General features: G+C 39.7%; 106 protein-coding genes and 6 tRNA genes (1 of these 112 running past the window's edge). 50 read left to right on the plus strand and 62 right to left on the minus strand.

Translation table 11 applies throughout. From position 1 onward, the window contains the following. Both AC1M83_RS03685 and AC1M83_RS03690 read right to left on the minus strand, forming a co-directional pair. Nucleotides 1–331: hypothetical protein (locus AC1M83_RS03685; RefSeq protein WP_481590059.1), on the minus strand; the 331-nt coding region annotated here is incomplete at its 3' end. A 371-nt stretch (nucleotides 332–702) separates the two neighbouring features. Then, nucleotides 703–1,827 (minus strand): endonuclease/exonuclease/phosphatase family protein, encoded by a 1,125-nt coding sequence (locus AC1M83_RS03690; protein WP_481590060.1) that lies wholly within the window; start codon nucleotides 1,825–1,827, stop codon nucleotides 703–705. A gap of 186 nt (nucleotides 1,828–2,013) precedes the next feature. Between AC1M83_RS03690 and asd the strand changes: the two genes are divergently transcribed. The 4 genes from asd to truA all read left to right on the plus strand — a co-directional run bounded on the left by asd (nucleotide 2,014) and on the right by truA (nucleotide 7,160). Next, nucleotides 2,014–3,132, plus strand: coding sequence for an aspartate-semialdehyde dehydrogenase (gene asd, locus AC1M83_RS03695; RefSeq protein WP_035264122.1), 1,119 nt, complete (start codon nucleotides 2,014–2,016; stop codon nucleotides 3,130–3,132). Between the two features lie 284 nt (nucleotides 3,133–3,416). After that, on the plus strand, nucleotides 3,417–5,339 hold the full coding sequence (locus tag AC1M83_RS03700; protein WP_481590061.1) for a hypothetical protein: 1,923 nt from the start codon (nucleotides 3,417–3,419) through the stop codon (nucleotides 5,337–5,339). Nucleotides 5,340–5,376: 37 nt separating this feature from the next. Next, nucleotides 5,377–6,354, plus strand: a complete 978-nt coding sequence (locus tag AC1M83_RS03705) for an asparaginase domain-containing protein (protein WP_481590062.1) — start codon at nucleotides 5,377–5,379, stop codon at nucleotides 6,352–6,354. Nucleotides 6,355–6,362: 8 nt separating this feature from the next. Next, entirely contained in the window at nucleotides 6,363–7,160 is a 798-nt protein-coding gene (truA, locus tag AC1M83_RS03710; RefSeq protein ID WP_035264128.1) for a tRNA pseudouridine(38-40) synthase TruA, read from the plus strand. 48 nt (nucleotides 7,161–7,208) lie between these two features. Here truA and AC1M83_RS03715 read toward each other — a convergent pair whose 3' ends face one another. After that, the gene (locus AC1M83_RS03715; protein WP_035264130.1) at nucleotides 7,209–8,216 is read right to left on the minus strand and encodes an AraC family transcriptional regulator; all 1,008 of its coding nucleotides are present in this window, start codon (nucleotides 8,214–8,216) and stop codon (nucleotides 7,209–7,211) included. A 228-nt stretch (nucleotides 8,217–8,444) separates the two neighbouring features. Here AC1M83_RS03715 and infA point away from each other — a divergent pair, with 228 nt between their 5' ends. Continuing rightward, nucleotides 8,445–8,666: a translation initiation factor IF-1 gene (gene infA / locus AC1M83_RS03720; RefSeq protein WP_004692529.1), complete on the plus strand. Its 222-nt coding sequence runs from the start codon at nucleotides 8,445–8,447 to the stop codon at nucleotides 8,664–8,666. A 329-nt stretch (nucleotides 8,667–8,995) separates the two neighbouring features. Beyond that, nucleotides 8,996–9,313: a hypothetical protein gene (locus AC1M83_RS03725; RefSeq protein WP_481590063.1), complete on the plus strand. Its 318-nt coding sequence runs from the start codon at nucleotides 8,996–8,998 to the stop codon at nucleotides 9,311–9,313. A gap of 27 nt (nucleotides 9,314–9,340) precedes the next feature. Here AC1M83_RS03725 and leuB read toward each other — a convergent pair whose 3' ends face one another. The 4 genes from leuB to leuC form a co-directional block, all read right to left on the minus strand. Then, nucleotides 9,341–10,420: a 3-isopropylmalate dehydrogenase gene (gene leuB, locus AC1M83_RS03730; protein WP_481590064.1), complete on the minus strand. Its 1,080-nt coding sequence runs from the start codon at nucleotides 10,418–10,420 to the stop codon at nucleotides 9,341–9,343. A 30-nt stretch (nucleotides 10,421–10,450) separates the two neighbouring features. Beyond that, nucleotides 10,451–11,029 (minus strand): hypothetical protein, encoded by a 579-nt coding sequence (locus tag AC1M83_RS03735; protein ID WP_179998722.1) that lies wholly within the window; start codon nucleotides 11,027–11,029, stop codon nucleotides 10,451–10,453. A gap of 97 nt (nucleotides 11,030–11,126) precedes the next feature. Next, nucleotides 11,127–11,777 carry a 3-isopropylmalate dehydratase small subunit gene (gene leuD / locus AC1M83_RS03740; protein ID WP_481588649.1) on the minus strand — a complete coding sequence of 217 codons (651 nt, stop codon included), beginning with the start codon at nucleotides 11,775–11,777 and terminating at the stop codon, nucleotides 11,127–11,129. Nucleotides 11,778–11,791: 14 nt separating this feature from the next. Continuing rightward, entirely contained in the window at nucleotides 11,792–13,240 is a 1,449-nt protein-coding gene (leuC, locus tag AC1M83_RS03745) for a 3-isopropylmalate dehydratase large subunit (protein ID WP_481590202.1), read from the minus strand. Nucleotides 13,241–13,475: 235 nt separating this feature from the next. Between leuC and AC1M83_RS03750 the strand changes: the two genes are divergently transcribed. Together AC1M83_RS03750 and AC1M83_RS03755 are read left to right on the plus strand one after the other, a co-directional pair. Beyond that, nucleotides 13,476–13,712, plus strand: a complete 237-nt coding sequence (locus tag AC1M83_RS03750; RefSeq protein ID WP_035264169.1) for a DUF2061 domain-containing protein — start codon at nucleotides 13,476–13,478, stop codon at nucleotides 13,710–13,712. 131 nt (nucleotides 13,713–13,843) lie between these two features. Next, nucleotides 13,844–14,701 carry a LysR family transcriptional regulator gene (locus tag AC1M83_RS03755; protein ID WP_035264171.1) on the plus strand — a complete coding sequence of 286 codons (858 nt, stop codon included), beginning with the start codon at nucleotides 13,844–13,846 and terminating at the stop codon, nucleotides 14,699–14,701. A 70-nt stretch (nucleotides 14,702–14,771) separates the two neighbouring features. Here the strand turns inward: AC1M83_RS03755 and AC1M83_RS03760 are convergent, their stop codons facing one another. Together AC1M83_RS03760 and AC1M83_RS03765 are read right to left on the minus strand one after the other, a co-directional pair. Further along, a complete protein-coding gene (locus tag AC1M83_RS03760; protein ID WP_180028640.1) occupies nucleotides 14,772–15,023 on the minus strand; it encodes a DUF2789 family protein in 252 nt (83 codons plus the stop codon). A 184-nt stretch (nucleotides 15,024–15,207) separates the two neighbouring features. Further along, a complete protein-coding gene (locus AC1M83_RS03765; RefSeq protein WP_180028639.1) occupies nucleotides 15,208–15,858 on the minus strand; it encodes an HAD family hydrolase in 651 nt (216 codons plus the stop codon). Between the two features lie 183 nt (nucleotides 15,859–16,041). Between AC1M83_RS03765 and AC1M83_RS03770 the strand changes: the two genes are divergently transcribed. Together AC1M83_RS03770 and ptsP are read left to right on the plus strand one after the other, a co-directional pair. After that, the gene (locus AC1M83_RS03770; RefSeq protein WP_035264177.1) at nucleotides 16,042–16,512 is read left to right on the plus strand and encodes an RNA pyrophosphohydrolase; all 471 of its coding nucleotides are present in this window, start codon (nucleotides 16,042–16,044) and stop codon (nucleotides 16,510–16,512) included. Between the two features lie 98 nt (nucleotides 16,513–16,610). Then, nucleotides 16,611–18,905, plus strand: coding sequence for a phosphoenolpyruvate--protein phosphotransferase (gene ptsP / locus AC1M83_RS03775; protein WP_035264179.1), 2,295 nt, complete (start codon nucleotides 16,611–16,613; stop codon nucleotides 18,903–18,905). Between the two features lie 273 nt (nucleotides 18,906–19,178). Here ptsP and AC1M83_RS03780 read toward each other — a convergent pair whose 3' ends face one another. The 6 genes from AC1M83_RS03780 to AC1M83_RS03805 form a co-directional block, all read right to left on the minus strand. Beyond that, nucleotides 19,179–19,355, minus strand: coding sequence for a DUF7230 family protein (locus AC1M83_RS03780; RefSeq protein WP_481590065.1), 177 nt, complete (start codon nucleotides 19,353–19,355; stop codon nucleotides 19,179–19,181). A 218-nt stretch (nucleotides 19,356–19,573) separates the two neighbouring features. Then, the gene (locus AC1M83_RS03785; RefSeq protein ID WP_481590066.1) at nucleotides 19,574–21,133 is read right to left on the minus strand and encodes a MoaF-related domain-containing protein; all 1,560 of its coding nucleotides are present in this window, start codon (nucleotides 21,131–21,133) and stop codon (nucleotides 19,574–19,576) included. Between the two features lie 321 nt (nucleotides 21,134–21,454). Further along, nucleotides 21,455–23,368: an ABC transporter permease gene (locus AC1M83_RS03790; protein ID WP_481590067.1), complete on the minus strand. Its 1,914-nt coding sequence runs from the start codon at nucleotides 23,366–23,368 to the stop codon at nucleotides 21,455–21,457. Continuing rightward, nucleotides 23,365–24,537 (minus strand): efflux RND transporter periplasmic adaptor subunit, encoded by a 1,173-nt coding sequence (locus AC1M83_RS03795; RefSeq protein WP_051586497.1) that lies wholly within the window; start codon nucleotides 24,535–24,537, stop codon nucleotides 23,365–23,367. The genes AC1M83_RS03790 and AC1M83_RS03795 overlap by 4 nt, the downstream gene beginning before the upstream one ends. Nucleotides 24,538–24,744: 207 nt before the next feature. Then, the gene (locus tag AC1M83_RS03800) at nucleotides 24,745–26,394 is read right to left on the minus strand and encodes an acyl-CoA dehydrogenase family protein (protein WP_180028634.1); all 1,650 of its coding nucleotides are present in this window, start codon (nucleotides 26,392–26,394) and stop codon (nucleotides 24,745–24,747) included. A 151-nt stretch (nucleotides 26,395–26,545) separates the two neighbouring features. Beyond that, nucleotides 26,546–27,565: an AraC family transcriptional regulator gene (locus tag AC1M83_RS03805; RefSeq protein ID WP_081403219.1), complete on the minus strand. Its 1,020-nt coding sequence runs from the start codon at nucleotides 27,563–27,565 to the stop codon at nucleotides 26,546–26,548. A 108-nt stretch (nucleotides 27,566–27,673) separates the two neighbouring features. Here AC1M83_RS03805 and AC1M83_RS03810 point away from each other — a divergent pair, with 108 nt between their 5' ends. Both AC1M83_RS03810 and AC1M83_RS03815 read left to right on the plus strand, forming a co-directional pair. After that, on the plus strand, nucleotides 27,674–29,911 hold the full coding sequence (locus AC1M83_RS03810; protein WP_481590068.1) for a fatty acid desaturase: 2,238 nt from the start codon (nucleotides 27,674–27,676) through the stop codon (nucleotides 29,909–29,911). Between the two features lie 426 nt (nucleotides 29,912–30,337). Beyond that, nucleotides 30,338–31,858: a catalase gene (locus AC1M83_RS03815; protein WP_035264193.1), complete on the plus strand. Its 1,521-nt coding sequence runs from the start codon at nucleotides 30,338–30,340 to the stop codon at nucleotides 31,856–31,858. A gap of 46 nt (nucleotides 31,859–31,904) precedes the next feature. Here AC1M83_RS03815 and AC1M83_RS03820 read toward each other — a convergent pair whose 3' ends face one another. Beyond that, nucleotides 31,905–33,026: an MBL fold metallo-hydrolase gene (locus tag AC1M83_RS03820; protein ID WP_180028632.1), complete on the minus strand. Its 1,122-nt coding sequence runs from the start codon at nucleotides 33,024–33,026 to the stop codon at nucleotides 31,905–31,907. 680 nt (nucleotides 33,027–33,706) lie between these two features. Between AC1M83_RS03820 and hcaR the strand changes: the two genes are divergently transcribed. Next, nucleotides 33,707–34,612: a DNA-binding transcriptional regulator HcaR gene (gene hcaR, locus AC1M83_RS03825; RefSeq protein WP_481590069.1), complete on the plus strand. Its 906-nt coding sequence runs from the start codon at nucleotides 33,707–33,709 to the stop codon at nucleotides 34,610–34,612. Between the two features lie 43 nt (nucleotides 34,613–34,655). On the opposite strand, the gene AC1M83_RS03830 is transcribed toward hcaR, so the two are convergent. Both AC1M83_RS03830 and AC1M83_RS03835 read right to left on the minus strand, forming a co-directional pair. After that, on the minus strand, nucleotides 34,656–35,324 hold the full coding sequence (locus tag AC1M83_RS03830; protein WP_092766702.1) for an HAD family hydrolase: 669 nt from the start codon (nucleotides 35,322–35,324) through the stop codon (nucleotides 34,656–34,658). A 126-nt stretch (nucleotides 35,325–35,450) separates the two neighbouring features. Further along, nucleotides 35,451–36,416, minus strand: coding sequence for an RluA family pseudouridine synthase (locus tag AC1M83_RS03835; protein WP_481588736.1), 966 nt, complete (start codon nucleotides 36,414–36,416; stop codon nucleotides 35,451–35,453). Nucleotides 36,417–37,174: 758 nt separating this feature from the next. On the opposite strand from AC1M83_RS03835, the gene AC1M83_RS03840 reads away from it, so the two are divergent. The 4 genes from AC1M83_RS03840 to AC1M83_RS03855 all read left to right on the plus strand — a co-directional run bounded on the left by AC1M83_RS03840 (nucleotide 37,175) and on the right by AC1M83_RS03855 (nucleotide 42,896). Further along, nucleotides 37,175–40,549, plus strand: coding sequence for an Rne/Rng family ribonuclease (locus tag AC1M83_RS03840; RefSeq protein WP_481590070.1), 3,375 nt, complete (start codon nucleotides 37,175–37,177; stop codon nucleotides 40,547–40,549). A 205-nt stretch (nucleotides 40,550–40,754) separates the two neighbouring features. Continuing rightward, nucleotides 40,755–42,596 (plus strand): long-chain-acyl-CoA synthetase, encoded by a 1,842-nt coding sequence (locus AC1M83_RS03845; RefSeq protein ID WP_481590071.1) that lies wholly within the window; start codon nucleotides 40,755–40,757, stop codon nucleotides 42,594–42,596. A 130-nt stretch (nucleotides 42,597–42,726) separates the two neighbouring features. Next, nucleotides 42,727–42,802 (plus strand) — tRNA-Lys (locus AC1M83_RS03850). A gap of 18 nt (nucleotides 42,803–42,820) precedes the next feature. After that, nucleotides 42,821–42,896 (plus strand) — tRNA-Lys (locus AC1M83_RS03855). Between the two features lie 91 nt (nucleotides 42,897–42,987). On the opposite strand, the gene AC1M83_RS03860 is transcribed toward AC1M83_RS03855, so the two are convergent. Further along, complete coding sequence (locus AC1M83_RS03860; protein ID WP_092766699.1) at nucleotides 42,988–43,599, minus strand: hypothetical protein; 612 nt, start codon at nucleotides 43,597–43,599, stop codon at nucleotides 42,988–42,990. A gap of 270 nt (nucleotides 43,600–43,869) precedes the next feature. Between AC1M83_RS03860 and AC1M83_RS03865 the strand changes: the two genes are divergently transcribed. The 3 genes from AC1M83_RS03865 (at nucleotide 43,870) to AC1M83_RS03875 (ending at nucleotide 46,570) form a co-directional block, all read left to right on the plus strand. Continuing rightward, entirely contained in the window at nucleotides 43,870–44,133 is a 264-nt protein-coding gene (locus AC1M83_RS03865; protein ID WP_481590072.1) for a PspC domain-containing protein, read from the plus strand. A 147-nt stretch (nucleotides 44,134–44,280) separates the two neighbouring features. Further along, complete coding sequence (locus tag AC1M83_RS03870) at nucleotides 44,281–45,063, plus strand: sulfite exporter TauE/SafE family protein (RefSeq protein ID WP_481590073.1); 783 nt, start codon at nucleotides 44,281–44,283, stop codon at nucleotides 45,061–45,063. Nucleotides 45,064–45,160: 97 nt separating this feature from the next. Further along, complete coding sequence (locus AC1M83_RS03875; protein WP_092766697.1) at nucleotides 45,161–46,570, plus strand: SLC13 family permease; 1,410 nt, start codon at nucleotides 45,161–45,163, stop codon at nucleotides 46,568–46,570. 68 nt (nucleotides 46,571–46,638) lie between these two features. Here the strand turns inward: AC1M83_RS03875 and AC1M83_RS03880 are convergent, their stop codons facing one another. Beyond that, nucleotides 46,639–47,748 (minus strand): HPP family protein, encoded by a 1,110-nt coding sequence (locus AC1M83_RS03880; RefSeq protein ID WP_035264211.1) that lies wholly within the window; start codon nucleotides 47,746–47,748, stop codon nucleotides 46,639–46,641. A 198-nt stretch (nucleotides 47,749–47,946) separates the two neighbouring features. After that, nucleotides 47,947–48,774, minus strand: coding sequence for a transglutaminase-like domain-containing protein (locus AC1M83_RS03885; protein ID WP_481590074.1), 828 nt, complete (start codon nucleotides 48,772–48,774; stop codon nucleotides 47,947–47,949). Between the two features lie 314 nt (nucleotides 48,775–49,088). Here AC1M83_RS03885 and glyQ point away from each other — a divergent pair, with 314 nt between their 5' ends. The 6 genes from glyQ (at nucleotide 49,089) to AC1M83_RS03915 (ending at nucleotide 57,264) form a co-directional block, all read left to right on the plus strand. After that, on the plus strand, nucleotides 49,089–50,066 hold the full coding sequence (gene glyQ / locus AC1M83_RS03890; RefSeq protein WP_035264216.1) for a glycine--tRNA ligase subunit alpha: 978 nt from the start codon (nucleotides 49,089–49,091) through the stop codon (nucleotides 50,064–50,066). After that, the gene (gene glyS, locus AC1M83_RS03895; RefSeq protein WP_481590075.1) at nucleotides 50,066–52,135 is read left to right on the plus strand and encodes a glycine--tRNA ligase subunit beta; all 2,070 of its coding nucleotides are present in this window, start codon (nucleotides 50,066–50,068) and stop codon (nucleotides 52,133–52,135) included. The genes glyQ and glyS overlap by 1 nt, the downstream gene beginning before the upstream one ends. 66 nt (nucleotides 52,136–52,201) lie before the next feature. Next, nucleotides 52,202–53,290 carry a YaaC family protein gene (locus AC1M83_RS03900; RefSeq protein ID WP_481590076.1) on the plus strand — a complete coding sequence of 363 codons (1,089 nt, stop codon included), beginning with the start codon at nucleotides 52,202–52,204 and terminating at the stop codon, nucleotides 53,288–53,290. A gap of 85 nt (nucleotides 53,291–53,375) precedes the next feature. Then, a complete protein-coding gene (locus tag AC1M83_RS03905; RefSeq protein ID WP_481590077.1) occupies nucleotides 53,376–53,765 on the plus strand; it encodes a hypothetical protein in 390 nt (129 codons plus the stop codon). A gap of 473 nt (nucleotides 53,766–54,238) precedes the next feature. Further along, nucleotides 54,239–56,257 (plus strand): CocE/NonD family hydrolase, encoded by a 2,019-nt coding sequence (locus AC1M83_RS03910; protein WP_180028626.1) that lies wholly within the window; start codon nucleotides 54,239–54,241, stop codon nucleotides 56,255–56,257. A 374-nt stretch (nucleotides 56,258–56,631) separates the two neighbouring features. Next, entirely contained in the window at nucleotides 56,632–57,264 is a 633-nt protein-coding gene (locus tag AC1M83_RS03915; RefSeq protein WP_481590078.1) for a hypothetical protein, read from the plus strand. 110 nt (nucleotides 57,265–57,374) lie between these two features. Here AC1M83_RS03915 and AC1M83_RS03920 read toward each other — a convergent pair whose 3' ends face one another. The 3 genes from AC1M83_RS03920 to AC1M83_RS03930 form a co-directional block, all read right to left on the minus strand. Next, nucleotides 57,375–58,328 (minus strand): 2-hydroxyacid dehydrogenase, encoded by a 954-nt coding sequence (locus AC1M83_RS03920; RefSeq protein WP_035264243.1) that lies wholly within the window; start codon nucleotides 58,326–58,328, stop codon nucleotides 57,375–57,377. 70 nt (nucleotides 58,329–58,398) lie between these two features. Continuing rightward, entirely contained in the window at nucleotides 58,399–59,139 is a 741-nt protein-coding gene (locus AC1M83_RS03925) for a TetR/AcrR family transcriptional regulator (protein ID WP_481590079.1), read from the minus strand. A gap of 305 nt (nucleotides 59,140–59,444) precedes the next feature. Then, the gene (locus AC1M83_RS03930; RefSeq protein ID WP_092766691.1) at nucleotides 59,445–60,707 is read right to left on the minus strand and encodes a hypothetical protein; all 1,263 of its coding nucleotides are present in this window, start codon (nucleotides 60,705–60,707) and stop codon (nucleotides 59,445–59,447) included. A 121-nt stretch (nucleotides 60,708–60,828) separates the two neighbouring features. Between AC1M83_RS03930 and AC1M83_RS03935 the strand changes: the two genes are divergently transcribed. Then, nucleotides 60,829–61,602, plus strand: a complete 774-nt coding sequence (locus AC1M83_RS03935; RefSeq protein ID WP_092766690.1) for a class I SAM-dependent methyltransferase — start codon at nucleotides 60,829–60,831, stop codon at nucleotides 61,600–61,602. 53 nt (nucleotides 61,603–61,655) lie between these two features. Further along, on the plus strand, nucleotides 61,656–62,231 hold the full coding sequence (locus tag AC1M83_RS03940; RefSeq protein WP_092766689.1) for a hypothetical protein: 576 nt from the start codon (nucleotides 61,656–61,658) through the stop codon (nucleotides 62,229–62,231). Between the two features lie 49 nt (nucleotides 62,232–62,280). Here the strand turns inward: AC1M83_RS03940 and AC1M83_RS03945 are convergent, their stop codons facing one another. Together AC1M83_RS03945 and AC1M83_RS03950 are read right to left on the minus strand one after the other, a co-directional pair. Beyond that, entirely contained in the window at nucleotides 62,281–62,718 is a 438-nt protein-coding gene (locus AC1M83_RS03945; RefSeq protein ID WP_481590080.1) for a protease inhibitor I42 family protein, read from the minus strand. Between the two features lie 78 nt (nucleotides 62,719–62,796). Continuing rightward, the gene (locus AC1M83_RS03950) at nucleotides 62,797–63,363 is read right to left on the minus strand and encodes a hypothetical protein (RefSeq protein WP_171076732.1); all 567 of its coding nucleotides are present in this window, start codon (nucleotides 63,361–63,363) and stop codon (nucleotides 62,797–62,799) included. 244 nt (nucleotides 63,364–63,607) lie between these two features. On the opposite strand from AC1M83_RS03950, the gene AC1M83_RS03955 reads away from it, so the two are divergent. Then, on the plus strand, nucleotides 63,608–64,240 hold the full coding sequence (locus AC1M83_RS03955) for a class I SAM-dependent methyltransferase (RefSeq protein WP_481590081.1): 633 nt from the start codon (nucleotides 63,608–63,610) through the stop codon (nucleotides 64,238–64,240). A gap of 31 nt (nucleotides 64,241–64,271) precedes the next feature. On the opposite strand, the gene AC1M83_RS03960 is transcribed toward AC1M83_RS03955, so the two are convergent. Beyond that, a complete protein-coding gene (locus AC1M83_RS03960) occupies nucleotides 64,272–64,739 on the minus strand; it encodes a Holliday junction resolvase-like protein (protein WP_180028901.1) in 468 nt (155 codons plus the stop codon). Nucleotides 64,740–64,871: 132 nt separating this feature from the next. Here AC1M83_RS03960 and AC1M83_RS03965 point away from each other — a divergent pair, with 132 nt between their 5' ends. From AC1M83_RS03965 to AC1M83_RS03980, 4 genes are all read left to right on the plus strand, one after another. Further along, on the plus strand, nucleotides 64,872–65,516 hold the full coding sequence (locus AC1M83_RS03965) for a ParA family protein (protein WP_180028902.1): 645 nt from the start codon (nucleotides 64,872–64,874) through the stop codon (nucleotides 65,514–65,516). Nucleotides 65,517–65,642: 126 nt separating this feature from the next. Continuing rightward, a complete protein-coding gene (locus AC1M83_RS03970; RefSeq protein ID WP_035264258.1) occupies nucleotides 65,643–66,752 on the plus strand; it encodes an AI-2E family transporter in 1,110 nt (369 codons plus the stop codon). Nucleotides 66,753–66,872: 120 nt separating this feature from the next. Further along, complete coding sequence (gene sodC / locus AC1M83_RS03975) at nucleotides 66,873–67,451, plus strand: superoxide dismutase [Cu-Zn] SodC (RefSeq protein WP_481590082.1); 579 nt, start codon at nucleotides 66,873–66,875, stop codon at nucleotides 67,449–67,451. A gap of 268 nt (nucleotides 67,452–67,719) precedes the next feature. Further along, nucleotides 67,720–68,010: a DUF3817 domain-containing protein gene (locus AC1M83_RS03980; protein ID WP_179998758.1), complete on the plus strand. Its 291-nt coding sequence runs from the start codon at nucleotides 67,720–67,722 to the stop codon at nucleotides 68,008–68,010. A gap of 29 nt (nucleotides 68,011–68,039) precedes the next feature. Here the strand turns inward: AC1M83_RS03980 and craA are convergent, their stop codons facing one another. Together craA and AC1M83_RS03990 are read right to left on the minus strand one after the other, a co-directional pair. Next, entirely contained in the window at nucleotides 68,040–69,263 is a 1,224-nt protein-coding gene (craA, locus tag AC1M83_RS03985) for a chloramphenicol efflux MFS transporter CraA (protein WP_180028905.1), read from the minus strand. Nucleotides 69,264–69,434: 171 nt separating this feature from the next. Further along, complete coding sequence (locus tag AC1M83_RS03990; RefSeq protein WP_481590083.1) at nucleotides 69,435–70,316, minus strand: pirin family protein; 882 nt, start codon at nucleotides 70,314–70,316, stop codon at nucleotides 69,435–69,437. 306 nt (nucleotides 70,317–70,622) lie between these two features. Here AC1M83_RS03990 and AC1M83_RS03995 point away from each other — a divergent pair, with 306 nt between their 5' ends. Then, a complete protein-coding gene (locus tag AC1M83_RS03995; protein ID WP_481588620.1) occupies nucleotides 70,623–71,351 on the plus strand; it encodes a YoaK family protein in 729 nt (242 codons plus the stop codon). Between the two features lie 61 nt (nucleotides 71,352–71,412). Here AC1M83_RS03995 and AC1M83_RS04000 read toward each other — a convergent pair whose 3' ends face one another. The 3 genes from AC1M83_RS04000 to AC1M83_RS04010 all read right to left on the minus strand — a co-directional run bounded on the left by AC1M83_RS04000 (nucleotide 71,413) and on the right by AC1M83_RS04010 (nucleotide 73,924). Then, on the minus strand, nucleotides 71,413–71,772 hold the full coding sequence (locus AC1M83_RS04000; protein WP_228133217.1) for a hypothetical protein: 360 nt from the start codon (nucleotides 71,770–71,772) through the stop codon (nucleotides 71,413–71,415). Between the two features lie 236 nt (nucleotides 71,773–72,008). Next, nucleotides 72,009–72,437 (minus strand): hypothetical protein, encoded by a 429-nt coding sequence (locus AC1M83_RS04005; RefSeq protein ID WP_180028908.1) that lies wholly within the window; start codon nucleotides 72,435–72,437, stop codon nucleotides 72,009–72,011. 77 nt (nucleotides 72,438–72,514) lie between these two features. Further along, nucleotides 72,515–73,924: an FAD-binding oxidoreductase gene (locus AC1M83_RS04010; RefSeq protein ID WP_035264271.1), complete on the minus strand. Its 1,410-nt coding sequence runs from the start codon at nucleotides 73,922–73,924 to the stop codon at nucleotides 72,515–72,517. Between the two features lie 352 nt (nucleotides 73,925–74,276). Between AC1M83_RS04010 and serA the strand changes: the two genes are divergently transcribed. The 3 genes from serA (at nucleotide 74,277) to AC1M83_RS04025 (ending at nucleotide 77,506) form a co-directional block, all read left to right on the plus strand. Beyond that, on the plus strand, nucleotides 74,277–75,509 hold the full coding sequence (serA, locus tag AC1M83_RS04015; protein WP_035264273.1) for a phosphoglycerate dehydrogenase: 1,233 nt from the start codon (nucleotides 74,277–74,279) through the stop codon (nucleotides 75,507–75,509). A 135-nt stretch (nucleotides 75,510–75,644) separates the two neighbouring features. After that, entirely contained in the window at nucleotides 75,645–76,526 is an 882-nt protein-coding gene (locus AC1M83_RS04020; protein WP_481590084.1) for an EamA family transporter, read from the plus strand. 101 nt (nucleotides 76,527–76,627) lie between these two features. Next, complete coding sequence (locus AC1M83_RS04025; protein ID WP_481590085.1) at nucleotides 76,628–77,506, plus strand: EamA family transporter; 879 nt, start codon at nucleotides 76,628–76,630, stop codon at nucleotides 77,504–77,506. 37 nt (nucleotides 77,507–77,543) lie between these two features. Here AC1M83_RS04025 and AC1M83_RS04030 read toward each other — a convergent pair whose 3' ends face one another. From AC1M83_RS04030 to truB, 3 genes are all read right to left on the minus strand, one after another. After that, nucleotides 77,544–78,002 carry a hemerythrin domain-containing protein gene (locus tag AC1M83_RS04030; RefSeq protein WP_035264279.1) on the minus strand — a complete coding sequence of 153 codons (459 nt, stop codon included), beginning with the start codon at nucleotides 78,000–78,002 and terminating at the stop codon, nucleotides 77,544–77,546. Between the two features lie 148 nt (nucleotides 78,003–78,150). Beyond that, entirely contained in the window at nucleotides 78,151–78,918 is a 768-nt protein-coding gene (locus AC1M83_RS04035; protein WP_481590086.1) for a sulfite exporter TauE/SafE family protein, read from the minus strand. 12 nt (nucleotides 78,919–78,930) lie between these two features. Next, a complete protein-coding gene (gene truB / locus AC1M83_RS04040) occupies nucleotides 78,931–79,836 on the minus strand; it encodes a tRNA pseudouridine(55) synthase TruB (RefSeq protein WP_481590087.1) in 906 nt (301 codons plus the stop codon). A 146-nt stretch (nucleotides 79,837–79,982) separates the two neighbouring features. Here truB and AC1M83_RS04045 point away from each other — a divergent pair, with 146 nt between their 5' ends. From AC1M83_RS04045 to AC1M83_RS04075, 7 genes are all read left to right on the plus strand, one after another. After that, nucleotides 79,983–81,023: a lipase secretion chaperone gene (locus AC1M83_RS04045; protein WP_481590088.1), complete on the plus strand. Its 1,041-nt coding sequence runs from the start codon at nucleotides 79,983–79,985 to the stop codon at nucleotides 81,021–81,023. 37 nt (nucleotides 81,024–81,060) lie between these two features. Further along, nucleotides 81,061–82,047, plus strand: a complete 987-nt coding sequence (locus AC1M83_RS04050; RefSeq protein ID WP_481590089.1) for an esterase/lipase family protein — start codon at nucleotides 81,061–81,063, stop codon at nucleotides 82,045–82,047. Between the two features lie 282 nt (nucleotides 82,048–82,329). Continuing rightward, a complete protein-coding gene (locus AC1M83_RS04055; RefSeq protein ID WP_481590090.1) occupies nucleotides 82,330–83,313 on the plus strand; it encodes an esterase/lipase family protein in 984 nt (327 codons plus the stop codon). A 221-nt stretch (nucleotides 83,314–83,534) separates the two neighbouring features. Beyond that, complete coding sequence (locus AC1M83_RS04060; RefSeq protein ID WP_081403225.1) at nucleotides 83,535–84,524, plus strand: lipase family alpha/beta hydrolase; 990 nt, start codon at nucleotides 83,535–83,537, stop codon at nucleotides 84,522–84,524. Between the two features lie 158 nt (nucleotides 84,525–84,682). Further along, nucleotides 84,683–85,657 carry an esterase/lipase family protein gene (locus tag AC1M83_RS04065; RefSeq protein ID WP_481590091.1) on the plus strand — a complete coding sequence of 325 codons (975 nt, stop codon included), beginning with the start codon at nucleotides 84,683–84,685 and terminating at the stop codon, nucleotides 85,655–85,657. Between the two features lie 228 nt (nucleotides 85,658–85,885). Continuing rightward, nucleotides 85,886–86,863 (plus strand): lipase family alpha/beta hydrolase, encoded by a 978-nt coding sequence (locus tag AC1M83_RS04070; RefSeq protein ID WP_481590092.1) that lies wholly within the window; start codon nucleotides 85,886–85,888, stop codon nucleotides 86,861–86,863. A gap of 142 nt (nucleotides 86,864–87,005) precedes the next feature. Then, nucleotides 87,006–87,986, plus strand: a complete 981-nt coding sequence (locus AC1M83_RS04075) for a lipase family alpha/beta hydrolase (protein WP_481587371.1) — start codon at nucleotides 87,006–87,008, stop codon at nucleotides 87,984–87,986. A gap of 61 nt (nucleotides 87,987–88,047) precedes the next feature. On the opposite strand, the gene rplS is transcribed toward AC1M83_RS04075, so the two are convergent. The 12 genes from rplS to ispH form a co-directional block, all read right to left on the minus strand. Then, nucleotides 88,048–88,419 carry a 50S ribosomal protein L19 gene (gene rplS, locus AC1M83_RS04080; protein WP_004787066.1) on the minus strand — a complete coding sequence of 124 codons (372 nt, stop codon included), beginning with the start codon at nucleotides 88,417–88,419 and terminating at the stop codon, nucleotides 88,048–88,050. A gap of 179 nt (nucleotides 88,420–88,598) precedes the next feature. Next, nucleotides 88,599–89,339: a tRNA (guanosine(37)-N1)-methyltransferase TrmD gene (gene trmD, locus AC1M83_RS04085; protein ID WP_092766672.1), complete on the minus strand. Its 741-nt coding sequence runs from the start codon at nucleotides 89,337–89,339 to the stop codon at nucleotides 88,599–88,601. 26 nt (nucleotides 89,340–89,365) lie between these two features. Further along, entirely contained in the window at nucleotides 89,366–89,914 is a 549-nt protein-coding gene (gene rimM, locus AC1M83_RS04090) for a ribosome maturation factor RimM (protein WP_035264305.1), read from the minus strand. An 18-nt stretch (nucleotides 89,915–89,932) separates the two neighbouring features. After that, nucleotides 89,933–90,190, minus strand: a complete 258-nt coding sequence (gene rpsP / locus AC1M83_RS04095) for a 30S ribosomal protein S16 (RefSeq protein ID WP_035264308.1) — start codon at nucleotides 90,188–90,190, stop codon at nucleotides 89,933–89,935. Between the two features lie 144 nt (nucleotides 90,191–90,334). Continuing rightward, a complete protein-coding gene (locus tag AC1M83_RS04100; RefSeq protein ID WP_481590093.1) occupies nucleotides 90,335–90,799 on the minus strand; it encodes a type IV pilin protein in 465 nt (154 codons plus the stop codon). After that, nucleotides 90,783–91,280 (minus strand): type IV pilin protein, encoded by a 498-nt coding sequence (locus AC1M83_RS04105; RefSeq protein WP_092766670.1) that lies wholly within the window; start codon nucleotides 91,278–91,280, stop codon nucleotides 90,783–90,785. The genes AC1M83_RS04100 and AC1M83_RS04105 overlap by 17 nt, the downstream gene beginning before the upstream one ends. A 9-nt stretch (nucleotides 91,281–91,289) precedes the next feature. Next, nucleotides 91,290–94,961: a PilC/PilY family type IV pilus protein gene (locus AC1M83_RS04110; protein WP_481590094.1), complete on the minus strand. Its 3,672-nt coding sequence runs from the start codon at nucleotides 94,959–94,961 to the stop codon at nucleotides 91,290–91,292. 12 nt (nucleotides 94,962–94,973) lie between these two features. Beyond that, the gene (locus AC1M83_RS04115; RefSeq protein ID WP_481588611.1) at nucleotides 94,974–95,717 is read right to left on the minus strand and encodes a pilus assembly PilX family protein; all 744 of its coding nucleotides are present in this window, start codon (nucleotides 95,715–95,717) and stop codon (nucleotides 94,974–94,976) included. After that, nucleotides 95,714–96,751 carry a PilW family protein gene (locus tag AC1M83_RS04120; RefSeq protein WP_035264319.1) on the minus strand — a complete coding sequence of 346 codons (1,038 nt, stop codon included), beginning with the start codon at nucleotides 96,749–96,751 and terminating at the stop codon, nucleotides 95,714–95,716. Before AC1M83_RS04120 ends, AC1M83_RS04115 begins: the two co-directional genes overlap by 4 nt. Then, nucleotides 96,751–97,269, minus strand: coding sequence for a type IV pilus modification protein PilV (gene pilV / locus AC1M83_RS04125; RefSeq protein ID WP_481590095.1), 519 nt, complete (start codon nucleotides 97,267–97,269; stop codon nucleotides 96,751–96,753). The genes AC1M83_RS04120 and pilV overlap by 1 nt, the downstream gene beginning before the upstream one ends. After that, nucleotides 97,269–97,700 carry a pilus assembly FimT family protein gene (locus AC1M83_RS04130; protein ID WP_481590096.1) on the minus strand — a complete coding sequence of 144 codons (432 nt, stop codon included), beginning with the start codon at nucleotides 97,698–97,700 and terminating at the stop codon, nucleotides 97,269–97,271. The genes pilV and AC1M83_RS04130 overlap by 1 nt, the downstream gene beginning before the upstream one ends. Nucleotides 97,701–97,853: 153 nt before the next feature. Continuing rightward, nucleotides 97,854–98,804 carry a 4-hydroxy-3-methylbut-2-enyl diphosphate reductase gene (ispH, locus tag AC1M83_RS04135; RefSeq protein ID WP_092766665.1) on the minus strand — a complete coding sequence of 317 codons (951 nt, stop codon included), beginning with the start codon at nucleotides 98,802–98,804 and terminating at the stop codon, nucleotides 97,854–97,856. 134 nt (nucleotides 98,805–98,938) lie between these two features. Between ispH and gmk the strand changes: the two genes are divergently transcribed. The 6 genes from gmk to bfr all read left to right on the plus strand — a co-directional run bounded on the left by gmk (nucleotide 98,939) and on the right by bfr (nucleotide 103,725). Further along, entirely contained in the window at nucleotides 98,939–99,559 is a 621-nt protein-coding gene (gmk, locus tag AC1M83_RS04140; protein ID WP_035264330.1) for a guanylate kinase, read from the plus strand. Nucleotides 99,560–99,635: 76 nt separating this feature from the next. Further along, complete coding sequence (rpoZ, locus tag AC1M83_RS04145) at nucleotides 99,636–99,917, plus strand: DNA-directed RNA polymerase subunit omega (protein WP_035264331.1); 282 nt, start codon at nucleotides 99,636–99,638, stop codon at nucleotides 99,915–99,917. 203 nt (nucleotides 99,918–100,120) lie between these two features. Beyond that, nucleotides 100,121–102,223, plus strand: a complete 2,103-nt coding sequence (locus tag AC1M83_RS04150) for a RelA/SpoT family protein (RefSeq protein ID WP_481590097.1) — start codon at nucleotides 100,121–100,123, stop codon at nucleotides 102,221–102,223. A gap of 76 nt (nucleotides 102,224–102,299) precedes the next feature. Beyond that, nucleotides 102,300–102,683, plus strand: coding sequence for a RidA family protein (locus AC1M83_RS04155; protein ID WP_035264336.1), 384 nt, complete (start codon nucleotides 102,300–102,302; stop codon nucleotides 102,681–102,683). Between the two features lie 153 nt (nucleotides 102,684–102,836). Then, the gene (locus tag AC1M83_RS04160; RefSeq protein ID WP_035264349.1) at nucleotides 102,837–103,031 is read left to right on the plus strand and encodes a bacterioferritin-associated ferredoxin; all 195 of its coding nucleotides are present in this window, start codon (nucleotides 102,837–102,839) and stop codon (nucleotides 103,029–103,031) included. A gap of 229 nt (nucleotides 103,032–103,260) precedes the next feature. Next, entirely contained in the window at nucleotides 103,261–103,725 is a 465-nt protein-coding gene (gene bfr, locus AC1M83_RS04165; RefSeq protein ID WP_180028673.1) for a heteropolymeric bacterioferritin subunit Bfr, read from the plus strand. A 36-nt stretch (nucleotides 103,726–103,761) separates the two neighbouring features. Here bfr and AC1M83_RS04170 read toward each other — a convergent pair whose 3' ends face one another. From AC1M83_RS04170 to tpiA, 15 genes are all read right to left on the minus strand, one after another. After that, nucleotides 103,762–105,384 (minus strand): PglL family O-oligosaccharyltransferase, encoded by a 1,623-nt coding sequence (locus tag AC1M83_RS04170; RefSeq protein WP_481590098.1) that lies wholly within the window; start codon nucleotides 105,382–105,384, stop codon nucleotides 103,762–103,764. A gap of 116 nt (nucleotides 105,385–105,500) precedes the next feature. Further along, nucleotides 105,501–105,992, minus strand: coding sequence for a pilin (locus tag AC1M83_RS04175; RefSeq protein ID WP_481590099.1), 492 nt, complete (start codon nucleotides 105,990–105,992; stop codon nucleotides 105,501–105,503). 182 nt (nucleotides 105,993–106,174) lie between these two features. Next, nucleotides 106,175–106,735 (minus strand): TPM domain-containing protein, encoded by a 561-nt coding sequence (locus AC1M83_RS04180; protein ID WP_481590100.1) that lies wholly within the window; start codon nucleotides 106,733–106,735, stop codon nucleotides 106,175–106,177. Then, nucleotides 106,729–107,799 (minus strand): TPM domain-containing protein, encoded by a 1,071-nt coding sequence (locus AC1M83_RS04185; RefSeq protein WP_481590101.1) that lies wholly within the window; start codon nucleotides 107,797–107,799, stop codon nucleotides 106,729–106,731. Before AC1M83_RS04185 ends, AC1M83_RS04180 begins: the two co-directional genes overlap by 7 nt. Before the next feature lie 24 nt (nucleotides 107,800–107,823). Beyond that, nucleotides 107,824–108,414 (minus strand): LemA family protein, encoded by a 591-nt coding sequence (locus AC1M83_RS04190; protein ID WP_481588600.1) that lies wholly within the window; start codon nucleotides 108,412–108,414, stop codon nucleotides 107,824–107,826. A gap of 151 nt (nucleotides 108,415–108,565) precedes the next feature. Then, nucleotides 108,566–108,970: a ribosome-binding factor A gene (locus tag AC1M83_RS04195; RefSeq protein ID WP_035266025.1), complete on the minus strand. Its 405-nt coding sequence runs from the start codon at nucleotides 108,968–108,970 to the stop codon at nucleotides 108,566–108,568. Beyond that, nucleotides 108,970–111,684, minus strand: a complete 2,715-nt coding sequence (gene infB, locus AC1M83_RS04200) for a translation initiation factor IF-2 (RefSeq protein ID WP_035266024.1) — start codon at nucleotides 111,682–111,684, stop codon at nucleotides 108,970–108,972. Before infB ends, AC1M83_RS04195 begins: the two co-directional genes overlap by 1 nt. A gap of 14 nt (nucleotides 111,685–111,698) precedes the next feature. Continuing rightward, the gene (nusA, locus tag AC1M83_RS04205) at nucleotides 111,699–113,183 is read right to left on the minus strand and encodes a transcription termination factor NusA (RefSeq protein ID WP_035266021.1); all 1,485 of its coding nucleotides are present in this window, start codon (nucleotides 113,181–113,183) and stop codon (nucleotides 111,699–111,701) included. A gap of 39 nt (nucleotides 113,184–113,222) precedes the next feature. Beyond that, nucleotides 113,223–113,747 carry a ribosome maturation factor RimP gene (gene rimP / locus AC1M83_RS04210; protein WP_035266019.1) on the minus strand — a complete coding sequence of 175 codons (525 nt, stop codon included), beginning with the start codon at nucleotides 113,745–113,747 and terminating at the stop codon, nucleotides 113,223–113,225. A gap of 202 nt (nucleotides 113,748–113,949) precedes the next feature. Beyond that, a tRNA-Met gene (locus tag AC1M83_RS04215) sits at nucleotides 113,950–114,026 on the minus strand. 91 nt (nucleotides 114,027–114,117) lie between these two features. Next, a tRNA-Met gene (locus tag AC1M83_RS04220) sits at nucleotides 114,118–114,194 on the minus strand. An 81-nt stretch (nucleotides 114,195–114,275) separates the two neighbouring features. Beyond that, a tRNA-Met gene (locus AC1M83_RS04225) sits at nucleotides 114,276–114,352 on the minus strand. Nucleotides 114,353–114,400: 48 nt separating this feature from the next. After that, nucleotides 114,401–114,485 (minus strand) — tRNA-Leu (locus tag AC1M83_RS04230). 53 nt (nucleotides 114,486–114,538) lie between these two features. Further along, nucleotides 114,539–114,868, minus strand: coding sequence for a preprotein translocase subunit SecG (secG, locus tag AC1M83_RS04235; protein WP_035266018.1), 330 nt, complete (start codon nucleotides 114,866–114,868; stop codon nucleotides 114,539–114,541). A gap of 13 nt (nucleotides 114,869–114,881) precedes the next feature. Then, nucleotides 114,882–115,343, minus strand: the 3' portion of a protein-coding gene (gene tpiA / locus AC1M83_RS04240) for a triose-phosphate isomerase (protein ID WP_481590102.1). 330 nt of this gene lie beyond the right edge of the window; 462 of the gene's 792 nt are visible here — the last part of the coding sequence; its start codon lies beyond the right edge, outside the window; its stop codon occupies nucleotides 114,882–114,884.

The following is a 115,343-nucleotide window of genomic DNA, read 5'->3' on the forward strand; positions in this document are numbered from 1 at the left end:
CTTTAGCTTCTTTAGCTTCTTTAGCTTCTTTAGCTTCTTTAGCTTCTTTAGCTTCTTTAGCTTCTTTAGCTTCTTTAGCTTCTTTAGCTTCTTTAGCTTCTTTAGCTTCTTTAGCTTCTTTAGCTTCTTTAGCTTCTTTAGCTTCTTTAGCTTCTTTAGCTTCTTTAGCTTCAGTGTTCGCGACCCGTTCTTGAGATGCAACCGCATCCATCATTTTTTCATCAGCTTCTTGTGCAAAAACATTGGTACTCATTAGTACATTTAACATAACGATCGAAGCGAAGGATTTGCTTGTAGTTATGTCTTTCATATTTTTAAGAAACAAAGTCATACCCCATCTGCTCAATATTTTCATTTTGGCAAATCATAGCATTAATAAAAGATTAGAGCTGAATAACGAGATTTAATTCATTCGACCTGTATGCATATAAACGTTTAAATCCACCATAAACTAAACCCGAGTTCTACATCCTGTAAAACTCGGGTCGATGAGGTTGTGCTTTTCAAAAATCATATTATTGTTTTATTGGCTTTCCTTTCCTACATCATCTCCATGATGATTTTCCGTCGGCGTCGTCTTCCATATTGGGATCATTCCATTCCCACTCCCTGTGCCGATAAGCTTAGATTACGCTTAAGCTCGCTTCGTGACTATGGGTCAACAGACACATTCATTGTAAGCAATTTCTTACACGCATCCATTCACACTTGTTTGCCATCTTTATAATCTTGCGCAATTTCATCTGTCACTTGTTTCTCTTCTTTCTCAGCTTTCGCAATACCTTCTTGAATCGCCTCCTGAGCCTCTTGCTCATCAGCATCCGTCTGTTCTAATTCTTGCTGTACTTGCTCAAATTGTCGTCCAGTTTGTAAAACAACGTACACAGGAAAGTGATCCGAACCAATATGCGGTAATCGCTCCATTTTCACCAAAGCAAAATCAGTGCTGTGGAATACATGATCGAGTGACCATCGTAATAGCGGATAGTCCGCATGGAAGGTATTGACATAATGACGTCCAACACGCGGGTCTAACAAACCACTGATACGTTGAAATAATCGTGTGGTACGAGACCATGCCACATCGTTTAGATCTCCCATGACAATGCAACTTTCATCCAAGTCTTTAATTTGATCACCCACAATCAACAATTCAGCATCACGTAATGTAGAGTCTTTGGCTTCAGTTGGACTCGGCGGTTTGGGATGTAAACAATATAATTGAACTGGCTGTCCAGAACGTAATTTCACTGTGGTATGAATAGAAGGAATCTCATTACTCAGTATGAATTTGACTTCGGTATCACTCAATTCCAACTTACTGTAGAGATGCATTCCATAGAGATTATCTAAAGGTACTGGAACACGATAAGGATAATCCGCTTCGATGACTGAAAGTTCATTCTGCCAGGTTTGGTCTGTTTCAAGCGTCAATACGATATCGGGTTGATGCTGATGAATCTGTTCAATCAAACGATGATATTCTGTATTTGGTGTTAAAACATTCGACACAATTAAAGAGATTTGCTTTGATGGATCAAGTTGATCTGGTTGGACCTGTTTCACCTGTTTTTTCCAAATTAAGGTATAAGGCAAAACCATCTTCAATTGATATGCTAATGCAGCAATTAATCCAACAAATATGACTTGGCGTCTTAAATCCCATCCCCCATCCCAAATCAACAGGAGGATAAATGCGATAAAGCCTAGGGCTAAAATTTGTAGTCTTGGAAAATCGGCACCTCGAAACCACCACTCATCACGCGGAATCAAAGACCAAAAACTTAACCAAATCACAACAACAGCCAGTATCTCAATCCATAGCATAGCGCTTCTCTTTATATATTCTTAATTTTTCGATGATTCATAAATTTATATTAGTTTTGCATGTAACATAAACAAGATATATTGCACAATATATTTGCTGTTTTGATTGTGTACCACTTGCAGTTATACACTCTTTTGATACACTCGAACCCCCTTTTTTATTTTAACGCACCGAGGCAAAGTGACATGAAAGTAGGTCTGGTCGGTTGGCGCGGGATGGTTGGTTCCGTCCTTATGCAACGTATGGTTGAAGAGAATGATTTCGCTCATTTTGAGCCATTCTACTTCTCTACCAGTAATGCAGGTGGTGAAGCCCCTGCGTTTGGTGGTAAAACTGCCCCAGCACTTATGGATGCGACAGACATTAATAGTCTGAAGCAAATGGATGTCATTATTACCTGCCAAGGTGGTGATTATACCACTGAAGTTTTCCCTAAGTTGAAAGCTGATGGTTGGAATGGTTACTGGATTGACGCTGCATCTACATTGCGTATGGACGATGAAGCAATCATCGTATTAGATCCAGTCAACATGAATGTGATCAAAGACGGTTTGGTAAAAGGTACGAAAACATTTGTAGGCGGTAACTGTACTGTTTCATTGATGTTAATGGGTCTTGGTGGTCTGTTCCAAAACAATCTTGTTGAATGGGCGACTTCAATGACTTACCAAGCTGCTTCTGGTGCGGGTGCGCAAAACATGCGTGAACTCATCACAGGTATGGGCTATTTGTATAACAATACAAAAGATCTATTAGACGATCCACGTTCTCCAATTTTAGATATCGACTCTAAAATTGCTGAATTACAACGTGGTGAAGGATTCCCTTCAGCAAACTTCGGTGTACCTTTAGCAGGTTCTTTAATTCCTTATATCGACAAACAGCTTGAAAGCGGTCAATCGAAAGAGGAATGGAAAGGTCAAGTTGAAACCAATAAGATTCTTGGTAATTCACAAATTGTACCTATTGATGGTCACTGTGTACGTATTGGTGCAATGCGCTGTCACTCACAAGCATTGACTTTAAAACTTCGTAAAGATGTTCCTTTAAATGAAATTGAAGACATCATTGCAAGTGCAAATGACTGGTCTAAAGTTGTGCCGAACACACGTGAAGCATCAATGACTGATCTTACACCTGTTGCAGTAACAGGCACGCTTACTGTTCCAGTAGGTCGTTTACGTAAACTTAATATGGGTAAAGAGTATTTAGGCGCGTTCACTGTTGGTGACCAATTACTTTGGGGTGCTGCTGAACCTTTACGCCGTATGCTACGCATCTTGATTGACTATAAAAATGCTTAATTTTTAATAGTCACTTCAATAAAAAGCCGGTCTGATTAGATCGGCTTTTTTTATGCAATTTGAATTGATGAGAACTTGGAGTGCTATTTGAAAGGAAATATTATGACATCTATACAAAAAACAGTTAAATTACAATCTCATCACTTCTTATTTCGAACATCTTGATCGATGCATAATGATGAACTGAGAATATAAAAAATCGAGATTAAAAACAGTCCAATATTTCGAGCACTCAGGTATTAGATTTGCAATAAATTCATTGAATTCAATGAAGGGGAAAAATTATGTTGTATGTCATTCCATTTGTCGTCTTGCTGTTAATCGCACTGGTGCTCAAAAAACGTGAGGATAAACAAAAAAATGGTGACACAGGATCAACAAAATCTAAAAAAAATGTGAGTGTAAAACGCGCTAAGAAAAGCCCTAAAACTCGCTCCACCCCACAACAAGCCTATTCACAGCACGGTCATGGCGCACCACAAGACTTAAGTGCCGAACCAGTGGCTGATGAACTTAAAGCCAGCATTGAATACTTAATTCAATCAGAAAGCTATATGTCAGCCGAAGCAAAAATCAATCAAGCATTGAATCGTGATCCTAGACAACATGAGCTTTACTCGTATTTGATTGATATTCACATCCTACAGAATGATGAATTTGCTTTAAAACAATTAAGTAATTATTTACGCTCCACTGGATTACATTACATTGCGGATGAAGCTGAAGACAAACTTAAAGCTGCAAAAGAAGCGGAACAGAATAAAGAAATTGCGAAAGAATCACGGGATATATCGAACACCGAGAATCAGCCTCGTCATGCTGCACAGTTTCATAGCACCAGTTTTATAACTGAAATTCCTGCAGTTCAATCAGAACAAGCCTTTGATCATCTCATCAAATCACAGGATGAACAACATAGCACTCAGGAAAGCACACCCACTGAAACAAATGAGACCACAGAGCAATCTTCTCTTCCTTCTCAAAGCTCAACCTTTGTGTTTGAAACAGAACAATACCCACATCCCTTACAAGCCAAAGAGAAGAAAAGCACTCCTGAGGAAGAAACGGAGCATGTCTCTGCTGAACCTACTGCTCATTTTGTATTTAGCTCAGAACAGCTGGATTTAGCAGAAGAGTTTACGCTCAATAAAACCAATGAAGAAATCATTGACCAGCTCCCTTCTGATCAGGCTGAAAATCAGCAGGCAACTGAACAACAGATTCCATCGCAAAACGAGCATTTTGAACTCGATTTTTTTATGGAAGATACACCGCAACCAACCTCACAACACCCATTCGAGCAAGATGATGAGAAGACTCCTGCATCAAAAGAGCAAACACCTTTAGAATTTATAACGACAGATTTAACTTTCGAGCCAAATGCTCAAACACAGACTGAATCTGAAACAACCAATCAATCGACTGAAGATCGCGCACCCTTAGAGTTTGATTTAGATTTCTCCAGTTTTCAGTCTGAAAATAAATCACAAACAGCATCAGTGCACTCAACTGATGCTGAGAACCTTGCTTCAGAAAATGAGTCCATCCAAAATCTCGACTTCACACTTGATTTAAGTCAAGAATGGGTTGAAAAAACAGATCTCTCTCATTCAGCACTGAGCTCTTCTCCATTAGAAAAAAATCCACAAGAACTGAATATTGAAATAGATCCATTGGAATTTAGCTTTTCAGATCAGTCGGAACAGCCTCATTCTCAAACAACATCTAAGGATGAACTCACTTTTGATCTTTCAGATGATTTTAACTTTGATGCTGAAATATCTAGCTCAGCAAAAGTTCCAGAACAAAGCGTGAATGATCAAAATTTAGATTTTGTAACTTTCGACTTTGAGGAAAATCTTGATTCAAAATCTACAATAGAAAGCTCAATTGAACCGACAAACGAGTTTAATTTTGACCTCAATTCATCAGATGAAAACGTGGATGTGCAACAGAGTCATTCGCATGAAACATCTGCGATAAAAATGAATCCGAATCGTCCTGATGATCCTCTTGTACAACGTTTTCCTGAATTACTCAACGTTGATGAAATTCAACTTAACTTAGATTTAGCGGATCAATACATTAAATTTGGCGCGTTTGATGAAGCAGAAAAATTAATTACGGAATATGAATCGCATTACAATGACGAACAAAAAATGCGTGCAGCAAAACTCCGAGAGAGCATGGAATCTGATTCCAATTAATCTTAATATGAAGCAGTCTAATCAGGCTGCTTTTTTTATGAGTTCAAAAATAGCTTTAATCTATATGGGTGGGACATTTGGTTGCGTTGGTGAACCTTTAGCGCCTATGCCTGCTGCCGATTTTTTCCCGCAATTAAAAGAAATTTTGCCCGTTCAAAATCAAATCGAGCTTGTTCAGGCTCATGAGATTAAAGACAGTAGTGCATGTACGGCGCGTGATTGGTTGCTGTTAATCCAAAAAATTCAACAATTGCAAGCTAAACAATTTCAAAATTTTATTGTCATTCATGGTACCGATACCATGAGTTATGCTGCGGCTATTCTTTCTCGATTTCTCCATGATACGTGTCGAGTCATTATCACAGGTAGCCAATTTCCTCTGCTCAATCATGCAGCGACATCTTTGCATCCATCGAGCGATGCTTTAGATAATCTGAATCATGCCATCCAACATATGGAAAATGTGTCTGATGGTGTTTACTTATGCTTTAACCATCAAATTTTTCATGCCAGAACTGCAGTCAAGACTCATCGCACGGCACTAAATGCATTTTGTGGCGAAGCATTTACAAATGTCATCAAGCCCATATCAAGTTCTTTTGTCGACATTACTGAGCAACATATTGAACGCTCGACACAACTCAATATTGCGAATCTGAGTCTTCGCCCCATTGAAATCAAATTATTCAATCAGCATTTAACGCGTTTTATCGACAACCCGCCTCATGTACTCATACTTCAAGCATATGGAACCGGTAATTTAGCAATTAATGCGGATACCACAGATATTTTGAAGCAGCTTCGTGCCTTAGGCTGCCATATTGTATTAAGTAGTCAGGTCATGTTTGGAGAATTAGATCAACGCTATGCAATTAGCAGTTGGATTCAAGCATCTGATATTTTGATCGACGATACACTCAGTGATGCCGATCTTTATGCCAAAATTCTAAAAATGTATTTACAATACCCCTCCACAGATCAATGGTTACAGCATTGGTATGATTCATCAAATTAGAGGTTCAAATGCCACGTTTTGCAATCGGAATTGAGTTTAGTGGCGTTCGTTATCGAGGTTGGCAAACACAGCAACCAGGCGTGCCGAGCGTACAAGAAACCATGGAAAAAGTGTTGAGCAAAATTGCTGATGAACCCATCATTTTGCATGGTGCGGGTCGAACAGATGCAGGTGTTCATGCCACAAATATGGTGGCTCACTTTGACACAAATGCAATACGTCCAATTCGTGGCTGGCTTATGGGGGCTAACAGTACACTCCCTAAAGATATTGCCATCCAATGGATTCAAGAAATGGATAGTGATTTTCATGCACGCTTTAAAGCGCAGGCTCGCCGTTATCGTTATGTCGTTTATAACAGCCCCATGCGCCCTGCCTTACTCCACAAACAAGTAACGCATGCTTATTACCCACTTGATGTAGATAAAATGATTGCTGCAGCCTCAAAATTTGAGGGTACTCATAACTTTGAAAGTTTTCGAGCTGCTGCGTGTCAATCCAACCAACCTGTACGCCATGTGAGCCATTGCAAACTCATCAAACACGGTGCTTACCTTGTTCTTGACATCCAAGCAGATGGTTTTTTACATCACATGGTTCGCAATATTATGGGCTGTTTACTGGAAATTGGTCAGGGGATGTACGACATTGACCATATTGATGAAATATTCGCAGCAGAAGACCGTAAAGCAGCAGGGATCACAGCACCACCTGACGGCCTTTACTTTATCCAAGCACACTATCCTGAAGAGTTTAACTTGCCTAAAGTTCCGCTAGGCCCTCATTGGTTAAACATGCCTGAATAGATTTTTTATTTTGAATTGAAAAAAATCCCTTCATAAGAAGGGACTTTTTTAGCGCTGTTTACGCTTACGATATTCAACAGGTGTCTCATTGGTCCATCGTTTAAAGGCACGATAGAACGTACTTGGTTCTGAGAAACCCGTCAGATAGACAATTCTCTCTACGCTTTCATTGGTGTTTGCCAAAAGTTTTTTAGCTAAACGACAACGATAGTCAGATAAAATTTGCTGGAAGCTTGTATTAGCTTCACTGAGCTGTGTTCTCAAACGACGTGGGGTAATATTCAACTGAGCTGCCACAGTTTCTAGCGTTGTTTCTCCACTCTCAAGTGTTGATCCAATAGCACGGCGCACCTCACCCACTAAATCGTATCGAGCCAACTCCTGTAATTTTTCAATCGCCAACTGCTCATGCAGTTGAAGTAATTCTGGCTCGGCTTGCCAAAGTACATAATCTAAAATTGCAGGATCAAAATAAAGTCGCGTTTCTTTTTGACCTAAACTTACCGGGCACTCATATACACGGAAATACTCATCGTCTGAAGCACCCTCGCTAAAGTTAAAATCGATATATATAGGTTGAAAACGACCTTCAGTAATAAATTTGAAGAATCTTAAAATGCCTGAAATCGCGCACTCAGAAAAATGACGATTGACTAGGTTTTCAGAGAAAGGTTGTTCACCATTGGTTAGGTAGCAACGATCATCTTCAATAACCAATTTGGCATGAAATGCATCACTAATTAGACGTTGATACGCTAAAGCCCGTTTGAGGCCTTCGCCAAAATTTTCAGATGAAATAAAAAGATGTTCAATCACTTGACCACGATACAGTGGTAAATGCTCACCTAAATGTAGACCAATATCTGGATCTTTACTGACTTCTTCGGCAGCAACCCAGAAAGCGTACTGCGCGCTTAAAGGCGTACGCGCATTTTGATCTACTTGATTTAAGGCCACACCCGCTTTTGTTAAAATTTCTTCTGTGGGCAATCCAGCACGACGAATTGCTTGATAACCTAATCGTAGAACAACCGAAGCATCAGTTAGCTGACTCACGCAGTGCCCTTCCTTGTATGTTATTAATATTTACTTAAAACTTATGAATTAGATTACAGTCGATTGACCAAACTGACAACATAGTTAAGCATTTTTTTGTTTAAAAATTTTATTTGTTTGTTCGACAAGTTTGACCATAGAAACGCCGACTGAACTTGGTTTAACCTTGTTTTTTTCTAAAATTTTGCCTATAATTTGCGCCTTTCCAATTTGATCATCAGGTAGGCTATGGCCAATAAAGAGGAACTTATCGAGTTCGAAGGCGTTGTCACCGAAACGCTTCCTAATACTATGTTCCGTGTACGTTTAGAAAACGGTCACGAAGTAATTGCACACATTTCTGGTAAAATGCGTAAACACTATATTCGTATTTTGACTGGCGACAGTGTTAAAGTTGAAATGACACCTTATGACTTATCTAAGGGTCGCATTACTTACCGTGCACGCTAAGTGTTAGTAAGCGAAAAGCCACATTGAGTGGCTTTTTTTGTTTTTGTACTTTTATTTTATAAACTACAGGAGATCCATTCTACTAAAGCAATCGTCTGTCTTTGTGAGAAGATCAATACTCAGATGTTATAGAATAATTAAACTCACTATTTATTAATTTACTATCCAATCATATATACCAACAAAGCCCATTTGCACATTCAATCTAAAAAATCGTCGTACTGCCCCACTATTTTGCGCATTAAATAAATTGTGGTTTTGCTCATCTGCATATTTACACTTTTCCTATTTACGGCGTGCCAAACAGCAAATTTTCAAAACAAAAAAATATGAACACTTATGTTTCACAATTTGTAGGGCAAGATATACAACATATTCGGGAAACTACCGATTTGAATTCTTTTAACATTAATCTGAAGTCTGATCTTGTGATTCAAACTGAGCGGGCAATTTTGACTTTTGAACGTATAGTCAACGCCTCGAGTCCAATGGGAAATTCGATGAGAGATGAAAATGGTTTTATGATTCCTGTGCAGACAACTTCAGTAAATCAGTACTACGATAACCTAATGACTTGCTCAAGTGTTTTTAGCTTAAAAAAACAATATCGCTTTCAAAAGCTCGGCAATAAAAAACGCAGCTCATAAGCTGCGTTTTGAATGAATCAACTGAAATTAGTTAAGCGATGCAACAACTGCTTCACCCATTTCAACTGTCCCGACCTTCTTCATGCCTTCAGACATAATGTCAGCTGTACGTAAACCTTGATCTAAAACATTCCCTACTGCATCTTCAATCGCTTTTGCTGCAGCTTCTTGACGGAACGTATATCGAAGCATCATTGCAACAGATAAAATTGTTGCCAATGGGTTTGCGATATTTTGACCTGCGATATCTGGTGCTGAACCATGACAAGGCTCATACATCCCTTTACCATTTTCATCTAAAGAAGCTGATGGCAACATACCGATTGAACCAGTCAACATCGCTGCCTCATCAGACAAGATATCACCGAACAAGTTACCTGTTACGATCACATCAAATTGTTTAGGTGCACGAACCAATTGCATTGCTGCATTATCGACATACATATGTGACAAGTTAATGTCAGCATACTGTTCAGCATGTAACTGAGTTACTGTTTGTTTCCAAAGCTCAGTGACTTCAAGAACATTCGCCTTATCCACTGAACACACTTTACCACCGCGTAGTTTCGCCATTTCAAACGCCACTTTAGCAATACGTTTGATTTCTGACTCTGCATATACGTCGGTATTAAAGCCTTGCTTCTCACCATTCTCTAATTCACGAATACCGCGTGGTTGACCAAAGTAAATACCACCAGTTAATTCACGGACAATTAAAATATCTAAGCCTGAAACAATTTCAGGTTTCAAACTTGAAGCATCTGCCAATTGAGGATACAAGATCGCTGGGCGCAAGTTAGCGAAAAGGTTAAGTTCGCTACGTAATTTCAATAAACCACGCTCAGGACGAATTGAACGCTCAATTGTGTCCCACTTCGGACCACCAACAGCACCTAACAAAATCGCATCTGCTTTTTTTGCTTGTTCAGAGGTAACTTCTGGATAAGGTGAACCATGCGCATCAATTGCAGCGCCACCCAATAAACCTTGTTCCCATGTTAAATCTAGATTGAATTTTTCATTGACACGGGTGAGGACCTGTTCAGCTGCTTTTACAATTTCAGGACCAATGCCGTCACCAGCTAAAATCAAGATTTGTTTAGACATGAGATTTTCCATTTATAAAGTTAGTATGAACTAACGTGTTTTTAAATTTTTTTGTTCCACAAACTCACCTAGTCCATTGAGAACATTATAGGGTTTGCAGAAACGACGAATGGTTTGTTGCTCTTGCAACAAGTCAACACATAATGGCTCTGGTGCAGAAGCATCAAGTAAACTTTTTTTCCCACTGCTTCGATCTCTAAACATTACAAATCGGTAATCTTTTTTTGCTTCGAAGCGATGGATGACATTAATAGTTTCTGCTTTTTCCTCTGAAATCGGATAAAAGCGAACCACCACTTCATGCAGTCCAGCAGGAACTGAAAGATATAAGGCTTGCGGATCTTTCAAAGAGCCAGCATTTAATCGCACGATACCTTGCTTGATCGCACGCTGATCTAATCTTCGAGATTGAGCATCAACAATGGGATGCTCATCGAATCTTTCAAACTCACAATTCAGCGTTCCTGAGCAATAAATCAAAGCATGATTTCTGGTTTCAGGCGTTTCTTTAATCTTTTTCAGTTGTAATCGGTCTACGGTCTGACAAGCGGATAAAACGGCGACAGACAATCCGAAAAACGCATAGCGTAATAAAACTTTTGCCTTCATTTGTGCCCAACCTCACCAAACGGCGCAAAACTAAAAGAATAATTTTGCACCGATATTAGCAAGACTTGAATCAGAGCACTATAGCTTTAAGTATCAGTTACGCTTTGATTTCTTGGAATACCCATGGGCGAACAGCTTTAGTTCTTTCCTCATAAGCACGAATGTCTTCTGCCGCTTGTAACGTTAAACCAATATCATCTAAACCATTCAACAAACAGTGCTTTCTGAATGGATCAACTTCAAATTTAAATGCTTCGCCTGTAGGCGTACGCACTTCTTGTGCTTCAAGATCAATCGTTAACTGATAACCTTCTTGTGCTGCACACTCTTTGAATAATTGATCCACAATCTCTTCAGACAAGATCACTGGTAACATGCCATTTTTAAAGCTGTTGTTGTAGAAAATGTCTGCATAGCTTGGTGCGATTACGGTACGGAAACCATATTCTTCTAAAGCCCATGGCGCATGTTCTCGGCTTGAACCACAACCAAAGTTGGCACGTGAAATCAAGATTGAAGCACCTTGATAACGTGGTTTGTTCAACTCAAAATCTGGATTCAAAGGACGTTTTGAGTTGTCTTGCCCCAAGTAGCCTTCATCTAAATAACGTAACTCATCAAACAAATTCGCGCCGAAACCTGTACGCTTAATTGATTTCAAGAACTGTTTTGGAATAATTAAATCTGTATCGACATTGGCACGGTCTAAAGGTGCAACGATACCTTGTTCAACGGTATATTTTTTCATGTTGTTTGCTCCTCTTAGAATGAACGTACATCAACAAAATGACCCGCAATTGCCGCTGCTGCTGCCATCGCTGGACTCACTAAATGTGTACGACCACCATTACCTTGACGACCTTCGAAGTTACGGTTTGAAGTAGACGCACAGTGCTCACCCGGTTGTAATTTATCTGCGTTCATTGCTAAACACATTGAGCAACCCGGCTCACGCCATTCAAAACCAGCTTCTATTAAGATTTTATCCAAACCTTCAGCTTCTGCTTGTGCTTTGACTAAGCCAGAACCCGGAACAACCATCGCTTGCTTAATCGTGCTTGCAACTTTTTTGCCTTTTGCAACTTCAGCTGCCGCACGGATATCTTCAATACGAGAGTTGGTGCAAGAACCGATAAATACGCGATCCAATTTAATATCAGACAATGCTTGACCCGCGGTTAAGCCCATATATTGATAAGCACGTGTCCAGTCGTTACGTTGCACATCATCTTTGGCTTGTTCTAAAGTCGGTACTGCTTGAGAAACAGGAATCACCATCTCAGGAGATGTACCCCAAGACACTTGTGGTTCAATATCTTCACCTTGTAATACAACCACTGTATCAAAGTGTGCACCTTCATCAGAATGCAAAGTATTCCAATACGCAACCGCTTGATCCCACTGCTCGCCTTTCGGTGCATATGGACGATTTTTTACGTATTCAATGGTTTTTTCATCAACAGCCACCATACCGACACGGGCACCGCCTTCAATCGCCATGTTACACACCGTCATACGACCTTCGATCGACATATCACGGAATACTTGACCACCAAATTCGATGGCATGACCTGTACCACCAGCTGTACCGATTTTACCGATAATCGCTAAAACCACGTCTTTTGGTGTTACGCCTTGACCTAATTTACCGTCAACACGTACCAACATGTTTTTCATTTTCTTTTGAACTAAGCATTGCGTTGCCAATACATGTTCAACTTCTGATGTCCCAATACCGTGTGCCAAGCAACCAAACGCACCATGCGTCGCTGTATGAGAGTCACCACAAACAACCGTCATACCCGGTAAAGTTAAACCTTGCTCAGGTCCAACAACGTGTGCGATCCCTTGACGGACATCGTTGATATCAAACTGTGCAACATTAAATGTTTTACAGTTATCATCTAAAGTTTGCACTTGGATACGTGAAGTATCATCTTCGATCCCCGCAATCCCTTCAGAACGCTCTTTCGTAGACGTTGGTACGTTATGGTCAGGAGTTGCCACGTTTGCACTTAAACGCCAAGGTTTACGTCCTGCAAGTTGTAAGCCTTCAAAAGCTTGTGGAGAAGTCACTTCATGCAACAAGTGACGATCGATATAAAGTAAAGAAGAACCATCATCGCGTTGTTTAACTAAATGATCGTCCCACAATTTATCGTACAACGTTTTTTTTGTTTGAGTTTCTGCTTTTTGGGTTTCGCCTGCCATGTCGATTTGCTCCACTGGACTGGGTAATTCTGTCATTAATTACGATTATAACGGCCTATTCACATAAATCTAATTTATCATTTTTATTAGTTTAAAAACTTTTTAGAATCAATTTAAACAGCAAAAACCATCTATAAAAACGATTAATTTAAAAACAATATTCGCTTTTACAGATTAAATAAGAATGCTTATCATTTAAACATCTCCAAGATCACCACCAACTGAGGATGTTCACATGGCACATATTCAAAAATTTGTTGAAGATAATCAACGCATGTTCAAAAAAACATTAAGCTACTACATTATGCACATTACGGTAGCCATGATTGTAGGCTACCTTGTCACAGGCAGCATTTGGATGGCAATTACTTTGAGTTTACTTGAGCCTACTGTACAAGCCGTAGCTTATTTCATTCACGAACGCGTGTGGGAGAAAAAAACGATACAACAGGAAGAAAATATCGTCGCATAGTTTCACCTGTGATCCTCCTCATCTAAGTCGCACTATGCGGCTTTTTTTGCAACAGTTTATGAAGAATTACTTCGCAATAGATATAAATTTATTTTATAATTAAATAATATTTTCATAACCGAGTTTAAATTATGAATCTTGCTGCCTTTGAAGCTTTTATAAAAGTCATGGAAACGGGTTCGATTTCTATGGCAGCTGATCAACTATTTATCACTCAGCCTGCTGTCACCAAACGTATCCATAGTTTAGAAGATTATTTTGGTGTCAAATTATTTGAATCTGCTGGCCGAGGTGTACAAGCCACGCATGCGGCTCACTCACTGCTTCCTAAAGTTAAAAATTGGTTAAATGAACTAGGTGATATTCATCACACCTTAAGCCACGACCAAAATCAGATTAAAGGAAAGCTCAAAGTTGGTACCAGCCATCACATTGGATTACATCATTTACCGCAACATTTAAAAAGCTATGTTCAGCAATATCCTGATGTGACATTAGATGTGCATTTTGTAGATTCAGAACAAGCGCATGAAAAAGTGTTAGCCGGTGACCTTGAGCTGGCATTCTTAACCTTACCCCCTGTCCTAGATGAACGTTTAAAATATGTTCCTTTATGGAGTGATCCTTTGGTTTTCGTTGCTGCAGTTTTTCATCCATTGGCAAATATGAAAAATTTAAGCCTTGAAGATCTCATGCAGTATCCAAGTTTATTACCTGCAGCTCAAACATATACAGCGCAGATCACCCTTGCAGAATTTGAAAAAAATGGATTAAAACCTAAAGTGTCCATGAGCAATAATCCGCTTGAATCCATTCGCATGTTGGCTTCTATTGGGTTAGGTTGGTCTGTCTTGCCAAGTACTTTAGTCAATCAAGACTTGGTCAGACTGGATATTAATTTAGAAATGCAGCGTCAATTGGGTATGGTTTGGCATCCGGGACGCACCCAATCTAAGGCAGCCAAGGCACTGGTTGATTTAATGAAATAATTTCGGCACTCGATATTTAAAAAGTCATCTAATAAGATGACTTTTTACTTTATTAAGACAAGTGAGCTACTTAAGCTTTTTTCTTCAATGAATCTTCATGTAAAGACTCATTGAGCTGATCGATAATTAATGCCCATGAACCATCTGAACATAATTTTTCTTTCAAAAATTGACGTTGACCTTCAGACCAAAAACTTGCTTCAGTCAAAAAGGTTTCAGCTTCTAACTGATGTGTTTCAATAAATTCTGCAATAGCTTGCTCGCTAGAATCCAATCCTAATTGCTCAAATAAGTTGGTCATTCTTGGCTCTGTATTTAGCATCCTGTATTCCTTATGATTTTGATTAATTTTAAGTTAATTGTTTCCGCATAAGATATCAACAAGCGATGAAAGCGTCTGTAAATTTATGCTGAATTTCATCTCAAGTTATTTCAATTCTAATAAATGAAAAAAAGCCATTGATACAATGGCTTTAGCAATTTTGAATTTTGAGAATAAAATTGTCTTAAATGGACCAGTCTTGGATATCCCAACCCTGCTCTTTAGCCAATGCTTCAAGACGATCATCTGGATTGACTGCAATCGCATGATCCGCATATTCCAATAAGAATCGATCATTAATAGAGTCTGAATATGCCCATGATTCAGTAACGTCTCGTCCCTCAAGCCATTGATCTAATCGTGCCAATTTACCTTTTTGATAACACGGAATATTAATGACTTTACCCGTATATTTACCATCAACCACTTCTGCATTGGTTGCAATAATTTCTGTAATACCAAATTCACGAAAAATAGGTGCAGTAATAAAATCTGATGTTGCGGTAATCCCTACTAATTGATGCCCAGCATCTTTGTGACGCTGAATGGCTTTAAACCCTTCTGGGCGCATTTGTGGACGAATGACTTTTTGCATAAAAAGCTGATGTAAGTCGGTTAAATACTCATTGTCATGTTGTGTTAAAAATTCAAATACGAATTCGTTGTAGGCAATTGGATCAAGTTGTCCCGCTTTGTAATCTTCATAAAATTTATCATTCATGGCACGATGTCGAACTGGATCAACCAAGCCTTCATTGACTAAAAACTCGCCCCAAGAATGGTCAGAGTCGGTATTTAACAAGGTGTGATCTAAATCAAACAACGCCAATTTCATGAAATTACTCGTTCAAACTGAAATTTAAGAAAAAAAATGTAAATCTATCTCCGCTAGTCGATAGAAATTCGTTAAGATCATAGCAATTTTAAAACATTATTACTTTGAACTTTTCGAGTTGGGCATAGAGAGTGGATGCCCCCGAACCCAAAGTCAACGAATTTAATAAATTTTAGGTGCCAAATGATCGACTCAGAAGGTTTCCGACCGAATGTCGGGATCATTTTGGCAAATGATATTGGACAAGTTTTATGGGCAAAACGCATTGGTCACAATGCTTGGCAATTTCCTCAAGGAGGCATCCAATTTGGTGAAACTCCAGAACAGGCACTTTTCAGGGAACTCCGTGAAGAAGTCGGGTTATTGCCGGAGCACGTCCAAATAATTGCTCAGACCGAAGGTTGGTTACATTATCGTTTGCCACTTCGCTACATCAGATCAGATTCTGATCCTGTGTGTATCGGACAAAAGCAAAAATGGTTTTTATTGAAATTAGTCGCGTCAACGAATCATATTCAGTTGAACTTAAATGATCCGCCAGAGTTTGATCAATGGCAATGGGTCAGCTATTGGTATCCACTAGGCCAAGTGGTGAACTTCAAAAAAGATGTTTACCGTCGTGCCATGTTGGAATTGTGTATGCATCTGCCATAGCATGATTTATATTAAACATTGAATTTAAATGTTTGATTTTTATTTCGACTATTTGAATAATCACCATAATTACATCCCTTTAAGAGGAGCACCGCTACATGTCGAACATGCAATTAGACTCTTTACGGCGCATTGTCCAAGAAATCAATGCGTCTGTCAGTTTGCATGATTCGTTAGAAATTATGGTCAACCAAATTTCTGAAGCAATGCATGTAGATGTGTGCTCTATTTATTTACTTGATGAACGTAACCAACGTTATGTTCTGATGGCTTCCAAAGGCTTAAACGCTGAATCCATTGGCAATGTCTCACTGCAGTTGGGTGAGGGTTTGGTCGGACTTGTTGGGCAACGCGAGGAAATCGTCAATATCGAGAATGCGTTTAAACATGAGCGTTTCGCGTATTTCCCAGAAACGGGTGAAGAGATTTATAACTCTTTCCTTGGCGTTCCTGTTATGTATCGTCGAAAAGTCATGGGTGTTCTCGTGGTTCAGAATACTGAACCACAAGACTTTAGCGAAGCTGCTGAATCCTTTTTAGTCACACTTTGTGCGCAACTTTCTGGCGTTATCGCGCATGCGCATGCAGTTGGAAATATTGATGTTTTCCGTAAGCCAAATAATTCTCCAACCTATAAAACATTTCAAGGATCATCAGGTGCAGGTGGTATTGCATTAGGTCGTGCACTTATTCTTTATCCACCCGCAGATTTAGGTTCAGTACCTGACCGCGAAGCTGAAGATATCAGTGAAGAGCTTGAATTACTTGATCATGCGGTTGATTCAGTTCGCCAAGAAATTCAATCACTTGATGATAAAATGCAAGATTCTTTGATGTCTGAGGAACGTGCATTATTTAGCGTATTCTTGAGAATGTTGGATGAGAATGCCCTGCCTGCTGAAATCAAAGAGTTAATCCGTGATGGTCACTGGGCTCAAGGTGCAGTTAAACACGTTATTGATCGTCATGTGGCAATCTTTGCACAAATGGAAGACGATTATTTACGAGAACGTGTTGCAGACCTAAAAGACCTTGGGCGTCGTATTTTAGCAGCACTTCAAGAAGATGATCTGAGTCATCGTGAACTGAGTAATGACAGTATCATCGTGGGTGAGGAAATCAGTACGGCAGCATTGGTTGAACTACCTGTCGATAAGATTGCAGCGATTGTGACGTCTGAAGGGGCTGCCAATTCACATATGGTGATTGTGGCACGTGCTTTGGGTATCCCGACAGTCGTTGGGGTCACCGAGCTACCAGTAACCACACTTGATGATGTGGAAATGATTGTTGATGCCTATCAAGGACGTGTATTTATCAATCCACCACGTCGTTTACGTCAACGTTATCGTGACATCCAAAAAGAAGAAGAACAAATCGCCAAAGATCTTAAACAGTATGAAACCAAAGATGCCATCACTCCTGATGGTGTTGCAGTACGCTTATTTGTGAATACAGGTTTAATGATTGATGTCGTGCGTGGTGTACAACGCGGCGCCAAAGGTGTCGGACTCTATCGTTCAGAAATTCCATTTATGTTACGTGATCGTTTCCCGGGTGAAGAAGAACAACGAGCGATTTACCGTCAACAACTTAGTCACTTTGCCAATAAACCAGTCGTGATGCGTACTTTGGATATTGGTGCAGATAAAGATTTACCTTATTTCGAAATAGAAGAAGAAAACTCAGCATTAGGATGGAGAGGGATTCGTTTTACCTTGGATCATCCTGAGATTTTCTCTTCACAAATTCGTGCGATGTTAAAAGCCAGTGTCGGCTTGAATAATTTGCATATTTTGCTGCCAATGATCACCAGCGTCAGTGAAGTAGAAGAAGCGCTTTATATTATTGAGCGTGACTTAGCTGCGGTTCAGGAAGAAGAACAAGTTAAAATTAATCGTCCTAAAATTGGCATCATGGTGGAAGTACCTAGTGTTTTACTTCAAATTGGTGAGTTTGCAGAATTAGTTGATTTCTTCTCAGTGGGTTCGAATGATTTAATCCAATATTTGTTGGCAGTCGACCGTAATAACCCACGTGTATCGAGTGTTTATTCTCACTTCCATCCCTCAGTGCTTCGAGCATTGCAACGCTTAGTTCAAGAGTGTCATAAATATGACAAACCTGTCAGTATTTGTGGTGAAATGGCTGGCGATCCACTCTCAGCAATTTTACTGATGGCCATGGGCTTTAATACACTTTCAATGAGTTCGAGCAATATTCTCAGAGTCCGTAAAGCAATTTGTCATGTTCCAATGGTAGATGCGCAAACGCTTTTAGATGAAGTGGTGAAAATGAGTAATCCACTCATTGTGAAAAGTTGGATGGAATATTATTTCCGTCATCATGGTTTAGCGGATATGGTGAAATCGAATCGTATTGTAAATGCCTAATATGAATCTCGGTTTAAGCAGAGAAAGAGCTGAGTAACAACATGATCAATTGGCTTTTTTTATCTTCATGTTGATCGTAGCGATCTCGGTAATTCTATTTCATTTATATATTAGTAAATTAAAAAGTAGTTCAACACCTAACAAACCTATTTCAAATTATACGCTAGGTCATGGCTCAACGATGAATTCTGAACACCAAATGAGCGAATTATCATCACATGTTGATATAGATTGCGGTGGAAGTATCGGTGGAGCAGACTAACCTTCACGTGTTTAGGCATATAAAAAAGGGAGATAATCATTCGAATATCTCCCTTTTTTATGCTTGCTGTAGCCACGTTTTGCATCTTTCTTTCGATCGACAAACACTCGGCTTTTGTTGACTTCATGCATATGTTTTGCCACAAAGTTGTGAATCACAACCTCTGACAACGCTTTTTTCTTTGCCATTTTTTAATCGCCTTCAGTTTACCCATCCTTCATGATGGGAAAGCGATATTACGCTTTTTTGTATGTTTTACAAGCAAATTGATAATGGTTTTTTCAATGACCTACATCGAAGGTATACAATGTTTCAAATTAGCTCTGCCATTTTTCTATGTTAAATTGATCAATAACTCGAGCACCCGAAGGTGCTCTTACACAGCATAGAAAGGACTAAATCATCATTATTCCGGTAGAAGACTAAATGTACCTCGATGATGATTAAATTTTCCATCTGGCATTGCGATATTTTGGTAAACGATCTTTTGCTTTTGATCGATGACTAATACAACATTTTCTTTAGTCGCATCATCTGTCCAATACACCATAAACTGCTCAGGTCCAACCTGTGTGGCTACATATTCAATATTGGCAGATGTATTTTGTCCTGATGCGATATTTAAAAGACCTTGGTCTTTGAATTCAAGATGCCGCGTTTGACCATTGATGTTTAACACCAAAGTCTGTCCAATAGCGAAGAATGGTTTGTTCAATGCTTGTTGTAAACCGATGTCCTTGATTACACCTTTGACGCCCTGTATTTTGCCTTTAAGATGAATTGTTCCATCATTCCCAGCAATGTTGGTGTAAACGACATCTCGATTATAATCTTGAATATGAACGACATTATCTCCTGATTTATCCTCATGCCAATAAACCATAAAAATATTTTTTGCAATCTCAACAGGTGTGTATTTTACCGCTTCAGAAAGATCTGGCCCAACTGCGCCACCGGCACCTGTAAAAGTTAGGTTTTGATGGTCTTTGACATCAAGATCAAATTTCAAACTCGTAAAATCGACTTGAATTTTTTGTCCTATTGGCGGATAAGGAGATGCAACTTTCCAATCGGTTTCTTTGGCAAATACTTGTGCAGACATTTTTAGCACTTCTTCACTCGACTCAAGATCTGGATACTTTGCTTTCATATATCCAAAAATCCCTTCCGAGCTTTGATTTTCAGTAACTGCTGTTTTAAAGTTCGTTAAATACCCTTTAATCCAATCCAATGGCTTAGGTGAAAAGTCACTTTTTACATAATGACCTGGGATCACTTTTTCAGGATTTAAACTCAGTATTTTATCAATTTGCTTCTTCCAAAGATCGATCCCTTGCACACCATTGGTATCGGCCATCCACAAATGCTCACCATAAGCGACCGAAATACCACCCAATGCCGTTTTTAAACTTGGAACCCATAAGAAACTATGTGTGGAATCTTCTGGATCAAGTTGGACTTGAATCTTTTGCCCATCTAATTCCATATATCCTGAATTTAAGGCTTCAGGAATAATAATCTTTTCAGGGGCATCGCCTTTTGCTAATTGTGGCTGCCAAATTGATAACTTATCTTCTTTAGAGGCTTGTATCAAATAAGCTGTCTGCGCGGTTGAAACAACCTTAGCATTTGGAAATGCTTTTAAAATTTCATTGGTTCCAAAATAATAGTCAGGGTCACTATGGGAAATATAAATATATTTTAAATTTTTACCTGATTTCTTAATCAGATTGACTACGTCTTTAGCGTATTGATTCTGAAATTGAGCATCGACCAAAATAGCATCTTTTTTTCCTGAAATTAAAGTTGATGCAACGGCAAAAACAGCATCCTCTCCAGGAGTATAAGTCTGCAAAGTGAGTGGAGATGGATTTGATGAATCTTTTGGACTTTTATCATCAGAATCATTACAGCCACTTAAAGCAATGGTGGTCACAAATAAACTAGTGGTTAGGAGTTTTGTCATATCAGCCTCATGAGATAAATTTATCTATGGTTCTTATTGATCTTTATTTTTTAAATAAGCTTTAAAGCAAAAGTGCCATATTCCCCCTCGTCATACTGCGGATGTGGCAGTGCAACAAGGCGAATTAAAAGCTTATTGAGGCAGAAGAAGGATGAGAAGTACTTACGGTTTAGTAAGTAAAAAAATTGAATTTGCAGTTAAAATATTAGACTGATTTGCAACAATAAATTCCACGATAAAAAATGTTAACTTTAGTATCTTGAACTTTGAATACCTGTTAATACAGACAATACTCACTGAACAGCCATCTCTAATTTTTTCTTATTCATGGGCTAAGGCTTCAATTGGTTTTAAGTTTGCAGCACGTTTAGCGGGCATATAACCAAAGATCAAACCAACCAGCGTTGAAAATAGCAGTGCGATAATAGCAACTGACCATGAAAATACCATCTTATAATCCGAGCTAATCGCATTAAAAATAAAACTGGCGATCAAGGCGATCGCAACACCAATTACGCCACCAATTAAACATAAAACTGCAGATTCAATCAAAAACTGAGCCTGCACATCACTTTGGCGAGCACCAACTGCTATTCGTAAGCCAATTTCCTTAATTCGCTCGGTCACAGAAACGAGCATGATATTCATCACACCAACGCCACCTACGACCAATGAAATAAAGGCTACTGCAGAAATAAAGAAAGTCATCGTTCCTAAATATTTTTCAAAGGACTTCATAGACTCATCGCTGTTATATATATCAAAATCCTCCACACCATGACGAGCAATCAATAGTTGCCTCACTTTCTTTTCGGCTTTCACTGAGTCAGTATTTTGATGTAGTACCGCAGTCAGCAGATTGACATTATCACTACTTGAAATTTGTGACATCAATACATTATAAGGCATCCAAATTTGTGAAGAACCTGAGCTATATTGAGGTTCAGCGATTCCAACAACTTCATAAGAACGCTTATTAAATAACACTGTTTTACCTAAAGCTAATTTTTGCTGTCCAAATAACTTTTCAGCAGCTTGCTTATCAATCACTACGATTTGGGAACGCTGTTCAACATCGCTCTGTGTAAAAAAGCGACCATGTTGAACTTTCATGTTTCTAATTTTTAAATAAAAACCATCTGCACCTGTTGCACTCACATCAATATTACGATTTTGATAAATCATGTTCCCACTTAAACTGACATGTGGAGAAACATGGATAATTTCTTTCATCTCATTGAGTGCATTTAAATCGTCCATATTTAAACGGCTGGCAGATGCAGCTAAAGCTGTTCCACCAGGATAAATCTCAAGTGTTGCTGTTTTCAATCCCCCCCAATCATTCAAAAACTTTTCTTTTGCGCCATTACCAATCGCAATGACAATGGTGACTGAACAAATGCCAATAATAATCCCTAGCATGGTCAAAAATGACCTTAAACGATTGGCGAAAATTGAGTGCATAGACATTTTCATCGCTTCATACACTTGGGAAACAAAGCTGAATTTCGTGTCCGCATGAAAAACTTTTGATGGAGAAACTTGCCCTAAAGATTGACGCTGCGTATCCGAAAGAATGCGTCCATCTTTAATTTCAATCACACGATCTGCACGTTCTGCAATACTTTTATCATGAGTGACTAAAATAATCGTATGCCCTTGACGGTATAGATCTTCCAAAATTTGCAAGACCATTTCACCACTTTCAGAATCCAAAGCGCCTGTGGGTTCATCGGCTAAAATAACCTCACCACCATTCATAAGCGCACGGGCAATACTGACTCGTTGCTGCTGTCCACCCGACATTTCATTGGGTTTATTGTCACTCTTATCAGCTAAGCCGAGCTGAGCTAAAAGTTGCAGTGCCCGATCTGCACGGTTTTCTGCATTCAAATTTGAATAAATCGCGGGCAAGGCGACATTCTCTAACGCAGATAAAGCATTCAATAAATTATAGCGTTGGAACACAAACCCAAAACTTTTTAAACGTAACGATGAAAGCTCATCATTACTCAATAAGGAAATATCTTGTCCACGAAACAGAAACTGTCCTGAAGAGGCTTGATCCAAACATCCAAGTAAATTCATTAAACTAGACTTACCTGAACCTGATTGCCCAATAATCGAAATAAACTCACCCTGTTCAATACTGAGACTGACATCTTTTAGGATGTGTTGCTGATTATTATCTGGACCTACAAATTTATTTATTTTTTTTAATTCAATCAAACTCATTGAGTATCGCCTGATGTATTCGCACTATCGTCAGGTGCCTCTGCCAAAATTTTTTCACCCAACTTTAAACCAGACTTGATTTCAATATCATTTGAGTCAGAAATTCCAGTCACAACTTTTCTTGGTTGAGGTTTCGCATCAGGTTGATAGAGGTAAACCATGGCATCTGATCCATATCCAATCACCGTTGTTTTCGGAATTTTTAGCACATTCTTTTTTTGATTTACAATAATGTCATTTTGAGTTGTCATACCGATACTGAGTTTACGCTCAGGGTTGTCCACCAACATTCTTGCATAGTAGAACACTGCTGCATTCGCATTTTCATTTTTGTCGTCGTAAGTTCCTTTGGTCAGGGTCGTTAAAGCAGGATCAATACTTTGAAGCACACCATCTAATTTCACATTGGGGTCTGCCAAAGTGCTAAATTTAACTGGCATGTTTTCTTTTAATTTAGTGTAGTCACCTTCTGCGACCTGCATTCGAATTTCCATCTTATTCAAGTTGGCAATCGTCGCGATCAAAGGTGTCGTTTGTGCAAAGTTAATGGTTTGACCAGCTTCAACAGGCATGGAAACCACGGTACCCGTCAGTGGGGAGCGAATCTGAGTGTAGCCCAATTCAGTTTGTGCTGTATTCACATTAATCTGTAATTGTTTCAACCGATATTCATTTGACTCAACATCTGCAATCGCTTGTTTAAGCTGATTATTCGCCTGTTCGAGCTCTTCACGAGAGCCTGCTTCAGCTTTGTATAAAGTTAATTTACGCTGATAGTTTTGTTTTAAAGTTTGTAAAGCGACACGTTTCGCTGCCAAGTCTGCCTTCGCAGCTTCAAGTTCGGCTTTACTGGTATTGAGCTTGTCCAACTGTGTTGTCGAGTCAATTTCAGCGATTAATTCGCCTTTTTTTACATCCTGTCCTAACTTGATATACAGCTTTTGAATTTGACCTGAGACTTGCGCACCCACGGAGACAATATCGGATGCATAAATTTCACCTGTGGCTTTAACAATCTGCGTTAGATCACCTTGAGTGACTTGAACGGTCTGCGGTTCTGGCTGTTTTTTTTGTGCCTGAATATAGAAATAAACAGAAAGCGCTAAAACAACCAATACCACTAAGACCAAAAAATACTTTAATTTTTTTGATTTTTTTTGCATGTGCATAATGACGAATAATCTTTATTGAGGAGATAACTTTTGATCAACATGTTTTATTCACTTTAATATGATCAAAATTTAAAAATTTTTAATGACACGATTCTAGTGAATTCTATTTTTTCACACTGTCGTACTTATTTATTTTTATGTATCGATAACAGCCAACCGCATTTATGTGTTGGCTGTCTATCAGAAAAGGGTTTTGGAAAATAATTAAGCGGCAAATGCTCGATTTAAAATTGAGGTCACATCTACTTGTTTAGGATCAAGCATTCCCACCACTTGACCATGAAATTTTTGATAACGCGTCGCAATAAAAGCATTGGCAATAAAATCTGGCGCATAACGTTTCAGCAATACTGCTTGAGAGAGCACAACCAAACGACTGACTAAGCTTCTCCCCATAAATTGTAAATCATCAGGTTCCTGATGAAATAATCTAAACAGTCCCTGCAACTCTTCATTAAGTATTTTGTCGTGACTTGCAGTAGATGCTAAATCTTTAAATAAATGCTCGATTGATTCAGGATCACGTGAAATAGCACGAAGCACATCGAGACACATGACATTACCTGACCCTTCCCAAATGGTGTTCACAGGTGCTTCTTTAAAGAGACGAGCCATGATGCCATGTTCAACGTAGCCATTGCCACCAAAGACTTCCATCATTTCACCAGTCATTTCTACTGCTCTTTTACAAACCCAAAATTTTGCTGCTGGTGTCATGATACGTTTCCATGCCAAACAAAGTTCACTGTCATGTTCATAACAATGAGCCAAATGGAAACTCAACTGCATTGCCGCTTCAGTCTCTAAAGCAAGATCTGTGAGCACCGACCGCATTAATGGTTGCTCAATGAGTCTCTTACCAAATGCTTGACGTTGACGTGTATAGGCAATGCTTTGTACTAGGGCCTGACGCATAATGCCACTTGAACCTACCGCACACGTTAATCGGGTATAGTTTGCCATTTCAATAATCGTTGGAATGCCGCGTCCAGCCTCCCCCATCATAATGCCCCAAGCCTCTTTAAATTCGACCTCAGAGCTGGAGTTGCTGCGATTTCCAACCTTCTCTTTGAGTCGTTGAATATGAATCGCATTTTTTGTGCCATCTTCCAACCATCGCGGAACAAAGAAACATGCCAAGCCATCATGCTCAGTTTTAGCAACAACCAAATGTGCATCGCACATAGGTGCTGAAAAAAACCATTTATGCCCAGTTAGTAAATAAGCTTGTCCTCTTCCAGACTGCCCAACTGGAACAGCTGTCGTTTCATTAGCACGCACATCAGAACCACCCTGCTTTTCAGTCATGCCCATTCCAATCCAAATCGATTTTTTCTGAGCAATTGGTAAATCACGTTCATCATATTCAGTGGATAAAAGTTTATCTCCTAGCTTTTTCCACAGCTCAGGTTCTTTTTGAATCAATGGAATGCTGCCCAAGGTCATTGAATTTGGACATAAGTTTCCACACTCCACTTGACCACTGAGGAAGAATTTTGCTGCCCAATCCACCCAACCAGATTCTTGAGTAAAATTTAGAAAAGGATGTGCATGAACCGCATATTTACGATTTAATGCCATCCATTTGTGCCATGAAGGATGAAATTCAACAAAATCTGCCCGCCTGCCTCGAGCATCAAAACTATGTAAAATAGGAGGATGTTTATTGGCAAGATCAGCATGGTGATAAAAGCTTTCACAACCTACGACTGCGCCAAACTCACTTAAATGGACTGAGTTTCTACTGCCATAACGCTGTAAGATTTCTTGTAAGATTGGATCTGTTGTATATAGATTGTAATCTTGAAGCTCATCAAATTGATTATGTATTTGATGTGTCATCCATGCCGACATAAACGCACCCTCTTTGGAATTTTTATCTATAACTTCATTATTTATATTATCGAGTATAGCTTTTGAAAGTAGATTATCTAGTGCAAATGATGACCTAAATTGTCATTAAATTTTTATTAACGTCTTAATATGATCTCAGTATTGTGTTCTGCTATTGTTGCATCATCTTTCTATATTTTGCTGGTGGCATACCCTTACAGCGCTTGAATGCTCTAGAAAAAACAGATACTTCTGCATAACCCAACCGTTCAGAAATTTGATCTATTGTGAGATCAGTACCCAGCAATAAATCATCTGCCAAATCCTCACGTAAATTTTTAACCAATTGGTGAAACGTAATCCCTTCATTGGCTAAATTGCGCTGAATGGTACGAACATTGACAGCTAAAGCTTTGGATATATCTTCAATCGTCGGCATTTGTGATGCATTCTTTAATAAAAACTCGCGTATTTTTTTACTATAGTCCCCTAAGCTTTTTCGGCGTCGAAATACATGCTCACACTCTTTTTGGTAACGGATAAAAGTGAAGTCATCAGCTTGACGCAATGGGGTAAGCAACAATTCAGATTGAATCGTGATTCGACTTTGTGGTTTCTCATAAAAAATAGGATAACCAGTTAATTCTTCTATCTGATTTGCATAGCAAGGCTTGGTCATCGCTAAATCTATCTGAAATGGTAATTGAGCACCAAGAATGTCATTTTGAAGTGTGATGATGGTCGCAATATCTCTTTCTAAAATAAATAATTGCATATCAGCACTTAGGTCATGATGAAATAAATTTAAATGTGTAAATTCACCATCTTCTTGCAAAGCCACATCAGAAAAAATTGCGCCTAATTTCAGATATCGTATCGCGATCAGCAACGCTTCTCTGACATTGGCACTACTTAAAATTGCAAATCCCCAAGCCCCTAATGTGGTGGTGTGATGTCGAAGCCCAGCTTCGAGCGCAATGGGATGTTCATCAGAGATTAGATTCAGAATATTTCTGATGATCTGTAATTCATTTCGCTCTTGGATTTCAAAATTTTCTTGATAAAGATCTTGTTTCGTCAGTTGTGTATTTTCTAGGCATTGCTCAAAAGTAATACCGTAGCTTTCTGCAACATGACATAGTACCCGAGCTGTATTCGCTTCCCTTAAAAACTTCCATGAATTAAGCATCATTATTCGCGTTTTTATTTGTCATCTAATGTCAAATTTAACTGTTTAATTATCATTCTACAAGTGAATTCAATCTCTTATATTCATAAATAAAAGAAAATGGAATTTTTTATGAACATGTATGCCAATCTTGTTGAGGAACAGCAAAGCCTGGTCAATGAACTCACGGCGTTATATCAAAAAACCAAAGCCGAGATGAACGACCAAGATATTGATCATATTCGAAATGTTGCTGCATATTCAAAGGCTATAAAATTACGCAGTGAGCAACTTATTCGTGAATGTATAAGTTTAGAATCTTGGGGACGGGGCATTATTCTGGGTTGTTTACACACCCTACTCGAATTTTCAGAGCTCGGTCATAACATCATGCACGGAAGTTATGATCACCTCCCCCAAGCAACCGAGTTTCATTCAGAACGCTGGGTATGGGACTTTGTGACTGATCCTCGTGAATGGCGCGTCATGCATCATCAAAATCATCATCCATTTACCAACATCGTTGGCAAAGATCATGATTTAGGGTATTCCTTTTTAAGAAGCTTGGCAGGTCAAAGCTGGTACGGGCATCACAGTGTTCAATTGCTGATTTACAGTGCGCTGATGATCACTCCATCCTACTATTTCACACTCTATACAGCCACATCAGCAGCACGTACAGAAGGTCGAAAGATCCTTTCCAAAGAAACCTTTACTCAATCACTTCGTCTCATAAAAGCTCATGCTCAAAAACAGTTTATTGAAGCACCTGTCGCTGCAAAATGGTCAAAAAAATTACCTGTTTTTATCGGAAATTATCTTACAACAACGATAGGCTATGGTTTTTTACTTCATATCCTCTTCTTAGAACATCACGCTGAAAATTTGGAGCTTTATTCAGATCCTGGACCTGATGAGACGCAAGAAGAATATTTCATACGACAGATTAAAAGTACCACCAATTTTATCCCATATGCACCGCTGGATCAGTTTCTCAAAAAGATCCTTGATGAAGAGGTCCCGTATTCAAATCCACCTCCATTCGAAATCTTTTATGGCGGATTAGATACACATCTTGAACATCATTTATTTCCAGATTTAGCATGTAATCGTCAAAGACAAATCAAAGCTGTAGTACGTAGTATTTGTGAAAAATATCAATTGCCTTATCACAATTCACCCATGGAAAAGCTGATTCCAGCGATACCGCTCAGCCTCATTAAAAGAACTCTACCTTTTGGTAATCAAGAAAAAAATAACCCTTTCAAATTACTCATTCGACCAAAAGAATTATTAAAACGTATCAAACGAGGAATTCAATATCAGCCACCCTCAACCATGACATATTTACACAAGCCACAGTTCTATAATGCGTCGGCAAAAGTTGTACAAGTCGAAATACAGCTTAATGGTCAAGTCAAAACACTTAAAATGAGCAAGCCTCAAGGCTGGGAACATTTAAAATGGCAGGCAGGTGCATTTATTTCATTAAGCTTTGAAATAAATGGGCAAACTTATATTCGTCAATACAGCTTATTGCATGAAAGCCAAACCGCAGATGGCTATTTTGAAATTGCAGTGAAACGTACACCTGCTGGCATTGTTTCTCACTATATTCATGATCATGTTCCTGTAAATACAAAGGTGACGATTGTAAGTCCACCACAATCTACACCTGATTTTGTTTTAGACACCCTTCCGCGGAAGTTAATCTTTATCGCAGCAGGAGTCGGTATTACACCAATTTTAAGTATGTTAAGAAAATATCAGCGTATCGAAAGTAAAGCTGAAGCTCATTTGTTTTACTTTAACCACGATGAAAATTCTATTTTGTTTGAAAATGAGATTCGTCAAATCTCGGGGCATTCGAATTTGAATGTTCACTTCATCTGCTCCAAAGTTCAGAACGAGTCGGCATCTGATTTACGACAAGGACGTTTTAGTCTTGAAATTTTCCAACCTTATATTCGAGATTTTAAATGCCAACACGTATATGCCTGCGCCCCTCAAGCATTAATCGATTCTGCTCGCCAACAACTTATTCAAGCAGGCGTTAAAGCAGCAGCATTTCACACAGAAAATTTTAAACCTGCTCCTCTCAGTTTTGAGTCTGATGGTGTTACACGTCGAGTAATTTTCAAAAAAAGTAATACAAGTATCGACATTGAAGGGAATGTCACGTTACTTGAAGCCGCGCGTCAAGCTGGTTTAAAACTGCCAAGCGGTTGTCAACAAGGTTTATGCAAAGCCTGTGTATGCACTAAATTGGAAGGTCAAACTCAGTTAGAAGTTGATTCATCCACTATTCAACATCGCATTACGCTATGCAACACTGTGGCTCGCTCACCAATCATTGTGCTTGATGTTTAACAAAGATTCTTAAGTTAATCGCCGTCATGAAGTAATCATGCAATGCTTCATGACAGTAAGATTCAAACACTTAAACAACCAAACTTATGATTCATATCCAAGAATTGCACAACCAAAACCTTACTGTAAATCATCGTTAAATCCTTTTAACCTGAACCAAATATTCTATTGGTGAATATTCAAATAAACCCTTAATTTATATGAGGGTAATTGGAATTTTATTTACAAATTAAACTCTCCAATTGAACGCATCATGATTTATGATGAATTTGTAAACTCAATAAAACACACATTCTTGTCACAATGTTGCTTTAGAATGATCGAACAAAACGGTTCATGTCTCTGGTATTGGAAGCGCTAGATCTTATAAAAGTGAATGCTCAGCCAACCATCAAGAAAGACATATATTATAAATGGAGAATGAATATGAGCGATGACTCAAAAAAATGTCCTGTCACCCACTTAACAACTGATGCTGGTGCTCCTGTAGTAGACAACCAAAACAGTATGACAGCAGGTGCACGTGGTCCTTTACTTGCACAAGATTTATGGCTGAATGAAAAACTAGGTAACTTCGTTCGTGAAGTGATTCCTGAGCGTCGTATGCACGCGAAAGGTTCTGGGGCATTTGGTACCTTCACTGTTACCCATGATATTACGCAATATACTCGCGCTAAATTATTCTCTGAAATCGGTAAAAAAACCGATATTTTTGTGCGCTTCTCTACAGTTGCTGGCGAACGTGGTGCAGCAGATGCTGAACGTGATATCCGCGGTTTCGCAATGAAATTTTACACTGAAGAAGGTAACTGGGATTTAGTAGGTAATAACACTCCAGTTTTCTTCTTACGTGATGCGCGTAAGTTCCCTGACTTAAACAAAGCAGTAAAACGCGATCCTAAAACCAACAAACGTAGTGCAACCAACAACTGGGATTTCTGGACTTTACTTCCAGAAGCATTACATCAAGTGACGATTGTCATGTCAGACCGCGGTATCCCAGATGGTTACCGTCACATGCATGGTTTTGGTAGCCATACCTTCAGTTTTATCAATGCCAACAACGAACGCTTCTGGGTTAAATTCCATATGCGCACGCAACAAGGCATTAAGAATTTAACTGATGCAGAAGCTGAAGCGATTATTGCGAAAGATCGCGAAAGTTCTCAAACTGACTTATTTGATGCGATTGAACGTGGTGATTTCCCGAAATGGAAAATGTACGTCCAAATCATGCCTGAGCTAGATGCAGAGAAAGTTCCATATCACCCATTTGACTTAACCAAAGTATGGCCTAAAGGGGACTATCCTTTGATCGAAGTCGGTGAATTCGAACTTAATCGTAACCCTGAAAACTACTTCCAAGACGTAGAACAAGCTGCCTTTGCCCCAAGTAACTTAGTGCCAGGCATCAGCTTCTCACCTGACCGTATGCTTCAAGCACGTCTGTTCAACTATGCAGATGCTGCACGCTACCGTGTTGGTGTTAACCATTATCAAATTCCAGTGAATGCACCACGTTGCCCTGTTCACTCAAACCGTCGCGATGGTCAAGGTCGTACTGATGGTAACTATGGTGCTTTGCCACACTATGAACCAAATAGTTTCAGCCAATGGCAGGAACAGCCACAATATAAAGAGCCACCATTAAAAATTTCTGGTGCGGCAGATTTCTGGGATTACCGCGAAGATGACAATGACTATTTCAGTCAACCACGCGCATTATTCAATCTCATGAATGATCAGCAAAAACAGGCTTTATTTGACAATACAGCCGCAGCAATGGGCGATGCATTAGATTTCATTAAGTATCGTCATATTCGTAACTGCTATGCTTGTGACCCAGCATATGGCGAGGGTGTTGCAAAAGCATTAGGCATGACCGTAGCTGATGCACAGGCTGCACGTGCAACTGACCCAGCACAAGGAAATCCAGGCTTACTTTAATTAATATCTCCATAAAAAAACCGCTGTTATCAGCGGTTTTTTTTATTCAAACAATTAGTTTTTTACCTTCCCGAATACAATAAAACGGACTGATAAATTTAGATGCATTTTTCATCGCTTGGTGCAGATCCAACTCAGGTTGATTCCGATCTTCATCTGTTAACTGAAAAGTACGATAGTGAATCGCTAGTGAACGTTTTGCGTGTAAATCTTTATGTGCTTGGAATGCATCAGCAGGATTCATATGTAGATATTGCATCAATACTCTTGGTTCATATGCACCGATTGGCAGTAAAGCAATCCTTGGTGCACCTAAGCGCTGGTGAATCTCTTTAAAATGTTGTGCATAGCCTGTATCACCAGCAAAGTAACAATGACCATGCTCAGATAAAATTGAAAAACCACCCCATAATGCAAGGTTTTGATCACGAAGCCCTCGACCAGAACCATGTTGGGCAGGCGTGTAGACAATTTTAAAATCTTTGAATAAGGCAGACTGCCACCAATCCATCTCAATCACATGAAATGCTTTCGGCAAATAGGCTGCATTTCCTAGACCTGTATAGATCGGCATAGCAAATTTTTGATGTAGCCAATTCAAACTCGCTAAATCCATATGATCATAGTGATTATGACTGAGTAATACTGCGTGAATCTGTGGTAAATCTTCAAGTGCAATCCCTGCAGGGATAACACGTTTCGGTCCACTCCCGTGCTTTGGGCTTACATAATCCGCCCATACAGGGTCGGTTAAGAAGTTATATGGACCAATTTGAATTAAAACCGTAGCATGACCAACAAACCATACTTGCCAATCTTCTAAATCTGCATGCGGACGAGCCTCAGGCTTAGCACGTTTGGTTTGAATAAAGTCCTGTTGCTCTTTCGCGAAATCACCTTGCCAGGTAAAGCTTTTACGAGCCATCAACCATTTATATAAATTCCATTGGTTGAGCTGTGCAGGACGTGGTTCCTGATTAACGAATCTTCGCCCATTATGGTGATCCAGTGAAACCAATTTAAGTTTTGGTTTAAACCACACATGCCGAATACAATCTTCAGTCTTTAGTTGATAGTGCAGATTAGAATCTTGCGGCTTCCGTCCAACAACAAGTGTAGACTCTGGATTACTCGAAGTCGTCGTTGGAATATCAGTCAAATTAGACATAATAAATGTAAGCACCTTAAACCGAAGCGATTTTGAAATAGTTGATTATTCAGTTATATAAATAGATTATGTTCATCATCTATTCGCATTTTTAAATTATGTTTTTAAAAGATACACTGTTCGTGTTTCATTTAAGACAACATCAATCTCAATTCCCATGAAGTGGTTATAATTTCATCAATAAATTGTGAAATAGAACACCAATCATCCCTCTATTATTCATCATATACAACTCAGACTTTCTTTTTGTTTATGATTTTGTTGTTTTTTTCTGTTTTTTGATTTTTTTTAATCACCCACAGAAATCTTAAATAGAGGAAGTTAAATTTTGTTTAGGATGTGACTTAACGCTGAACAACTGATCTCACAAAGCTTCAACGTACTTTTCTCTACATTATTATTTTTCATAGACTTAAAGCCGAAACAATTGGTTTCAACTTTAATAGATACAATCTTTTCTAAACCTATACAAATCAGTCACTCATTCGCGATGAGAGTTCGATCTTGAAATGTAGAATTTCTATCTAAGTAAGAAATTAAATGCATGTAAATTTTAAAATACAAAAAAATGCTTCATTCACTAACTAAATACCAAAATACATCTACTTATTGATCAATTTCACTTATACTCATCTTTAGCAACATTAAGACATTTTTTAGATTATTCTCTGGAAGGCTATATGGAATTACGGCATTTGCGCTATTTTATTACAGTTGCAGAAGAGCTTAATTTTAGCAAAGCTGCACTTAAGCTCTACACAGCACAGCCTTCACTCAGCCAACAAATCAAAGATTTAGAAGACGATGTTGGTGTGCGTTTACTAAATCGTACCAAACGAAAAGTTGAATTGACCGAAGAAGGCGCTGTGTTTCTGGAACAGGCGAGACTCACCATTGCTCAAGCAGAAAAAGCAATTAATATGGCGCGCCAAGTGTCTAAAGCAAAACAAAAAATGCTACGCATTGGTTTTGTGCCAGTTGCAGAAATGAAAATCTTTCCTTATGTATTACCTAACTTACGTGTTCAAAATCCCGAATTAAAAATTGAATTACAAAGCTTAAATAATATTGAGCAATTCAAAGGCATAAAGAAAGGCGAATTGGACATTACTTTTACTCGTCAACGTTTAGATTCTGAAGAGATCGAGAGTCGCTTTGTACTGCGTGAACCTTTAGTTTTTATTCTGCCTAAAGACCACCCTTTGGCAAAGTACGAACGTATTCCTGTAAAAGCGCTTGATGGCATTGATTTTGTGATCCCTTCAGATGAACAATCTAAAACCCTACATGACACCATTCTAGGCTTTGCTGAACAAAATGGCGTTTCTTTTAAAATTGTTCAAAAAGCTGACAATATCTTGTTTAACATTAACTCTATTGGTATTGGCTTAGGGTGTACGATTCTTCCTGGCTATATTATGCCACTTCTCTTGGAAAATAGTGTGACTCGTCCACTCGATGTAGAGCTACCTTCGCTTGATCTCTTTGTAAGTTATCGCAAGAATGCCACTGGTATTGCTGTGCAAAAATTTATGGAGTTACTTTCAAAAGTCTTTTATTTAGACTTTAATCAAAGTTCAACGTGAATAAAAAACCCGCTGAATTGAGCGGGTTTTTTATCGATGTGATTTAGCAAGCAACTGACTGATTAATCAAATTTTTTAAAAGTTGATGTAATTCATCAATGGAATCCACGACCGCAAGTGGATGATATTGCTGTAATACCTCAGGTACATGAACGCCATACGTCACCCCTACACTTGGCATACGAATATTCAATGCCATTTCAAGATCGTATGAAGTATCTCCTACCATTATCGCTTGATCTGCATTAAAACCAGTTTCGGCTAAAATTTCAGCCAACATCAACGGATCTGGTTTTGATTTTGTTTCACTGGCTGCACGTGTCGCTGAAAACAAACTCACACTCTGAGTTTGCCCCAGTACTCGATCTAGCCCCTTACGACTTTTTCCTGTCGCAACAGCCAAATGAATACCAGACTCTTTGAGATCATGCAACATTTCAGCCACACCATCAAACCAACGATCATGTTTCGAGTGCTCAACATAATGCGCTGAATAAGACTGTAAAATTGCCTCGTGTAAATCAGGAACCTGAGGAAATAAAACCTGCGCTACTTCAGGCAATCCTAAGCCAATAATGCTTTTAGCATCCTCATCAGTCAAAGGTTGATTAAATTGTTTAGCGGCAAATTTTAAACTTTCAACAATTTGACCCACTGAATCAAACAAAGTGCCATCCCAATCAAAAATAATGAGTTTTACCGCTGATGTCATATTTTGTATCCTAATTTTGATCGGGCAGACGCCACTTAAATATCATCGTGACATATTAAGATCCCATCGTTGCATGACCTCGTCATGACACAACGATTCAATCTTTACACAACCACTGAGACGCAATCAGTCTTGTTGAGACTGCACTACAGGTTTATCCGCTTTTTGTGCGCGAAGTTGTGCAACCAAACTTTGCATATCCTCAGGCAAGGGTGCTTCAATTACTGGATATCCTGGAATCTCTAAGCGCATTGCGTGTAAACATAAACGACGTGGTTTAGGTCCACGATATTCCGTCTCATGCCCGTACTTTTCATCACCCACCAAGGGATGACCAATACTGAGTCCATGTACGCGAATTTGATGTGTACGACCAGAAAGCGGTGATGCATACACGAGTGACGCATGCATAAAGCGTTCTGCTACCTTCCATTGGGTTTTTGAAGGCTTTCCTTCTTTAGATACACGCACTCGACGTTCACCATTGGCTAGCTCATAGCGATGTAATGGTGCATCGATTAATTGGGAATCTAGTGTTACTTGGCCTTTCACCACAGCAGCATAAGTTTTTTGAATCTTGTGTTCACGAAGCATATCTTGAAGTGTTTTTAACACGCTCCGCTTTTTAGAAATCATCACCAAGCCTGAAGTATCACGGTCAATACGATGGATCAATTCTAAATATTTTTTCCCTGTCGCTGCGCGTAAGCCTTCAATTAAGCCATACGCAACACCACTTCCACCGTGCACCGCAATCCCAGAAGGTTTGTTCACCACTAAAAGACCTTCATCTTCATAAATCACACGGCTTAACAAGCCCTGCGCGACTTTGTCTGATACTGGAGCTTGAGATTCATCTTTTTGTTCATAACGAATCGGTGCAACACGGATTTGATCGCCAATATTCAATTTAGTTTCCGCTTTCACACGCTTTTTGTTGACCCGCACCTGACCTTCACGAATTAAACGATAGATTCGACTTTTCGGTACTCCTTTAAGACGAGCGAATAGAAAATTGTCGATGCGTTGCCCCAATTGGTGCTCATCCACTTCAAACCAAGTGACGCTTTGCCATTCTTGCGTAGAATTCATACAGTTACGTTGACCTAAAAAAATACTAAATTCGATTAAAAACTGATCATTTAGACTACCCAATTGACTAGAAATGTCTGTGTAGCCCATAGGCAGATGATCTAAGGTTTGCTATAGTCAGCGCACGGATACCGCCGTAAGTGAACATTTGTTTAGAGATTTCAAAATTTTGAAATTCAAACTAAATTTTTGTTTAGCATAAACTCGGAATGGTCCCAAAAGAATATGCCAACGCCGAAGGCTTATTATATCGGCAAAAAGACAAACTGTTGCGTTTAATTGTGCTTTTGCACATAAATCAGTTTGTTTAAAAAAATATGTCGCCAACAAATTATGTTGGTTTTTAAACGTTAACTGATACACATCAGAATGGTCGCAACCTGATTTCTCATTCAGGCTATAACGTTAGATGCATTGGATCTGCACAATTTGTAAAGATACGACGATAATTCCGTATCAAGACACTCTATCAAAAAATTGAAGAGATGATCTTCGAGCAATGTGACAGTGAAAGTAACGAACATCCAATGCACCGTTAGTCCGCCAGTGAATGTTCAGGCTTCTTTAATCAGTGACAGGATTAAAGCCGTATTGCCATCATCAATACGTGAATCAAAATACCGAAGCCGATCAATAAAGGCCGGTAATACACTTAGATCAATCTAATTATGGTGATCTAGGAATTGATCCATGCGGGTTGATGTTCGCTACGTAAATCGCGATGTTTTGCTTGTGTATCACTATTAGGTGTTACACCCATGAAACGTATGTTGATCAATGCAACACATGCCGAAGAAGTTCGCGTTGCACTCATCACTGGTCACCGTCTTTACGATTTCGATTTAGAAAATCGTACTCGTGAACAAAAGAAAGCCAATATCTACAAAGGTCATGTGACTCGCGTTGAGCCATCTCTTGAAGCTGTGTTTGTAGAATATGGTGCAGGCCGTCAAGGCTTCCTTTCAATGCGTGAAATCGCAAACTCATATTACAAAGCTGACCCTCGTCAAACTTCAAACATTCGTGAGTTAATCACTGAAGGTACTGAGCTTTTAGTTCAAGTTGAAAAAGAGGAACGTGGCAACAAAGGCGCTGCTCTCTCAACTTTTATTTCCCTTGCTGGTCGTTACTTGGTCTTAATGCCAAACAACCCGAAAGGTGGTGGTATTAGTCGTCAAATTTCTGGTTCAGTTCGTGAAGAATTGAAAGAAATGTTGGCGTCTTTAAATGTACCTCGTGGGATGAGCGTGATTGTACGTACTGCAGGGATTGGTCGCTCACAAGAAGAGCTTCAACTTGATCTTCAGCACCTTCTCGATCTTTGGGCACGCATCCAAAGTACAGCAAATTCTGGCCCTTCTCCAATGTTGGTTCATCAGGAAGCTGGTGTAGTTACTCGTGCAATTCGCGACTATTTACGTGATGATGTTGCAGAAATTTTAATTGATTCTGAACAAGCTTATAACGAAGCCTATAACTTTGTTAAAGCCGTGATGCCGAACCAATTAGACAAGTTAAAAACATATACTTTGAATGAGCCTTTATTTGCTCATTTTGGTATCGAAAGTCAAATTCAAACAGCTTACGAGCGTGAAGTGAAACTTCCTTCTGGTGGTTCAATTGTCATTGACCAAACAGAAGCATTGGTTTCGATCGATATTAACTCTGCAAAATCTACTCGTGGTCACGATGTAGAGGAAACTGCGCTTAGTACTAACTTAGAAGCAGCAGAAGAGATCGCTCGCCAACTTCGCTTACGTGATATCGGTGGTCTGGTCGTGATTGACTTCATTGATATGACCAAAGAACGCAATCAACGTATGGTTGAAGCGAAACTGCGTGAATCAACTCAAAGTGATCGTGCACGTATCCAGTTCGGTCAATTGTCTCGTTTCGGCTTAATGGAAATGAGTCGCCAACGTTTACGCCCTTCTTTAGAAGAAGCGACTGGCTATGTATGTCCACGTTGTCATGGCACAGGTATGGTTCGTGACTTACGCTCTCTTTCACTTTCGATCATGCGTAAAGTTGAAGAAATTGCACTTCGTGAGCGTCAAGGTGAAGTTCAAGTAGAAGTTCCTGTTGAAATTGCAGCATTCCTTCTCAATGAAAAACGTCATAGCCTCGTGTATTTGGAGCAAACTTCAAATGTACGTGTGACTGTACTCCCACACCCGCATTTAGAAACGCCACATTACGAAATCTCGTATAATCCGGAAGGCTTTGCACCAACCAGCTATGAACGTACTGAAGCGACTCGTTCTAGTGAAAAAGAGTTGGGTTATGAGTCTTCAGAATGGCACTTAGAAGAAGAGCATACAGCTCCACCTACGCATGCCCCCGTAACGCAGGAAAAAGGCAATAAGCGTCATAAAAATAACCAAAATGCTACACAACCTGCGGTAGCGCAAAAAACTGCACCAGCAGCTGCTCCAGCAACTAGCCCATGCGCATGGTTAGAAAATCTGTTTGTTCAAAAACAAGCGAGTACGATTGATCAATCTCGTACAGCCAATTCTGCAGCGGCTGCAATTGAACAAATGGTGAACGGTGGTGCCGTAAGTCGTGGTCAATTCGGTCAAATTGCACCTGTGACACCTGTGGCAATTGAAGCATCTGCACCAGTTGAAACAAATGCGTATATTTCACATACGCCTGTTGCGAAAAATGATACACGCGACCAAGAACGTCAAGCTGAAAAAGACGAGCGGCCACAACGTCATAACAAGAAAAATCGCAATAAGCAACGTGACACACGCGAAGTTAACGCAGATCAACATGTGATTGAAGAAGTTGTACAGGCACCTCGCCATGAACAACGTCAAGACAATCGTCATGAGTCACGCAATGAAAACCGTCATGAGCAACGCCAAGAACAGCGTGATCAGAAACGTCATCAAAAGCGCCCTCAACAAAACGAGACAGCTTTCGAAGCACAAACTGAACAAGCTGTCCCACGTCGTGACCGTAATGCACAACGTCCAAATCGTCCAAATCGTCACCGCGATCAAAGTGTATTAAATCAAGAGCAATCTTCAGCACCTGTTGCTCCAGAAGCTCAAGTTAAAGTTGATTTAATTGATGTACCTCGTAATGATGAGCTTAAAACAGCGTTAGTGGTTAATGTTGATCAAGCACAAAGTGAGATTGTTGCATTAACGCCTGAAGTAGCAGCACCTGTAGCAACTGCTCCAGCACCTGTTGTGACAGACGCTGAAGTGTCAGCACCTCAAGTGGAAATTACGGTTGATGAACCTGTCATTGAAGCTGAGGTTAAACCTCAACAAGCACCACAACGTGCAAGTAACGACCCACGTCAACGTCGTCGTAACAAGCATCAACATGACCAGAAAGCAAAATCAGATGCGCCGAAGCTTCGCCCTTCACAAGTGCCAGCTTTAGCACAACATACGGTTTTAAGCTTAATTCAACATGTTTATGGTGCGGATTGCTCTGTATTGATTGAGCAGTTTGGATTAATTCCAACCTTCAATCGCGCATTGCAAAAGTTCACTGAACAGTATGCAGCGAGTTTAAATACTCAATCTGCTGAACCTGCTACTGAGAAAAAACCAGTAACACGTGATGTCGCTGTTCAACAAGCTCCAGCTGAAAAAGAGCCTGCACCTGTGTTGGACTTAACACCTCCAAAACCAGTGTCTGATAAGCGTGTTGCAAACGATCCACGTGAGCGTCGTCGTCTTGCAAAACTTGCAGCAGAGCAAGCAAAACAAGCGCGCCTTGAAGAAGTTGCAGCACAAGAAGCCGTGAAAGTTGAAGCACCTGTTACGGATGCTCCACAAGCAGCTGATGCAACATCTGAAGTTGCACATCAAGAAACAGCAACACAGACAGCTGAAGTGACTCAATCTGAAGTGAAGACTGAAGAAAAAGTTCAAACTTCTTCACAACAGCAACCTGAAGAAAAATCTTCAGAATCAACTGAAGTTGCGTCTACAGAAGCAGAAACTGCGAAAGTTGAAGTGGCGGAAGTTGCCGTAAGTGCTGAGGATAAATCTGCACAAGCTGAAGCAGATAAGGATGATGCAGAACAGCAGGAAGAAGACAAACCTGTTCGTCCGCGTCGCCCTCGTGGTCGCCCACCAAAAAAAGCAACCCCATCAGCTGAGTAATTTGCTTAAACTACATTAGCTTTTGACAAACCTAGTCATTACGGTGGCTAGGTTTTTTTGTTATGGTCTTTAAAGTTTTGACTGAAAAATCCTGTTCAGAATTGATCAATTTTTCAAAATGGATAAGATATTCAGTGACAAAACCAAGTAAAAAACTTGCGAAAAATTAAAGACTAAACGGAATATCACAAAAAATAGGACCAGTATGAGCCAGACTTATCAAAACGATCTCATTGGAATCAAAGACGTAGCAGCACGACTCCCACATTTGGTCACGAAGTTGCCAAATATTCTTGTCGGGCTCAAACAGGCTTATTTACGTACTCCTAAAACGCCAGCAGGTCTTGCCCTCGCTTTTGAGCGTGCAGCGCAAAAAAATCCTCAAGGTATTGCGCTGTTATGTGAAGATCAGAAATATACCTACCAACAACTAAATGATTGGGCAAACCAAATTGCACACTACTACATCACTAAGGGTGCAAAAAAAGGTGATGTGATTGCGGTTATTGTTGAAAACCGTAGTGAACTTATTGCCACCGTCATTGGTCTTGCAAAAATTGGGGTTGTTTCAGCGCTCGTCAATACGTCTCAAACAGGTAAGGTACTTACCCATAGTATTAATTTGGTTAAACCAATCGGCGTAATTGTCGGTGAAGAATGCCGTGAAGCTGTCGATGAAGTACGCGAACAACTGACTGTCGCAAAAGATAAGCTCTATTGGTTTGCTGATCAAAATACACGCCAAAATGCTGGTCAAGCACCTGAAGGCTATCATAATCTTGCACAAGAAATTTTATCTGAATCTAAAGATAATCTAGCTGAAACACATAAGGTGACTGGTGCTGACGGCTTATTCTACATCTATACGTCTGGCACAACAGGTTTACCAAAAGCCGTAGTCTTTACCAATAGTCGTTGGATGTTAGCGTATGGCACATATGGTCATGTCCTCAATCTAAATAAAGATGACGTTATGTATGTCACTTTACCGCTTTATCATGCTACAGGCATGGTAGTGTGCTGGTGTGGTGTAATTGCTGGTAGTTCGACACTAGCGATTCGTCGTAAGTTCTCAACCTCTTCTTTTTGGAAAGATGTTCAAAAATTTAATGCATCAGCAATTGGTTATGTTGGTGAGCTATGTCGCTATCTTCTAGATGCACCTGAATCACACCAAGATCGCAATCATCGCGTCACCAAGATGATTGGTAACGGCATGCGTCCAAATATTTGGGATAAATTTAAAAATCGCTTTGGCATTGAAGAAGTACTCGAACTTTATGCTTCAAGTGAAGGCAATGTCGGCTTTTCCAATATTTTAAACTTCGACAATACCGTAGGTTTCTCTCCTATTCCTTATGCCATTATCCAATATGACAAGGAAAAAGAGGCTCCTATTCGTGATGCAAAAGGTCATTGTATTAAAGTCAAAAAAGGTGAAACAGGCTTATTGATTGGTAAAATTACCAATCGCTCGCCATTTGATGGTTATACCGATCCAGAAAAGAATAAATCCTCGATCATGCATGATGTTTTTACCAAAGGAGATTCTTATTTCATCACGGGTGACCTTGTGCGAGATATCGGGTGCCGCCATGCTCAATTTGTTGACCGTCTCGGTGATACCTTCCGCTGGAAAGGTGAGAATGTCTCTACAACTGAAGTTGAAAATATTTGTAGTGATTATGAAAAGATCACAGAAGCAGTGGTATACGGCGTTGAGATTCCAAATACTAACGGTCGTGCAGGTATGGCAGCCATCACTTTAGCAGAAGGTGCTGAACTAAATGAGCAAGATTTATCCGATATGGCTCAGTTCTTTAAGAAGTCTTTGCCAAGCTATGCGGTTCCAGTGTTCTTACGTGTACAGAAAACACTCGAAACTACAGGAACATTTAAATATCAAAAGAGTAAGTTAAAGGAAGAAGCTTATTTTCCAGACAAAACTTCAGATCGTATTTTGGTTTTATTACCAAATGAAGATGCATATTGCGATTTAAATGAAGAGATTCTGAAAAATATTGAACAGTATAAATATCGTTTTTAAGCTAAAATCGATTGTTTTTTGGCTAGAAAACACGAAATTGTGTCATTTCTAGCCAAACGTAACAAAGTTTTATATTTTTTACTTGCGCTACTCAAATAACTTGCTAAAATACGCAACATCAAAACGAGATGGGTCGTTAGCTCAGTTGGTAGAGCAGCGGACTTTTAATCCGTTGGTCCCGCGTTCGAGTCGCGGACGACCCACCACTTATTTTGAAACCCTATGGGTCGTTAGCTCAGTTGGTAGAGCAGCGGACTTTTAATCCGTTGGTCCCGCGTTCGAGTCGCGGACGACCCACCAGATTCTTAAAAAAGCCTTTCATCTTGAAAGGCTTTTTTATTGCCTGCAATATAATACAAGCTACCCTTATAAAGTATCAATTCTTATATCTTTAAAGCTTTTGACGTTGCAAAGTATATGCACGTGACGGAAGCGGATTGTCTTTAAAGAAAGTTTGGTTCACTTGCGTTGCATTGGCAATTTTATCAAGATCCATGACCATATTACCCTGCTCATCCAAATCGTAAAAAAACTGAACCCCACTCTCTCTCAAAATAATGATTTGATGGTGATGCGGATCATACAACCAACGATCTTGGCGATATTGACGTTGCGTTGTAAATTCAACCTTACCACGATGCATAAAAATACGATGAGCTGTGCCATCAGCCAATAAATTGATAATAAACTCAGCTTCTCCCTTATCACAACGAGCAAAGCCATCATCACATTGCATCGTGGTTTGGTAACGACCTACAAATTTTTGCCATTCTTTAGCAACAGACTGCGGTGTTGTATCCGCTTTCTCTTGAATTGGAGGCCGTGCCTTACCTGCGACATTCGTTAATGAGTTAGAAGACTCAGGCGTATGCGACTCCTGAATTTGGTTGATGTGTTCAATGTGTGGCGATTCATTCTGGCTACATGCTGCAAGTGCAATATTCATGATGGCGATAATGCTGAACATTGAGATTGAATGAACTTTAAAATTTAAATTCATCATTTTATATCTTGAGCCATTTCATAAATTGCGATGTATAAAAATATTATCCTTATAAAATAGGGATATACAAGTATTAGCATGTTCTGTCTAATTATCCAGAACCTATACCACATCAAGGTTTTATCTTTTTCATTACATAAAATTACGATATTTTGTGAATAATCTCCTTTAAAACTAAAAATTATTCTCCATATAAAATGTATAGACAAACGTTAAAGAGAAATTGCGAAGTCTATTTCATGACTATTTTAGGTTCTAAAGGAGAACTCAATGGCCAATGTTGGTTTATATCGCTCAAACCGCTCTAACATGATTGCTGGTGTGATGGGCGGTATTGCTGAACATTTTGGTTGGAATGCGAATTTATTACGAATTATTTTTGTTCTAGTGTCCGTGATGAGCGCTGCATTTCCAGGAATTTTAGTGTACTTAGTGCTTTGGTTAGTGATGCCAAAAAATAAAGTTCAGCACGAACATTCAGATACTTATGATCGTCCAATGCGCACTGTACATCAGGACAGATCACCGCTTTAACTTGAGTTTACCCTCAATCACCCACACAACCTCGGGTGAGTTTTTCAACACGATAATTTCCCCCAATTATCGTGTTTTTTTTATTCTCATTTTGCATCTTTCTCAAAATAGCGCTAACTTGAACAAAACAACAAATATGGACAATCAATGGCACAGTCGGAATGGATGGTATTGTGGCTATGCGCACTGGCCGCATTATTACATGGCCTGAGCGGTTTCGGCTTTCCCATGATGAGTACCGCCGTACTCTCTACTCAACTCCCGCTCAGCCTCGCTGTCACTTTGGTCATTCTTCCCTGCCTCATTTTAAATTTAATTCTGCTAACTGCTCACCCTCAGTATTCAATATGGCAGAGCATTCAACACTACAGCATAAGATTTTCCCCCCTTATTCTAAGTAGCTTAGTTGGCAGTCTGCTTGGGGTAAAACTTTTATTGTGGCTCAATGAAGGTTATTTAAAGCTTTTACTTGGCATGGTGATGGTGCTGTATGTGATTGATCAATTACGACAACATTCATTCACCGTCAGCCCGTCAGTGCTCAATATGCTGATATTCGGTCTGTTAGCAGGCATTATCGGTGGTGCTACCAATGCAATGGCACCATTTCTAATGATGTATTTACTCAGCTGTCAGCTGAGTAAAACCGATATTGTGATCGTGAGTAATTTAAGCTTTATCGCCAGCAAATTGATACAACTCCTTCTACTTTACCCAATTTTGGTCAATATTGATGAGCATCAACAACTTTTAGTCATGTTGATCTGTGTTTTTGCAATATTTGGGGTATGGATCGGCGGACTGATCAGGCAACACATCTCTCAACAGTTTTTTAAAAATACAGTATTGATCCTATTACTTTTGCTCGGTATTCAAGCCCTGTGGCAAAGCTATAATTTATTAGAACAATCGATTTCATTGTTTAAATAGTATATTTTGAAAAGTGATAAGGATATTCATTCTTCAGAATTAAGAAGTTTAATACATGCAACTATAAAACCTATAGCGACATTCAAAAGGAGCGAATATGACGGAACAACTCGCGACCCCAACCAACATGATGCCTAAAGGGCTCATCAAAGGTTGGGTGTTGATATTGATCGCCGCTTTTATTTCTTATGGACTCTATCAAGTCTTACCCTATGATGAAAATGCCAATAAAGGTTTGGCATTACTCTGCTTTATCGGCATTTTATGGCTGACTGAGGCCATCCACATCACGATTACCGCCCTATTGGTACCCGTACTCGCAGTTCTTCTCGCGATGCCTATGGCTAAAGGCGATGAGCTTATACCAATCACAACACAAGCGGCATTAGCTACATTTGCAGATCCTGTGATTTTTTTATTTTTTGGTGGCTTCGCATTAGCGACCGCGCTGCATATTCAAAAGCTCGATAAAAAAATTGCGATGTGGATCATCTCTATGTCTGGTGGTCATCTCGGCATCTCTGTAATAGCGATTTTTGCTGTAACAGCACTTTTATCTATGTGGATTTCAAATACGGCGACTGCAGCAATGATGCTTCCACTTGCCCTTGGTTTACTTTCACATTTAGATGTCAGTCGAGATCGAAAAACATTTGTTTTTATCCTGTTAGGTATTGCCTATTCTGCAAGTATTGGTGGCTTAGGGACCATGGTTGGCTCTCCACCAAATGCAATTGCAGCAAAAGCTTTAGACTATGATTTTGCAGATTGGATGAAAATCGGTTTACCGATGATGCTTCTTATTTTACCTGCCATGCTCTTGAGTCTTTATCTGGTACTTAGACCTAAGCTCAATCATAAAGTGCAATTTGTGACTGAGGATATCCCTTGGACAGGTACTCGAATTGCAACAATGGTATTGTTTGTCTGTACGGCTATTGCTTGGATCTTCAGCAAAAAGCTGACCGAGAACTTTGGTATTTCACAACCTGATACTTGGATTGCTGTTCTGGCAGCATGCTTGGTCGTGATTATCGGCACTGCAACATGGAAACAAGTTGCTGAAAATACAGATTGGGGCGTTTTATTTTTATTTGGCGGTGGTTTAACCCTCAGTGCAATTTTAAAAGATTCAGGCAGTTCATTGGTGCTTGGTCAAACGCTTGCCAATGCCTTTGGTGATGCCTCCCCACTCCTCATTATTTTCGTTGTCGCTACGTTCATTATCTTCTTGACTGAATTCACCAGTAACACTGCATCTGCTGCACTGTTAGTACCAGTCTTTGCAGCGATTGCCGATCAAATGGGCATGCCTAAGGAAATTTTAGTTATTGTGATCGGCATTGGTGCTTCTTGTGCATTTATGCTTCCTGTTGCGACACCACCGAATGCGATTGTGTTTGGTACTGGCCATATTCAACAAAGTGAAATGATGAAAGTCGGCTTTGTCCTGAATATCATGTGTATTTTCTTGGTTTCCCTGTTTATTTACTGGTTCTTTATCTAAGTTTAAATAAATCCAGATTCCAAATAAAAAGCACCCTTGGGTGCTTTTTAGGACAATCTAAAACAGTTTTAAGCTCTCATTTTAAAATGGTTTAGTTCCTGATTCAGGGCAGCGATAATATCTGCACGGCTAATAATTCCGACCAGACGCTGCTCGCTCACTACCGGGATATAGTTAAAAGAACGTTCCACAAAATAGGGCACCAGATCCTGAATCGGCTGCAATGGCTGCACTGTGACTACCTTGCGGGTCATAATATGTTTGACCTGATGTTCCCAGCTGCTGCGCACATCTGCAGCACGTTTAAACCATTCTACCACCTGATACATGGCCAGCGTTCCCACCAGCTTGCCTTCCGCATTAACCACCGGCAGGCTCATCAGGTTCATCTGCTTAAACTTGTCCAGTGCATGCTGAATATCATCATTGGCATGCAAGGTCACCACGTCTTTGGTCATAATGTCCTGACAAGTAAACTGGTTGACCGCACGGGCATTGGCTCGGTCCTGCGCTTCCAGAATAATCTTTTGCAGGTCATATTCACTAATGTCCAGCAGCTCGGTTTGCTGATCTAGTACTTCCTGAATATCTTGCGGCTGAATAGTGACTTTCTGGGTCGGGGTCGGATCTTTGGAACGGGTATTCAATTGCGCCTGCTGCGGATAACGCTTGCCAATCATTCGATTAAAGACGATCGCAATTACCATCAATAAGATCGAATTCAGCAGCACCGGATAGAAAACGAAAGCATAGCCGAGTTCATGGACCGCATTGCCGCCGAGTACCGCCGTAATGGCGACAGCACCACTGGGTGGATGTAGGGAATCTGTGGTCATCATCAGGATAATGGCCAAGGCCACCGCCAGACTAAAAGCTTCAGTCGGACTGGCAATAAACAAGGCACAGGTCACACCCACTACCGCAGCAATAGTATTACCTACCAGAATATTCCAGGGCTGTGCCAAGGGACTGGCCGGAACTGCAAACAGCAGCACAGATGAGGCCCCCATCGGCGCAATATACCAGGCTTCAAAATCACCCAGAATCCATAAACTCAGTAATGACGATACCGTGAGACCCAGTAGTGCCCCAATACCGCAGAGTAAACGGTCTTTGAGTGGAAGAACTTTAAAATTCGGTTTTAAGGTATTGAGCCAGTCAAGATTGGAATGGAACACGGCGCGCCTGATTTTAATGTTTACAGATTTTGCGCATTATAAAACTAGTCGCTTTAAAGATGTATTCATTTTATATCTTTTAATTACACTTAAATGGATGCTGTTTAAAAAGCCAAGTCTCTCTCCAGGCAACAGTCATCCATCTAGTTCTCTTTTACGGTTCAACTCCTCATAGGATTTTCAATAAGATCATTCATGTCAGGTAATTTTAGCCTCAGCGCCGCTATCGCATTCAGGTTTAATCAGAGGCTCGATTTTAAGCAGCTCGACCTGACCATAATAGGTTGAGAATGCCACATCTCCGGCATCTACCCCGGTGCCAATGCGAATCAGCTCGTCGACTGGAGCTAAACGGGTCGGATCAAACTGCACCCATCCTCCTTCCAGATAGGCTTCAAAAATGGCATGAAAATCAGGTAAAAACTTTTCAATTTCCACATAACCGACTACCATGCGTGCCGGAATTCCTAAAGCACGGCACAGCGCAATGCCTAAATGGGCAAAGTCACGGCATACCCCCGCCCGGTGGATCAGTACATCCGTCGCAGTCGTAAACTGGTCAGAGCAGTCAGAGACATAAAAAATATTGTTATAAATCCACTGTTCGATGGCTTTTACACGCGTATAGCCGGGTGTCATCCAGCCAAATGAGCGTTTCGCCATTTCTAGTAATAAATCTGAATTGCAATAGCGGCTGGCCAGCAAATAAGGTAGTACTTCATCTGGCAGGTCTGGAATTTTGACTTCATTCAGGTTTTGTCTCAGATCAACAGGAATGCACGGCTGACGGGTAACTGTCGCGCTATAATTCAGTTCAAATGCCTCACAAGGCTCGAGTTGCAACCGGATATGACGGTTTTGATGCTGAGCATCCCGAAATTCATGCCATTTGACTGGCATATTCATGGTGAGCTGTTCTTCGAGAATATTCTGATCGGGATGATGGGCGACCTGAACCATAAAAATAAATTCGGTAGGTTGCACAATCTTGTATTTCAAATGACACTGAATTTGGTAAGTGGTCATGAAGCTCCTTATTATTAGGCATTATTATATTGTGTGAAGATTTAACTAATTCTAAGACCGCAATCGTATGAGATCAGTTTAACTTTATCGCGCTTCAGTGAACAGGATGCTATACATCTGATTTATTCCTGATTTTTAGATCTCACCCCATTGCTGATCTAGCATAAAATTGCAGCAAAGCCGCGCAAAATCTGGCATGAATCAAGACCATTTTAATTTTTTCCAAAATATTTTCAGCGTATTAACCCTTTGCCACTCCCCTGTAAAATCCTTATAATCAAGCACAATTTTTCTCTAATTTTAAGTGGATGACCATGAGTCGCGCCATATCGCATATTGATACCTTCCAAGGCTTAATTCTTGCCTTACAAAACTACTGGGCGGAGCAAGGCTGCGTCGTGTTACAGCCTTACGACATGGAAATGGGTGCAGGTACATTCCACACTGCAACTTTCCTACGCGCATTAGGGCCTGAAACTTGGAACGCTGCATACGTTCAACCTTCACGTCGTCCGAAAGACGGTCGTTATGGTGAAAACCCAAACCGTTTGCAACATTACTACCAATTCCAAGTGGTACTTAAGCCAAACCCAGACAACATCCAACAGTTGTATCTTGACTCGCTTAAAGCGATCGGAATTGATCCCTTAGTACACGACATTCGTTTTGTAGAAGACAACTGGGAATCTCCAACGCTTGGCGCGTGGGGCTTAGGTTGGGAAGTATGGCTTAACGGTATGGAAGTGACGCAGTTTACTTACTTCCAACAAGTTGGTGGTGTTGAGTGCTACCCTGTAACTGGCGAAATCACCTACGGTTTAGAGCGTCTTGCAATGTACTTGCAAGGTGTTGATTCTGTATATGATTTGGTTTGGACCAAAGGTCAGTTCGGTACAGTCACTTATGGCGATGTATTCCATCAAAATGAAGTTGAACAATCCACTTATAATTTTGAATACGCACCTGTTGATAAACTGTTTGAACTCTTCGATTTCTATGAAACTGAAGCAACACGTTTAATCGAAGCAAAACTTCCACTTCCTGCGTATGAGCAAGTGGTTAAAGCGTCGCATAGCTTTAACTTACTCGATGCACGTGGTGCGATTTCTGTGACTGAACGTCAGCGTTATATTTTACGTGTACGTACATTGGCGCGTTCAATTGCAAATGCTTATGTGGCTGCACGTGCGGAACTTGGTTTCCCAATGGCAGAACCAGCACTACGTGATGAAGTATTGGCACAGTTAAAGGCACAAGTTGAAGCAGAAGCAAAATCTGAGGAGAGCAAATAATGTCTAAACATACCGTTTTGTTCGAATTAGGTTGTGAAGAACTTCCACCAAAAAGCCTTAAAAAATTGCGTGATGCACTACAAGCTGAAACTGTAAAAGGCTTAAAAGATGCAGGCTTGGCTTTTGATTCTATAGAAGCTTATGCAGCACCACGTCGTCTTGCCCTTAAAATTGTAAACGTTGATGGCGCGCAAGCTGACACGCAAAAACGTTTTGATGGCCCTGCGAAACAAGCAGCGTTTGATGCTGAAGGCAACCCAACGAAAGCTTTAGAAGGCTTTATGCGTGGTCAAGGCATTACGGTTGATCAAGTATCGACATTCCAAGCAGGTAAAGTTGAAAAAGTTTGCTACTTAAAAGATGTGAAAGGTCAAAGCCTAGACGTACTTTTACCGCAAATTTTACAAGCAGCTTTAGACAACCTTCCAATCGCTAAACGTATGCGTTCTGCTGCAAGCCGTACTGAATTTGTACGTCCTGTAAAATGGGTTGTGTTGTTAAAAGACAACGACGTGATTGATGCAACAATTCAAGATCACAAAGCAGGTAACGTCACTTTCGGTCATCGTTTCCATGCGCCTGAAGCAATTACTTTAACGCACGCTGATGAATACTTAGCGAAGTTAAAAGAGGCTTACGTTGTGGCAAACTTTGAAGAGCGTCAAGCAATCATTGACGGTCAAGTCAAAGCCTTGGCTGATGAAGTGAATGCAATTGCGATTGTGCCAAGTGACCTTCGTGACGAAGTGACTGCATTGGTTGAATGGCCAGTTGCGCTTCGTGCTAGCTTTGAAGAACGTTTCCTTGCTGTTCCTCAAGAAGCACTCATCACAACAATGCAGGACAACCAAAAGTACTTCTGCTTAGTAAACAGCGACAATAAACTTCAACCATACTTCATTACTGTGTCAAACATTGAGTCGAAAGACCCGACACAAATTATTGAAGGTAACGAGAAAGTGGTTCGTCCACGTTTGTCTGATGCTGAATTTTTCTTCTTACAAGACCAAAAACAACCGCTTGCTTCTCGTAAAGAGAAATTGGCGAACATGGTCTTCCAAGCAGAATTGGGTACGCTTTGGAACAAGTCTGAACGTATTGCAAAACTCGCTGTAGCACTCGCGCCTATCACTGGTGCAAAAGCGGAAGACGCTGAAAAAGCTGCGCTTCTTGCAAAATGTGACTTAACGTCTGAACTCGTGGGTGAATTCCCTGAACTTCAAGGGATTGCAGGCACTTACTACGCACGTCTTGAAGGCGAAAATGATGAAGTTGCTGAGTCTTTAGGTGAGCAGTATTTACCTAAATTTGCAGGTGACGTTTTACCTAAAACGAAGACAGGTACAACGATTGCCCTTGCTGACCGTTTAGATACGCTCACAGGTATTTTTGGTATTGGTCAAGCACCTACAGGTTCTAAAGACCCGTTTGCACTGCGTCGTTCTGCGATTGGTATTTTACGTCTAGTGACTGAAAACGAGCTTGATGTATCGATTGAAGATTTGATCAAACTTGCACTTGCTGCTTATGGCGATGTATTGAAAGATCATGATAAGACACTAAATGATGCTGTTGCATTCCTTGAAGGTCGTTACCGTGCGAAATACGAAGACCAAGGCGTAGCTGTAGATGTGATTCAAGCGGTTCAAGCGTTGTCACCAAAATCACCACTTGATTTTGATAAGCGTGTAAATGCGGTAAATCATTTCCGTGCATTACCTGAAGCGGCTGCGCTTGCTGCTGCGAATAAGCGTGTTGCAAACATTCTTGCGAAAGAAGCTGCACCTGAAGGCGCTGTGGTTGAAGCAAACTTGGTTGAAGATGCTGAGAAAGCATTGTTCGCTGAACTTGCGAAAATCACGCCTGTGGTTGAGCCATTATTTGCTGCCAAAGACTACACTGCTGCGTTGTCTGCACTTGCTGCACTTCGTGCGCCAGTTGACGCATTCTTTGATGGTGTGATGGTCATGGCAAATGATGCTGAATTAAAAGCGAACCGTTTACGCATGCTTGCTCAACTTCGTGACTTGTTTACGAAAGTTGCTGATATTTCAGTGTTACAGCACTAATCGTTACAGATTGTAATTGCTCAAAAAACTCGCTATCTTGATAGCGGGTTTTTTATTGAGTTGAAAATGAGTAAACAATTAGAAAAAGGCGAAATAGCTTTATTTAAATATAATAAATTACGTTTTTCTTTTGCCAACCTCAACGCAGGTGATCAACAAGTATTAACAAGTGATCCTTGGTCATTGATCAACTCTCATATTCAACAAAAAATTAAGAACAGTCGTGGAGAAAATAAACTCTTTTTAGAAAGAGCGCTTTACTTCTCCTCGCTAGCTGAATCATTTTATAAAGCTGCAAATAGTATTTTATTACCGACTAGAGCCACTCTTCTTTACTATGGGATGCTTAATTTAGTTAAATGCTTTTTATCCTACAAAAAAATTGAACTAGAAACAGTACATGAACATCATGGTTTAAATCTGCCCCTGGGAACTAAAGGTGAAATTCAAGTTAAACCAAACATTCAAAATGCCGTTAATATTTTTTCAAGATTTTCAGAATTACTAGGAAAAAAAATCTCTCAAATTGATAATATAAAATTCGAAGATGCTGTTCAAAATATTCCCGAGATTCATAGCTTGTGTCATGGATTAGGTCTTGTATCTAAACGAAAATTACTTCCTGTTCACATAGAAATTTTAACGAATTCTGATCGTAATAAATTATTTACAGAAGTCATAATTGATAATGAACAAAAAACAAAAGTCGATACTAATAAATTTTTGAAAAGTAATAGACGCTCATATTTTAGAGATGGTTACCCACGCGATGGTAAAATAGTATTTCGATCCATAAAGAAAAAACCCTTTAACCAACAGAATATTAATACAATTTATCAAAACATATTAAAAGAATATTGTGATTTTGATATAGAGCCAATTTTAACGAGTATGGGATATCGTTATTACGTTGATCTTACTTCTCCAAAACTTCCACATTTATCATATACATTATTATGCATGTTTTATCTTGGAACCGTTGCACGCTATAGACCTACTGAAGCGAATGACTTATTAGAAGGTACATTAAGACCTATTGTTAGTGAATTTGTTAATTTATCCCCTAATCAATTTTTATTTCAGTTATGTTCTATTTTATTAGAAAAAGAATGCGTAATGCCTTTTTCATCCATAACCCCTATGAGCACGATATAAGAAAATTATGTGCTCATAATAAGTAGTCATCTTTATTCCAAATCCCTATACTCAATTACAACAACACTCAACAAGAAAGAATGCGATGAAATTTAAAGGACTTATTAGTAGTTTATTTATAGCTTTTATCATCACTGCTTGCTCAACTACACCATCAAACCCTAACGCCCCTATCGTACTAGAACAACACAAAAACATCGCCGTAGAACCCATAACCAGACACAACATAGCCCGACTGATTAAACAAAAAGATAACTGCCTGATCGAATTCACTGGTAACTTTGCAACAGGTAAAGCCACTGAATACTGGTTCTTCCAAGGAGGGCAACTGATTTCGGCTCATTCAAATTTAGATGCAGATGTCGAAAACAAACAAACCGTGTTTGATATTCAAGATTCGGTGAAACAAGCCAATTTCAACGTGCTAAAAAACCACTTTAAAGCGAAAAATCTTCAACAGTGTGAACATTTCTAAGACGCTAAAAACGATTCATCTGATCACTCATAAACTACGACAGCACAATTGGCTAAAACCAATTGTGCTTTTTTAATTGGAATGAAGCTACTTCATGATTTCTTAATCACAGTACCTAATTGGCATAAATGCTCACAATTTATAATTTTCTTTAGAAATCAGATAGAAGAAATATCTTCTAAATTATGATTAATTTATATACAGTTGTATTTTTTAAACTGACCCAATCAATTTTTTTTATATTAAAAATAAAATACTTAATCAAAACATCATTGCCAATCCGACAAACAGCAAGACCCCAACTTGTTAGTTAAACTAAACAGTGATACAACATCAAAGCCTAATCTGAATTATCTTTTTTGATCAGATTAGGAGACATAAAAATAAAATGAATGGAACGATTTTGCTTTATGCATATTTCATTCTTCACTCAAGCACTACTAAAAAAATGAAAAACAAAAAGGAATTATGTAATGAAGTTGCTAAATTCTTTCTATGCTGCTGTTGGCATCGGTGTCACGATACTTGCGACCACCATTGGCATAGCGAATAAAACAATTAATCCAACTCCAAATGTGACACCAGACTTAAGCTATTTAAGTCCTCAACCCGACCCGGTGACCTCCCCAGATGTCACACTCCCAGGTACTCCCGTTGCATTAAAAAACACCCGACTCGGAACTAGACAATCTCCGAGTCAACCTCAAGTCCCATTACTTTCCAATGCCAATGCTCAATGGCAATTGTATGATCGACCTGCTGAATATCCTAAGTCGGTGACCTTACCAGCACAGTGGATTACCATGCGTGATGGAACGCGAATCGCCACTTATGTCACGCTCCCTGCGGATGAGTCAGGTCGTCCTATCAATGCAAAATTCCCTGTGATTGTTATTCAAACGGCCTATAGCGCAGGGGTTGCAGGTAAGGTTTCAGCAATAGCAGGTGGTGCAGACCCTGAAATGGTGAAACGTGGCTACGCAACAGTCGTTGCAGATGTTCGTGGAACAGGTAACTCTACAGGCAAGTGGGAAGCTTTTGGCAAAGTCGAACAACAAGATGCTTATGAAATTATTGACTGGTCAAGCAAACAAAGCTTCTCTGATGGAAATGTCGGCTTATATGGTGTTTCTTATCTAGGAATCACGGCGATGCTGGGTGCAGCGACACAACATCCAGCAATCAAGGCAGCGTTCCCAATCGTACCTATGGGTGATGCGTACCGCGATATTCTTTTCAATGGCGGGCAGCTAAATACTAACTTCATTCCACTTTGGATGAGTTTAATTACACTGTTGGGTACTTTACCGATTGATACCTTGGTGCAAGACCCGATTACTGGAAAACTGACCGCACTCGATAAAATTATTAACAGTACAGAATTCCAAATACCGCTTTTTGCCAATGCTCTAAAAGGCAAAGCTGATGCTTTTGATAATGACTTTTGGCAAGAAAGATCGCTGTTAGAACAAGCCAATAATATTAAAGTTCCGACTTTTATTGTCGGGGGAACACGTGATTTGTTCCAACGCAGTGAACCGCTTTGGCATGAAGCATTAAAAGGTCATACCACAGTAAAAACCTTTATTGGACCTTGGGCACACATTCAAGCCGCACAACTTTTCCCAAGTTTGCCTAAAGGTAATGTACCGCGTTTAGACAAAATGCAACTTCAATGGTTTGATCAATATTTAAAAGGTATCAACACTGGCGCTGAAACTCTACCTAACGTCACACAATGGGTACATGGTTATGAAGATTATGTCGTCAGTACGGATTGGCCGCATGTAGCATTAGAACCAGATCGTTTATTCTTAAATACACGTGGAAATCTTGCAAAAGATCGACCAACGTCAAGCTCTGGTGAAAACTACTTATTACAAGCCCCAACTTTCGGTTTATGCTCAAGTACTGTTGAACAAGTTCTCATTGGTGCAACGTCTATCCTACCTTTCCCATGTCTGGAAAATAGCAACTTAGCGAATATTCCTGCTTCGGTCTTTAACTCAGTACCTTTAACTGAAGACTATTATTTAAATGGGCCGATGCAAGCTGACTTGTGGATTTCATCCAGCTCTAAAGACAGTGGTTTAGTCGTACGTGTATCCGATGTGGACCCAAGAACGGGCAATGCTAAAACATTAAGCACGGGTATTATCACAGCATCCATGCGTAAAGTTGACGAATCACGTTCTCGTTATATCAAAGGACAAATGATTCAACCTTGGCATACATTTAAAGCATCGGATATTCAACCTTTAGACAAAAACAAGCCAGTCTTGGTCAATGTTGAGATTCCAGCAACTGCTGCGCTTATTCCTAAAGGACATCGTATTCAAATTTCGGTGGTTTCCAGTGATGTATGGAAAGGCGTTGCCCCACTACCAAGTTTAACTTCATCGCTTTTGGGATCGATTTCGATCTATTCGAATTCACAATACCCATCAAGCGTGGTTTTACCAAAAGTCCCGACTCAATATCTGAAGCATTGATTTTTAGATTTCTTATAGACAGCGTCTGAGCATGAATCCATGCTCAGACTTTTTTTATGTTGAATATATTGGTTTGATCAACACCTATCTTAAAATCGGAGGATAAACTTTACTTTTAATTTTATTGTCCACGATCCAATGCACACAATGTAGTGTTGTATCCTAAAAGCCTTTAAGCGATGCAAGATGAATAAAAATTGTAGCTTTAATCATTAAAACTGCCGAAGCACAACGTTACAGATACATTTCAACATTGAAACAGCCCCATCGCTCATGTAGTTTGCTTGGAAACTGATAAAAAATTCAAACGTTTTGTACAGATGAGGCGATTGAGTCACAGCGCCACCCATACAGAACTGAGAAGAGGATCCTTCATGAACATAATGAAAACGATGCTGGTAAGTTGCATTACGCTATGCTCAGCAACTACATTTGCTCAAGACTCTACTTTAACAGGCAACAATCCTGCTTACGGTGACAATCCAAATTTAGCCAAAGTACTTGCAGTCAAAGCACAAGAGACTTTGCAAAATACAGCCAACACCGTTGATGATGCGACCAAGCGTGGTATTGCTAAAATCAAACCATCCGTCGATTCAGCTTGGCAAAACACCAAAGAATTCACCAATGAAAAAGCGGTTGCATTACGTGACGGTGCTCGTCAAGGCGTAGATACAACTGTCAAATCTGTGCAGCATGCTAAACAGAACCTCGTCGGTGCAGGTGGTGTTCCCATCGAAAGAGGCAGTTTGAGTCAACCCAACCCAACGACAGCACCTGCTGTCACAGCCTCCCCTGCTCCAACTACTGCATCGGTCGCTTTACCCGTTCAAGAAAATTCAGTCAACCTTGAAACTGCGCAATCAGCCAACACCACGCTAGCAAGTCAAACTCAAGCACCTGAAGCAGAACCGACTATTCAGCGTCAAAGTGTTGCTTTACCTAATAGTGGAGCTACCACCTCTAGTCCAGCTGTAGATGACAGTGATGCAGGTGTCCCACGTTAAACCATGTCGTTTTATTCAAACCTAAGTGGAGTTTATTTATTAGGTTGAGTTTATTTATATCTCTTCAAGAAAAAAGGTGCTTCTCACAGCACCCTTTTTATTACTTAACTTCAGTTAACTTGACGGATCGGTTGACCCGCTTTAAATGCAGCTGCGTTTTCCTGTACTTGTTGCACAATACGTTGACGTGCTTCAACACTTCCCCATGCACTGTGTGGTGTAATAATGAGATTAGGGATATCCGAATTCAATAACACATTGCCTTGCTGAGGCGGTTCTATACTCAATACATCAGTCGCTGCCCCTGCGATTCTCCGATTTATTAGTGCTTCCGCCAATGCTTGTTCATTCACAATGCCACCACGGGCACAATTAATTAAATATGCACTTTCTTTCATTAGACTGAATGCTTCTGCATCAATTAAGTCGCGTGTTGTTTCAGTTAATGGACAATGTAAGCTAATAAAGTCTGATTGACGCAGCAAGCTTTCTAAACTGACACGATCAGCGGCTGCAGGTCGTCCTGGTAAATGAGCCACAATCACCTTCATACCAAAGGCTTCAGCCAATTTCGCTACTGCTTGACCAAGTTCACCATAGCCCAAAATCCCTAAGGTCTTACCATTCAATTCAGCAATGGGGAAATCTAATAAACAGAATTGTGATGCTTTATTCCATTCACCCGCACGAACTGCACGATCATATTGAATAAAAGACGTTGCCAAGTTGAGCATCAACATCATGGTATGTTGAGCTACAGCGGCAGTACCATATGCCTGACAGTTACATACCACAATGTTTTGAGCTTTTGCTTGGATTAAATCGACATTATTGGTGCCTGTGGCTGAAATTAAAATTAATTTAAGCTGCGGTCGTTTTTGCATCATGTCTGCCGTAATCACCACTTTATTGGTCACCACCACATCTACATCCGCAATGCGTTCAAGCACTTGATCTGGATCAGTGCGCTCAAAGAATGTTACCTCATCAAAGACTTGATACCACCCCGAAAAATCTAAATCATTCTGATCGAGAGAGAATTGATCCAAAAAAACAGCTTTCACGTTGAACCTCAGCAATATTTATCTGCATTTCGACTGCAAGATTTTCATGATAATTCAACTGATTGTAAGCTTAATTGTAAGTCAACAATAGTTGATTTGACTGGTTTTTTGTCTCAGATTGCGTCGTTGCTGCACGCTGTGCTTTTAGGGAAAATTGATCTTCTTTCAGCGCATTTAAATATGCCGTTGCCAAACGATACGCCTCCTCACAAATACGTTCAGAAATCCGATCTTCTGTGTAATAACCATGTTTCATACAAGTAAAGATCATTTCAATAATGATCAACATACTGTCAGGTTGTTGCGGTAAATAATCATCTACCCGAATTGCTTTAAGTGCATCTCTTAAATCTTGACTGAACTGTTTGAGTTCCATTTGATGACGTAAATACACTTGTCGGTTCAGTGGACCTGACAATATTAATAATCGTGCCACAGCAGATTCATTATAAAACTTGGCAGTGGTTTCAATCACAGCTGCAGCCACCATTCGACCATAAGCCGCCATACTTTCGTACGGATGTTCGCGTATGACGTTTAAACCAGCTTCCTTGAGCAAGCTTACTAGTTTCTGCAAATGCAACTGTGCCATATGATGCAACAGATCATATTTTGTCGGAAAGAACTGATAAATACTCGCTCTTGGAATGTTTGAAGCATTGGCAATTTCAGGAATTGAAATTGACTCTAAGCCCATTTTAACTAAAAGTTTTTCAGCGGTTTGAATCACCTGCATAACACGACGATGTGTACGCGATTGTTTTGGAGGATTCATTCCTGTTTCAGTTTTTGCAATTTTCTTTTTATTCATTTGTCCCACCTAAATTCCATTTATATGGGTTTTTTTGTGCTCAAGTAGACACGTGAAAGATGCATGAATATTCCGATATTCATGAATACATCATCATTTGAATCATTCAAATTCGTTATATATTGCCTGATCTTAGCAACGAAACAGAGTCATTCCGTCGCTTTCGTTACAAAATAAACACGGGTAAATTTTAAACAATATCACTTTTTATGACAGATTGAGACCTATCACACACTCTATCTTTTTTACTTAAAGATAAAAAAAGCGCCGAAGCACTTTGATCAATAACTATGAAAAATTCAGCCTTACTCCACTGAAAATTTTTCTGCTTCACCAACAGTATCTGATTCAAAAATACAGTTTCCTAACTCATCGCAGTGCATATAGAGATGCTTATAACTGATGCTAAAGAAACCTTCGCCCTTTTTCACAATCAAAGGGCTCATATCCGCACTGAGCGCATCATCCATTTTGATCAATTTGGTGACACGGCGATCATTCATACAAATGAGATAGTGCTGTTTTTTAATTTCAATCTGGGCCAATCCAGTACTTTCCACATGTAATGGAATAATATATTTACCATTAATATCAATCACATGTTGTTCATAGCTTTCTAGTTTTTGGGTGATCACGTTAAAGACCAACACTTTGCCAAAGCTGTCATGAAGTTGTGTTTTATTTTCAAACGGCAAATGAATCGAAATACCGAGCTTTTGTAGATCTTGCTCATCAACTCGTTTATTGGTCAGCAAAATACGGGTAATCGTCTGTTTAAGACTGGCATCAAAAAAGCTACTGTCTAGTTGTAGATCGATGGTTTTTAAAATATTACCTAATGCTTCATTGTGGGTGCCAAGCAGATGTGCGATCACGCTTCGATAGTAAAATTTACTGTTCTTTTTAACTGCTCGAATCTGGCGATAAAAGTAGGTTGCATCAAATTCATGTTCAATAAAATCATGCAATAACGCAGAATTTGCTAATACAGCAACCGCATCATGGCCTGTATAAGGTAAATGTAGTGTATTGAGTTGAGGAATAAGTGGCTTAATCTTTTCATAGTGCTCGCGATCCAGATCAAAGTAAGGATCATAAACCACGATATATTCTGCATCGGACGCAATATCTGTCGCGTCAATTTGCATGTCAGCATTGACGTTAGGATCGTAAAAATCAGTATAACGGCGGTCTTCGATTTCAGCAGGATTAATTGAATATTGTGGCACCATAGAGACCACACGTGCTGCGCCTAATCGCTTACTGTACTTAATCGCTGCGTAGCCGCCCATAGAACCACCATAAGCCACGACACGCTGAAATTGATTCAACAAAGGTGATATTTGCTCGATTAAAGCGTGCATGCTCTGTGATGGGAACCATGACTTTTGTTTTGGCATGATACCTATGACATTGTAGTCATATTTGGCTAAGGATTTTTCAGCATTAATGGCATTGCCTTTGGCACGACTGATCAAGTCACCAAAAGAGAGAACCAATGTTTCTGTTGTTCCTTTTAAATAAATTGCTCTGATGTGTTCGTCTTCAAATACTATTTGCTTATCCATTGCAATTCCAAAAAAGGGTTCTCATCATCTGGTTTGCAAAATGAATCAATCGTTCACTTGCTTACATCACATTGTCGGTGTCATATTTTATAGATACTGTTCAGATTAAAAAGCGCAAAATATGACACATTCACTTCATCCTGCTGCTGAAAATGGGTTTAGTTCTGCGGCTGAACTTTATCAACAAGTCCGACCAAATTATCCACAGGCTATCGTCACGTGGTTGAAAGATGAATTGAATCTTCATCCTGATGCAGTTGCGATTGACTTAGGTTCAGGGACAGGAAAATTCCTGCACTATCTAAAACAAGTCACCTCGAACATAATCGCCGTTGAACCGATTCCAGCAATGCTCGAACAATTGAAAATAGTACATCCTGAGGTGAAGACACTACAAGCATCAAGCCATCAAATTGCGCAATCAACGCATAGTGTTGATGCTATTTTATGCGCACAGTCATTTCATTGGTTTGCTGAACGCCAAACATTGCAAGAAATGCATCGCCTTCTTAAACCTCAAGGACATTTAGGTCTAGTCTGGAACCAACGAGATATCTCAGTGGATTGGGTCAAAGCATTGGCAGATTACATCGCACCTTTTGAGTCCGATACGCCACGCTTTCATAGCAACCAATGGCAAAATGTATTTCAGCAGCAAGAATTATTTGAATTCCAAAGTTTAAGCACCTTCACTCAGCATCAAGTCGGCAGTGTTGAACAGGTCATCAGCAAACGACTCTTATCTACCAGTTTTATTGCGGCAATGTCAGCGGCAGACCAAGCAAAAATGAAGACAGCATTTGAATCGATCGTATTTGAACATACGGGACTCATGCCCCATGATGAGGTTTCCTTTCCTTATATCACTTATGCCTATCACTATCGTGCGCGATAAACTAAACTTAATCTCGATCATTCATTAAAAAAACCAACAGAGGATTGACTCTCATGACGGCAAATCTTCACCCTATTCGACTTTCGATATTTGCACTCTGCCTGAATATACCTTTCATGCTCATTGGATGCCAAAAAACAGAACAAAACCCTCAGACCGAACAAAAAGAATCCGTTGATCCATCCGTTGAATTGAAAACACAGATCGAAGCTCAGCCGATCAAATCGTTTGAATCTACTCCAAATGACGCACATGACGTTGCTTTGCTGAATCAATATGAGCAAAGTTTTGAGCAATTAAGTGATGAGCTAGACGCAGAACTTCAGCAATTAAAAGCAGATGGCAATTTAAATGCGGATATGGAGTTTCAGCGTAAACGAGATCTCATTCAGTCCTCCCTCAATATGTTGAAAGAATTAGATCTTAAGACGGAACAAGGTAGATATATTCAAGGCTTATTTTATCAATACTGGGAAAATCAGATTGAGGTCTATCAAGAGCTCGAACAGTCTCCCGAAGATGAGCTTCGAAATCCTAAAGATGCAATTCGAAATATGAGTGATTATTATACTGCGAAAGCCCAACTCCAACATTGGAGTCAAAATACTAGTGTCACGAAAGAACAATAGCGTACATAGTAAAAGTACAGCACAATTTTAGAAACGGTCTTCTGCCTGCTTAAGAAATGCGTACTCGACATTGCCACGATGTTGGGGCATCTGTTTGAGTACGGTGTTGAGCAACTTCCCAAGGTCGCACATACGCCAATTCAATGAGTTCCTGACCAGGCTTTAGCGCAGTCAGCTTCACTGTCTTTTCACCTCCAACGCCTACCATCGCTTTTGATTTTTCAGTCGCCAAATATTGTTCTTCAACTTTAAAGAGATGAAGCGGTTGCATAATTTGCCATTGATAACCCGTACTTGGATTTTCTGCTGCATTAAATTCTAAGGTTTCACCCACTTTCATCACCAATAGTGCAGGACAATTTTGCTGATCAGTATAGTGATGGGACTCCGCTTGCACTTCAGAGACTGGATTTTGACATGCGGCAAGACTACTCCCGAGTACGCCAATACATAAACTTATCCATAAGGATGTCTTGCCAACGCTCATGATCCCACACTCTCATTTATCTAATGATCAAAACTTTGAGCTGAAAATCATTTCAAACTCATCAATCTCAAATCCTGTTTAAATATTGCGCTTTTCTAACCATTCAATTGATTCGACGCGAATTAATTTGCATGCACCATCGCCGATACCATTCCAATCCAAAGCTGACTTCCACACCAAATCTTTGGCATTGATTTGAACCAATTCCCCTTCTAAGCGCACCAGATCACCACGTTGAACTTTCTTAATCTCTTTCGCAATTTCTGGATTAGCCGGGATAATGTGCATGTTACTCACCAACTGTGTTGCTAAGCGTGGGTGAATCGGTGGTTTTGCCATTTTCCAATTTAAATAGCGGTCATACTGATTAATCGAAATTTGTCGTGCAATTTCAGGTTCTGTGAAAATACCGCGGGTCACTGCATAGTCGATGGGTGAAAATTGGGCTTGCGGATCATCGGTATATTCTTTCGAACCAAGAATACGAAATTCCCCTTCAAAAGGTTCCAATACCGAAATTTTTTGATCCGCGGATGCTGGGGGCAAACCATTGGCAATATTAAAGTCGCTCGACTTCACACTGGCAGAGCTATAAGCCGAAACACCACCAAGGGCGATACATAATGCGAGAACTAACTTTTTCAACAGACATCCATCCTTCTTTCTAAGTATCAAAAACAACTCAACAGCAGCACATACATTTACTATGGACAACATCCGACTGAATTGTATTTAACCTAAATCTATATGATCTATCTTAGAACTTCATTCTGAAAAGGAAATTGATGAACAGTAACAATCTATCGTGATTTAGTCACAATTTTGTCTACTGTTAAAAGTGTATTCAACGTGTAAAATAATCGAATAATGGAAGATGTTAAGAACAAAAATGATCTATAAATTTTATCAGCAACGAGTATTCCCTCATATTCTGAATCAAGTCATGCAGTTACCAAGTATGATGGACAGCAGACGCCGTCTTCTGCTTCCGATTCAAGGTGAGGTATTAGAAATTGGTTTTGGTACAGGAATTAACCTGCCATTTTATCAAGCTGTGGACAGTCTCTATGCGCTTGAACCGAGTCTAGATGTATACAAATTAGCTAAACAACGTATTCAAGATGCACCGTTCCATGTGGAACATGTTCATGCTAAAGCGGAAAATTTACCTTTTGAAGATCAATCTATTCAACATGTCGTCAGCACATGGACATTGTGTAGTGTGAGTCATGTTCAACAAGTTCTACATGAAATTAAACGTGTATTACGCATCGGTGGCACTTTGCATTTGGTTGAACATGTCGCTTACGATGCACAACAGCAAAAGAGTTTAAAGCGTCTTCAAGATCTTTTAACGCCAGTACAGAAAGTGATTGCTGATGGTTGTCATTTGAACAGAAATATCGAGCAAGCACTGCTTGATGCTGGCTTTGAGATTTCTGAACTCGATTATTTCGAAGCAGAAGAAGTGCCAAAAGTAGGTCGTCGCATGATGCTTGCTCGAGCGACTAAAACCAACTGATCACTTCTACGTAGTGGATGAGTAATCCAAGTTAGTCTTGAAAGTCGATACGGATCGTCTCAAAACGCACACGCCCTTCGGCAATTGCATTCGCAATTGCCGTCTGACCTTTGGTGAGCCGTGCTCCACCACTTTTAATATCAATCAGTACAATTTCAATATCTTGTGCCGCGCCATCACCATCACGGAAATCTGTATATCCATCAAATACCACATAGTCGACAGGATCACCTAAGAATTTAGCATCACTGGGTAAATATTGAAATTCTGGCATAATCGGTGCTAATTGTTCAGCCATTTTACCTTTCAGTACCGCACGACTGGTATTTACACTGCGTTTTTGAGCAGCAGCTAATGCGTGTTGATGTTCAAGTTCAAGCTCTGCAATATATTGTTCATATTCTGCTTTGATACGGCCATTGCGGGTTGAGCTCAACATCATTGTGGTGATTACCACGCCAATACAGGCGCCTATTAACATTGACATCCAAATGGACATTGACGTTCTCTATGACTTGTTATGCGGACAATTTAAACAAGAACTAAACTTTTGTCATGTATGCGCGTTTTGGCTGATTTTAATGCTAAGCTAAGATCAGACCTTATTTGAAGCATGTATAATTTTAAACTCATGAAAACGATACTGATTGCCAACCAAAAAGGTGGCTGTGGAAAAACAATTTCTGCGATTACACTGGCGACAGCACTCGCACAGAAAGGTTATAAAGTTGCATTGGCGGATGCGGACAATCAAAAATCTGCATTGCAATGGTTAAAGCAGCGCCCAGAATCAGCAACACACATTCAAAGTTTAGATTGGCGCCATGAAAAATCGATTGGTGATGCACCGAAGAATCTTGATTATCTGATTATTGATGCTCCAGGCGCATTAACAGGTGAACACGCTGAACAATTAATTGCAGAATGTCATGCAGTGGTCACACCTCTGCAACCTTCTTTTTTTGATATCGACAGCACGCGTCGCTTCTTAAAACACATCCATGACATTAAACGTATTCGGAAAGGTAAAGTTCAAGTTCATTTGGTGGCAAATCGTGTCAAACCAAATAGTCAGAGTGCTCAAGAGATCCAACAGTTCTTTGCCAAGATTGATCAACAACCTGTTGCTTGGATTTCTGAACGAACAGCTTATGGTCAATTGGCGATGCAGGGTCTCAACATTTTTGATAAAAATCAAAAAACTTATTTATCAATACAACAACAATGGCAACCCTTGTTAGATGTTTTAATTGATGATCCAAGTGATTGGTTCTAAATAAAGAATCCAGATTGTCGTCGCACTTTTTTTTCATTTTCATATATGATGTTAAATGCATACTCGAAATGAATCAGATGTGCGGCAGATAAGTTTGAAAATCAAGAATATAGATCAGAGACTTTAGTGCAAGATTTTAATCCAACTTTACAGCGTGTACTTTTATTTGGCTTGTTTTTTATTCTGCTTTATTTGGGATATGACATTGTCAAATACTTTATCGTACCTGTGTTATGGGCTTGTATTATCGCCTATATGACTTGGCCTTTATACAAACGTATTCTCGCTTGGTGTGGTAATCGACCTACATTGGGTGCGTCTGTTATGACGTTCTTATTGGCACTCGTTGTCGGTTTACCGTTCACCTTTGCTATCTTCTTACTTCAACATGAAGGCCGAAACTTATTCTTTGATTTACAGCGCCAACTGGCTTCTGGTCATATCACCGTTCCTGACGTGATACGTGAGTTACCCATTGTAGGTAAAGAAGTTTCTCGAATTGTACGTGACATCAATGCCGACCCAAATGCACTTTTCAGTAATATTAGTGTATGGATTCAAGGACATCTAAATTACGGTAAATTCGTGATTAGCGAAATTACCAAAAATTTAGTCAAACTTGGTTTTGCCATGCTCTCTCTCTTTTTCTTTTACCGTGATGGACAAACGATTGTTCAACAGGTCAGTAAAGCGATGGAGAAAGTCATTGGTCCACGTATCCAACATTATATCGACACGATCTCTGAAACAACGCGTGCAGTAGTATATGGTGTTGGTTTGACTGCCGTTGCACAGTCGATATTGGCAGGAATCAGTTATTACGTTGCTGGTGTTCCAAATCCAATGCTTTTAACCATTATGACCTTTATCATGGCGCTGATTCCTTTTGGCCCTCCAGTGGCATATGGTGCTGTTTCACTGTGGTTATTTTCACAAGGTCAGACCGTTGAGGCAATTGGTGTAATGGCTTGGGGCGTTTGTGTGGTGAGTACAGCCGACAATGTCATTCGTCCTTTGGTCATTTCAGGTGCTACTCAAATTCCGTTCTTATTGATCATGTTTGGTGTATTGGGTGGTTTAGCGAGCTTTGGTTTAGTTGGACTCTTTATTGGTCCTGTAATTCTCGCCATTCTTTTAGCCATTTGGCGTGAATGGTTACATGAAACACTGGAACCAGAACCCGTGCCTAAAGCTACGATGGCCTACGATCAAGACAATGAAACACCACTCTCATAAGTGGTGTTTTATTTTTACTGATAAGAAATCTATACAATCAAATACTTAAATCATTCTTGTTGCTAAATGCCAAATTTGTTTCAATGCGTTATCACTTACATGGAACAAGGATAGAACAGCATGCAAATGCAATCGAAAGTTTCAGCATTCAAAGTTTCTATGCTCAGTGCATTGCTGAGTTTAGGCTTTGTGGGATGTGCAGCAACGCAAAATACATCTGCATCCAAAGAATCCAACTCTAAAATCCAAACCATTCCTGTAAATGCGGTGAGTGCTCAAGGAGTTCATGATCAAATTGGAACGATTAGCTTCCAAGATAGTGACAAAGGTCTTGTGATCACAACGGACTTAACTAAATTATCACCTGGATATCACGGGTTCCATATCCATGAAAAAGGCTCATGTGAACCTGCTGAAAAAGATGGCAAAATGGGTGCTGCGCTTGCCGCTGGTGGACATTACAATCCAAATCAAGCGCCTGGGCATGGTACGCCAAACGATGGTCATCTAGGTGACTTACCAGTGTTAAATGTTGACGCGTCAGGTAATGCAAAAACACAAGTGATTGCACCACGTCTCACACTTGCAGACATTCAAGGTCTATCCATCATGGTACATGCAGGTGGTGACAATTATTCAGACCAACCTAAACCACTAGGTGGTGGAGGTGATCGTGTAGCATGTGGTGTTATACGCTAAGCTACACTCAAGACTCATCAAAGGATTAAGCTCTAGCTTAGTCCTTTTATTATTTCGCTGATGACCTATAAAATGTTGTGAGTATCACTTCATATTCATCTTTATAGACATGATTGACATATTAGCTTATTTTTAAATCTACTATCATAAAAAACGATTATTATAAATTATATTTCCCTTAAACAATGCGATCTAGTCCACATAGATTCTAACTTTGCTATAACAACGATTAGGTAAAATAGGATGTCTTCTTTTGTGGGGTTTGAGAATGAATATTAAGTCCTTACGTATTATTGGTTTACTTGAAGGGATTTCATTCCTACTACTGCTCTTTTTTGCCATGCCAATGAAATATATGTTAGATCAGCCTATTTATGTGAAATATATTGGCATGGGACATGGCGTTCTATTTGTGCTGTTTTTAGTCGTATTATTTGTGGTATGCGAGAAGCAAAAGTGGTCTATCAATGTATTTATTCTTGGGCTGATAGCTTCCGTTCTACCCTTTGCCCCTTTTATTTTTGATCGTAAACTCAAACATCTCGAACAAATACAATGATTAAAAAATCCTCCACAAGGAGGATTTTTTTATGCTGAAGTGGCTCTTTCTTGCATGATCTGATGAACAATTTTTCTTGGAGCACTAAACCACAGTGCAATAAGGATAAAACAAGCCAATGCATATGCCATCGTGCCATAGGATTCATACATAATGCGTACAATTTCGATCACAACAAAGAATGCAATCATCATAATCATGCCTACTGCGGCAGCAACAGTTCCTTTAGATACCTCAGAAGCATCTAAACTGAAACGATAAAGCACAGAAAAACTACAGCCCTCACCAAAACTGATTAAGGTCATGCCGATAATTAAGCACCATAACAAATAATCCTGCCAAATCGCACCAGCCAAAACAATAAGCGTTCCAACTAACATCAACGGCAATGCAACTACCACGGTCTTTCCTACTGCATAGCGATCAATAACACGAATCAGGACAATATTTCCAATAATTAAACCACCCAATACAGGCACCTGTGCATAGCCATATTGCATATTGGTCAGACCGAGCTGTTCGACCAAAATTACAGGTGACATAGCGATCCACAAAATCAGTGGAATTGAGACCATGGGTACTGACAAAGCCAAGCCCATAAATTTTTTATTTTTAAAAATGGCTTTGAAGTCATCCCATACATAGCTTAATGGTTGCTTAGGAATACTCAAATGCTGCTCAGGCATTTTTGCTTTAAGACCAAACCAACTTAAGGCTGCTAAAAAGGCAATCCCAATGAAACCCCAATGCCAAGACACATGGTCTATCATAAATGCGCCTAGCACAGGACCAAGTAATGGTGCGATCAATGAAATATTCGCCATTAAAGCCATGACTTTAATCGCATCTCTTTCCTCAAAAATTTCTTGGATGGCAGCATAACCCACAGCTGAAATAATGGTCAGCCCAATCCCTTGTAAAAAACGAAATGCAAGAAATTGCTCTATAGACTGGGTGAATAAAATGAGCAAACAACAGACCACAAAAAAGAAAACACCTCCAAGGAGTACTTTTTTACGACCTAAGCGATCTGATAACGGACCTAAAAACCACGCCAAACATGCTCCACCCAATAAAAAGAAAGACATGGATGATGGCGCCCACTCACTGCCTACACCAAACTCACGTGTAATCGTAAGCATCGCAGGTTGTACAAGATCATTACAGATATAGACTGAAAATTCGAAGAGCACCAATGCCAAAGGAAACATAATTGTTGCCCGACTTAAGGTTGCTTTACTCACCTTTTGCATGTTTTTTTTCACATGTTTGAATATTTTTTGGAAGCGTAGTTTACGTGAAATGCATCACAATGCCATGACAAAGTTTTGCGTTTTTGTAACCCTGAACTACGAAACAAAGTCTGAAAATCAAACGAAAATTTAGCCTTTATCGTAAATCAATTTCTCACCCAAACATTGACATCATTTGGCATCAATTGCATGGCTTTTCAAAAAAGTACCATGCTTCATTTCCTCAATCGCTTCAACAATCTCATCTTGCGTATTCATGACATAAAAACCACGCCCGACTAAAGGTTCATTTAGTGGCTGTCCCATGAGATATAAAATTTTGCTATCAGACAATGTGGTGAATTCAACGTTTTCACCATGACTTGAAAATACTGCCATTCCCTGATCAGTCAGTAATTCATCATCTGTACCAAATTCAACTTTACCACGGCGCATATACATCAGTGTGGTATCCAAATGTCCTGCTGGTAATATGAGTGTGTGACCTGCTTTTAAATCCAAATCCAAAACCAGCAAAGGACTATGGACTAATGCTGGTCCTTTCACTTGCATAAAGGCTCCAGCAATGACACGCGCAGTACCCGCATCATGAGCTAACTCTACAACCGGGATATTAGATTTGAGTAAGCTTTGATAACGCGGATTCGATTTTTTTGCAGTTGCTGGCAAATTCACCCACAGCTGAATCATTTCAAATCGTCCACCTTCTCGGGAAAATGACTCACTAAATTTTTCTTTATGAATAATGCCTGATGCAGCAGTCATCCACTGTACATCACCTTTCTGAATAACACCTCCACCACCTTGCGAATCCCAATGCTCTAACTCACCTTCATACACGAACGTGACTGTCTCAAAACCACGGTGCGGATGCTCTTCAACGCCTTTACGCAGTTGAGAGGGTTTCAACATACCGGGACCAATATGATCGAGAAGTAAAAATGGGGATACTGTATTTCCGAGTTCATAGTGTGAAAAAACAGACACAACCGGATTAAAGTCTCCAACTGAAAAATGACTGTCGTTACGATGGATAAAAGCGAGTGTTTTCATTTTTTATCTTATTTATTGAATGACTTTAGTTTAATGCGGTTTTAGATTTCCCTCTACGTTAATTTTATGATGCTTTCAGTTGTGTTTTATCAATTGAAATATTTTTGTCATCAAAATTTGATGCAATTTGAAACATATAAAATGTTAGAAATCATCTAATCTGAACATTCACAACTGATCAATATGAAACTTTTAATTACTTAATGTTCATGTGGATTAATTCCACAAAGCAAAGGATCTGCAGACTCGATAAAACACTTGTTTTGTCGATGTAATCTCTCAGTACACCTTGAGCTTTTTAGAACTATGTCAAAATGCTACATACCAATTAAAAATCGCTGGCGACATCATCATGAAGCTTCGATTCTATCGCTCGTCGGTGGTTGGCTAAATACCGTTGGATTTATTTCATTATTTGGCATTTATACCAATCATGTTACTGGCTATATCGTGACTGCAGGCAAAGAAACGATCTTGGGAGGATTAGGACTGTGGGCTCTTTTTATTGGCATTTTCGTAGTTACGATTGGTATTACTGCGTGGTGTGAACAACGTTGGAAGGACAAATATCCGAACATCTTACTGGGGTTCTTTATTGCAGAGACAATACTGTTAACGCTCTTCATGCTGGCGGGACTTAATTTCAGTCCCTTTAATACTTTGGCTGAATTTGGCGCAATACTTACCGCAACATTGGGCATTGCTGCAATGGGAATTCGAAATGCCATTATCCGAACATTACTATCTACAATGGCTACCTCAACCTTAATGACGGGCAATCTTGCTCAACTGACCATTGATTGTACTATTGCTTATGGGGCGCCTCATGTATCAGAAGAACGCAAACAAGTTGCCAAACAAAATATTCTAAAAATCTTACCGACTATTTTATCCTTCAGTTCAGGTGCAATATTAGGTGCGATTACTTATATGTTGTTTGGCTTCTTATGTATGATTTTTCCCATTTTAGCGATGGGCTATATTTGCTATCGTGAGTGGCGCTTCTCGTCTACTCATCCTTATTCGACTCAATAATGCATGCAATAAAAAAGGCATAACTCATTATGCCTTTTTAAACCGAATTTCTGGTCTGATGTCATGGACAAAGCGCAGTTTGGAAAGATTTTGTATTTTTTCCTCGCACACACTTGTATTCCGTTTTCTTATTAACTTGCTGCCATTTACCATCGTTCAATTTAAAACTATAGATAAAGCGCTCGGCAGCAATTGAGTCATCCATCAAGCCTGTTTGTGTCACTTTGACTTCGGCTACGGTCGGTGCTTCGGCACGATTAAAATACTGACGTAATTCAACAGTCGCAAGCTCATTGCGTAATTCAGGATGTAGCTTCAAGACTTGCTCTAAAGGAGTGTCATTCCCATGTACTTTAGAAATAACATTTTTCGTAGTAGCACACCCCGTGAGCATCATACTAACTAGACCAACTGTGGTCATTATTTTCATCATCATTGTTTTACTCAGTTTGCCATTGATCTTTTACATATGATGTTCTGAACTGTTGTGACAAAAAAGAACAGATATGTATGTTATTTTTTCTAAAGCACATTAAAAATGATTAATAGAACGAGAAATACGAATAAAAAATGCAGCATATTGATGCTACATTTTTGAATTTAATCAGTTCAAATGACGCTCGTAACAATTTTATGGAAAATTTCGAAAGTAAATTTTTAAGGGCATAATTTATTATGAAAGTTTGTAGTATCTGGTCCACGACCACATTTCCAAGTTTCATCTTTTGATATTTCTTTCCACTCACTATTAATATATTCAAATTGGTAAGTTTCACGTTGTGCAGAAACAGAGTCATCCGCTAGTCCACCATAGGTGACAGTTACTTTTGCATGAGATTTTCCAGATTCAGGTGTATCGAATTCCTGTTGTAAATCTACTGTTCTCATATCTTCAAAGCTTTGAATTTTCCGATACACTTGATCTAAAGGAGAGTTTTGAACAGAATTGGCATTTTGTTTCGACGTTTCTACTTGACCAGCTACAGAATTATGATTTTTAGTATTGATCTCATTCGACTGTTTTTGACCTATACATGCATTAAGTGAAAGTGCAATTGCACTTAGAAAAATTATTCTTTTTAACATTAAAATTTCTCATGAAATAAAAAAACAGCATGACAAGCATGCTGTTTTTTAGACCTTATTTATAGATAGATTTTGTTTCACAAATCAAATAATTTACCTGGATTCATAATCCCATTTGGATCAAATACTTGTTTGAGCGCTTTCATATATTCAATTTCTTCAGCTGAACGTGTGTACTCAAGATATGGCTTCTTCGTCATACCTACACCATGTTCCGCAGAAATTGAACCATCATACTTTTTCACAGTATCAAATACATACTTGTTCACCACCTGACATTTCGCAAAGAATTCATCTTTGGTTAAATTTTCAGGCTTTAAGATATTTAAGTGCAAGTTACCATCGCCAATATGACCAAACCAGCAAATTTCAAAGTCAGGATAATTGTCAGCAACAATTGCATCAATTTCTTTAATGAATGCAGGTACGTGTGTGATGAGCACTGAAATATCATTTTTGTATGGGATAAATGGTGCGATTGACTCAGAAATATCTTCACGCAGACGCCATAAGCTTTCTACTTGGTCTAAGCTTTGACTAAGCACGCCATCAAGTACCCAACCTTGTTCCATACAATGCTCAAAGATTTCCATTGCCTTGTCCATAATTGGTTCAAATGGCGCTTCAAACTCAAGCAATACATAGAATGGGCATTCAGTTTCAAATGGACGTTGCACGTGACCATTTGCCAATACTTTTTGCATCGCAAGTTCACCGAAGAACTCGAACGCAGTTAAATCAATTTTCGCTTGGAACGCGTGAAGAACTGGCATCACTGCATCAAAGTCAGGTACACCGAGCACCATCACTTGCAGATCTTGTGGTTGACGCTCAAGTTTAATTTCCGCTTCAGTCACTAAACCTAAAGTACCTTCACCACCAATAAATAAGTGTTGCAACGCATAACCTGTCGCATTCTTGATCATGCCTTTGTTTAAACGCAGCACATCACCTTTACCAGTGACCACAGTCAGACCGAGTACCCAATTACGTGTCATACCGTATTTAATGACTTTAATACCGCCTGCATTAGTACCGATGTTACCGCCAATTTGTGATGAACCAGCTGAAGCGAAATCAACTGGATAATACATACCTTGCTCTTCAGCATAATTCTGAAGTTGCTCAGTCACCACACCTGCTTGTACACGCACCATACGGTCTGCTGGGAAGAATTCCAAAATTTGGTTCATCTTGTCCATGCTGACTACGATTTCACCGTTAGCAGCGACAGCCCCTGCAGAAAGACCAGTACGACCACCTGATGGTGTCACAGCAACATTAAATTGGTTTGCTAGTTTCACAATTGCCTGAACTTGTTCAGTCGTCGAAGGAAAAACGATGACTGATGGATTTGGATCAAAATGTTTAGTGTGATCGCGTCCCCAATTTTGTAGGCTGTCCGTATCAGTTTTGATACGGTTTTCACCAACAATTGACGTTAATTGAGTCAATAACTCTGGGGTTAAAGCAACTGGAGCATTCATCGTTTGCAGACCTAGCAAGAAAGATACAAGTTGTAGATTGCTTAAAAAACAAACCTTTAATCAAGATTTTAAAAGCGTATTTGTTAAGCGAATGTGAAGAAAATATCACCACGACTGGATGAGTCAATTTCACGATTGTGCATTATAAAGCATTTTCCCATGAAACCCCGATAAAATCAGACATTTTGCGAATGTTACTTAGATATGATGCAGTTAATTCAACCGCAGTTTGTCTGATAAGGACTATATCTTGCAAAAATATCCATAGCTCAAGTCATAAAGGAAATGTATATAGCACGCTCACGTATGCTATCATACTGCCACTAAATTTGGCCTTTGTAGCGGAGCCGTAATGAGCCAACATCTCTCTTTGCCTAAAGATAAAATTCGTTTCCTATTGTTAGAAGGCGTTCACCAAAACGCAATCGACACTTTGAATGCTGCTGGATACACCAACATCGACTATCGTAAAACTGCGCTTGAAGGTGAAGCGCTGAAAGAAGCGATTAAAGATGCTCACTTCATCGGTATTCGTTCGCGCACACAATTAACTGAAGAAGTTTTTGAAGCTGCGAATAAATTGATCGCGGTCGGTTGTTTCTGTATTGGTACAAACCAAGTGAACTTGAATGCTGCGATGAGCCGTGGTATTCCAGTGTTCAACGCACCATACTCAAATACTCGTTCTGTTGCTGAACTTGTATTAGCTGAAGCTATTCTTCTCCTTCGTCGTGTACCTGAAAAATCTACAGATACACATGCAGGTGGTTGGAACAAATCTGCAGTAGGTTCATTTGAAACACGCGGTAAAACTTTAGGTATTGTGGGTTACGGTTCAATTGGTTCACAACTTTCTGTACTTGCTGAAAGCATGGGTATGAAAGTGATTTACTTTGATACAGTAACAAAATTACCTTTAGGTAATGCTCGCCAAGTTGGCTCAATGGGAGAACTTCTTGCCAATGCTGATGTTGTATCACTACACGTGCCAGATGTCCCTTCTACACGTAATTTCATGACCAAAGAGCAATTTGCTCAGATGAAACAAGGTTCAATCTTCATCAATGCTGCACGTGGTACATGTGTAGTAATTGAAGATTTAGCTGATGCTCTGAAATCAGGTCATTTGGCTGGTGCTGCTGTTGACGTATTCCCGAAAGAGCCTAAAGCGAACGGTGAAGAGTTTATCTCTCCACTACGTAATATCCCGAACGTGATTTTAACACCGCACGTGGGTGGTTCTACGATGGAAGCTCAAGCAAACATCGGTCTAGAAGTTGCAGAGAAATTCGTTGCTTACTCTGATAAAGGTATGACATTGTCAGCAGTTAACTTCCCTGAAATTGCGCTTCCGTTGACTGAAGGTAAACACCGTTTACTTCACATTCACAAAAATATTCCAGGCGTGTTGTCTAAAATCAACAACCTGTTTGCTGAACACGGCATTAACATCTCTGGTCAGTCTCTTATGACCAAAGGTGATGTGGGTTATTTAGTCATGGACGTTGATGCTACCGCTTCTGCTGAAGCACTTGATACACTTCATAACGTAGAAGGTACAATCCGCGCTCGCGTATTGTTCTAATCTCTAATACGTTTGGAAAACCACAGCTTTTTCGAGCTGTGGTTTTTTTATGGTGTCTCATCTGAGTTGACGTTGGCTCCGCCAACTTAGATGAAAGATATCCCTTTCTAATCTAACCATCATACATTTAAAACCATGTCTTTGTTAAAAATAAACCCGCAGTTACAAGCACTCGGTTTGTTATTGATCGCCATGATCAGTCTACAAAGTAGTGGTTCATTAGCAAAAGTTTTATTTGAACAATTCCCTATCGTTACGGTGTCAGCCCTACGTCTGACATTTAGTGCTGTGATTTTGGCGATTATTTTTCAAGTTTGGAAAATTCAATTCAAACAAATTAAATGGAAAGCCATTGTCAGTTATGGTGTCGCTTTAGCTGGCATGAACATGTTGTTCTATCTTGCTATTGATCGTCTTCCGCTCGGTTTAGCAGTTTCATTTGAATTTATTGGTCCACTCAGTGTGGCTTTATATTATGCGCGTCAAAAGTTTGATTTTATTTGGGTTGGTTTGGCCATAATTGGACTGATCCTTTTATTTCCCTTTGACCAAGCCAAACAACCTTTGGATTTACTTGGTGTATTTTTTGCGTTGGCAGCTGGCGCATGTTGGGCACTTTATATTATTGCTGGTCAGCGGCCTTCGGGAGTTTCAGGTAATCACACCGTATGTTTAGGCATGTTTGTTGGAAGTATCATTCTTATGCCGATTGCCCTCAGTATCGGTTTGCCAGCAAGCGTATTTGAAATTAATCATCTAATGTTATTCATCACTTTAGCGATACTCGCCAGTGCCTTACCCTTTACTTTAGAAATGATTGCACTACGAAATCTAACAGCATTAAGTTTCGGTACCTTGATGAGTATTGAACCAGCTGTTGCCGCATTATCTGGGTTTGTATTTTTGGGTGAGCAATTGTTATGGAATCAATGGCTAGCATTGTTTACCATCATTTGTGCCTCAGTTGGCTGCACCTATACCACTCAACACGCCAAACAAAAATTATCTCATACTTAATTTAAACTACATTTTCCATGATGGATTGAAGCACTGTGGTCATCATAATAATGTTAAAATTTGAGCAGTCTCACTCTTTTTAATTCGGCTTCGTTTTCCCAATGCCAAATGCTCAACTCACTGCCGTGCTGTTCATGGTCTTATCCATGATCGCCTATCAAATTAGTGCATCCTTCGCAAAGCAGCTTTTTGAAGTTTTAGATCCATTTACTGTGGTCACTTTACGTCTATGCTTTGCATCAATTATGGTTGTATTGATGTTCCGTTCATGGAAAATTCTTCGTCGCCTTCCTTACTTAAAATGGAAAGATCTTCTCTTTTATAGTGGTTCAGTCGCTTTGATGAATGTCTTGTTTTATGCATCATTAGGAAAACTACCACAAGGGATTGCAGTAGGACTTGAGTTCTTAGGACCACTCACCTTGGCTTTACTGTCAATTCAACAACGAAGTGATTACATTTGGGTCATCATGGCAATTTTCGGTGTAGTGCTGATGGTGCCTTGGCAAGATGCCAATGCGACTAACTTTTCATATCTTGGTGCTGCTATGGCCATTGGTGCAGGCATTTGTTGGGCATTCTATATTTATTTTGGACAGAAAGTCGTTCGGCAGAATATCGGCATGCATGCTCTCAGCATTGCGATCGTCCTCTCAGCATTGACATTATTACCGATCAGTATGGTTCATAATCCATCCGCATTAGTTCAATTTGGATATTGGCCACAAGCCATCGTCATTGCGCTTTTGGCTACTGCTATTCCCTATGCATTGGATTTATTGGCATTAAAGAATTTAAGTAAAATGTCTTATGGAACGCTATCAAGTTTGTCACCAGCATTAGGTGCATTGACAGGTTGGTTACTGTTGAATGAACACATTACCTTATTACAAGCCGTTGCTTTGGGTTGTATTATGATTGCATCAATTGGTGTTACTTATCGCGCTGCTAGAATGAAATCACATGGCATAGAAACATAAAAAAAGATGGCACATGCCATCTTTTTTTATCATGGGGTTAAACCAAGCTGTCTTTATCTAATTTCTTATATTTCTTATATTCAGTTTGATATTTTTTAGCCAAACTCTCCTTTTGTTTATCCTCTAGAATTTTTCCTGCTTGCTGAAAAAAGCCATGCTCTTCTTCTTCAAGATGATGATGCACGGTTTCTGACAATTTTTTCGCGATGGCTAACCATCCTGGATTACTGAATTCAGTTTCGGTGAGTTGCTCAAGTAATTCGTCCATTTCATGATGTTCAGCTAATGCATGACGCGTAATATTCAAACCTGAATCGGTCATCATCAGTGGAATATAGAAGTATCGATCTTCTGCCACTGCATGAGCAAACAATTCATTTTTTAGCTGCTCAAATAATGTTCGGCGTTCTGGCGTGTCCCCTGAAGTTTGAACCAGCTTCTCAGCAAGTTCACGTTGAACATCATGACTTTCACGTAAAGCTTCAAAAATATTCATCTTGTTATCCTGTCTTATAAATATGATTTGAAAAAAGAAAAACTTGAATGATCTTCAAAACACTCAACTTACTATAAGAGCTTAGGCGATAACTTGGAGATAGGTTTAAGAAGTGATTTGTATAAAAAAGTTTAATGTTGAGAATGGTTTACATTAAGAACATCTGATAACTTAATCGAACAATTAAAATAGATACTAGAATTAAAAACAGAATACGAATAAAACCGCTACCGTATTTAAGCGCCAATTTCACCCCGACAATCGAACCAATCATATTAGCAAAAGCCATCATAGCACCCACTGCAAATAAAATGTGGCCTGCAGGAATAAAGAATGTAAGAGCGGCTAAATTGGTCATCACATTACCAATCTTGGCCAAAGCTGCTGCATGCAAAAAATCGACTTGTAAATATCGAATAAAATAAAAAATAAAAAAACTTCCCGTTCCCGGACCGAATAATCCGTCATAAAACCCAATCGCCAAACTTCCTATTCCAGCCAAGATCAGAATTTTAGTGTTTACCGTTTGTGCAATATGAACCTGTCCAAACTCTTTCTTTGACAATGTGTAAATTGCCATCACAATCAGCATCACCAAGACAAAGGGCTGCAAGATTGATTTCGGAATCATGGAAACACTGGCAGCTCCCGCAAAAGAACTGATGGCAGCACATATCGCCACCACCAGTAATAACTTCCATTCAAACTTAACTTTTTTAGCGAAAGTCCACGCAGATGTTGCTGTTCCAACAACCGCAGCTAGCTTATTGGTGCCAAATAATGTTGCTGGCGCCATATGAGGAAAAGCACTCATCAATGCTGGAATCTGAATGAGACCACCACCACCGACTGCTGCATCAATTGCGCCTGCGCAAAATGCAAAAAAAATCAGGCTGAGGATGATGTCTAATTCCATAATTGAGTTCGCTTATAAATTTAATACACGTTTAGGAACTAGACGTTTTTTATCAGTAATTTCAGCTAAACCTAAACACTTTTTTTCGTCAAAAACGAGGACTTGAGATTCGGCAGGATGATCAATATTGCTTTCCATCCCACGACAAAAATATTCTGCACGACCTTCTGGTACTTGAACTTTTGGAAAATGATCCACAGGCGCATAAGCAGGTAACAACAATGCTTCACGTTGTTGTTCAGTTAGACTTTCTAAGTATTCAATGGTGTACTCTGGCACAATACCAAAATGTCCAGTTTGAATACGATGTAAATATGTTAAGTGCCCATAACTTCCTAAAGCTTGAGCAATATCCTCTCCCAATACTCGGATATACGTTCCTTTTGAGCATGTCACATCCAAAGTAATTGAATCTTGAGTGAAAGACATCAGTTCAATCGCGAAAATATGAATTGGACGAGCCTCACGTTCGATTTCAATTCCTTTACGCGCCAGCTCATACAAAGGACGACCTTCTTTCTTTAAAGCAGAATACATTGGAGGAACTTGTTGCATGTCTCCAACGAATTGCTGAATCACGCTTTGAATTTTATCTTCGTTAAGTTCAATCGGTTGTGCCTCGAGCAAAACTTCACCCTCGACATCACCTGTAGTTGTACTATTTCCCAATTGAATCGTCGTTTGATAACGTTTAGTAGATTCCAGTAAAAAGTGTGAAAACTTGGTCGCTTCACCTAAGCAAATCGGGAGTAAGCCTGATGCTAATGGATCTAAAGCGCCAGTATGACCACCTTTTTCAGCACGATAGAGCCAACGCACTTTTTGCAATGCTGCATTTGAGCTAATCCCCAAAGGTTTGTTGAGTAGAAATACACCACTTATATGACGTCGAGTAATTTTTGGAGATTTAGCAGACATTAGATAATATTCAGATCAGTAAAATACTGCTATTTTATCAAATCCATTTATCGAATATTGATTAAATTTTTATGCATAAAATGTGACATTTGTGGCAAATTATTCTACACCATTAATAATAACTAAATGATTTCATAGGATGTGAAATGAATTCAAAAGCTAAATTGAAAATTACACTGCTGATTGTGGCGTGTCTGATCGTTTTATTCCTTCTCTTTCAATGGTTGAAACCTGACTCAGCTGAATCTGCTGAAAACTCACAACGAGCAGCACAAGATGCCGAAATTCAATCAGAAAATATGGCGCTACAACAAAGTACAACCGTGAATGGTTCTAGCTTTGCAAGTAAAAGTCAGCAAGATATTCAAATCAATTGTCAAATCCAAACCGATAACGCCAACCGTTTGATTGTGAATGAAAATACTAAGAACTGTTTTGAGTTTTTTATTACCCAATACGGCGAAAAAGAGATTCCGCAAATCAAGGCTGATTTTATTAAATTTGCTCAAAGCACCTATCAAGAACCATTACTAGGTCAACTGACAGATTTATGGTCACGCTATGTTCAATATCGTGAAAAAATGGGTGACCTAACACCACCAAACCATGACAAAGAAAGTGCGCAGTATTACAAAGCTATTTTTAATCAGATGAAATCATTGCGTAAACAATTTTTCTCAGACTATGAAATTGAAGGTTTATTTGGTATCGAAGATGAATATCATGATTATACCTTGGCTCGCATGAGTGTCATGGAAGATAAAAATTTATCGGAAAAACAAAAAGCCGATAAATTAAAAGAACTGTTCAATGATCTACCTGAAGATTGGAAAGAAAATTTAAAACAACTTTCTCAACTCGAAGATCTTCGTCAATTAACTGCAGAAATTAAAGCTCGTGGTGGTAGTGCAGAAGAAATTCGTCAAATGCGTCTCAGCTTAGTGGGTCCTGAAGCAACACAACGTCTAGAAAATCTTGATGGACAGCGCTCAAATTGGAAAAGCAAGGTCAATCAATATTTATCTGAACGTGACAGCATTGTCAAAAGTAATATGAGCCCTAGTGCAAAGCAGGAAGCTGTACAACGCCTCCGTTCCCAACATTTTAATAATTCACAAGAGCAACTTCGGGTAGAAACATTCGAGCAAGTTCATGATCAAGGCGGTCAACTTCCTTTTGCCGATTAATCTTTTCAAGGAACACATTCATTCACAGGGAAGAACGATGAAAAACTTAAAACTTAAATTGATACCTACGACGTTAGCATTCGTCACAACGCTATGCTTATCAAGCTCATTAACTGCCCACGCAGGTCCGGGATTACTCGAAGTAAATGAGACAAAGATCGGTAGTTACGCAAAAACCAAATATCCTATTGTGATGACACACGGTTGGTTAGGCTGGTCTCGCATAGGCAATGAAACATTCAATATTGACTATTGGTATCAAATCTTACCTGATCTATCGCGCAATGGTGCACGCGTTTTTGCAGCACAACTCTCACCTGCTCATACGACTGAATTTCGAGGAGAACAATTAATTTCTCAGGTTGAAGAAGTAATTGCGATCACTGGGCAGAAAAAGGTCAATCTGATTGGTCATTCGCACGGCGGACCGACTGTACGTTATGTTGCAGCAGTAAAACCCGACTATGTTGCTTCTGTTACTGGTGTAGGAGGGACTTTCAGAGGTTCTATGGTCGCAGATAAAATTCAAAATAATGAAGCAACTCGAACAATATTTAATATTTTAGGGGATTACATCATTCCCCCATTAATTGCTTATGCACAAGGTCGTCCTGATATGCCGATCAGCTTTGATGCTTCGATGAAATCATTAACTGAAACAGGCTCTGCTGCATTTAATGAACGTTTTCCAACAAAAGCTCTCGCGTCAAGTTGTACTCGTTTAGGCAGCCCAATGGACAACGGAATCTTTTATTATTCTTGGACTGGTGTTGCACAAACCACCAACCTCTTAGATATCGATACCATTTTAATGCAGCTCGGGCCTTTAGCGTATGGCAATAAAGATAATGATGGCATGGTTGGGCGCTGTAGCACGCATATTGGACGTGTGATTCGTGATGATTACAAACTAAATCATACCGATTTAGCTAATATGATGTTCGGTCTCAGAGGTTTATTTGCCCCAGATCCTATTTCACTTTATCGCCAACATGCCAATCGTTTGAAACTGACAGGACTCTAGACGCACAAAATAGCGCAGTCAAATGGAAAGCTATTCATCAGAATAGCTTTTCCGACCATCAGCGACTCTCGACCAAATTTAAATAATGCTTTTTGAACACATTTGCTAATGATTAAATCCTTTAATTATTTCAACTTTTGATTCTTTTTTGCTTTTTATATGTTAATTCGGCAAGCTAAATTGGCATTTTTTGTATCTTGTTGCATTCAATAACATCTTTTAAGGTCTTCTGTATGTTCATCTGGAAGAACATCATAGATTCACTAAAAACTAGGAATAATAATGAAAATAAAACACATTCTAGGCTCGCTGGTGACAGCGCTATGTCTAACATCTACGACAACTTATGCTACTCAAGCTCAACAGATCAAAGTCTCAAGTGTCAAATCTGACTATGCCAAAACGAAATATCCTATTGTATTCGCTCATGGAATGGTTGGATTTATACGTTTGGGCACTGAAAGTCTAGGCATGGATTACTGGTATCAAATTTTACCTGATCTAGCGAGAAACGGTGCAAACACATGGGCGGCTAGAATGTCTCCTTTCAATTCTTCTGAAGTCCGAGGTGAACAATATGTTCAACAACTTGAAGAAATCATGGCGATTACTGGTGCTGACAAACTCAATCTGATTGGTCATAGTCATGGTGCAAACTCTGTTCGTTATGCCGCAGGTGTAATGCCTGAACATGTTGCATCGGTGATGACTGTAGCCGGTGCCAACAAAGGCACAATCATCGCGTCAGATGTATTAAAAATCGCAGATAAAACAGGAACATCAGAGCTACTGAATGTTCTCATCAGCACTTTTGGTAAAGTCATTATGTGGGCGCAAGGTCTTCCTGCTGATACGTTCCCACATGATGCGATGGCCGCTGGTGTGAGTACATCTGTTGAAGGAACTGCCTTGTTTAATCAAAAATTCCCTCTCGGTTTACCATTAACCCACTGTGGCGAAGGTGCTTATCAAGAAAAAGGAATTCATTTATATTCAATGACAGGAAACAAGCCTTTTACGAATGCCTTGGATCTAGGTGACCCTGTCATGGTTCTACTTGACCGTTTGTCGGTTCATAAAGCAGGAAAAAATGATGGCATCGTTCCAGTTTGTAGTGCCCATTTTGGTAAAACTATTCGTGATGACTTTCCGTGGAATCATTTAGATGAGGTGAACTTGCTGTTCGGAATTAAAGGATTTTTTGCTCCTGACCCAGTTGCAGTTTATAGACAGCACGCCAACCGCCTTAAATTACAAGGACTTTAAATCTCTAGCTCTTTAATTGAGTAATTGCTTTCAAATTCATTAGGCTGGATTTGAAAGCAGATTCAAATCTTCATCAAGATAGTTCATTGATCAAATCTACCTCTCTTTTTTAACCTTAAAAATTTACCATTCATCTATTCGATATTTAAAATGTGATTTACATCACTATAATCAATTTAACTCTAGGATTAGGGTTTGATAATAAAAAGTTGAGGATGATGATGAAATACAACAAAATTATGGCGTGCCTACTTACGTCTGCAGCTTGCTTAACGACTCAATTATCTAATGCTTCTGCATTAGAAGTGAAACCTGTAACCTCGACACTTGGCAAATACAATACCTACGCAAAAACTAAATACCCAATCGTATTTGCACACGGACTAACAGGATTTGTCCGTCTTGGTACAGAGAGCTTTGGTTTAGATTATTGGCACCAAATCCTGCCAGATCTAGCGCGTAATGGTGCTAATGTCTGGCCTACACGAGTATCTCCATTCAACTCCAACGAAATTCGTGGAGAGCAATTGCTTCAACAAGTTGAAGATATTTTAGCCATTACTGGTGCACAAAAAGTGAACTTAATTGGGCATAGTCAAGGTGGACCATCAATACGTTATATTGGTGGAACAATTCCTGAACATGTGGCATCCATGACCACTGTCGCTGGTGTGAATAAAGGATCACCTATGGCAGACTTTATCTTGCGTTCAGAAGGAACAGGACTTGATACTGTGCTTGCGACAGCGATGAATTTTGTCTCGGGAGCAATTGTTTGGGCACAAGGATTAAATGCGAAAAGCCTGCCACATGATTCGCTTGCCTCGGCTAAAAGTTTATCTACAGCAGGCTCATTAGCATTTACAGAACGTTTCCCTGCGGGTGTACCAACCACAAAATGTGGTGAGGGTGCATATCAAGTCAATGGCATGCGTATGTATTCATTTACTGGTAATACACCGTTTACCAATGCCCTTGATCCATCGGATTATGCAATGCAAGCGGCATCTTTCATTGTATCTAAGGAAGGTGCAAATGATGGTTTAGTCCCAGTTTGCAGTGCTCGCTTCGGACAAACGATTCGGGATGATTACCGTTGGAATCATTTAGATGAGGTCAATCAAATGATGGGGATGACTAGCATTTTTGCAGCAGATCCAGTATCGGTTTATCGACAACACGCAAATCGTTTGAAACTTCAAGGACTATAATCTTCTCAAGCCTCCATACGCTCATCACGAAATTATGGAGGCTTATCTTAAAAATTGTTCCCTAAAGTTTAAATCCACTTTTCTTTCCTTTTGCTTCGCTATACTCTTATTGTGACAACGGAAATTGTCGAGTATTTCAATCCATCTAAGGAATAGAGATGAGAAAATTTATTTTGGGGACATGCCTCTCTTTCGCATGTTTAATTGGCACGAGTTACGCTGCTACAGCACCTGAACAAGTGACTTCAAAATTTCAAACTACTTATGCAAAAACCCAGTATCCAATCGTATTTAGTCACGGAATGTCTGGTTTTATCAGTATTGGCACTGATCCACTCGGTGTAGATTATTGGTATCAAATTTTACCTGATCTCGCCCGTAACGGTGCAAATGTATGGGCTTCCCGTGTATCGCCATTTAACTCATCAGAAATTCGGGGTGAGCAACTTTTACATCAAGTTGAAGAAGTCATTGCACTCACTGGATCGCCTAAGGTCAATCTAATCGGTCACTCTCACGGCGGGCCCACAATTCGATATGTCGCAGGTGTAAGACCTGAATTAGTCGCATCAATGACAGCGATTGGGGCGCCACATCAAGGCTCACCAGTGTCTGATTTTATATTAAAAATTCGTGATACAGCACCAATCCTTGAAACACCTATTGTGGCTGTAGTCAATCTACTGTCTAAAGCTATTATTTGGGCACAGGGACTTGATCCAGCATCCTTCCCTCATGACTCACTTGCGGGAGCCAATAGTTTGAGCTTAGCAGGATCAGCAATATTTAATCAAAAATATCCTATAGGCGTTCCTCAAAACTCATGCTCTGAAGGTTTATATCGTGAACAAGGAATATATAACTATTCCTTTACGGGTATCGGAACGGTCACAAACCCACTTGATGTAGACTCAGCTTTAAAAATTACCAGTCTATTAATTGACGGTGGTCAAGAGAATGATGGACTAGTTTCACGCTGTAGTGCGAAATTCGGCAAAACCATCCGTGATGATCTCAATTGGAATCATCTAGATGAAGTCAATCAAGTGCTTGGCTTAAAAAGTGTCTTTGCGCCAGATCCAGTCTCGATGTATCGTCAACATGCAAATCGCCTTAAACAACAAGGTCTCTAATATATTTTTTTGTCTGCACTCATCTCTAGATGGGTCCAGACTGTTTAAATAGCCCTCATTAGCATGACATATCTATCCTATAAATGAGTCAACCATCCAATTTATATCAATAAATTTGCACTTTATCTCTTTTTTATAGACTTAAGTCACAATTTTAGTATCTTAAATTATGGCGATGGATATCGCCTGAATCATAAAAATAAACGAATCACTGAATGAGTATCGAAAATGAAACTAAAAAAAATAGTCATGAGCCTATGCATAGGTTCATGTTTTCTTCCTGTTGCACAAGCCTCAACGCAAATTAAAGATTTAGCCGTTAACCATACCGTCAAAACACCTAAATCAAATTATGCACAAACCCAATACCCTATTGTGCTTGCCCATGGCTTATTTGGCTTTGGTAGTATGGTCGGTGTTGACTACTTTTATCAGATCACTCCTGATCTTGCTCGAAATGGTGCAAACATCTGGCAAACACGTGTTTCAACGATGAACTCAAGTGAAGTGCGAGGCGAACAAGCACTGAGTCAAGTTGAAGAGATACTTGCCATTACCGGCAAGCAAAAAGTGAATTTAATCGGACATAGTCATGGTGGTCAGACTGTTCGATATATTGCAGGTGTTATACCTGATCATGTCGCATCTGTTACGACAATTGCTTCTGGAAATCAAGGAGCAAGAATGGCTGATATACTAGAAGGTGTTCTGGTAGGTAATATTTTAGAAGCACCTGCTCGCGCGATTTTTGACAATCTGGTATCGCCAGTGATTACATTCGCATCTGGTCTTGATCCAAAAGTCTTTCCTTATGATGCTAAAGCAGCCCTACAAAGTTTAGGAACGAAAGAATCACTCAAATTTAGTCAGAATTTTCCAAATGGTGTACCTACAACCCAATGTGGTGAAGGGGCTTATCGTGTCAACAATACTCATTATTATTCATTTATGGGTAACTCTCCATTTAATACCGCTTTAGATCCATCTGATTATGGCATGTTAGCTTCTTCTCTTTTGGCTGAAAAAGATGGAGATGGAATTGTAGGGCGTTGCTCCGCTCGATTTGGCAAGGTCATTCGTGATAATTATAAATGGAATCATTTAGATGAAATTAACCATCTACTCGGTTTAAAAAGCATTTTTGCACCAAGCGCTGTAGATGTTTATCGTCAGCATGCAAATCGACTTAAACTCCAAGGGCTATAAAACCTAAACACAAAGGGTGAGCTTTTCACCCTTTCTTTCAGTTTAATAATGATTAACATTTAGTCGAATTTATCTTATTTTTGTTTAGTTTTTCTTTACAATATTTTTTGACAATAAATATTGTCTTTTTAAGGAAGAAAAAATGAAAACAAAAAAAATGATCCCAGCACTTCTGCTAAGTCTGGTAGGATTATCTCAACTTACATATGCTTCAGGCCTGATCGATGTCGAAGCTAAATACGTAAATACCAATTATGCGCAAACTAAGTACCCTATTGTTATGGCCCATGGCTTTGCATTAGGTTTTAGCCGCATTGGTACAGAACATTTCGGTTTAGATCAGTTCTATCAAATTACCCCTGACCTCGCACGAAATGGTGCACGTGTTTTTGTCGCTCAAATGTCTCCTGTCGAATCAACTGTGGTTCGTGGTGAGCAACTGTTACAACAAGTAGAAACAGCTTTAGCTATTACGGGTAAAGACAAGGTCAATTTGATCGGCCATAGTCATGGAGGACCTACTGTACGTTACGTTGAAGCCATTGCTCCTGAGAAAGTTGCTTCTCTAACTGCTGTTGCAGGCAGTATTAAGGGCTCTCCCCTAGGAGATACTTTCGTAAATAGTAAAGTGCTTAATAGTGTAGCAAAATTAGTTATTGGTGATATTTTGGCACCTGCAATTTCAATTATGGAAGGTAATCCAAGTCTTAGCGTTAATTACGAACAATCCATGTATGATCTTTCTGTAAAAGGTTCTTTAGAATTTAATCAAAAGTTCCCTTCTGCTGCGATCCCGAAAGACTGTAATTCTAATGGTTCATCACAAACGGCTAACGGCGTATATCATTATTCTTGGATTGGTTCTTCAAAGGTGACCAATGTTCTCGATATTTTAGATACCGCAATTGTTGTCTTAGGGACAGCGATTATGCCTAATGAACGTAATCACGATGGTCTCGTGCCTATTTGTAGTGCTAAATACGGCAAAGTAATTCGTGATAATTACAACTTAAATCATTTTGATGAAGTCAATCAAATACTTGGGCTTAAAGGCTTCTTTGCTCCTGATCCAGTATCAATCTTTAGACAACATGCCAATCGTTTGAAGATTCAAGGTTTGTAAGTTTTGATCATAAAAAAATGCGCCAAAAGGCGCATTTTTTTGCTTCGAAGCAAGGCTAAAATTAACCTTGTTTACGAGCTGGTAACTTTTCACGAATACGTGCAGCTTTACCAGAAAGTTCACGTAGGTAATAAAGTTTAGCACGACGAACGTCACCACGACGTTTAACTTCGATTTTAGCTACGATTGGTGAATGAGTTTGGAAAACACGCTCAACACCAACACCGCTAGAAATTTTACGCACTGTGAACGCAGAGTTCAAACCACGGTTTTTCTTAGCGATTACAACGCCTTCGAACGCTTGTAGACGTTCACGGTCGCCTTCTTTTACTTTTACTTGGACAACTACTGTGTCACCTGGTGCAAAAGCTGGGATGTCTTGTTTAAGCTGAGCATTTTCTACAGCTTGTACTAAAGGATGCTTACCGCTCATGGGGTATCTCCAATATGTGTGGGTCAGAAGAGGTCTGATATCCACTGGGGCTAGAGGCTAAGGCGCATAGACCCGATTGACTTTCCCTTCATGCTTGACCGCTTCAATGCATAAAGAGCCTATTTAATACTTCAAGCAATATGCTTGAGGTCATATTTGCTTAAATAAATCTAAAAGATTTATTTTTGCGAATCTTTGAGCCATTTCTTTTGCTGCTTAGTCAACTCAACTTTTTCAACCAATTCAGGTCGACGTTCAAGCGTTCGTTGATAGCGCTGCAAAAAACGCCATTTTTCAATATTTGCATGATGACCTGATTTTAGTACCTCAGGCACATCCAAACCTTCAAAATGATCTGGCTTTGTATATTGCGGACAGTCGAGTAAACCATCCACAAATGAGTCTTGAACGTGTGATTGTTCATCAGACATTGCACCCGGAAGTCTCCGAATAATACTGTCCAATAAAACCATCGCAGGCAGTTCTCCCCCAGATAAAACGTAATCCCCTATGGACCATTCCTGATCAACATATTTTTGGATCAAACGCTCATCAACACCTTCATAACGACCACACAATACAATTAATCCGTCATATTGCACGAAATCTTGTACTGAAGGTTCATTTAAGGTTTTACCTTGTGGCGACATATACACCACAGGTACATGAACAGCACCTGCTTGCGTTGCAAGCTCTTTGGCACGATGAATTGCTTTTGCCAATGGCTCAGCCATCATCACCATACCAGGACCACCACCAAATGGACGCTCATCCACTCGTTTGTAGTTCCCTGTTGCAAAATCACGAGGATTAATACAATGAATTTGCATTAAATCGCGTTTCGCTGCGCGACCGCTAATACCAAAACTTGTAATCGCTTCAAACATTTCAGGAAAAAGCGTAATGACTGCAAAAAACATCGCAGACTCCCGTATTTCCGAAAATATTAGTAATCTACGCCCCAATTGACATAGATACGACCAGTTTCGAGATCAACGCGTTGCACCACATCTTTATGCCATGGAATCATTCGCTCTTCGCCATCGACACTGTCAGCAGTTGCACGAACTACCATCACATCGTTAGCACCTGTTTCAAACAATTCGTGGATTTGACCAAGATTGACTTCTTGCTCTTCATCATCCAGACCTAACACTGTTAGACCCTTTAGATCAGACCAATAATACTCGTCCACGCCTGGTTGAGGCAGTTGCGATTTAGAAATCCAGATATTTGCGCCAACTAAATTGTCTGCTGCAGTACGATCACTCACACCTTTCAGCGAAACAACTAAGCCTTTACCATGTGGCTTCCAACGTTTCACATCTACAATTTGCCAACCTGCTTTGGTCTCGATGTACCAAGGCAGATAGTCAAATATGTTGCTCATAGGTTCTGTATTGGAATAGACCCAGAGCCACCCATTTAATCCATAAGCTGAACGTAGCTGTCCAATCTGAATACGATCTTCGGGAACATTCTGTGTTGGTGTCATGGGCTAGCTTCTACCGTATTAAACAGCAGCTGCAGCTTTTTTAGCTTGAGCAGCTAATGAAGCAACACGTTCAGAAGGTTGAGCACCTTGAGCAACCCAGTGAGCGAAACGATCAGCATCTAAACGAAGTTTTTCTGCTTTACCTTGAGCTGTAGGGTTGAAGAAACCGATACGTTCGATAAAACGACCGTCACGTGCATTACGGCTATCAGTCACGATGATTTGATAGAACGGACGTTTTTTAGCACCACCGCGTGCAAGACGAATAACAACCATGATAGAACCTTATAGTTTTTACGGATTATCCCTGCACCGACCATCGATACATTTCAAACCCCTTTCATAGAGGGCAGTATTTTACGTGAACTTTGATCCGATTGAAAGCTCAAAAATTATTTATCCACATTTTTGAATTTAAATTTATTTTCCATCCCAGTTTGTACTTGAAGAAGGTGTACAAGAAGCTGCTTTCACCCAACATTTTTCATTGGCTTCATTTATGACAAAGTGACCATCTGTTTGCATCAATTTTCCACTCACAGGCACTGCACTCAACACCCAGCTGTTGTTGGTTACATCTGATATACCAACTGTATAGACAGGATCATAATGCGGAACTTCAACTCGATTTTGCGCATTGGTCTGAAATCCCAATTCAGCCAACGTGACTGCTTTGCCATCCGATTTAATATAACTGTAATTCGCAACCTGATAGTGCTGAAGTCGAGCTGCAATATCTGCCAATGTGGTTTTTACTTCGACACGTTTAGTTTTACGAACATATTCTTGGTAGGACAGATAGGCAATCATGGCTAAAATTCCAATGATGACCACTGCAATCATGATCTCTACTAAAGTAAATCCTGAATTACCATTGTTTTGCATTTGCACCACATCCTGTATATGCATTGACTTCTTTTAAGTCATTTTCCACCAAATATTCTGTTTTACAACGAATACCCTGACTCGTCGCCAAAAACGCATCATAGTCTGTCTGCGTTGGTACAGCTCGAATCCCCCATGCCCGTCCCAAGCCCTGATCTGAACTTAATAAGGTTTTAGGTGTTTTTTCACTGATATCGGCAATACTAATCACATATTTTGGTTTCTTCGCATCAGGCAGGGAAATACTCGTCATTGATGTATCTTGATCGTAAATATACTTCGCATCAAAACCTCGATAGGAAAAACTGCGACTTTTATAGCGTTCAAGTTGTTCAATAATTTTGGATACTTCTTGCTGAGCCTGTGCAGCAGCATTACGTTTTAAATAACTTTGGTATGATGGCACTGCGATTGTCATCAATATGGCAATTATCACTACAACAACCATCAACTCAATCAGCGTAAAACCTTTTTGATTCATGGTAACCACCTACTGACGCTCAAACCAGTTATAAGCTTTCAGCACTTTGGTTGTGATGTAGTTGGTATAACCACCGCCCAGCAAAGTCGTTTTCTTTTTACCATTCTGGACAATAGGTACGCTGTTTAGCTTACTAATCCCATCAGACTTAGTGTCTGAGATTTCTGCCACAATTTTATTTTGAAGATTAAACGTTGATCCAGCATCTCCACAAACACCATACGGCAAGCAAAGCTTTAAGGTACGACTTGCTCCTTTAATGCCCCCAGTACATTGGTTCGGTTGTTGTGACGATGCATCATTTGGATTGTATAAAGACACATATAAATCTGAATGACTTGGACTATTTGCGATCGCAATATAACCATTTAATGCTTTAACTGTACCAGTATTCGCTGTTTCGTTTTTAGCCGTTGTTCGTTGCAACACATAGAACCAACCACGCTTATTACGGTTCATCAGATGTGGCACTGTTGTACCTGATAAATTAGACCATGCAGTTAAATGAGCTTCGGTAAGGTTTTGTGTTTTAGCAAAATTCGCTTGAAACAAATTCGGTTGTGCCAAGTCATAATCATGTAACACATAGACTCGATTGTCATAAATATTGCTGGTATTTAATGGAAAGCTGCGATTTCCTGACGCAATACTCACCGCACCAAATCGCTCACCATTCAGATCATGGATGGTCAAAGCAGGCATTTCATAAAAACGTTGGTGATACGCACTAAAATCAGCAAGACGTGTCACTCGTCCAAACGCGGTTGTATTCGTTCCAAGACGATTATTGAGATCGACGCGCCACACTTGCCCACCTAAATCACCAAAATATAGGTGATCGATCAAACCATCCGTATTGCGGTCAAATGCTTTAATTTGACTGACCACACTATATTTCATCTCAGCATGCTTAACATCAACACTGGTTTGATTCGATTGGTTGCCATAGCGTGCATTCCACAATAATTCGCCCGTTTCAGCATCAAAAATATAGACGCCCGCCCCTTGATTAGCTCGTTGACCAGTTAATGCAGATTGAGGCTGATAACCATCTGTTTCATAGGCCATATCATAGCCACCACCCACAATCATGACCGTTTTAACTTTGCCGTCAAAACGAATTTTAGCAATGGTAGGTTTAGACCAACTATATCCCATAGCTTTTAAGGCATCTGATTGATTTGTGCCACTCACTGATGTTGATTTACTCTTTATCGTTCCAGAACTTGGATCAACATGGAAAAGTAATTCAGGTTGGTTCGGATTTTTCATATCCAAGGCATAATAACTACGCCCACCCATGCGCATACCACCATAAATGTTGGCTTTCGCAGCAATAAACTTATTGTTGTTCTGATCAATCTTATATTGAACATCTGAAGTCCATGATCCATCCATGCCATAAATAGGATGCGCAGATGACAATAATGTATTGGACTGTTCAAGTAACGCGTCTCGTCGACTTGGATCTTGAACCATTTCATGAGCTAAGAAACTAAATGCCTCTTCACCAGTTTCTTGATCCACAACATGCAATAATCCTTGCATCGTCCCAAATACCACGTAATCTTTTCGATGAGTCGCATTACGGGTATTCGCTAAAATGGTACCAGACCCCGCGTTATATTTTGCTTCGAGCGTCACCAACAATGGTTCCGAGTGAACAACGCCTCCCATTTGCTGCATCACCTTAAGATCTTTAACCTTATTTAGATCATTCCAAATGTATCCAGCAGGTAAGCTACTTAAGTAGTTTTTATCAAGTCGATAACCCAAAGCCGACAGTAAATAGGGTTGATATACATTTTGTCGCCACCCCGACTTGGTTGAATCAATATAGGTCGCGGCTAGCACATTCTGTGTCGTTAATTTCGTCAGTTGTCCATTCTCAGAACCTACCAATCGTTTTGCTTGATCACCCGTTGTGGCAATCGTTGTATTGGTGAATAACGGACGCGTTTTTATTTTGTCTGTAGCAGTAACACCTGCTAGTGGTGAAGGTGTGGCAATCCGAGAGAACACGCCCCCTTGAATTGCACTCAAACCATCATCTATTCCAGTATTGTTCCAAAAATCCTGCGTATTGGTTCGTATTGCACCTGATCGATCAAGTACCTCTTTCCCCGCACGATCAATCATCACAGCTTGAGCGTTAATACTGTATTTCTTTAAGTTCCCTAACCATAATTGATGTGTGGAAGCCAATACCGAATTTGCTGTGCTCACCTGTGGTTGAAACTGCGGTGCGAACACATAAGGATATGCTGAACTTGTTGATAAACGGTCAAATGGCACCACATAAGTACCAAAACTAGCAGCCTCAAAGTTACCATGAGAGACGGCAACCAAGAAGGTATTCAATGCATTCTGAATATCTTCACCAGAAGTCGCTTGGGTATACCCCCCAATTTCTTGGCGAGTCCCGTAAGTATCCCCTTTACCAATCACATTCCCCAACTGTTTTAATGCTTGAGCATTCATACTATTGGAAATGTCATTTCCAGAACCTGTATAGCTACTATCAAATGTACAATGATCGTATAGCCCGTCATTGTCATAATCACGACAGGTTTCTCGTGGATGCTTTTGGAATAAGGGACCAAAACCTACAGTAGATGTATAAACACGCTTCTGATTCGCATCGCTGGTCATCTGCGTTTGATTTGCCAAACGCTGAACCATCTTACCTACGCAAGCCCATGAACTACGGTTTTGCCAGGTGGTTTGATTGGCTGACACAGCATTACCAATATCATCTTCATAAAAACGATATGGCTGCGTCGCCATTTCCTTAAACTCGCCATTGAAGGTCGCGGCACCACTGGCACCTTTGGCATTACCGTAATTGTAATAGACATCTTTTAAGGGCGAGCCTTCACAAGTAAAGCTGTCATCTGCCAACGCATTTTGCATGACAGGGAGTACCGTCTTTGGTCTCAAACCAACTGGCGCCCCATCTGTTAAGAAAAAAACACCTTGCGTACTACATTGGGCATCACTGTTATTCAACTTGTTGAGTGGCGCTCTATAACTACCATCCGCTTTGCGAATGTCCGCTGGCGCAAATGATGCTCCAGATAAACCACGGCTATAATTAGAATATTTAGATGAAGGAAGTAAATCGATGCCTTTTAGGTTAGCCCCAAAGGTGCGATTTCCTAGTAAATACGCATAAGTTTCTGAGAGTAATAGTGGTGTGGGCGTACTACCTACGGCTCCAATACTATTAATTTTATTGATTAAATCCGTCCGGTGAGCAGGTGTAAGTTGTTTTGCTTCTAGTAAGATTTTAGATGAACGAGCATTTTCACCATAGCTTAACCAATCTTCTGTTGTCCCTATTTCACCCGTTGACGTAAACACCGACACCCCAATATAAACATTATCTGGAATACGATAATTTCCTGATAAGTCCTTTGCATTTAAGGCATCTACCAATGAGTTTTTTAAGGCATTTAAACGGCTAACACTTTGACCTTTATAAGTTGCATCTACTGCACTCATACTCATCGAGTTATCAATCGCCAACATGATAATCGGATTATTTTTTGCTACAGGATTTTGATAAATTTGTAGATCACTGGCGTTCATTTGCATTGGGATCGCACCCAATGCCATCACGACTGCAATACTTTGCGCAATCATCTTTTTTGTAAAATGATTCTTTATCTTTTTTTTCACAACACATCCCCATTAAGATTCAGCGCGCTGATAAGCATCAAAAATGTAACTTTGAATTTGGGTGTTATACGGCACACCAATATCCTTTAAACAAGATGAAATGGTTTGTGCATTACCCACCAATGGTGCTGTATGTGGTCGGCGCAAACAAAGATGGATTTCATTCGTTAAATCTGTCGAAGACAATGCGGGTAAGAGCGATGTTGAATAGACTGTTATTTTTTTAGTATCAGAAGGTTGTCCTATACTTTCAGTGTCAGTTCCAACGTTTGCGTTTGAAAGTGGGATATCATGATCACTGTCTGATGGAGGGCTTACGATTACAGACACCTGAGTTAATTGCGCCTTACGAGCACTGGCATAATCCCCATCGTTTGATAAGGAACAAAACCCAGAAACACCATCGACTGAGACATCACTCATTGCTTCATTCCAACGCAATACACTACTGTTGGAAACATTAAACATCGCACTATTGGATTGGTTTCTAAAACAGAATACGACTTCGTCACCTTCATTCTGAATCGAGTAACCAATTAAGCTCAGAGGGTTACCACTGGAGGCAGCATAGCCGCCATGCCCCAATCGATAAAAAACAGTATCGGAAGATTGCATTAACAATTGTTGCGCTTGGCTGTTGGTGGTGATATTCAAACTCACCATACTTTGTCGAATCGCCCAAGTACCAATAATGGTGAGCAGAACTAACATAATCAGTACCACAATCAGCGTTGCACCACGTTGATGTTGAATCATAAGCCCTCCGCTGAATCCATCACACTCATACCATTTCGAATCGCGATCGTTTGTGTAATGACTTGTCGAATAAATTTAGTCGCGACGGTTTTTTGTGCTTTTTTTAATTTTACTTTTTGATCAAGAACTTCGAATTCTTGATGAGGAGAAATTGCTTGATTTTGACCTACATTCTCAGATGACCTTACTAATAAACCGACCTGTATTGAATTGATGCGTGGACGTGGATAAACATTGAGCTTTTTATAATCTTCAATACTTATATATCTTTGCTGTGCCGTATTATCGTCATTAGAAATCCCCAACAGATAGTGAAAGTGATCAACACGATGCATCAAAATTTCACCATTCGTTGTTCCAAAGACAGTCTGTTTATTATTAAAATTTTTTAAAATTTGAGTGCTGTTACGCGTGTACCACCCTGCTTCACAGGCCAAGACCAATGCATCGTGTGGTTCTTTTTGAATATTTGCATTTGCATCTTTACGTAGAAAAAAACGTTGAACAATATATCGTCCAGCATCGTAATTATTACCTTCACAATCCACACCTTGTGTATCAGCATAAAACTGCATGACCAATTGGTCGCTCATTCCCGCTTGAGCAGGTTGTGAAGATTCAGCTGAAACCAACTCTATATTACTCGGCATACCAGATTGCGATACAGGCACAACCTCCGTATTTGGAATATTTCGTGAAATATTGACGGGAATATTGGTCGCATTAAATGCCAAATCACCAGATGTAGGCACCACTGGAGACTGAGCTGAAGTGATAACAATGCCACCATGCGTCAAACGATCATTAATGATATTTACTTGACCATAATTTGCTTTACGAATTTCATAAGTAAGAAAGCGCAGACCAAAGTTGCCGTTATCTTGAACCTCCGACATCCCTTTCTGCATCGTGAATCCCATCTGCCCTGTAAAAAACAGATGTACCGCAGCAGCGGTAATCAATAATCCAAGCACCAAAGCGATCATAAGCTCGACTAGCGTCAAACCTTTTTGCGTATACCTACGATGCTGCATCAATAAAGCTCCATAACAATGCATTGCGCCTTTGGTAAATAACTTCCACCATGGGTACATGCATCTTTTGCAGAAGCATCATCAATAGGTTTGGTTTTTCCCCATGCTACGTAAATGCATCGGCGAGATTGCAAATTATTACTGACTTGGCAATTCGGCATTTTGATACTCATACCAAGACCATTGGCATTTTTTATAATTTGGTCAGCATCATAATGGGCAAAATCGGCTGCTTGAACACATGGGTTCGTCGTTCCTTGTTGTACACATGATTTGGCTGTAGTTGTTTGTGTTTCTGCATTTATTCTGGCTTGATACTGAGTATAAGCATTTGAGTTCGCACGTATCTTCTCAGATAAGTCACGCGCTAAATTCATGGCTTGTAATTTAGACATTGCTTCATGTGAAGCATCAATTGCGCGCATTTGTAAAAATGAAAACCCCAATACCCCAATGGCCAAAACCAATAAGGCAACTAGAATTTCAATCATTCCTACCCCCTGTTGCGCAGCACGCATTAGCATGTCCCCTCTGCTTTTAAATATTGTGTTCCCATTCTTGTAATTGCTATCGTTTTAGAAACACCTAACACCTTATTACAAATAGAAAAATTTATGTCAGATGTAAAGTCAGAAATTCCCCCATCCATCCAGAATGTGACTTTTTCTTGTGATGAATTCAATTTATTTTGCGCTTTGGGTGTCCAATGAAAGATTGTACTGCTATCTGATTGATTCGACTTAAGATCTACAGTCACATCTTTTCTTAACAATGTTGCTTGATTACGCGCCATCATCAGCACGCTTGATAATTCACGCACATCTGAATTTAGGCGATATTGCGCAACAATATTTTTAAAAGATGGAATAGCCATGGTTGCTGTGATTGATAGCACAATTGTGGTAATCAACAGCTCAATAATGGTAAAGCCCCGTTGTAAGTCTTTCATATTCAAACTTTTGTATTTATTTATTAATGTTACAAAAGTAATATTTTATAATTATAAAGCCAACACAGTTATGACAAATGGTATTAAAATGAGGATAAGATCACACTTTTGAAATCTGTTCACTTATCCTGCTATGTCATTGATAATTCATTATTAAGCTTGAGTAACCTGAATTCTCAATTCTTTAGGCAAGCTAAAGGTTATATTCTCCTCTCGCCCATTTAATTCCTGTGGTGACGTAGCGCCCCAATCTTGTAGACGCTGAATCACTTGTTTAATCAAAATTTCAGGTGCTGAAGCACCTGCGGTAACACCAATTTTAGTGGTTTCAGCAAACCATTCCTTTTTCAGCTCATCCGCATTATCTACGAGATAAGCATGCTTACCCATTCGCTCTGCCAACTCACGAAGACGATTAGAGTTCGAGGAGTTTGGAGAGCCAACCACTAAAACGACATCACATTGAGTCGCTAAATCACGGACCGCATCTTGACGGTTTTGAGTTGCATAACAGATATCATCTTTACGTGGCCCTTGGATGGCTGGGAATTTAGCACGTAAAGCATCAATGACTTTTGCAGTATCATCAATTGAAAGTGTCGTTTGAGTGACAAATGCTAACTTATTAGGATTATTCACCTGTAAAGCAGCAACATCATCTTCATCTTCAACCAGATAAATTGCACCACCATTTTTTAGATCATATTGACCCATGGTGCCTTCAACTTCTGGATGCCCTTCATGACCAATCAGAATAGCTTCAATCCCTTCACGCGCATATTTTGTGACTTCGATATGCACTTTTGTCACGAGAGGACATGTGGCATCAAATACTTTTAATCCACGGCGCTCAGCTTCTTGTTGTACAGCTTTTGATACACCATGTGCACTAAAAATCACAATATTGTCATCAGGAACTTCATCTAATTCATCTACAAAAATTGCACCACGTTGGCGTAAATCGTCCACAACAAATTTGTTATGTACCACTTCATGACGAACGTAAATGGGAGGATTAAAGCTTTCAAGTGCACGATTAACGATCGCAATAGCGCGGTCTACACCAGCACAGAAACCACGTGGATTAGCTAAAACAATTTCCATAAGACCCTCAAACGATCGCTAAAATTTGGTCAATGAATCAGAATATTTTTTAAAACAAATGCGAATTGCTATTTAGTTTAAAAGCACTCTGCTCTAAAATAGAGAAGATATTTTATCATATCAGGAAAAATATCATGTCGGGTCTCTTGTTTGTCGTTTCAGCTGCTTCTGGAACTGGCAAAACATCATTAGTTAAAGCCCTACTTGAGCGCGTAAGCAATTTACACGTTTCTGTTTCACACACTACTCGAGGTCAACGTCCTGGTGAATTAGATGGTGTGCATTATCACTTTACCAGCAAAGAATCTTTCATTGAGCAAGTGAATCAAGGTGGTTTCATCGAATACGCAGAAGTTTTCGGTAACTACTACGGCACTTCACAAGCGACTGTAAAAGAACAACTTGCAAAAGGTCATGATGTTTTACTTGAAATTGATTGGCAAGGTGCAGAACAGGTTCGCAAACTTTTTCCTGAATCAAAACAAATTTTCATTCTTCCACCTACTCAATTTGATCTTCGCCAACGCCTATCAAACCGCGGTACAGATTCTGTTGAAGTGATTGAACATCGCTTAAGTTGTGCGGTAGAAGATATGCAACAGTACGTAAACTTCGATTACATCATCTTGAATGATGATTTTAATAAAGCTTTACATGATCTTGAGTCTGTTATTAATGCGAACCGTCTTTCATTATCACAACAGGCTCACCGACATAAAGATTTAATTCAAAAATTAATCACACCGAATTCGTGATTAAACTTGAGTCTATAGACAAAGCATTTTATACTGCGCAGTCTGTTAAAAAAATTTCATACATACGAGAACTCTTATGGCACGCGTAACCGTTGAAGATTGTTTAGACCATGTAGACAACCGCTTTGAGCTTGTACTAGTGGCAAGCAAACGCGCGCGTCAACTTGCTCGTCAAGGTATCGAACCAACTGTAGAATGGGACAATGACAAGCCAACAGTGGTTGCTTTACGTGAAATCGCTGAAGGTCATGTCACTAAAGATATCTTGAAACAGCGTGAGCAAGATTATCAAACGTCTAGCTTAGATTTAGCACTTTCTGCAAATAACTTAAACTTAGATGGTTTTTCTTTCCAATAAGCTTAAGCCCTGCATTTAAAAGAGCCTAGTCCAATGACTAGGCTTTTTTATTGAATTTTTTTAGAGAATGATTCGACAAAATTGAAAAAATTTGTTAAAAAAATTAGATCCATTCTCTATTTAAAAATAGAGCATTGTAGCAATATGAATTTTTAGTAAAGTCTTTTACTTTTTACTCTCTTCCACGGATTCAAAGGTGTAGTATGCCAGGCCCATTGGTCAGCCAAGCTAAGCAACAGCTAAAAGTCATCATCGACGCGTATTTATCTGAAAAGGACGTCGACAGAGTACTTGTGGCCTGCGATTATGCTGACATGGCGCATGATGGTATTACACGCAAAAGCGGTGAACCCTATATTCTGCATCCGATAGCCGTAAGTTGTATTCTGGCGCATATGCGCCTAGACCCAGAAACGTTAATGGCAGCACTACTGCACGATGTTATTGAAGATACCGACTTTAGCAAAGAAGACATTACTGAAAAATTTGGCAAAACAGTGGCTGAGCTGGTCGATGGTGTTACGAAATTAAGTCATTCTAGTGACAAAGAATATAATAAAGCAGCCTCATTCCGAAAAATCCTACAAGCCACGTTACAAGATCCTCGTGTGATCATCATTAAACTTTCAGACCGTTACCATAATATGACGACTTTGGAAGCTTTAAGACCAGATAAACGTGCCCGTATTGCACAAGAAACTTTTGATATATTCGTGCCAATGGCGCGTTTGGTCGGCATGAATGAAATGGCTGACAACCTTGAACACCTCTGCTATCAAAATCTTGATTTAGATATGTTCAATGATGTTCAAGATGCTTTGGCGCAAACCAAACCTCAACGCTGTAAATACCAAGCCATTTGGGAAAAGCATTTGAGTGACCTCTTGGAAAACTCCAATATTCCTGGACGGATTAAAAAGAAAAACAATAACATTGAATTGCTACGCCACTTTGTTAAAAACGAAATTAACCTTCAAGAACTCACACATAGTCATGCGTTTGAAATCGTTCTCCAGACCATTGCCGATTGCGATCGTTTAGTTGAGTTGTTAAAAGATAACTTCCAAGTTTTAAATTACCAAGATCATATCCGCCGCCCTCTTCCAGGTGGCAATCAATCCTTAATGCTGCGTTTGAAAGGCGAGAAAACAACGCTGTCGCTCACCATACAAACTGAACTTATGCGTAAGGCTGCGCGATTTGGGGTGGTATTAGGTGAAAATGCTCCTCAAACATGCCGATCTGCCATTCAAGCATCTATGCAGAATTTGCATACCTTAGTCGGTGGCGACTGTGCAAAGACCACGTTTAATGATCTATTAGATTATCTACATCAAGAAAAAATATGGGTCTATACTCCTCAAGGTCACTTACATGAGTTACCACAAGGAGCGACAGCAGTAGATTTCGCTTATTCTGCAAGCTTGTTCTTAGGTAACCATGCCGTCGGCTGTAAAATTGATGGTGAAATCAAACCGCTTTCTACACCACTCTCAAGTGGTCAAGTTATTGAGGTGATTACAGATGTTCTCGCTTCACCCAACCCGGATTGGCTGAGCTTTATCAACACTCAAAAAGCCAGACGCTCTATTCAAAATATTTTGCGAGACCAAGATATTGATGAACAGCGCCTTGTCGGTCAACAAGCTTTAAATCGTGCATTAAAGTTATTTAATACGTCTATTCATGATCTAACCGATCAAAATTGGACTGAACTATTACAATGGCGCCATATTCCAACCAAGAATCAACTTTTTGAACAAATTGCTGTAGGTGATTTGCTCCCACAACTTGTGGCGAACCATCTCTTTGCTCAAGATCATCATCAAGATCAAGCATCCAGTCGCCTGATCTTAGGTACTGATGGTGTAGATGTTAAATATGCCCATTGTTGTAATGCAGTGTTAGGCGATCCTATACAGGGGCATTTATCTCGCCGTGGTCTTATTGTTCACCGTGCTCGCTGTAAGAACCTTCTACACGAACAACAGTTACATCCTGAAAATATTATGCCGTTGCACTGGAAAGATGAAGGTGAATCAGAAATCAACTTCAATGCTTACTTGTGTATCGATCTATTATTAAGTGATGAGCAAATTTCAGAACTGATTTATATCTGCCGTAAATCAAAAATAGGAATCGAGTCCGTTCGAAAATACGATTCAAAAACCTATCTGAGTATTGTTGTTCATAGTCGTCAGCAAATTGCGCAAATCATTCGTGAACTCCGCATGCAATTTGGTTTTCCGCGTATTTCACGCATGTCAGCTCCTCTTGCGGTTGAAGAAGTCTCACAAGCCTGCTAAACAAATACAGATTAGAGCTTTCACCTATAGTGTTCATCCTTTATGATGAAGCTAGATTTGAATAATGGAGAAATAGATGTCCCGCCAAGTCATTCATACTGAAAATGCACCTGCTGCAATTGGTACTTACTCTCAAGCCATTCTTGTCGGCGATACACTTTATCTTTCAGGACAAATTGGATTAGATCCATATAGCATGGAATTGGTTGAGGGCATTGAAGCTCAAATTCGTCGTGTATTTGATAATCTAAAAGCAGTTTGTGAAGCTGCTGGTGGTTCTTTAGCTGATATTGCTAAACTGAATATTTTCCTTACTGATTTATCTCACTTTCAATTGGTAAACCAAATTATGGGTGAATATTTCGCTCAGCCGTATCCAGCGCGTGCAGCATTAGGCGTTGCAAGTTTACCTAAAGGCGCACTGGTTGAAATGGATGGTGTTGTGATTATTTCTAAATAATTTCAATATCTTAAAAAATACCACCTATGAGGTGGTATTTTTTTATCTAGAAAATCGATGAATTAAACAGCATTTTTAAATGAATTTCATTGACAAACGATAATAATTATCAATAATATCAACTATCGCATTTATCCTTGTGGTTGAGCAGAAATGTACGTTTGTTTATGTCGTGGAATTACAGATCAAGATATTAAAGATGCTATGGCAAATGGCGCTGAATCTTATCGTGAAATTCGTGACTTGCTTGATCTAGGCACTTGTTGCGGACGCTGTGTTCCTGAAGCACGCAGTATTATTAATGAAGAACTTGCTGAAATAGCTGCCAGAATTTCAATCGCCGCTTAATTCAGAATGTGCTAAAAATAATAAGAACTCATTCTATAACTATAATTCAGATTTCCAATTTCTCCCCCCGCTTTGACTCAGCGGGGTTATTTTTTGCAAAAGTGTATTTGATTGCGATTTTCATTTGCTGTTCAATAAATTACTCGTCAGGCTTTAGCAAGTTGGGTTAAGATAATCTCTATCGATAGCCTTCTATGATAGGCTGAATTTTGAGTTTGGAGCTAAGATCATGAAAGGCAGCCGTGACGTTATTCATCAGTTAAATCAGGTGCTTTACCACCATCTTACAGCCATCAACCAATATTTCTTACATTCACGTATGTTTAATGATTGGGGCATCGAACAACTCGGTTCAGCGGAATATAAAGAATCTATCCGCCAAATGAAGCATGCAGATAAAATCATTGAACGAATTTTATTTTTAGAAGGTCTACCAAATCTGCAACATCTGGGTAAGCTCTATATTGGTCAACACACAATCGAAGTGCTGCAATGTGATGTTCGGAAAGTGAAAGAAAACATTGAAACGATTCAAACTGCTGTGAAATTAGCAGAAGAACAACTCGATTACGTTACGCGCGATTTGGTACAAGAGATTTTAGAAAAAGAAGAAGAGTATTTAGATTGGGCGACCACTCAACTCGATCTTGTCGATCAAGTTGGTGTAGAGAATTATATTCAAAGTCAAATTTAATGATTGAAATAAAAAAATCCCCTTTCGGGGATTTTTTTATTTCAATAAGTCATCATACTCAATATGTTGCTTATGCAATGTTTTTAAAATCCATAATTGATGCTTCGCTTCTTGCTCCTTACCATTAAAAGCCAACACTTGTGCATACTTATGTAAATCATATTTTGATGCCAAGTTTGCAACCATTCGCTCTAGATCAGCAAGTTGTTGTTCTGTCATTTCAGTTTTAGGATCTAGTCCAATCCACCACACACGCTCTTTAAATTGAGTAATCAACCAAATTTGCTTTTGCATGGTGTGTTGCTGATCTACTGTTAAAGCTTCAGTCTTTGATGCGAGTACACTTTGCTCTTTATATAAAAAATAATCTCGTGTCGTAACTAAAGCCCCAACAATCGTGATAAGACCAATCACTGCGAACACTCGACCATTCACTTTTAATGAAGGCAAATTTGTATATTGCGCCTGAATGATGCCCAGTAAAAAACCTGCTGGAAGTAGAAAATAAGCATAATGCAAAGGAAACTCTAACATGCCATGAATGAGGATTGCACATACCATTAATGTTGCAATGATCGATATATTATCCTTCACCCCTTTATTGAGCCAAAGTAGCCAAGCTGTAAAGTACAGAAGAATAAACCCACCTAAAATCAAACCATTCCAAACCAATAAGTCTAGAATCATGTTGTGTGCACTTTTATACCAAAGTGAAACTTGGAAGGTATCGGTAATATAGTATTGTGCTAAGCCTGTTTGATTCCATCCATACCCCCACCATGGTTGATGCAGAATCGCAGCTATCATTTGTTGCCACATGTCGAGGCGAATATCGCCTGCACCTTTCGCCACTATTGCTGAGCCTTGAACAGCAGTTTGAGCATCTGTAACGGCAAAAAGCCATTGATTAAGAGATGCTAAATTAGATGAAAGTAATATAAATAAGCCAACCCATAATGCGAGATGGATATAAGAAAATCGATTCTGTTTCTTGACTTGTTTGATTAACCAATAGATCACAATAAAAGCACAAACGATAATACTTGTTCGAGATTGTGCTAACACCACACCAAACAGTGTGATTAAAGACATTGGCACAAGAAAAAAACTAGAAATTATTTTCTTTTCAAACAGATAAATACTACTTAATAAACTTAGAATGAGCAATGTTGCTAAATTATTCGGCTGAGCTAAATTCGCATACGGGCGATTACCATTAAATGAATAAATAATACCTGAAAAGAAGGTATGCATATCCAACCACTGTAGCACCGCAAATATTGCTGATATAAATCCTACAGTAAAAAATGTTAAACAGGTAATTTTAAATACTTGTTCTCTCTTTTTCTGCTCGAGGCAAAGTTGATATCCAGCAATCACCATCAACATAAAGAACAGAATATACGCAAAACTAAATAAAGCATTGCTGAAATAGATGTTCTGTCCAAAAATAAATTGAATGAGTGGAATACTTAAAAATGGCAATAAATAAAGCTGTGGTTTTGCGATTTTTACTTTAGATTTTGCTAAGCATAGCAATAAAAAAGAAGCTGCGATAAACGTCAGTATTTCTGAGCCAAAAGTCGGCCAAGGCGAGCGATGGTATGGTAATAAAAAAGCAAGCAAAAAAGTACAAAAACTCAATACAGAATATATCATTAAACCTTCAATTTAGTGATTTCGAATCAGTATATAATAATTAAAGTTTCTTAGTAAATATAAAACAAAAGATGGGAGAAAACTCCCATCTTATTGATTCTAATATCTAAGTAAGATTATTCTTCGTCTGCAGCACCAGGAGCTTTACATGATTTAGGTGCTAAGTTAGAAGCAACATTAGTCTCACATTTCCATGCTCCAACTGATTCATCTGAACCTTCAGTGCCAGCATCTGCATCAGCTGCTACTGCGTCTGCATCAGCTGTACGAACCCACTGAATAAATTTACCATTAATACGCGATGAACCCTGTAATAAACATTTGATCTCAGCTGCTCCCTCTGTCGTTACAGTTGCAGTAATTGTTTTACAAGCAGCAGTGTCTTCAGGAAGACCAACACCTTCTGGATTTTCGATATCTGCACCAATTCCTTCAGATAACTTTAATTCAGTATTCGTCTTACCACCAGTGATATCAGCTAAACCAACTGAAACCTGTGATTTAGCAACATAGTTTTGATAAGCAGGAATCGCAATCGCAGCAAGAATACCGATAATTGCAACAACAATCATTAACTCGATTAAAGTAAAACCTTTTTGAGCGTTCATAACATCTCTCCTAATTTTTTAAGTTCAAAGTTAACAACCTATCCCCAAAATAGATTTTGTTGTTGCTAACTAACTGATGCTATTTTCGGATAACGCGTCAAGGTTGCCAATAAATAATTTTCAAATTTATTTTTAATGTTAATTTATGTAAAAAAGTGACATTTTTTGTCACTTTTCTTAACTCAATTTAAAATAATTGGCTGATTACTCAGCTCATTTTCTAAATCTTGCCCTTTATCATCATAAAAACGATTTAAAATTTCGCCGACTTCCTTCACACCAACAATAACACCCTGTTTATAATTTTTGTTTTTTAGCTCATTAATCATGTGATCACAGATTGCTTGCCAATCCTGTTGTGTTGTGGCCTTTTGAATTCCACGATCAATCACAATTTCAACTTTCTGCTCACATAGATTTAAATATATCAGTACACCACTATTAAACTCTGTATCCCACACACCTAATTCAGCAAAAAGTTGTTCGGCGCGCTGACGAGTATTCATTGAATAAGCCAAGGCACATGGAATATATCCCTCTATGACCACTTGGATCTCTCCAACATGACCTTGCTCCGCTTGTTTCACTGCCTCAGCAATTGCATTTTGGTCCATCTTGGAAAAATAACGTTTAGACGCAGGCAAATAACAAAAGTGCCTAATCCAGCGCTTGAAGCTCGGTTGAGATGCTTGCTGCAACTTTGGTTCAGTGATAATTTCTGTCGTTTCAGTTTTTGTTACCATGAGCCTGACGCACCTCCCCCACCAAAGCCACCACCACCGCCACTAAATCCACCACCGCCAAATCCGCCTCGACCGCCACTGCCGCCGCGTCCTCCGCCAGATAAAAATGCTTGGAAAATCAACTGTGCGATGGATGTAAATAATAAAAAGAAAATTCCAATGCCCACAATCAAGCTGATTAAAATCCCTGAACCATAAATCATGCTCGCAGCAAAAGCAGTAACACCCGCGACCGAAGCACTTAAACGATTACCAATAATAAAAGAACCAATCACACCAGCAATCAAAATGAATAATACCGTGTTAAATGTCTTTTCTTTTGCATATTGTGCTTTTAAGGCTTGTTCTTGTCTAAGTTTCAGTTCTTCAGCAGCTTGTTGGGCAATTTCAGGATCAAGGTTAACGATTCGTTCAATTTCTCTGACTCCTGAAATTAAACCCTGTCCAAATTGATTGACTTTAAAGTAAGGCGTGATTTGTTCACGAATGATTCGACTCGCAACGATATCTGGAATGATACCTTCCAATCCATAGCCTGTTGCGATATGTAATCTTCGATCATTGATTGCCACCGCGATTAACAAGCCATTATCTTGTTGAGCAGAACCCAACCCCCAAGTCTGTGCAGTCCGCATTGCAAAATCAAAGATACCTTCCTGACCAGTTGTTGGAACGATGACGATCCCAATTTGAGCCTTACCCTCGCTATATAGACCGCGAATTATTGTATCAAGCTCCGACTTTTCTTGAGGAGAAAGTATATTCGCCTGATCTATCACAGGTTCATTTAATGTAGGAAGTTGACGTCGTGAGTCTCCTTCCTGCATATCATTTGAAACAGTAACAGGAGATACTGGTGTTGGTTTATTTTGCTGAGCACTTGATGATGGATTTGCTGAATTGGGTTGAATCACTTTTCCCAGCACAATCGCGTCAGACTCATGATCTACTGCTGTTGCAGTTTCTGCATGAACCGTTTGCAATGTACAGGTCATCACAAAGACAAATAGCCATGAAATCAATTTCATACTATTGTGTCTAAGATGCTGTGTTCTCATGCTCATATTCATTAACTTCTAATCACTGATTTAATCAAAAGAAACATTCGGTGCCTTTTGTGCACTCGCTTCGGCACTAAAGTTTTCTTTTGCATCCATACCAATGACTTTTGCAGTTATGACTTGTGGGAATTGACGAACATAGGTGTTGTAATCTTGGACGGTAGAAATATAGCGATTACGCGCAACTGCTATACGGTTTTCTGTACCCTCTAATTGTACCTGCAAATCACGGAATTGCTCATTTGCTTTAAGATCTGGATAGTTCTCAGTCACTGCCAGCAAACGTGATAATGCACTTGTCATTTGTGATTGCGCTTCTTGATAACGCTTGAATAGTTCAGGATTTTCAAGGACTTCTTTATCAACTTTGAGCCCTGCAACATTTGCACGTGCCTCTGTGACTTCAGTTAAAACTTGTTCTTCATGTTTTGCATATCCTTTTACTACATTCACCAAATTCGGAACAAGGTCTGCTCGACGCTGGTATTGGTTTTGTACTTCAGACCATGATGCAGTCACCGCTTCATCTTTCGCTTGAAGTGTATTGTACCCACAACCTGTGAAAAGCAAGGTACTTGATAATGCGAGCACAACAGCTGATTTTTTTAAAATTTGCATGACATCAACCTCATTATTTATTTGTATTTGTTTAATTAAAAATATTGTATACGCAAAGTCAAAATTGAATGTAGCATTTATTTTATGGCTTTAATTTATATAAAAACATTAAGATAAAAAAAGCCACCCTAAGGTGGCTTTTTGTTTGAAATTACTCTTCGTCTTTTTTATCGTCAGCTGGAGGTAAGTCCTTCACAGCTTCAGCAATTAGACCAAACATGTAGTTTCCGTATGCATTAGTTTTATCATAATGAAAACGTAAACGAGGTGTGATACGTGTCTTAATACGACGACTCAGCTCATGACGCAGAAAACCTGATGCTTTGTTTAAAACATCTAGAGTATCTTTATTTGCTGCTTCACTTTGTTCATCACCAAGTTCACGCCCCATGACAGTAACATAAACTTCAGCATAGCCTAAATCTGGGCTCACTTTCACCGCTGAGATGGTCACAAGACCACCTAAGCGTGGATCTTTCAGCTCCTGACGGATAAGTTCAGACAATTCACGCTGAACCGTGTCCGCCATACGCTTAAGACGTTGACTACCCGCCATTAAAGACTCCGTTTAATTAATTGAACATCATAGACTTCGATTTTATCGAGCACTTTGATGTCTTTATAGCCTTTGACTGCAAGACCACATTCCATACCAGCACGAACTTCTTCAACCACTTCTTTATAACGGCGAAGTGATTCAAGTTCACCTTGGAACACAACCACGTCATCACGTAAGACACGAATTGGTTTATTACGGTGTAATAAGCCCTCAAGAACCATACAACCTGCTGCCGCACCAAATTTACTTGAGTGGAATACTTCACGTACTTCAGCCACACCAAGAATCGTTTCACGGTGTTCTGGTGCAAGCTTACCACTCATGGCATCTTTCACATCATCAATCAATTGGTAAATGATTGAGTAGTAACGGATGTCGATACCATCTGCGTCAGCTTTTTGGCGCGCTGTATTGTCTGCACGAACGTTAAAGCCTAATAAGAATGCTTCTGAAGATTCTGCAAGTGTGACATCAGACTCAGTAATCGCACCAACACCTGAACCAATGACACGCACTTTCACTTCATCAGTTGAAAGTTCAGCCAATGCAACATGAAGCGCTTCCAATGTACCGCGAACATCTGTCTTCAGAACTACATTCACAATCGGCACATCTTTTTTGCCCATTGAAGCCATTAAGTTTTCAAGACGCATTGCAGATTGACGCTCTAAACGTTTCTGACGCTCACGATCCATACGTGCATCAGCCACTTCACGAGCTTTCTTCTCATCGTTAACAACAAGAACTTCATCACCCGCCATTGGCGCTTCTGGAAGACCTAAGATCTCAACTGGAATCGATGGACCTGCAGATTTAATACGTTGACCATTTTCATCAGTCATCGCACGTACACGACCGTAAGATGCGCCTGCAAGAACGAGGTCACCTACTTTTAATGTACCATTTTGAACAAGAATCGAAGTAACCGCACCACGGCCTTTATCAACACGTGCTTCGATTACAACACCTTGTGCCGCACCTTCTTCAGAAGCTTTAAGCTCTAGAAGTTCAGATTGAATCAAGATCAAGTCAAGAAGTTCATCAATACCTGCACCCGTGTGCGCAGAAACCATCGCGACAGGGACATCACCACCCCATTGCTCAGGCACGATTTCTTTAGTTGTCAATTCATTCAATACGCGATCTGGATCAGCAGATTCTTTATCCATCTTGTTGATTGCAACAATGATTGGCGTACCTGCTGCACGAGCATGGTCAATCGCTTCCGCTGTTTGTGGCATAACACCATCATCAGCTGCGACCACCAATACAACGATATCAGTTGCTTTCGCACCACGTGAACGCATCGCAGTAAATGCTGCGTGTCCCGGAGTATCTAAGAAAGTGATAATACCTTTATCCGTTGTAACGTGATAAGCACCGATATGCTGTGTAATACCGCCCGCTTCACCTTGCGCTACTTTCGCACGACGAATACGATCAAGAAGCGATGTCTTACCATGGTCAACGTGACCCATGATAGTAACCACTGGTGGACGCGTTGTTTGTGCACCACGTGCTTCTTCAGCCGCTTCAAGCAAGTTATCTTCCGCTTGAGTATCTGATACTAGAACTGGGTTATGACCCATTTCTTCAACCACTAGAACTGCTGTATCTTGGTCAATTGATTGGTTTTGAGTGACAAGCTCACCCATTTTCATGAGTGTTTTAATTACTTCACGAACCTTAATCGCCATTTTTGCAGCAAGGTCAGCAACAACAATAGTTGCACCGATTTCAACATCATAAACTTGCTTTTTAACTGGCTTCTCGAAACCATGTTTATTAGCTTGGCTTGATTTCAAACCACGTTTATGAGAGTTGTCACGGAAAGATTGCTCTTCTTGACCGCGACGACCACCTTTCTTAGGAGAACGTGCACCTGGTGTGTTATTACCACGCTTAATGTCACGGTCTTCTTTCGCGAATGAATCTTCGTATGCTTGACCAACAAGACCAGCAGCCAATGGAGAATCATCGACCACACGAATCGTTGCAGTTGCATCTTCATTAGAGTACTTAGAAGCCATCTGACGCATTTGTTCAAGCGTACGTTGTTGTGCTTCTTCAGCTGCTTTACGACGTGCTGCTTCTTCGACTGCTTTTAATTTAGCAGCTTCAGCTTCACGTGCTTTTTTCTGTTCTGCAGTTTCAGTTGGCTTAGTTGCTTGTTTAACAATCGGTTTATTTGTTGACTTGCGCTTAACCACAACCGCAGCTTTAGCAACTTCTTGCTTCTCACTCGATTGTTTCGCTGCAGCACGCATTGCATCTAAGTTCGCTTTCGCTTTACTTACTGCAGGTTGCGCCTTCTCTTCAGCTTGAGCTGGTTTAACTTCAACTTTTTGCTGTGCTTTTGCTTCAGTTTCAGCTTTTGCTTTTGCCAATGCTTCAGCTTTAATTTGTTCAGGATCTGGCTTAGTGAACGTATGCTTCTTACGAACTTCTACGTTAATAGTTTTAGCTTTACCTGATGTACTTGCTACTTTTGCAGTACTCGTAGTTTTACGTTTCAACGTGATTTTTCCTGCGCTGCCGCTGTCTTGCCCATGCGCTTTTTTCAAATGAGCGACTAAACGGTCTTGCTGTTCTACTGAGATTGTGTCTTCTGCCTTAGATTGAGGCAACCCAGCATCTCGCACCTGATCTAATAGTTTTTCAACTGGAAGACCTACGCTGACTGCTAACTCTTTAATTGACTTATCCGTCATGTATGACCTCCTCGTTAATTAAACCATGATTCACGTGCTTTCATGATCAATTGACCTGCTTTCTCAGCACCTAAACCTTCGATATCAGAGATATCATCAGTTGCCTGATCTGCTAAATCATCTACTGTGATTACACCGCGAGCCGCTAATGCATAAGCAAGCTCTGAACTCATTCCTTCCATCGCTAGAAGCTCTTCGCTCGGTTCTTGAATATTTTCTTGCTCTTTCAGTGCATCTGCTAATGCAACTTCTTTCGCACGGCTTTGTAAAAGCTCAACCGTTTCTGCATCTAATTCGATTTCATCAAATGTTTCAGCTGGAACGTAAGCAATCTCTTCAAGTGAAGTAAAGCCCATTTCTACCAATGCCATCGCAAGGTCTTCTTCAATATCAAGACGACCTACAAACATATCGAGATATTGCTGTGCTTCATTTTGTTGACGAGCACGGTACTCTTCTTCAAGCATCATATTGAGCTTGTAACCAGTTAACTCAGAGGCTAAACGTACGTTTTGACCTTGAGAACCAATTGCACGCGCCAATTGATCGCTTGTAGCAAAAATAATATCTGCTGTGCGTTCTTCTTCATCAATCACAATACCCGATACATCTGCTGGCTCTAAAGCACTTGCGATATATTGAGCTGGATCATCTGACCAAACTACAACATCAATACGCTCACCGTTCAATTCTTGCTGTACAGCTTGGATACGTGTTCCACGCATACCAATACATGCACCAACTGGATCAATACGATGATCGTTCGTTTTCACTGCAATTTTAGCACGAACACCCGGTTGACGTGCAGCAGCTTTAATTTCGATGATTTCTTCAGAAATTTCTGGAATTTCTTTTTTCATCAATGCCATTAACATTTCTGGCTTAGCACGAGAAAGTTGTAGCTGCGCACCACGACCTTCACGGTTTACGTTAAATAAAATCGCATTTACACGTTGTTTAGGACGTAAAATTTCTTTTGCGATCATTTCTTCGCGTGCAAGATATGCTTCCGCATTCTCACCGAGGTCAATAATGAAACCATCTTTAGTTTGTTTCTTTACTTCACCGTAAATTAACTCACCAACTTTAGATTCATATGCATCTGCAATAAGCGCGCGTTCAGCTTCACGAATTTTCTGAACAATAACTTGCTTCGCGATTTGAGCTGCAATACGACCAAATTCAATTGATTCTACTTCAAGCTCACGCACATCACCGATTGACCATTTCGCTGGGTCTACATCAGAAATCGCGTCTTGGCATGCAGGCATTTCATGATCTTCATCTGCTACTACAGTCCATTGACGGAAAGTACGGTATTCACCAGTCTTACGATCGATTTCAACGCGCAACTGTGCTTCTTCAGAATTTGTGCCTTCGTAGAATTTTTTCTTCGTTGCAGCAACTAGAGCTTGCTCGAGCGCTTCGAAAATCGCTTCACGACTAACACCTTTTTCATTACTAACCGTCTCAGCAACGGTAAGAATTTCACGGCCCATAAGTCACCTACTATTCAAATTCTTTTAGTTAAGATTAATTTAGTCTTGGTAGATCAAGTTGGCCTTATCGATATTGTGACTATCGATCTCGAGCACTTGTTGCTTTTCAACTTCAACTTGGATCATTTCATTTTCTACATCTACAGCAACCAGTTTCGCTTGGAATTTACGGCGGTTATCCACTGCAGAAATCAAACGTAAAGCAACTTGTTGACCAATATATGCTTGCATCTGTTCAAGTTTAAAGAAAGTGCGATCCCAACCTGGTGATGAAACTTCTAATGCATATTCACCAGAAATTGGATCATGAACATCGAGGATTGCACCAACTTGTTGGGTAACACGTACACAATCTTGCACACCCACACCACGACCAAGATCAATTTCACCGTCTTCGGAAATAACAGGTTCTTTGTTTGGATCTTCAGGCTTGTCAATGTAGATACGTACTAGCGAACGCTTACCCTGAGGTGTAAATTCTAAACCCCATAGTTCAACATCGCACGCCTCAACAGCGGGTGCGATCAGTTCATACAATGCTTGGGTTTTATTTGATAACTTCATTTACTCTCGTCATTTATGTGCGATTCAATCGGCCAACAGACCGACACAGACTAACTATAGTGATAGCATGATTATTTGACCAATTGATGTCCACACTACACGATAGATAACAAAAAAGGGCGCATTCGCCCCCATTATTGCACAGAAAAGCAATGCCCACTGTGCAAAAAGGCCCACCTAGTTGTGAGCCTCTTTAGAAACTTGGTAGCGGGAGCTGGATTTGAACCAACGACCTTCGGGTTATGAGCCCGACGAGCTACCAGACTGCTCCATCCCGCATCAACGTGCAAAATTATATCTAAATTTGAATCATTTTTCAATCAGAAAAATTTTCTAATTAGACTTGATTAAGTTGCACCTTAATCAAAAGTGGTAGCGGGAGCTGGATTTGAACCAACGACCTTCGGGTTATGAGCCCGACGAGCTACCAGACTGCTCCATCCCGCATCAACGTGCAAAAAGTATATCTCAACTCAAACCTTGTTTAAGTTGCCTATCTTAAGTTTGCATCTTAATTATAGGATTGAGTGGTAGCGGGAGCTGGATTTGAACCAACGACCTTCGGGTTATGAGCCCGACGAGCTACCAGACTGCTCCATCCCGCATCAACAGATTTTGCTGCAAACACCAACTTAAACTTCTGGAATATAAGTTGGTGCGGAAGGGGGGACTTGAACCCCCACGCCCGAAAGCACTACCACCTCAAGGTAGCGTGTCTACCAATTCCACCACCACCGCAGCTGTGACGCATTCTAGTGGTTTCAATGAAAAATTGAAAGCGAAATATTCAATTATTCAGCTGGTTTTGGTGCAGTTGATGAAGTTTCAGGCGATTTTTGATCAACTTGCTCAGTTGTGTTAATCGTTTTCAAACCATAAGCATCTGTCGTTTGCTGCTTCGCAAAGTAAGCCAAGCTAATACTTGTGATAAAGAATAAAGCAGTAAGTATCCCGGTTAAACGAGTTAAGAAGTTACCAGAACCAGAAGCGCCGAATACAGTCGCTGCACCGCCACCGCCAAAAGACGCACCTGCATCTGCACCTTTACCATGCTGTACTAGAATTAAAATAATCATCAATAACGCTAAAATGATGTGTAGCACCAGTACAAAAGATTGCATGATGAACTCCTAATTATTTTGATTGGGCAAATGCTTGCGCAATTTGAACAAATGATTCTGCATTAAGTGATGCACCGCCTACGAGGGCACCATTAATATCTGGGCATGCTGCCAATTCAACAGCATTCTCAGGCTTTACACTACCACCATAAAGAATTGCTATGTTTTGACCTTCAGGTGTAATTTGACTCAATCCTTCACGAATTTTAGCATGCATTGCTTGTGCATCATCCGGGGAAGCTGTTTTACCAGTTCCAATTGCCCAAATTGGCTCGTAGGCGACGGTAATATGCACCCATTGCTCTGGATTCACAACACCTGCAATGTCACAAATTTGTTGTAACACCACTCGCTCAGCTTGCCCACTTTCACGCTGTTCAAGGCTTTCACCCACACAATAGATGATATGTAAGTTAGCAGCTAAAGCATTTTTTATTTTTTCATTAAGAATCGCAGGCGTGTCATTAAATATTTC

Source organism: Acinetobacter sp. 25-47-130 (assembly GCF_056779705.1).

Coding starts and splice junctions, on each gene's coding strand:
- infA (WP_004692529.1), top strand. CDS start 8,445: ATGGCCAATAAAGAGGAACTTATCGAGTTCGAAGGCGTTGTCACCGAA.
- secG (WP_035266018.1), bottom strand. CDS start 114,868: ATGCAATCTTTTGTACTGGTGCTACACATCATTTTAGCGTTATTGATG.
- rpoZ (WP_035264331.1), top strand. CDS start 99,636: ATGGCACGCGTAACCGTTGAAGATTGTTTAGACCATGTAGACAACCGC.
- AC1M83_RS04075 (WP_481587371.1), top strand. CDS start 87,006: ATGAAAACAAAAAAAATGATCCCAGCACTTCTGCTAAGTCTGGTAGGA.
- leuD (WP_481588649.1), bottom strand. CDS start 11,777: ATGAAAAAATATACCGTTGAACAAGGTATCGTTGCACCTTTAGACCGT.
- glyS (WP_481590075.1), top strand. CDS start 50,066: ATGTCTAAACATACCGTTTTGTTCGAATTAGGTTGTGAAGAACTTCCA.
- truB (WP_481590087.1), bottom strand. CDS start 79,836: ATGTCTGCTAAATCTCCAAAAATTACTCGACGTCATATAAGTGGTGTA.
- AC1M83_RS03900 (WP_481590076.1), top strand. CDS start 52,202: ATGAGTAAACAATTAGAAAAAGGCGAAATAGCTTTATTTAAATATAAT.
- AC1M83_RS03955 (WP_481590081.1), top strand. CDS start 63,608: ATGATCTATAAATTTTATCAGCAACGAGTATTCCCTCATATTCTGAAT.
- AC1M83_RS03930 (WP_092766691.1), bottom strand. CDS start 60,707: ATGGATAAGCAAATAGTATTTGAAGACGAACACATCAGAGCAATTTAT.
- AC1M83_RS03830 (WP_092766702.1), bottom strand. CDS start 35,324: ATGACATCAGCGGTAAAACTCATTATTTTTGATTGGGATGGCACTTTG.
- AC1M83_RS04005 (WP_180028908.1), bottom strand. CDS start 72,437: ATGTTAAAAAGAATAATTTTTCTAAGTGCAATTGCACTTTCACTTAAT.
- AC1M83_RS04105 (WP_092766670.1), bottom strand. CDS start 91,280: ATGAATCAAAAAGGTTTTACGCTGATTGAGTTGATGGTTGTTGTAGTG.
- AC1M83_RS03870 (WP_481590073.1), top strand. CDS start 44,281: ATGGCACAGTCGGAATGGATGGTATTGTGGCTATGCGCACTGGCCGCA.
- AC1M83_RS04000 (WP_228133217.1), bottom strand. CDS start 71,772: ATGACCACAGTTGGTCTAGTTAGTATGATGCTCACGGGGTGTGCTACT.
- sodC (WP_481590082.1), top strand. CDS start 66,873: ATGCAAATGCAATCGAAAGTTTCAGCATTCAAAGTTTCTATGCTCAGT.
- ispH (WP_092766665.1), bottom strand. CDS start 98,804: ATGGAAATTGTTTTAGCTAATCCACGTGGTTTCTGTGCTGGTGTAGAC.
- AC1M83_RS03965 (WP_180028902.1), top strand. CDS start 64,872: ATGAAAACGATACTGATTGCCAACCAAAAAGGTGGCTGTGGAAAAACA.
- AC1M83_RS04010 (WP_035264271.1), bottom strand. CDS start 73,924: ATGAATGCTCCAGTTGCTTTAACCCCAGAGTTATTGACTCAATTAACG.
- hcaR (WP_481590069.1), top strand. CDS start 33,707: ATGGAATTACGGCATTTGCGCTATTTTATTACAGTTGCAGAAGAGCTT.
- AC1M83_RS03935 (WP_092766690.1), top strand. CDS start 60,829: ATGACACATTCACTTCATCCTGCTGCTGAAAATGGGTTTAGTTCTGCG.
- AC1M83_RS04185 (WP_481590101.1), bottom strand. CDS start 107,799: ATGAGCATGAGAACACAGCATCTTAGACACAATAGTATGAAATTGATT.
- AC1M83_RS03865 (WP_481590072.1), top strand. CDS start 43,870: ATGGCCAATGTTGGTTTATATCGCTCAAACCGCTCTAACATGATTGCT.
- leuB (WP_481590064.1), bottom strand. CDS start 10,420: ATGTCTAAACAAATCTTGATTTTAGCTGGTGACGGCATTGGTCCTGAA.
- trmD (WP_092766672.1), bottom strand. CDS start 89,339: ATGTTTTTTGCAGTCATTACGCTTTTTCCTGAAATGTTTGAAGCGATT.
- AC1M83_RS03790 (WP_481590067.1), bottom strand. CDS start 23,368: ATGAGTTTGATTGAATTAAAAAAAATAAATAAATTTGTAGGTCCAGAT.
- pilV (WP_481590095.1), bottom strand. CDS start 97,269: ATGCGTGCTGCGCAACAGGGGGTAGGAATGATTGAAATTCTAGTTGCC.
- AC1M83_RS04190 (WP_481588600.1), bottom strand. CDS start 108,414: ATGCAAATTTTAAAAAAATCAGCTGTTGTGCTCGCATTATCAAGTACC.
- AC1M83_RS03835 (WP_481588736.1), bottom strand. CDS start 36,416: ATGAATTCTACGCAAGAATGGCAAAGCGTCACTTGGTTTGAAGTGGAT.
- AC1M83_RS04065 (WP_481590091.1), top strand. CDS start 84,683: ATGAGAAAATTTATTTTGGGGACATGCCTCTCTTTCGCATGTTTAATT.
- AC1M83_RS03770 (WP_035264177.1), top strand. CDS start 16,042: ATGATCGACTCAGAAGGTTTCCGACCGAATGTCGGGATCATTTTGGCA.
- gmk (WP_035264330.1), top strand. CDS start 98,939: ATGTCGGGTCTCTTGTTTGTCGTTTCAGCTGCTTCTGGAACTGGCAAA.
- AC1M83_RS03800 (WP_180028634.1), bottom strand. CDS start 26,394: ATGTCGGCATGGATGACACATCAAATACATAATCAATTTGATGAGCTT.
- infB (WP_035266024.1), bottom strand. CDS start 111,684: ATGACGGATAAGTCAATTAAAGAGTTAGCAGTCAGCGTAGGTCTTCCA.
- AC1M83_RS03875 (WP_092766697.1), top strand. CDS start 45,161: ATGACGGAACAACTCGCGACCCCAACCAACATGATGCCTAAAGGGCTC.
- AC1M83_RS04045 (WP_481590088.1), top strand. CDS start 79,983: ATGAATTCAAAAGCTAAATTGAAAATTACACTGCTGATTGTGGCGTGT.
- AC1M83_RS04120 (WP_035264319.1), bottom strand. CDS start 96,751: ATGCAGCATCGTAGGTATACGCAAAAAGGTTTGACGCTAGTCGAGCTT.
- AC1M83_RS03805 (WP_081403219.1), bottom strand. CDS start 27,565: ATGATGCTTAATTCATGGAAGTTTTTAAGGGAAGCGAATACAGCTCGG.
- AC1M83_RS03815 (WP_035264193.1), top strand. CDS start 30,338: ATGAGCGATGACTCAAAAAAATGTCCTGTCACCCACTTAACAACTGAT.
- AC1M83_RS03915 (WP_481590078.1), top strand. CDS start 56,632: ATGAACATAATGAAAACGATGCTGGTAAGTTGCATTACGCTATGCTCA.
- AC1M83_RS04175 (WP_481590099.1), bottom strand. CDS start 105,992: ATGAACGCTCAAAAAGGTTTTACTTTAATCGAGTTAATGATTGTTGTT.
- AC1M83_RS03980 (WP_179998758.1), top strand. CDS start 67,720: ATGAATATTAAGTCCTTACGTATTATTGGTTTACTTGAAGGGATTTCA.
- AC1M83_RS03910 (WP_180028626.1), top strand. CDS start 54,239: ATGAAGTTGCTAAATTCTTTCTATGCTGCTGTTGGCATCGGTGTCACG.
- AC1M83_RS03860 (WP_092766699.1), bottom strand. CDS start 43,599: ATGATGAATTTAAATTTTAAAGTTCATTCAATCTCAATGTTCAGCATT.
- serA (WP_035264273.1), top strand. CDS start 74,277: ATGAGCCAACATCTCTCTTTGCCTAAAGATAAAATTCGTTTCCTATTG.
- AC1M83_RS03990 (WP_481590083.1), bottom strand. CDS start 70,316: ATGAAAACACTCGCTTTTATCCATCGTAACGACAGTCATTTTTCAGTT.
- leuC (WP_481590202.1), bottom strand. CDS start 13,240: ATGGCAGGCGAAACCCAAAAAGCAGAAACTCAAACAAAAAAAACGTTG.
- AC1M83_RS04020 (WP_481590084.1), top strand. CDS start 75,645: ATGTCTTTGTTAAAAATAAACCCGCAGTTACAAGCACTCGGTTTGTTA.
- AC1M83_RS03735 (WP_179998722.1), bottom strand. CDS start 11,029: ATGAAGGCAAAAGTTTTATTACGCTATGCGTTTTTCGGATTGTCTGTC.
- AC1M83_RS03780 (WP_481590065.1), bottom strand. CDS start 19,355: ATGGCAAAGAAAAAAGCGTTGTCAGAGGTTGTGATTCACAACTTTGTG.
- AC1M83_RS03940 (WP_092766689.1), top strand. CDS start 61,656: ATGACGGCAAATCTTCACCCTATTCGACTTTCGATATTTGCACTCTGC.
- AC1M83_RS03905 (WP_481590077.1), top strand. CDS start 53,376: ATGAAATTTAAAGGACTTATTAGTAGTTTATTTATAGCTTTTATCATC.
- AC1M83_RS04050 (WP_481590089.1), top strand. CDS start 81,061: ATGAAAAACTTAAAACTTAAATTGATACCTACGACGTTAGCATTCGTC.
- AC1M83_RS04160 (WP_035264349.1), top strand. CDS start 102,837: ATGTACGTTTGTTTATGTCGTGGAATTACAGATCAAGATATTAAAGAT.
- AC1M83_RS03760 (WP_180028640.1), bottom strand. CDS start 15,023: ATGCTAAATACAGAGCCAAGAATGACCAACTTATTTGAGCAATTAGGA.
- AC1M83_RS03810 (WP_481590068.1), top strand. CDS start 27,674: ATGAACATGTATGCCAATCTTGTTGAGGAACAGCAAAGCCTGGTCAAT.
- AC1M83_RS03755 (WP_035264171.1), top strand. CDS start 13,844: ATGAATCTTGCTGCCTTTGAAGCTTTTATAAAAGTCATGGAAACGGGT.
- rpsP (WP_035264308.1), bottom strand. CDS start 90,190: ATGGTTGTTATTCGTCTTGCACGCGGTGGTGCTAAAAAACGTCCGTTC.
- AC1M83_RS04170 (WP_481590098.1), bottom strand. CDS start 105,384: ATGATATATTCTGTATTGAGTTTTTGTACTTTTTTGCTTGCTTTTTTA.
- AC1M83_RS04025 (WP_481590085.1), top strand. CDS start 76,628: ATGCCAAATGCTCAACTCACTGCCGTGCTGTTCATGGTCTTATCCATG.
- AC1M83_RS03820 (WP_180028632.1), bottom strand. CDS start 33,026: ATGTCTAATTTGACTGATATTCCAACGACGACTTCGAGTAATCCAGAG.
- AC1M83_RS04030 (WP_035264279.1), bottom strand. CDS start 78,002: ATGAATATTTTTGAAGCTTTACGTGAAAGTCATGATGTTCAACGTGAA.
- AC1M83_RS03690 (WP_481590060.1), bottom strand. CDS start 1,827: ATGCTATGGATTGAGATACTGGCTGTTGTTGTGATTTGGTTAAGTTTT.
- AC1M83_RS04115 (WP_481588611.1), bottom strand. CDS start 95,717: ATGATTCAACATCAACGTGGTGCAACGCTGATTGTGGTACTGATTATG.
- truA (WP_035264128.1), top strand. CDS start 6,363: ATGCCACGTTTTGCAATCGGAATTGAGTTTAGTGGCGTTCGTTATCGA.
- AC1M83_RS03960 (WP_180028901.1), bottom strand. CDS start 64,739: ATGTCCATTTGGATGTCAATGTTAATAGGCGCCTGTATTGGCGTGGTA.
- AC1M83_RS03885 (WP_481590074.1), bottom strand. CDS start 48,774: ATGACCACTTACCAAATTCAGTGTCATTTGAAATACAAGATTGTGCAA.
- ptsP (WP_035264179.1), top strand. CDS start 16,611: ATGTCGAACATGCAATTAGACTCTTTACGGCGCATTGTCCAAGAAATC.
- AC1M83_RS04060 (WP_081403225.1), top strand. CDS start 83,535: ATGAAATACAACAAAATTATGGCGTGCCTACTTACGTCTGCAGCTTGC.
- AC1M83_RS03945 (WP_481590080.1), bottom strand. CDS start 62,718: ATGAGCGTTGGCAAGACATCCTTATGGATAAGTTTATGTATTGGCGTA.
- rimP (WP_035266019.1), bottom strand. CDS start 113,747: ATGAAGTTATCAAATAAAACCCAAGCATTGTATGAACTGATCGCACCC.
- craA (WP_180028905.1), bottom strand. CDS start 69,263: ATGCAAAAGGTGAGTAAAGCAACCTTAAGTCGGGCAACAATTATGTTT.
- AC1M83_RS04070 (WP_481590092.1), top strand. CDS start 85,886: ATGAAACTAAAAAAAATAGTCATGAGCCTATGCATAGGTTCATGTTTT.
- AC1M83_RS03995 (WP_481588620.1), top strand. CDS start 70,623: ATGTCAAAATGCTACATACCAATTAAAAATCGCTGGCGACATCATCAT.
- bfr (WP_180028673.1), top strand. CDS start 103,261: ATGAAAGGCAGCCGTGACGTTATTCATCAGTTAAATCAGGTGCTTTAC.
- nusA (WP_035266021.1), bottom strand. CDS start 113,183: ATGGGCCGTGAAATTCTTACCGTTGCTGAGACGGTTAGTAATGAAAAA.
- AC1M83_RS04195 (WP_035266025.1), bottom strand. CDS start 108,970: ATGGCGGGTAGTCAACGTCTTAAGCGTATGGCGGACACGGTTCAGCGT.
- AC1M83_RS03840 (WP_481590070.1), top strand. CDS start 37,175: ATGAAACGTATGTTGATCAATGCAACACATGCCGAAGAAGTTCGCGTT.
- AC1M83_RS03795 (WP_051586497.1), bottom strand. CDS start 24,537: ATGCACATGCAAAAAAAATCAAAAAAATTAAAGTATTTTTTGGTCTTA.
- AC1M83_RS03925 (WP_481590079.1), bottom strand. CDS start 59,139: ATGAATAAAAAGAAAATTGCAAAAACTGAAACAGGAATGAATCCTCCA.
- AC1M83_RS04035 (WP_481590086.1), bottom strand. CDS start 78,918: ATGGAATTAGACATCATCCTCAGCCTGATTTTTTTTGCATTTTGCGCA.
- rimM (WP_035264305.1), bottom strand. CDS start 89,914: ATGACACCAACACAGAATGTTCCCGAAGATCGTATTCAGATTGGACAG.
- AC1M83_RS03750 (WP_035264169.1), top strand. CDS start 13,476: ATGGCACATATTCAAAAATTTGTTGAAGATAATCAACGCATGTTCAAA.
- AC1M83_RS04100 (WP_481590093.1), bottom strand. CDS start 90,799: ATGCAAAACAATGGTAATTCAGGATTTACTTTAGTAGAGATCATGATT.
- AC1M83_RS03765 (WP_180028639.1), bottom strand. CDS start 15,858: ATGAAATTGGCGTTGTTTGATTTAGATCACACCTTGTTAAATACCGAC.
- AC1M83_RS04150 (WP_481590097.1), top strand. CDS start 100,121: ATGCCAGGCCCATTGGTCAGCCAAGCTAAGCAACAGCTAAAAGTCATC.
- AC1M83_RS03785 (WP_481590066.1), bottom strand. CDS start 21,133: ATGACAAAACTCCTAACCACTAGTTTATTTGTGACCACCATTGCTTTA.
- asd (WP_035264122.1), top strand. CDS start 2,014: ATGAAAGTAGGTCTGGTCGGTTGGCGCGGGATGGTTGGTTCCGTCCTT.
- AC1M83_RS04155 (WP_035264336.1), top strand. CDS start 102,300: ATGTCCCGCCAAGTCATTCATACTGAAAATGCACCTGCTGCAATTGGT.
- AC1M83_RS03700 (WP_481590061.1), top strand. CDS start 3,417: ATGTTGTATGTCATTCCATTTGTCGTCTTGCTGTTAATCGCACTGGTG.
- AC1M83_RS04055 (WP_481590090.1), top strand. CDS start 82,330: ATGAAAATAAAACACATTCTAGGCTCGCTGGTGACAGCGCTATGTCTA.
- rplS (WP_004787066.1), bottom strand. CDS start 88,419: ATGAGCGGTAAGCATCCTTTAGTACAAGCTGTAGAAAATGCTCAGCTT.
- AC1M83_RS03725 (WP_481590063.1), top strand. CDS start 8,996: ATGAACACTTATGTTTCACAATTTGTAGGGCAAGATATACAACATATT.
- AC1M83_RS04130 (WP_481590096.1), bottom strand. CDS start 97,700: ATGAAAGACTTACAACGGGGCTTTACCATTATTGAGCTGTTGATTACC.
- AC1M83_RS03705 (WP_481590062.1), top strand. CDS start 5,377: ATGAGTTCAAAAATAGCTTTAATCTATATGGGTGGGACATTTGGTTGC.
- glyQ (WP_035264216.1), top strand. CDS start 49,089: ATGAGTCGCGCCATATCGCATATTGATACCTTCCAAGGCTTAATTCTT.
- AC1M83_RS03845 (WP_481590071.1), top strand. CDS start 40,755: ATGAGCCAGACTTATCAAAACGATCTCATTGGAATCAAAGACGTAGCA.
- AC1M83_RS04180 (WP_481590100.1), bottom strand. CDS start 106,735: ATGGTAACAAAAACTGAAACGACAGAAATTATCACTGAACCAAAGTTG.